The organism is Thermomonospora echinospora, from assembly GCF_900108175.1.
GTDB lineage: Bacteria > Actinomycetota > Actinomycetes > Streptosporangiales > Streptosporangiaceae > Thermomonospora > Thermomonospora echinospora.
Window position 1 is genome coordinate 1 of sequence record NZ_FNVO01000013.1, and the last position, 115343, is coordinate 115343.

100 protein-coding genes, 1 tRNA gene and 1 pseudogene (1 of these 102 running past the window's edge) are annotated in these 115343 nt (G+C 73.5%); 56 read left to right on the forward strand and 46 right to left on the reverse strand.

Going from position 1 to position 115343, the window contains the following annotated elements:
* Positions 1 to 520, forward strand: a pseudogene (locus C4U03_RS25645) (zinc carboxypeptidase); the annotation flags it as partial.
* 153 nt (positions 521 to 673) lie between these two features.
* Here C4U03_RS25645 and C4U03_RS25650 read toward each other — a convergent pair.
* Positions 674 to 2410 carry a substrate-binding domain-containing protein gene (locus C4U03_RS25650; RefSeq protein ID WP_200827469.1) on the reverse strand — a complete coding sequence of 579 codons (1737 nt, stop codon included), beginning with the start codon at positions 2408 to 2410 and terminating at the stop codon, positions 674 to 676.
* A 245-nt stretch (positions 2411 to 2655) separates the two neighbouring features.
* On the opposite strand from C4U03_RS25650, the gene C4U03_RS25655 reads away from it, so the two are divergent.
* The 7 genes from C4U03_RS25655 to C4U03_RS25685 all read left to right on the forward strand — a co-directional run bounded on the left by C4U03_RS25655 (position 2656) and on the right by C4U03_RS25685 (position 11174).
* Complete coding sequence (locus tag C4U03_RS25655; protein WP_103940921.1) at positions 2656 to 3654, forward strand: zinc-dependent alcohol dehydrogenase family protein; 999 nt, start codon at positions 2656 to 2658, stop codon at positions 3652 to 3654.
* A gap of 75 nt (positions 3655 to 3729) precedes the next feature.
* Positions 3730 to 3802 (forward strand) — tRNA-Arg (locus C4U03_RS25660).
* 584 nt (positions 3803 to 4386) lie between these two features.
* The gene (locus C4U03_RS25665; protein WP_235018118.1) at positions 4387 to 5673 is read left to right on the forward strand and encodes an SDR family oxidoreductase; all 1287 of its coding nucleotides are present in this window, start codon (positions 4387 to 4389) and stop codon (positions 5671 to 5673) included.
* Positions 5673 to 6806: a leucine-rich repeat domain-containing protein gene (locus tag C4U03_RS25670; protein ID WP_103941223.1), complete on the forward strand. Its 1134-nt coding sequence runs from the start codon at positions 5673 to 5675 to the stop codon at positions 6804 to 6806. The genes C4U03_RS25665 and C4U03_RS25670 overlap by 1 nt, the downstream gene beginning before the upstream one ends.
* Positions 6807 to 7084: 278 nt before the next feature.
* Positions 7085 to 8791: an ankyrin repeat domain-containing protein gene (locus C4U03_RS25675; RefSeq protein ID WP_103940925.1), complete on the forward strand. Its 1707-nt coding sequence runs from the start codon at positions 7085 to 7087 to the stop codon at positions 8789 to 8791.
* Between the two features lie 17 nt (positions 8792 to 8808).
* Complete coding sequence (locus C4U03_RS25680; protein WP_103940927.1) at positions 8809 to 9987, forward strand: AAA family ATPase; 1179 nt, start codon at positions 8809 to 8811, stop codon at positions 9985 to 9987.
* Complete coding sequence (locus tag C4U03_RS25685; protein ID WP_103940929.1) at positions 9984 to 11174, forward strand: vWA domain-containing protein; 1191 nt, start codon at positions 9984 to 9986, stop codon at positions 11172 to 11174. The genes C4U03_RS25680 and C4U03_RS25685 overlap by 4 nt, the downstream gene beginning before the upstream one ends.
* A gap of 150 nt (positions 11175 to 11324) precedes the next feature.
* Here C4U03_RS25685 and C4U03_RS42875 read toward each other — a convergent pair whose 3' ends face one another.
* On the reverse strand, positions 11325 to 11420 hold the full coding sequence (locus C4U03_RS42875; protein WP_327373656.1) for a zinc-binding dehydrogenase: 96 nt from the start codon (positions 11418 to 11420) through the stop codon (positions 11325 to 11327).
* Positions 11417 to 12289 carry a zinc-binding dehydrogenase gene (locus tag C4U03_RS25690; protein WP_327373657.1) on the reverse strand — a complete coding sequence of 291 codons (873 nt, stop codon included), beginning with the start codon at positions 12287 to 12289 and terminating at the stop codon, positions 11417 to 11419. The genes C4U03_RS42875 and C4U03_RS25690 overlap by 4 nt, the downstream gene beginning before the upstream one ends.
* A 99-nt stretch (positions 12290 to 12388) precedes the next feature.
* Here C4U03_RS25690 and C4U03_RS25695 point away from each other — a divergent pair, with 99 nt between their 5' ends.
* Complete coding sequence (locus C4U03_RS25695) at positions 12389 to 12961, forward strand: GNAT family N-acetyltransferase (protein ID WP_103940931.1); 573 nt, start codon at positions 12389 to 12391, stop codon at positions 12959 to 12961.
* Positions 12962 to 12973: 12 nt separating this feature from the next.
* Here the strand turns inward: C4U03_RS25695 and C4U03_RS25700 are convergent, their stop codons facing one another.
* Both C4U03_RS25700 and C4U03_RS25705 read right to left on the reverse strand, forming a co-directional pair.
* The gene (locus C4U03_RS25700; RefSeq protein ID WP_103940933.1) at positions 12974 to 13765 is read right to left on the reverse strand and encodes a tryptophan 2,3-dioxygenase; all 792 of its coding nucleotides are present in this window, start codon (positions 13763 to 13765) and stop codon (positions 12974 to 12976) included.
* A gap of 36 nt (positions 13766 to 13801) precedes the next feature.
* Positions 13802 to 14527, reverse strand: coding sequence for an IclR family transcriptional regulator (locus C4U03_RS25705; RefSeq protein ID WP_146087529.1), 726 nt, complete (start codon positions 14525 to 14527; stop codon positions 13802 to 13804).
* Positions 14528 to 14793: 266 nt separating this feature from the next.
* Here C4U03_RS25705 and C4U03_RS25710 point away from each other — a divergent pair, with 266 nt between their 5' ends.
* Positions 14794 to 16179 carry a family 2B encapsulin nanocompartment shell protein gene (locus C4U03_RS25710; RefSeq protein WP_235018154.1) on the forward strand — a complete coding sequence of 462 codons (1386 nt, stop codon included), beginning with the start codon at positions 14794 to 14796 and terminating at the stop codon, positions 16177 to 16179.
* A gap of 99 nt (positions 16180 to 16278) precedes the next feature.
* Positions 16279 to 17319, forward strand: coding sequence for a family 2 encapsulin nanocompartment cargo protein polyprenyl transferase (locus C4U03_RS25715; protein WP_103940937.1), 1041 nt, complete (start codon positions 16279 to 16281; stop codon positions 17317 to 17319).
* 45 nt (positions 17320 to 17364) lie between these two features.
* Here the strand turns inward: C4U03_RS25715 and C4U03_RS25720 are convergent, their stop codons facing one another.
* From C4U03_RS25720 to C4U03_RS25735, 4 genes are all read right to left on the reverse strand, one after another.
* Positions 17365 to 17766 (reverse strand): ChaB family protein, encoded by a 402-nt coding sequence (locus tag C4U03_RS25720; protein ID WP_103940939.1) that lies wholly within the window; start codon positions 17764 to 17766, stop codon positions 17365 to 17367.
* A 176-nt stretch (positions 17767 to 17942) separates the two neighbouring features.
* The gene (locus C4U03_RS25725; protein WP_103940941.1) at positions 17943 to 18770 is read right to left on the reverse strand and encodes an inositol monophosphatase family protein; all 828 of its coding nucleotides are present in this window, start codon (positions 18768 to 18770) and stop codon (positions 17943 to 17945) included.
* The gene (locus tag C4U03_RS25730; RefSeq protein ID WP_103940943.1) at positions 18767 to 20554 is read right to left on the reverse strand and encodes a prenyltransferase/squalene oxidase repeat-containing protein; all 1788 of its coding nucleotides are present in this window, start codon (positions 20552 to 20554) and stop codon (positions 18767 to 18769) included. Before C4U03_RS25730 ends, C4U03_RS25725 begins: the two co-directional genes overlap by 4 nt.
* Positions 20551 to 21492, reverse strand: a complete 942-nt coding sequence (locus C4U03_RS25735; protein ID WP_103940945.1) for a viperin family antiviral radical SAM protein — start codon at positions 21490 to 21492, stop codon at positions 20551 to 20553. Before C4U03_RS25735 ends, C4U03_RS25730 begins: the two co-directional genes overlap by 4 nt.
* Before the next feature lie 269 nt (positions 21493 to 21761).
* Between C4U03_RS25735 and C4U03_RS25740 the strand changes: the two genes are divergently transcribed.
* Positions 21762 to 22565, forward strand: coding sequence for a universal stress protein (locus C4U03_RS25740; RefSeq protein ID WP_103940947.1), 804 nt, complete (start codon positions 21762 to 21764; stop codon positions 22563 to 22565).
* A 140-nt stretch (positions 22566 to 22705) separates the two neighbouring features.
* Here C4U03_RS25740 and C4U03_RS25745 read toward each other — a convergent pair whose 3' ends face one another.
* From C4U03_RS25745 to C4U03_RS25760, 4 genes are all read right to left on the reverse strand, one after another.
* Entirely contained in the window at positions 22706 to 24967 is a 2262-nt protein-coding gene (locus C4U03_RS25745; RefSeq protein ID WP_103940949.1) for a protein kinase domain-containing protein, read from the reverse strand.
* 212 nt (positions 24968 to 25179) lie between these two features.
* Positions 25180 to 26112: a Ppx/GppA phosphatase family protein gene (locus C4U03_RS25750; protein WP_103940951.1), complete on the reverse strand. Its 933-nt coding sequence runs from the start codon at positions 26110 to 26112 to the stop codon at positions 25180 to 25182.
* Positions 26113 to 26204: 92 nt separating this feature from the next.
* Positions 26205 to 26972 carry an SDR family oxidoreductase gene (locus C4U03_RS25755; protein WP_103941227.1) on the reverse strand — a complete coding sequence of 256 codons (768 nt, stop codon included), beginning with the start codon at positions 26970 to 26972 and terminating at the stop codon, positions 26205 to 26207.
* 90 nt (positions 26973 to 27062) lie between these two features.
* Positions 27063 to 28631: an MFS transporter gene (locus C4U03_RS25760; RefSeq protein WP_103940953.1), complete on the reverse strand. Its 1569-nt coding sequence runs from the start codon at positions 28629 to 28631 to the stop codon at positions 27063 to 27065.
* A 175-nt stretch (positions 28632 to 28806) separates the two neighbouring features.
* Between C4U03_RS25760 and C4U03_RS25765 the strand changes: the two genes are divergently transcribed.
* Positions 28807 to 31371 carry a M14 family zinc carboxypeptidase gene (locus C4U03_RS25765; protein WP_235018119.1) on the forward strand — a complete coding sequence of 855 codons (2565 nt, stop codon included), beginning with the start codon at positions 28807 to 28809 and terminating at the stop codon, positions 31369 to 31371.
* A gap of 111 nt (positions 31372 to 31482) precedes the next feature.
* On the opposite strand, the gene C4U03_RS25770 is transcribed toward C4U03_RS25765, so the two are convergent.
* A complete protein-coding gene (locus C4U03_RS25770) occupies positions 31483 to 32181 on the reverse strand; it encodes an alpha/beta fold hydrolase (RefSeq protein WP_103940955.1) in 699 nt (232 codons plus the stop codon).
* Positions 32182 to 32184: 3 nt separating this feature from the next.
* The gene (locus C4U03_RS25775) at positions 32185 to 32673 is read right to left on the reverse strand and encodes a pyridoxamine 5'-phosphate oxidase family protein (RefSeq protein ID WP_103940957.1); all 489 of its coding nucleotides are present in this window, start codon (positions 32671 to 32673) and stop codon (positions 32185 to 32187) included.
* A 60-nt stretch (positions 32674 to 32733) separates the two neighbouring features.
* On the opposite strand from C4U03_RS25775, the gene C4U03_RS25780 reads away from it, so the two are divergent.
* From C4U03_RS25780 to C4U03_RS25790, 3 genes are all read left to right on the forward strand, one after another.
* On the forward strand, positions 32734 to 33405 hold the full coding sequence (locus C4U03_RS25780; RefSeq protein ID WP_103940959.1) for a winged helix-turn-helix transcriptional regulator: 672 nt from the start codon (positions 32734 to 32736) through the stop codon (positions 33403 to 33405).
* A 184-nt stretch (positions 33406 to 33589) separates the two neighbouring features.
* Positions 33590 to 34189, forward strand: a complete 600-nt coding sequence (locus C4U03_RS25785) for a histidine phosphatase family protein (protein ID WP_103940961.1) — start codon at positions 33590 to 33592, stop codon at positions 34187 to 34189.
* A gap of 190 nt (positions 34190 to 34379) precedes the next feature.
* Positions 34380 to 34775, forward strand: coding sequence for a hypothetical protein (locus C4U03_RS25790; protein ID WP_103940963.1), 396 nt, complete (start codon positions 34380 to 34382; stop codon positions 34773 to 34775).
* 82 nt (positions 34776 to 34857) lie between these two features.
* Here the strand turns inward: C4U03_RS25790 and C4U03_RS25795 are convergent, their stop codons facing one another.
* Positions 34858 to 35418: an NUDIX domain-containing protein gene (locus C4U03_RS25795; protein ID WP_235018120.1), complete on the reverse strand. Its 561-nt coding sequence runs from the start codon at positions 35416 to 35418 to the stop codon at positions 34858 to 34860.
* A gap of 1 nt (position 35419) precedes the next feature.
* The gene (locus C4U03_RS25800) at positions 35420 to 36169 is read right to left on the reverse strand and encodes a GntR family transcriptional regulator (protein ID WP_103940967.1); all 750 of its coding nucleotides are present in this window, start codon (positions 36167 to 36169) and stop codon (positions 35420 to 35422) included.
* A 174-nt stretch (positions 36170 to 36343) separates the two neighbouring features.
* Here C4U03_RS25800 and C4U03_RS25805 point away from each other — a divergent pair, with 174 nt between their 5' ends.
* Both C4U03_RS25805 and C4U03_RS25810 read left to right on the forward strand, forming a co-directional pair.
* Positions 36344 to 36787, forward strand: a complete 444-nt coding sequence (locus C4U03_RS25805; protein WP_103940969.1) for a hypothetical protein — start codon at positions 36344 to 36346, stop codon at positions 36785 to 36787.
* A gap of 185 nt (positions 36788 to 36972) precedes the next feature.
* Entirely contained in the window at positions 36973 to 37293 is a 321-nt protein-coding gene (locus C4U03_RS25810) for a DUF2795 domain-containing protein (protein WP_103940971.1), read from the forward strand.
* Between the two features lie 62 nt (positions 37294 to 37355).
* On the opposite strand, the gene ggh is transcribed toward C4U03_RS25810, so the two are convergent.
* From ggh to C4U03_RS25885, 15 genes are all read right to left on the reverse strand, one after another.
* On the reverse strand, positions 37356 to 38735 hold the full coding sequence (ggh, locus tag C4U03_RS25815; protein WP_200827471.1) for a glucosylglycerate hydrolase: 1380 nt from the start codon (positions 38733 to 38735) through the stop codon (positions 37356 to 37358).
* Between the two features lie 143 nt (positions 38736 to 38878).
* A complete protein-coding gene (locus C4U03_RS25820) occupies positions 38879 to 42037 on the reverse strand; it encodes a family 78 glycoside hydrolase catalytic domain (RefSeq protein ID WP_103940975.1) in 3159 nt (1052 codons plus the stop codon).
* 10 nt (positions 42038 to 42047) lie between these two features.
* Positions 42048 to 44567: a glycoside hydrolase family 127 protein gene (locus tag C4U03_RS25825; protein ID WP_103940977.1), complete on the reverse strand. Its 2520-nt coding sequence runs from the start codon at positions 44565 to 44567 to the stop codon at positions 42048 to 42050.
* On the reverse strand, positions 44564 to 46588 hold the full coding sequence (locus C4U03_RS25830; protein WP_103940979.1) for an alpha-L-rhamnosidase-related protein: 2025 nt from the start codon (positions 46586 to 46588) through the stop codon (positions 44564 to 44566). Before C4U03_RS25830 ends, C4U03_RS25825 begins: the two co-directional genes overlap by 4 nt.
* A 127-nt stretch (positions 46589 to 46715) precedes the next feature.
* Positions 46716 to 49703, reverse strand: coding sequence for a glycosyl hydrolase (locus C4U03_RS25835; protein ID WP_103940981.1), 2988 nt, complete (start codon positions 49701 to 49703; stop codon positions 46716 to 46718).
* Between the two features lie 115 nt (positions 49704 to 49818).
* Complete coding sequence (locus C4U03_RS25840; RefSeq protein WP_235018122.1) at positions 49819 to 53034, reverse strand: family 78 glycoside hydrolase catalytic domain; 3216 nt, start codon at positions 53032 to 53034, stop codon at positions 49819 to 49821.
* A gap of 20 nt (positions 53035 to 53054) precedes the next feature.
* Positions 53055 to 53483, reverse strand: coding sequence for an alpha-L-rhamnosidase-related protein (locus C4U03_RS42575; RefSeq protein WP_103941233.1), 429 nt, complete (start codon positions 53481 to 53483; stop codon positions 53055 to 53057).
* Positions 53369 to 54808, reverse strand: coding sequence for an L-fucose/L-arabinose isomerase family protein (locus C4U03_RS25850; RefSeq protein WP_103940983.1), 1440 nt, complete (start codon positions 54806 to 54808; stop codon positions 53369 to 53371). The genes C4U03_RS42575 and C4U03_RS25850 overlap by 115 nt, the downstream gene beginning before the upstream one ends.
* A gap of 127 nt (positions 54809 to 54935) precedes the next feature.
* Positions 54936 to 56978, reverse strand: a complete 2043-nt coding sequence (locus tag C4U03_RS25855; protein ID WP_103940985.1) for a bifunctional aldolase/short-chain dehydrogenase — start codon at positions 56976 to 56978, stop codon at positions 54936 to 54938.
* 52 nt (positions 56979 to 57030) lie between these two features.
* Positions 57031 to 58197, reverse strand: coding sequence for an L-rhamnose isomerase (gene rhaI / locus C4U03_RS25860; protein WP_103940987.1), 1167 nt, complete (start codon positions 58195 to 58197; stop codon positions 57031 to 57033).
* A gap of 64 nt (positions 58198 to 58261) precedes the next feature.
* Entirely contained in the window at positions 58262 to 58579 is a 318-nt protein-coding gene (locus tag C4U03_RS25865; RefSeq protein ID WP_103940989.1) for an L-rhamnose mutarotase, read from the reverse strand.
* A 72-nt stretch (positions 58580 to 58651) separates the two neighbouring features.
* On the reverse strand, positions 58652 to 59755 hold the full coding sequence (rhaS, locus tag C4U03_RS25870; RefSeq protein ID WP_103940990.1) for a rhamnose ABC transporter substrate-binding protein: 1104 nt from the start codon (positions 59753 to 59755) through the stop codon (positions 58652 to 58654).
* Between the two features lie 56 nt (positions 59756 to 59811).
* Positions 59812 to 60828: an ABC transporter permease gene (locus C4U03_RS25875; protein WP_103940992.1), complete on the reverse strand. Its 1017-nt coding sequence runs from the start codon at positions 60826 to 60828 to the stop codon at positions 59812 to 59814.
* Entirely contained in the window at positions 60821 to 61867 is a 1047-nt protein-coding gene (locus C4U03_RS25880) for an ABC transporter permease (RefSeq protein WP_235018124.1), read from the reverse strand. The genes C4U03_RS25875 and C4U03_RS25880 overlap by 8 nt, the downstream gene beginning before the upstream one ends.
* Complete coding sequence (locus tag C4U03_RS25885; RefSeq protein WP_103940994.1) at positions 61864 to 63402, reverse strand: sugar ABC transporter ATP-binding protein; 1539 nt, start codon at positions 63400 to 63402, stop codon at positions 61864 to 61866. Before C4U03_RS25885 ends, C4U03_RS25880 begins: the two co-directional genes overlap by 4 nt.
* Positions 63403 to 63666: 264 nt before the next feature.
* Between C4U03_RS25885 and C4U03_RS25890 the strand changes: the two genes are divergently transcribed.
* From C4U03_RS25890 to kynU, 10 genes are all read left to right on the forward strand, one after another.
* Positions 63667 to 64737, forward strand: a complete 1071-nt coding sequence (locus C4U03_RS25890) for a LacI family DNA-binding transcriptional regulator (protein WP_103940996.1) — start codon at positions 63667 to 63669, stop codon at positions 64735 to 64737.
* Between the two features lie 5 nt (positions 64738 to 64742).
* Entirely contained in the window at positions 64743 to 65459 is a 717-nt protein-coding gene (locus tag C4U03_RS25895; protein ID WP_103940998.1) for a (Fe-S)-binding protein, read from the forward strand.
* Positions 65452 to 66918 carry a LutB/LldF family L-lactate oxidation iron-sulfur protein gene (locus tag C4U03_RS25900; protein ID WP_235018127.1) on the forward strand — a complete coding sequence of 489 codons (1467 nt, stop codon included), beginning with the start codon at positions 65452 to 65454 and terminating at the stop codon, positions 66916 to 66918. Before C4U03_RS25895 ends, C4U03_RS25900 begins: the two co-directional genes overlap by 8 nt.
* Positions 66915 to 67541, forward strand: coding sequence for a LutC/YkgG family protein (locus tag C4U03_RS25905; protein WP_103941002.1), 627 nt, complete (start codon positions 66915 to 66917; stop codon positions 67539 to 67541). Before C4U03_RS25900 ends, C4U03_RS25905 begins: the two co-directional genes overlap by 4 nt.
* Positions 67538 to 68971, forward strand: coding sequence for a rhamnulokinase (locus C4U03_RS25910; RefSeq protein WP_103941004.1), 1434 nt, complete (start codon positions 67538 to 67540; stop codon positions 68969 to 68971). The genes C4U03_RS25905 and C4U03_RS25910 overlap by 4 nt, the downstream gene beginning before the upstream one ends.
* Before the next feature lie 231 nt (positions 68972 to 69202).
* On the forward strand, positions 69203 to 69781 hold the full coding sequence (locus C4U03_RS25915; protein WP_235018129.1) for a fused DSP-PTPase phosphatase/NAD kinase-like protein: 579 nt from the start codon (positions 69203 to 69205) through the stop codon (positions 69779 to 69781).
* A 258-nt stretch (positions 69782 to 70039) separates the two neighbouring features.
* Positions 70040 to 72967, forward strand: coding sequence for a helix-turn-helix transcriptional regulator (locus C4U03_RS42580; protein WP_103941239.1), 2928 nt, complete (start codon positions 70040 to 70042; stop codon positions 72965 to 72967).
* Between the two features lie 155 nt (positions 72968 to 73122).
* Positions 73123 to 74217: an alpha/beta hydrolase gene (locus C4U03_RS25925; protein WP_103941006.1), complete on the forward strand. Its 1095-nt coding sequence runs from the start codon at positions 73123 to 73125 to the stop codon at positions 74215 to 74217.
* A gap of 1 nt (position 74218) precedes the next feature.
* Complete coding sequence (locus C4U03_RS25930; protein ID WP_103941008.1) at positions 74219 to 76609, forward strand: FAD-dependent oxidoreductase; 2391 nt, start codon at positions 74219 to 74221, stop codon at positions 76607 to 76609.
* 81 nt (positions 76610 to 76690) lie between these two features.
* A complete protein-coding gene (gene kynU, locus C4U03_RS25935; RefSeq protein ID WP_103941010.1) occupies positions 76691 to 77935 on the forward strand; it encodes a kynureninase in 1245 nt (414 codons plus the stop codon).
* 148 nt (positions 77936 to 78083) lie between these two features.
* Here kynU and C4U03_RS25940 read toward each other — a convergent pair whose 3' ends face one another.
* The 4 genes from C4U03_RS25940 to C4U03_RS25955 form a co-directional block, all read right to left on the reverse strand.
* Positions 78084 to 78785 (reverse strand): hypothetical protein, encoded by a 702-nt coding sequence (locus tag C4U03_RS25940; protein ID WP_235018131.1) that lies wholly within the window; start codon positions 78783 to 78785, stop codon positions 78084 to 78086.
* Positions 78786 to 78853: 68 nt separating this feature from the next.
* Positions 78854 to 79585, reverse strand: coding sequence for a zf-HC2 domain-containing protein (locus tag C4U03_RS25945; protein ID WP_103941014.1), 732 nt, complete (start codon positions 79583 to 79585; stop codon positions 78854 to 78856).
* Positions 79582 to 80199, reverse strand: a complete 618-nt coding sequence (locus C4U03_RS25950) for a sigma-70 family RNA polymerase sigma factor (protein ID WP_103941016.1) — start codon at positions 80197 to 80199, stop codon at positions 79582 to 79584. The genes C4U03_RS25945 and C4U03_RS25950 overlap by 4 nt, the downstream gene beginning before the upstream one ends.
* A 58-nt stretch (positions 80200 to 80257) precedes the next feature.
* Entirely contained in the window at positions 80258 to 80536 is a 279-nt protein-coding gene (locus C4U03_RS25955; RefSeq protein WP_146087530.1) for a hypothetical protein, read from the reverse strand.
* A gap of 337 nt (positions 80537 to 80873) precedes the next feature.
* On the opposite strand from C4U03_RS25955, the gene C4U03_RS25960 reads away from it, so the two are divergent.
* Positions 80874 to 81584 carry a hypothetical protein gene (locus tag C4U03_RS25960; RefSeq protein WP_103941020.1) on the forward strand — a complete coding sequence of 237 codons (711 nt, stop codon included), beginning with the start codon at positions 80874 to 80876 and terminating at the stop codon, positions 81582 to 81584.
* A gap of 96 nt (positions 81585 to 81680) precedes the next feature.
* A complete protein-coding gene (locus C4U03_RS25965) occupies positions 81681 to 82109 on the forward strand; it encodes a PPOX class F420-dependent oxidoreductase (RefSeq protein WP_103941022.1) in 429 nt (142 codons plus the stop codon).
* Positions 82110 to 82151: 42 nt separating this feature from the next.
* On the opposite strand, the gene hrpB is transcribed toward C4U03_RS25965, so the two are convergent.
* The gene (gene hrpB / locus C4U03_RS25970) at positions 82152 to 84707 is read right to left on the reverse strand and encodes an ATP-dependent helicase HrpB (RefSeq protein WP_103941024.1); all 2556 of its coding nucleotides are present in this window, start codon (positions 84705 to 84707) and stop codon (positions 82152 to 82154) included.
* A 283-nt stretch (positions 84708 to 84990) separates the two neighbouring features.
* Here hrpB and C4U03_RS25975 point away from each other — a divergent pair, with 283 nt between their 5' ends.
* The gene (locus C4U03_RS25975) at positions 84991 to 85755 is read left to right on the forward strand and encodes a nuclease-related domain-containing protein (protein ID WP_103941026.1); all 765 of its coding nucleotides are present in this window, start codon (positions 84991 to 84993) and stop codon (positions 85753 to 85755) included.
* A 78-nt stretch (positions 85756 to 85833) separates the two neighbouring features.
* On the opposite strand, the gene C4U03_RS25980 is transcribed toward C4U03_RS25975, so the two are convergent.
* Together C4U03_RS25980 and C4U03_RS25985 are read right to left on the reverse strand one after the other, a co-directional pair.
* Positions 85834 to 86280, reverse strand: a complete 447-nt coding sequence (locus tag C4U03_RS25980; RefSeq protein WP_235018132.1) for a hypothetical protein — start codon at positions 86278 to 86280, stop codon at positions 85834 to 85836.
* Positions 86273 to 86638 carry a hypothetical protein gene (locus tag C4U03_RS25985; protein ID WP_103941030.1) on the reverse strand — a complete coding sequence of 122 codons (366 nt, stop codon included), beginning with the start codon at positions 86636 to 86638 and terminating at the stop codon, positions 86273 to 86275. The genes C4U03_RS25980 and C4U03_RS25985 overlap by 8 nt, the downstream gene beginning before the upstream one ends.
* Before the next feature lie 52 nt (positions 86639 to 86690).
* Between C4U03_RS25985 and C4U03_RS25990 the strand changes: the two genes are divergently transcribed.
* Positions 86691 to 87425: a histidine phosphatase family protein gene (locus tag C4U03_RS25990; RefSeq protein WP_200827473.1), complete on the forward strand. Its 735-nt coding sequence runs from the start codon at positions 86691 to 86693 to the stop codon at positions 87423 to 87425.
* A 19-nt stretch (positions 87426 to 87444) separates the two neighbouring features.
* Here C4U03_RS25990 and C4U03_RS25995 read toward each other — a convergent pair whose 3' ends face one another.
* The gene (locus tag C4U03_RS25995) at positions 87445 to 88683 is read right to left on the reverse strand and encodes a helix-turn-helix domain-containing protein (RefSeq protein WP_235018133.1); all 1239 of its coding nucleotides are present in this window, start codon (positions 88681 to 88683) and stop codon (positions 87445 to 87447) included.
* Between the two features lie 328 nt (positions 88684 to 89011).
* Here C4U03_RS25995 and C4U03_RS26000 point away from each other — a divergent pair, with 328 nt between their 5' ends.
* From C4U03_RS26000 to C4U03_RS26025, 6 genes are all read left to right on the forward strand, one after another.
* On the forward strand, positions 89012 to 89236 hold the full coding sequence (locus C4U03_RS26000) for a hypothetical protein (protein ID WP_103941036.1): 225 nt from the start codon (positions 89012 to 89014) through the stop codon (positions 89234 to 89236).
* 209 nt (positions 89237 to 89445) lie between these two features.
* Complete coding sequence (locus C4U03_RS26005; RefSeq protein ID WP_103941038.1) at positions 89446 to 90096, forward strand: hypothetical protein; 651 nt, start codon at positions 89446 to 89448, stop codon at positions 90094 to 90096.
* 54 nt (positions 90097 to 90150) lie between these two features.
* A complete protein-coding gene (locus C4U03_RS26010) occupies positions 90151 to 92250 on the forward strand; it encodes a DUF6421 family protein (RefSeq protein WP_103941040.1) in 2100 nt (699 codons plus the stop codon).
* Positions 92247 to 92933 carry an SDR family NAD(P)-dependent oxidoreductase gene (locus tag C4U03_RS26015; protein ID WP_235018135.1) on the forward strand — a complete coding sequence of 229 codons (687 nt, stop codon included), beginning with the start codon at positions 92247 to 92249 and terminating at the stop codon, positions 92931 to 92933. Before C4U03_RS26010 ends, C4U03_RS26015 begins: the two co-directional genes overlap by 4 nt.
* Positions 92905 to 93960 carry a threonine aldolase family protein gene (locus C4U03_RS26020; RefSeq protein WP_103941044.1) on the forward strand — a complete coding sequence of 352 codons (1056 nt, stop codon included), beginning with the start codon at positions 92905 to 92907 and terminating at the stop codon, positions 93958 to 93960. The genes C4U03_RS26015 and C4U03_RS26020 overlap by 29 nt, the downstream gene beginning before the upstream one ends.
* Positions 93961 to 94097: 137 nt before the next feature.
* Positions 94098 to 94727, forward strand: a complete 630-nt coding sequence (locus tag C4U03_RS26025) for a peroxiredoxin-like family protein (protein ID WP_103941046.1) — start codon at positions 94098 to 94100, stop codon at positions 94725 to 94727.
* Here C4U03_RS26025 and C4U03_RS26030 read toward each other — a convergent pair.
* Complete coding sequence (locus tag C4U03_RS26030; protein ID WP_103941048.1) at positions 94724 to 95356, reverse strand: TetR/AcrR family transcriptional regulator; 633 nt, start codon at positions 95354 to 95356, stop codon at positions 94724 to 94726. The genes C4U03_RS26025 and C4U03_RS26030 overlap by 4 nt on opposite strands.
* Positions 95357 to 95456: 100 nt before the next feature.
* On the reverse strand, positions 95457 to 95651 hold the full coding sequence (locus C4U03_RS26035; RefSeq protein ID WP_103941050.1) for a DUF5302 domain-containing protein: 195 nt from the start codon (positions 95649 to 95651) through the stop codon (positions 95457 to 95459).
* Positions 95652 to 95796: 145 nt separating this feature from the next.
* Between C4U03_RS26035 and C4U03_RS26040 the strand changes: the two genes are divergently transcribed.
* Genes C4U03_RS26040 through C4U03_RS26060 form a run of 6 tightly spaced genes read left to right on the forward strand, consistent with a single transcriptional unit; the run spans position 95797 to position 99023 of the window.
* Entirely contained in the window at positions 95797 to 96531 is a 735-nt protein-coding gene (locus C4U03_RS26040) for a hypothetical protein (RefSeq protein WP_103941052.1), read from the forward strand.
* Between the two features lie 24 nt (positions 96532 to 96555).
* Entirely contained in the window at positions 96556 to 97122 is a 567-nt protein-coding gene (locus tag C4U03_RS40620) for a MauE/DoxX family redox-associated membrane protein (RefSeq protein WP_103941054.1), read from the forward strand.
* Positions 97112 to 97693 carry a hypothetical protein gene (locus C4U03_RS26050; protein WP_200827474.1) on the forward strand — a complete coding sequence of 194 codons (582 nt, stop codon included), beginning with the start codon at positions 97112 to 97114 and terminating at the stop codon, positions 97691 to 97693. Before C4U03_RS40620 ends, C4U03_RS26050 begins: the two co-directional genes overlap by 11 nt.
* On the forward strand, positions 97690 to 98277 hold the full coding sequence (locus tag C4U03_RS26055; protein ID WP_103941056.1) for a hypothetical protein: 588 nt from the start codon (positions 97690 to 97692) through the stop codon (positions 98275 to 98277). Before C4U03_RS26050 ends, C4U03_RS26055 begins: the two co-directional genes overlap by 4 nt.
* Positions 98268 to 98438: a hypothetical protein gene (locus C4U03_RS41265; RefSeq protein ID WP_200827475.1), complete on the forward strand. Its 171-nt coding sequence runs from the start codon at positions 98268 to 98270 to the stop codon at positions 98436 to 98438. Before C4U03_RS26055 ends, C4U03_RS41265 begins: the two co-directional genes overlap by 10 nt.
* Positions 98439 to 98456: 18 nt before the next feature.
* Entirely contained in the window at positions 98457 to 99023 is a 567-nt protein-coding gene (locus C4U03_RS26060; protein ID WP_200827476.1) for a hypothetical protein, read from the forward strand.
* Here the strand turns inward: C4U03_RS26060 and C4U03_RS26065 are convergent.
* A complete protein-coding gene (locus tag C4U03_RS26065) occupies positions 99020 to 99349 on the reverse strand; it encodes a cupin domain-containing protein (protein WP_103941058.1) in 330 nt (109 codons plus the stop codon). The genes C4U03_RS26060 and C4U03_RS26065 overlap by 4 nt on opposite strands.
* A 120-nt stretch (positions 99350 to 99469) precedes the next feature.
* Here C4U03_RS26065 and C4U03_RS26070 point away from each other — a divergent pair, with 120 nt between their 5' ends.
* The 5 genes from C4U03_RS26070 to C4U03_RS26090 all read left to right on the forward strand — a co-directional run bounded on the left by C4U03_RS26070 (position 99470) and on the right by C4U03_RS26090 (position 104450).
* The gene (locus tag C4U03_RS26070; RefSeq protein ID WP_160147104.1) at positions 99470 to 100462 is read left to right on the forward strand and encodes a lysylphosphatidylglycerol synthase transmembrane domain-containing protein; all 993 of its coding nucleotides are present in this window, start codon (positions 99470 to 99472) and stop codon (positions 100460 to 100462) included.
* A gap of 54 nt (positions 100463 to 100516) precedes the next feature.
* Complete coding sequence (locus C4U03_RS26075) at positions 100517 to 101044, forward strand: RNA polymerase sigma factor (RefSeq protein WP_103941062.1); 528 nt, start codon at positions 100517 to 100519, stop codon at positions 101042 to 101044.
* Positions 101037 to 102332, forward strand: coding sequence for a VOC family protein (locus C4U03_RS26080; RefSeq protein ID WP_160147105.1), 1296 nt, complete (start codon positions 101037 to 101039; stop codon positions 102330 to 102332). The genes C4U03_RS26075 and C4U03_RS26080 overlap by 8 nt, the downstream gene beginning before the upstream one ends.
* Before the next feature lie 339 nt (positions 102333 to 102671).
* The gene (locus tag C4U03_RS26085) at positions 102672 to 103319 is read left to right on the forward strand and encodes a hypothetical protein (protein WP_103941066.1); all 648 of its coding nucleotides are present in this window, start codon (positions 102672 to 102674) and stop codon (positions 103317 to 103319) included.
* A 45-nt stretch (positions 103320 to 103364) separates the two neighbouring features.
* Positions 103365 to 104450 (forward strand): chromosome segregation ATPase, encoded by a 1086-nt coding sequence (locus tag C4U03_RS26090; protein ID WP_103941068.1) that lies wholly within the window; start codon positions 103365 to 103367, stop codon positions 104448 to 104450.
* A gap of 44 nt (positions 104451 to 104494) precedes the next feature.
* Here C4U03_RS26090 and C4U03_RS26095 read toward each other — a convergent pair whose 3' ends face one another.
* Entirely contained in the window at positions 104495 to 105076 is a 582-nt protein-coding gene (locus tag C4U03_RS26095) for an SACE_7040 family transcriptional regulator (RefSeq protein WP_103941070.1), read from the reverse strand.
* A 77-nt stretch (positions 105077 to 105153) separates the two neighbouring features.
* Here C4U03_RS26095 and C4U03_RS26100 point away from each other — a divergent pair, with 77 nt between their 5' ends.
* The 7 genes from C4U03_RS26100 (at position 105154) to mtnA (ending at position 114064) form a co-directional block, all read left to right on the forward strand.
* Positions 105154 to 106758, forward strand: coding sequence for a carboxyl transferase domain-containing protein (locus C4U03_RS26100; RefSeq protein WP_103941072.1), 1605 nt, complete (start codon positions 105154 to 105156; stop codon positions 106756 to 106758).
* Positions 106759 to 106765: 7 nt separating this feature from the next.
* Entirely contained in the window at positions 106766 to 108826 is a 2061-nt protein-coding gene (locus tag C4U03_RS26105) for an acetyl/propionyl/methylcrotonyl-CoA carboxylase subunit alpha (RefSeq protein ID WP_103941074.1), read from the forward strand.
* A complete protein-coding gene (locus C4U03_RS26110; RefSeq protein ID WP_103941076.1) occupies positions 108823 to 109743 on the forward strand; it encodes a hydroxymethylglutaryl-CoA lyase in 921 nt (306 codons plus the stop codon). Before C4U03_RS26105 ends, C4U03_RS26110 begins: the two co-directional genes overlap by 4 nt.
* A gap of 5 nt (positions 109744 to 109748) precedes the next feature.
* Entirely contained in the window at positions 109749 to 110897 is a 1149-nt protein-coding gene (locus tag C4U03_RS26115) for an acyl-CoA dehydrogenase family protein (protein ID WP_103941078.1), read from the forward strand.
* A gap of 43 nt (positions 110898 to 110940) precedes the next feature.
* The gene (locus C4U03_RS26120) at positions 110941 to 111414 is read left to right on the forward strand and encodes a MarR family winged helix-turn-helix transcriptional regulator (RefSeq protein WP_160147106.1); all 474 of its coding nucleotides are present in this window, start codon (positions 110941 to 110943) and stop codon (positions 111412 to 111414) included.
* The gene (locus tag C4U03_RS26125; RefSeq protein WP_103941083.1) at positions 111411 to 112940 is read left to right on the forward strand and encodes a DHA2 family efflux MFS transporter permease subunit; all 1530 of its coding nucleotides are present in this window, start codon (positions 111411 to 111413) and stop codon (positions 112938 to 112940) included. Before C4U03_RS26120 ends, C4U03_RS26125 begins: the two co-directional genes overlap by 4 nt.
* 80 nt (positions 112941 to 113020) lie before the next feature.
* Positions 113021 to 114064 carry an S-methyl-5-thioribose-1-phosphate isomerase gene (mtnA, locus tag C4U03_RS26130; RefSeq protein ID WP_103941085.1) on the forward strand — a complete coding sequence of 348 codons (1044 nt, stop codon included), beginning with the start codon at positions 113021 to 113023 and terminating at the stop codon, positions 114062 to 114064.
* Positions 114065 to 114067: 3 nt separating this feature from the next.
* Here mtnA and C4U03_RS26135 read toward each other — a convergent pair whose 3' ends face one another.
* Together C4U03_RS26135 and C4U03_RS26140 are read right to left on the reverse strand one after the other, a co-directional pair.
* On the reverse strand, positions 114068 to 114955 hold the full coding sequence (locus C4U03_RS26135; RefSeq protein ID WP_103941087.1) for a helix-turn-helix domain-containing protein: 888 nt from the start codon (positions 114953 to 114955) through the stop codon (positions 114068 to 114070).
* Positions 114956 to 115180: 225 nt separating this feature from the next.
* A protein-coding gene (locus C4U03_RS26140; protein ID WP_103941089.1) for a DUF397 domain-containing protein crosses the window boundary here: on the reverse strand, positions 115181 to 115343 show its 3' portion. Its footprint extends 68 nt past the window's final position; only the last 163 of its 231 coding nucleotides appear in the window; its start codon lies beyond the right edge, outside the window; its stop codon occupies positions 115181 to 115183.

Consider the following 115343-nt stretch of genomic DNA (forward strand, 5'->3'; position numbering starts at 1 on the left):
CGATGACTTCGAGACCAACAAGGGCTGGACGGTCAACCCCAACGGCTCCGACACCGCCACAGCCGGACAGTTCCAGCGCGGCATCCCCCAAGCCACCAACTCCTCCGGAGTCAACCTGCAACTCACCGCAGCAGGCGGCAGCTACGACCTGGTCACCGGAGCATCAGCCGGAACAGCCGCCGGAGACTACGACGTCGACGGCGGCACCACCAGCATCCAATCACCGGCCATCACCCTGCCCTCCGGCACGCTGACCCTGTCGTTCTCCTGGTACCTGGCCCACCTCAACAACGCCACCAGCGCCGACTACCTACGCATCCGCATCGTCGGCACCACCACCACAACCGCCCTGAACCAGACCGCCTCGGCCACCAACCGAGCCGGATCCTGGCAGAACGCCACCGTCAACATCTCCGCCCACGCCGGACAAACCATCCGCATCCTCATCGACACCGCCGACACCAGCACCGCCAGCCTCATCGAATCCGCCATCGACAACATCACCATCACCCAGTCCTGACCCCGATCCGGAACCGCCGGGGCTTTCCTCCACGGCCTCGGCGGTTCCACGTCCGGGCACGGCCATGGGGCGCCGCCCTCGGAGACGGGCTTCGGGTGCGGCGCCCTCCACCCGTACGGGGCGATCGGCCTGGCCGGTTCCCGCGCCCGGTTCTCAGCAGCGGGGTGAACAGACGCGGCGGGACATGGCCTCCAGCAGGAGCCTCTTGCTCTCCTCGGGGGCGCGGGCGATTTGGACCAGGCCGTTGGTGACTTCGGTGAGGCGGCGCAGCTCGGCGACCGACACGTCGGGGCCGTAGCCCTGGATGATGATCTGGACGGGGCGCGCGGGGTCGTACTCCTCGCGCAGCGCCGTCACGGTCTCCTCCAGGCTGGGGCTGTCATCGTCGTCGTTGCGGCCGTCGGTGAAGACCAGCACGGTGTTGACCATCTCGGGCTTGTGACCGTCCTTCATCCAGCGGAAGGCGGCCAGCACCGAGTCGTAGAGGCCGGTGCCGCCGTTGCGCTTGGGCTGGATGCGGCCCAGCTCGGACAGGATCAGCTGGCGGCGGGTGACCGACCCGATCCGCTGGCCCAGCGGCCCCACCGGGACCACCACCCGCCAGTCCTGCTCGTCCTCCAGCTTCGTGGAGAACAGCCAGATGCCCAGCTCGCTGTCGTCGGCCAGCAGGGGCAGCCCGCTTTGGCCGACACGGGCGGTCGCCTGCAGCCGGGTGACGCCGGGGGCGACCTCCTGCCGCATGGAGCCGGAGACGTCGAACAGCACCAGCAGCCGCACGCTCAGGGTCAGCCGGGCCCAGGTCTGCATGATCTGCCGGACCGCCGCGGGCGGCGGCAGGGGCAGTTGCCTGGGCGGACGGGGGCTGAGCCCGGTGAACGGCCCGAACCCCTGGGTGACCCGGCCGTCAGGGCTGCGGAACCCGGCCTCCAGGAACTCGTCGGCGGCGGCCTGAACGCGCAGCGCCCGCTCCAGCAGTCCGGCCGCCTTGACGCGGACGGCGTCGCCGGTGGTCACGGTGAACGGGTAGTCCAGCGACGGCGTGCCCTCCCGGGGGTAGAGGGCGATGAGGCGTTCGGCGGGACGCGTGCCGTTGTGGGCGAACACCGCCTGCTCGGGGACCAGCAGCACGGGGTGGCGGCTCCTGCCGCGGTTGCCGAGCGACCGGAACTCCGCGTCCACCGACGGGACGAGGTTCTCGCGCGCGGTGCGCACCAGGCTGGTGAAGACCTCCTCCTGGCCGGGCCGTCCCGCCAGCAGTTGCCGGGCGATGACGAGTGCGCCCATCCCGACGGAGCTACGGGACGGGTCGGGGATCTGCAGGCGCACCAGCTCGGGCGGGACGGCCTGGGCATCGCCGTTACCGCCGGGAGCACCGGGGACCGAGCTCAGCAGCAGGTTCCAAGAGGGGTCGACGGAGACGCCCCGGCTCTTGAGCCCGTCCACCAGCCCCTGCGGGAGGCCGAGAATGATCGGGTTGCGCGCCAGCGAGGTGCCGCGCACCTGGAACGGGCGGCCCTGCCGGGGCGAGGTGCTCACCAGGAACGTCCATAGCGAGGAGTCGGGGATCCACACGTCCGGCCGCCGCTCGACCCCCTCGGCGGCGCCCTGCCCGGACAGCAGCACGGTCATCGCTGCCGGGTCGGTGGGCCGTACGACGGCCCGCACGCAGGTGTCCTCGGCGGCGCCTTGGGTCTCATTGAACCGGTCGATCGCCCTGACGAGGGCGGGGGCGATGTCGGGGGCCGCGGCGACCTGCAAGGTGACGTCGGCGTTGCCGCGGCAGTCCGCGGACGCCTCGACCGCGTAACACCCAACGGCCACGACCAGCACGAGACCGAGCACGGCAACGGCGGACACCGGCAGCCGCGCACCGCGGAGGCCGGGCGGCACGGGCCGTACGGCAGTCGGGCCGGGAAATTCACCGAAGCCGGGTCCGTCCACCGATACCTCGTTTCTGGACTCCCCCGATCCCATGATGGCTACATCCCGCGGCCATCGCACCGAATTAGAGAGAAGACCCATGCCGATGTCAAGGACTCAAAAGATTTCGCCGCCAAAAGACTTCCCTGACCGCAGATCATGTGCCAAGAGGGATTGCCGGGCACGCCCGAAGTGAGCCGTCGTACCGTTGAGGGGTGCGAGCGTGGAGTGTGACGGCCCCCGGCCCGATGGCCTCCGGGCCGCTTCGGCCGGTCGATCGGGAGCTGCCCGTCCCGGGCCCAGGTGAGCTGCTGTTGCGGGTCAGGGCCTGTGGCGTGTGCCGGACCGACCTGCACGTGGCCGAGGGCGACCTGCCCGTGCACCTGCCGGGCGTCACCCCGGGCCACGAGATCGTCGCGGAGGTGGTGGCAACCGGCCCCGGCTGCCTGCACTCCCCCGGCGACCGGGTGGGCGTCGCCTGGCTGCGGCACACCTGCGGCTCGTGCACGTACTGTCGGCGCGGCGCGGAAAACCTGTGCCCGCGCTCGCTCTACACCGGCTGGGACGCGCACGGTGGATACGCCGACTACGCCGTCGCCCCCGACGCCTACGTGTACGACCTACCTGCCGGGCGCACCGACGCCGAGCTGGCACCGCTGCTGTGCGCCGGGATCATCGGATACCGGGCGCTGCGCCGCGCCGAACTGCCGCCGGGCGGGCGGCTGGGCATCTGGGGCTTCGGCGGCTCGGCTCACCTGGCCGCCCAGGTCGCCCTGGCCGAGGGTGCCGAGGTCCATGTCTTCACCCGGGCGCCGGCCGCCCGCACGCTGGCGCTGGAGCTGGGCGCGGCGTGGGCGGGCGACTCCTTCGACGCCTCCCCCGCGCCGCTGGACTCGGCGATCGTGTTCGCCCCGGCCGGGGAGCTGCTGCCCGCCGCGCTGGAACGGCTCGACCGGGGCGGCACGCTGGCCGTCGCCGGGATCCACCTGACCGACGTGCCCGTGCTGAACTACCAGCGGCATCTGTTCCAGGAACGGCAGGTCCGCTCGGTGACCGCCAACACCCGCGCCGACGGCCAGGAGTTCCTGCGGCTGGCCGGACGGCTGCCGATCAAGGTCTCCACCACGCCCTACGACCTGTCCGACGCCGACCGGGCGCTGGCCGACCTGGCCGCCGACCGGATCAACGGCGCCGCCGTGCTGCTGCCCGGCTGACCCCGCCGGCGATCTCGCCCGAAGATCCTTATCGCCGGGCGAAATGTCGCCCCCGTTCGATACGCTCCCCGCGGCAGGGCCGTAGCGCAGAGGTCGTCGCGCCTTAGCCGCGAGCTGGAGGACGTCGGTTCGAATCCGACCGGCCCTGCCCCGGCGGCTTCCCCTGCTCGCCGACGAACGTCGGCGAGCAGGGACTCGCGATGTTCTTCCGGGGGTGACCCCCGGACCCCGGTGTGGGGGTCACCCCTGCACCCCGCGTTGGTGCACGGACTCGGGCGAGGCGGCTGCAAAGCCTCCGTTCGAGGCCGTGGAGGCTTCCTCTGCGGAGGGTGAGGCCGGGCGCTTGGGGCCTGGCGGGTGAGGAGTGTCGTGTCGGTGGTGGACCTGCCCGGTTCGGTGGAACCGGCGCCGGGCGGGGATTCCCCGCCGCCGTCCGAGGCTGAAGTCGAGGTGTGCCTGCGGGTGTTGGCGCAGGCTCGGAAGGCCGATCCGGACGATCCTCGGTGGAGTGCGGTGCACCAGGCCGTCGCGCAAGTTCATCGTGCCACCAAGAAGGCTCGTAAGAGCTCACGTCATGCCGAGCGGCGCCGTCACGACCGTGAGATTCTCGCCACCGCCACGCGTTTCCATGACCAGGATCCGGCCCCGCCTTCCCCTGGCCTCGGCCGGCCCTCCGCAGACGGCGGTCTTGCCGCCCCGGCCGTCGCCCCTGGCGGAGGGGTCCTGCCGTCCGTGACGACGGCACCGCCTGCCCGGCACACCCCCGCCATGCAGAACGACACCGCCCCGCAGAAGGCTGGCATCACGCGGAACGATGCCGTCACGCAGGACGACACGGCCGCGCCGAACGGAGCCGCCGTGCAGAGCCGTTCTGTTACGCGGGACGGCTCCGAGGTGCGTAGGGGCGGGGCGCTGGTGGGGGCTCGGCGATGTTACGTCTGCAAGGGGCGCTACCAACGGGTCCATCCGGAGTACCACCTGCTGTGTCCCGGCTGCGCGGAGGAGAACCTGGCGCACCGGTACGCGCGGTGCGACCTGCGCGGGCGGCGGGCGCTGGTGACCGGCGGACGGATCAAGATCGGCTTTCAGGTGGCGCTCAAGCTGCTGCGGGACGGGGCCGAGGTGCTGGTCACCACCCGGTTCCCGCACGACGCCGCGCGCCGGTTCGCGGCGGTGCCCGACCACGCCGACTGGCTGGAGCGGCTGCACGTGTACGGGGTGGACTTCCTGGACGTGCCCGCGCTGGCCGAGTTGCCGGGGTTCGTGGAGCGGCGGTTCGGTCACCTGGACATCCTGGTCAACAACGCGGCGCAGACGATCCGCCGTCCCCCGGCCTACCACCGCGAGGTCCGGGCCGGCGAGGACGGGCCGCTGGAGGGCACAGCGGCGCTGGTGGACGTGCACGGCACCGGGCACTGGGCGCTGCCGGAGGGAACGCCGGGCGGCGCCCTGCCGGTCCGGGCGGCCGGGGACGCGGTGGAGGCGCTGTTCCCGGCGGGTCGCACCGACGAGACCGGCCAGCCGCTGGATCTGCGCGAGCGCAACAGTTGGAACCTGCGATTGCACGAGGTCGATCCGGGCGAGTGGCTGGAGGTGCAGGTGGTCAACGCCTTCGCGCCGTTCCTACTGACCTCGCGGCTGCGCGGGGCGTTGGAGTCCTCGCCGTTCCCGGACCGCTACGTGGTGCAGGTCTCGGCGATGGAGGGCAGCTTCTCCCGCGTCAACAAGACCGTCCGGCACCCGCACACCAACATGGCCAAGGCGTCGCTGAACATGCTGACCCGCACGGTCGCCGCCGACTACGCGGCCTCCGGCATCCACATGAACAGCGTGGACACCGGGTGGGTGACCGACGAACGGCCCCATCCGGACAAGCTGGCGCAGCGCGCGGCGGGTTTCCGGCCGCCGCTGGACGTCGTCGACGGCGCCGCCCGGGTGTACCACCCGGTGGTGCGGGGCGTGCGCGGCGAGCGCATGTCCGGGCTTTTCCTCAAGGACTACCGACCGGTGGAGTGGTGATGACCGAGCCGACGCCCGTACGCTGCCCGGCGATCGAGGTCCCGGACGTGCCGCGCGCCGATCCGGCCGATCTCGTCCCGCTGCTGGCCCGGCTGGCCTCGGCCGACCCGGTGACCGGCGACGAGCCGTTCCCGCTCGGCACGCTGCGCGCCGACGGGCGGGTGGACCTGTGCAAGCAGGGTCTCGGCCCGGACGGCGTGGCCAGGCTGCTGCCGGTCGCCGCCGCGTCCCCGCACGCCCGGCACGTGCTGCTGGGCACGAACGGGATCGGCACCGAGGGGGCGCGGGCGCTGGCCGGCGCGCTGACCTCCGGGCACGGGCTGGAGACCCTCTATCTGGGCTGCAACCGGATCGACGCGGACGGGGCGGCGGTGCTCGCCGAGCGGCTGGCCGATGACGGCACCGTCCGCGCTCTGTGGCTCAAGCGCAACCCGATCGGCGACGCCGGGGTCCGCGCGCTGGCCGCCATGCTCCGCGCCAACACCACCGTCCGCACCCTCGACCTGGTCAACACGGGGCTGACCGTCGACGGCCTGCGGGCCCTGCTGGAGGTGCTGGCCGACCGGCCGCGCCCCCTTGAGCGGCTGTTCCTCGGCGGCAACGGGCTCGCCGCCGAGGATGCGGACGTGCTGGCGGCGCTGGTCCGTGACGCGGGCGTACGGGAGCTGTACCTGCCTGCCAACCATCTGGGCGACGCCGGGGCCGCCACCCTCGCGGCGGCCGTCAGCACAGCCCGTCCGGTGCTGCTGGGCCTGGGCGGCAACGGCATCGGGCCGGACGGCGCCCGAGCCCTCGCCGGGGCGCTGGAGGGCATCGAGTCTCTGGACCTGGGCCGCCCGCCGTCGGAGCGGAGCCTGGGCGCGCCCGCCAACACCACCGGCGACGAGGGGGCGGCGGCGCTGGCGGCGGCCCTGCCCGGCAGCCCGCTGCGCCGGCTGGAGCTGCGGCACACCGGCATCACCGGTCGTGGCGCCAAGGCGCTGCTGGCCAGAGTGCCCGACGGCACCCGTCTGGAGTACGTGGGTCTCGGTCCGGGCGTGCCCCGCAAGGTCAAGCGGGCCTTCGCGCCCCGGCTGCGTCCGGCCGCCCGCGCCCACCCCGATCTGCACGCGATCGGCAGCGTCTACCGGTGAGCGTCGCCGCGCCGCCGTCGTTCCCACCGGACACGGCGGCGGGCCGGCGGCGGGCCCGCCGGTACGGGGCGTCGACCGCATCCCGTTCTTTCACGCCGACGGCACCCCACTGACCGAAGCCGAACCGCCCAGCGAAGCCCCCAGCCCCGCCGAGAGGGCCAGCCGCTGAGCGACCTGATCAAACGTGAGCGCCGCACCGATCTGCCCGGGCTACCGGAGCGGGTGGAGCGCGAATGCCCGGACCTGGGCAACGGCCGGGGAAAGGAGTCCTGAGCAGGATGAGGCGCCCTTCACTTCCATCGTTCCCGCCTGACGTCGCCGCGAGCTGGGAGCGCGTCCGCCGCTACGCGGTGCCGGCCTCGATGATCGAGCGGGTCGCCGAGCGGCGGCTGGCCGGAGACTGGCGCGGAGCCTGCACCGCCGCCAACATCGACATCACCTTCGACCTGGCAGAGGTCGCCGCCGAACACGGCCGGGCCACCGCCGAAACCCTCGAAGACGACCTGCGCCACATGGCCCCCGACCTGATCCGCTGGCACCTGCCCCGGGTGGACAGCGGCGGCCACACCACCCTGGCCCCTGGCCGGCTGGTACGGCTGGCCTCCTACGGCGCACAGGGGGCCGGGCCGATACTGCACCTGGTCACCCCCGGCATGGTCGAAGGGCCGCAACGATCGAAGCTGTGTTTCGCCCCGGTGCCCCCGCCCGAGGAGTCCGACGTCCACCAGGAGTGGGCCGGGCTGCGCCCGTTGTGGGACGTCCGGCGGGTGGACGGGCTGCGTGAATGGTACGGCGGCGCCGACCGCATCCCGTTCTTCCACGCTGACGGCACCCCGCTGATCGAAGACGAACTGCCCTCCGAGGCCCCCGGCCCCGGCGACCCGGCCGCGCATACCGAGTGGGTCACCCGGCTGCACGACCGCGGCGAACTCAACACGGCCCTGGCCGCGACGAGAGTGGAGCTGAGCGTTGACTTCTCCGGCCTCCCGGACTGGGCGCGCGACGACCCGCACGCCCTGCTGGCCCGGCTACCGCTGGCACTGACGCGCTGGGAGCCGCGGCTTCGGGAACTGGCCGCCGAGGGCTTCGGCACCGCCTTCCGTTTCCCCGTCACGTGGCGTGTCTGCGCGACACTCCGGCTCCAGGGGTCCGGCCCGCTGCAGCTGCGGCTGGGCGACAACTCGAAACCGTCGGACGCGTCCGAGCTGACCGAGGCGAGCTGGCAGCGGCCGGTCGATCTGGACCTGCTGCGGTCCGGCCGGATCGGCCCCGACGCGCTGCACCCGCTGATCCGTGACGCCCTGTTCCCCGCCCGCGCCGCCGCGGAAATCCCCGCGGGGCCGCCCGCCCCCGAACCCCCCGCCCCGGTACGGGTGCGCTGCCGCGGCGAATGGCACGAGGTCCGGCTCCGCGGCGACGGTCTGCGGGCGGCCTCGCACAGCGAGGACGAGCAGCGGCGCGAGCGCGCGTTGCGGGCGTTCGGCGGTCCCGTCACCGGGTGCTTCGCCGTCGAGCGCGCCTGGAGCGAAGGCACCGGCCGGTTGCCGCGCGGGCTGCGCGAGCAGCGCCGGGAGCTGTTCCTGCGCGTCCAGCACGGCGACACCGCCGGGGTGCTGGCACTGCTGGACGCCGGGTTCGACTCCCGGGCCCGCGACGGCCGCGGGCGTACCCTGCTGCACCATCTGAACAAGCTCGACCACGAACCGCTGCTGTCCAGGCTGCTGGCGGCCGGGCTCGGCCTGGAGGACGTCGACCAGGGCGACCGCACCCCGCTGCACGTCGCCGTCGGCGACCTCGGCTCCCCGGCGCTGGTCGACGCGCTGCTGGCGGCCGGGGCCCGGGTGGACGTGCTCGACCAGGAGGAGCAGTCGCTGATCGACTTGATCAAGCGCTACCGGCGCACCGACCTGCCCGCACTGCTGGAGCGGCTGATGCGCGAGCACCCCGAGCTGGACCACGGCTGGTGGGACTGGATGGATGACTGACCGCCCGAGGAGCCCTCATGAACACCACTGATCCGCTGGCCGCCGCCGACGAGCTGAACCGGCGGGCCGGGGCCTGGCGGAGCGAGCCGGCCACCGACCCGAACATCGAGGCGCTGGCCTTGGCGGTGTCGGCCAACCTGCCGGTGCTGCTATGGGGCGAGCCCGGCATCGGCAAGTCGGCGGGGATGCGGCAACTGGCCGACGCGCTGGCGGTGCCGCTGGAGACGGTGATCGCCAGCGTGCACGAGCCGTCGGACTTTGCCGGGCTGCCGGTCATCGGGGACGACCCGGCCGCCGACGGGGTGCCGATGGCGCCGCCCGACTGGGCGGTGCGGCTGGCCCGCGCGGGCCGGGGCCTGGTGTTCTTCGACGAGCTGTCGTCGGCCCCGCCCGCCGTGCAGGCCGCGCTGCTGCGGGTGGTGCTGGAACGCCGGGTGGGCAGCCTGGCGCTGCCGGAGCCGGTCCGGGTGGTGGCCGCCGCCAATCCCCCCTCCAGCGCCGCCGACGGCTGGCATCTGAGCCCGCCGCTGGCCAACCGGTTCGTCCATCTGCGCTGGACGCACTCCCCCCGTACAGTGGCGCGCGGCATGGCGGGCACCTGGCCGCAGGTGTCGATCCCCCTGGTGGACGCGGCCAAGATCCCCAGCGCGGTGGCCAGGGCACGGGGCGCGATCTCCGGGTTCCTCACCGCCAGGCCCGGGCTGGCCCACCACCTGCCGGCCGACGCCGAGGCCCGGGGCGGGGCGTGGCCGTCCCCGCGCACCTGGGAGATGGCGCTGCGGCTGCTGGCGGTCGGGTACGCGGCGGGCGCGGGCCGGGAGGCCGTCGCCGCCGCGGTGATCGGGGTGATCGGGGACGGCGCCGGCATCGAGCTGCTGTCCTACCTGGAGCAGCTCGACCTGCCCGACCCGGACCGGGTGCTGGCCGACCCCGGCTCCTTCGACCTGCCCGAGCGCGGCGACCGGCAGCTGGCGTTCCTGACCGCGGTGGTCGCCGCCGTCCAGGGCGACCTGACCCGCCGCCGCTGGGAGGCCGGCTGGACGGTGCTGGCCAAGGCGGTCGACGCCGGGGTGCCGGACGTGGCGGCGCGGGCGGCGGTCGACCTGGCGGCGCTGCGCGACACCGCCTGGCCGGTGCCCGCCGGCATCGACGGTTTCGTGGAGCTGCTGCAGCTGTCCGGGGCGCTGGACGGGTGACCGGGCTGGACCGCACCAAGCTGCTGGCCGCCCGCTACCGCGCGGCGACCGACCGGCCTTACCTGGCCTCGGCGCTGTACTCGCTGTCGGTCGTGCCGACCGACCGGGTGCCGACGATGGCCGTCGACCGGCACTGGCGCTGTTACGTCTCCCCCGCCTTCGTGGACGCCTGCCAGGTTCCAGAGCTGGCGGGCGTGTGGATCCACGAGGTGGCGCACCTGCTGCGCGACCACCACGGCCGGGCCGACCGGCTGCCGGCCGCCGATCGGCGCGACCGGCTGCGCGTCAACATCGCCCAGGACTGCGAGATCAACGACGACCTGGTGTCCGACCGGCTGGCGCTGCCGCCGGGCCGGGTGGTGCCGGGCGACTTCGGCCTGCCCAATGGGGAGATGTTCGAGGCGTACCTGCCGGGCATCCCGCCGAGCCCGCCGGAGCACGACTGCGGATCGGGCGCCCACGGCGAGCCGTCCCCCTGGGAGATCGGGGAGGGCGCGGCTCGGGTCGGTCCGGTCGAGGCCGAGGCGCTGCGCCGGCACACCGCCGAGGCCATGCGCGCCCACCAGCGCGCCCGTGGCAACCTGCCGGCGGGCTGGCAGCGCTGGGCCGACCAGGTGCTGGAACCGGTCGTGGACTGGCGGCAGGCGCTGCGCGGCGCCGTCCGGGAGGCGGTGGCGTGGGCGGGCGGCGCGATCGATTACACCTACCACCGCCCGTCCCGCCGCACCGCCGCGATGCGCGGGGTGGTGCTGCCCAGCCTGCGCCGCCCGCTGCCCCGGGTGGGCGTCGTCATCGACACCTCCGGATCGATGGGCGAGGGCGACCTGGCCGCCGCGCTGGCCGAGGTGACCGGGGTGTTGCGGGAGGTCGGCGTCCGGGGCAACCGGGTGACCGTGCTGGCCTGCGACGCCGACGTGCACGCGGTGTCGCGGGTGGCCTCGGCCGGCCAGGTGGGGCAGATCGAGTTGGGCGGCGGCGGGGGCACCGACATGCGCGTGGCGATCGCGGCGGCACTGGCCATGCCCGACCGCCCGCAGGTGCTGATCGTGCTGACCGACGGGTTCACCCCCTGGCCCGCCGAGACGCCGTCCTGCCGGCTCATCGCCGCCCTCATCGGAGCCGACCCGCCCGACCCGCCGGGCTGGCTGGAGACGGTCCGCATCCCCGCCCACCCGGCCAGCGCCTGACGCTCCCTTCCACCGACGGCGACCCACCGCCCAACGGTCGCCGTCGCCTCCACCTCCGGTACGTCTCCCTCCTGGCTCCTGTCCCACCCGTATCCGGCCAACGGCGGCCCGACGACCATGCGTACGCCGCCCCTCGCGTCGGCCGGGGACTCAAATCTCCAGGAGCGTCTTGCCGACGGTGGCGCGCGACTCGATGGCGGCGTGGGCGTCGGCCGCCCGTTCCAGGGGGAAGCGCTGCCCGATCACCGGCGCAGCCGTCCGGCCGCCGCCTCGGTGAGCACGATCTCGGTGCAGGTGCGCACCTCCTCAGGGGTGGGGCGCAGGTTCAGCAGGGTGACGCCGCGTTCCCGGGCGGTCTCCTCGGGGATGTCCGCCCAGGCGCCACTGGCCAGCCCGTAGCTGAGCATCCGCGCGCCGTGCGCCGCGGAAGGGTCGAGCAGGTCGAAGGCCGCCCGCCCGATGGCACCGCCGACCCCGTCGAAGACGACGTCCACCCCGCCGACGGCCGCGCGCACCCGTTCCGCCCAGTCCGGGGCCCGGTAGTCGACCGCCACCTCGGCGCCCAGTTCGCGGGCCAGCGCGGTCTTGCGGTCGCCGCCGGCCGCCGCGACGACCCGGGCGCCGGCGGCCCGCGCGAGCTGCACCAGTAGCGTGCCGACGCCGCCCGCCGCGGCCTCCACCAGGACCCGGTCACCGGGGCGCGGTCCCGCCGCCCGCACCAGCATGGCCGCCGTGCGCCCGTCGGCCAGCAGCGCCACGGCGGCGTCCAGGCCGAGCCCCTCGGGCACCGGGAAGATCCCGGCGGCGTCCACGGCGACCCGCTGTGCGTATCCGCCCGAGCCTCCCGTGCTGGTGACGACCCGGCGGCCGACCAGCTCCGGGTCCGTCCCCTTCCCCACGGCGGTGACCACGCCGCCGACCCCGTTGCCCGGGATCATCGGCAGGTCCGGCCGGAACGGTCCCGCGCCGGTCGCGCGGAACTGGGTCTCCACGAAGGTGATGTTGGCGAACGCCACCTCCACCAGTACCTGCCCGGGGCCGGGCACCGGGTCCGGCGCGTCCGCCGCCACCAGCACCTGCGGACCCCCGAACTCCTTCAACCACACGGCGCGCATCGGCCGTCCTCTCCTCGTCGGCGCTTGCCGGTCAAGACTGCGACCTCAAGCACCGTCGAGGTCAACCCCGAGGGGCCAACTCGGCGGTAACCTCGCCGGGTGCGAGATCTGACCACCGTCCGCCTGATCCTGGAGCCGTGGCGCGAGCGGCACGGCTCGGAGCTGGTGCGGCTGTCGGCCGACGAGCGCGTGATGCGCCATATCGGCACCGGCGTGTGGACGCGGGGGTACGCGACGCGGCGGCATGTGCGGGCGCTGCGGCACTGGGCCGAGCACGGCTTCGGCTGGCGGGCCGTCCACGCGCGGGCCGACCGGTCGTTCCTCGGCCTCGTCTCGCTGATCCGGCTCGACGCGCCGATCGAGGGCATCGCCGAGCCCGCGCTGGAGATCGGCTGGTGGGTGGACCCGCGGGCCTGGGGTCAGGGGATCGCCACCGAGGCCGCCGCCGCGATGCTGGACGAGGCCTTCGGCCGGATCGGGGCCGAGACCGTGGTGGCCCGGCTCCAGGCCGCCAACCTCGGCTCCGCGCGGGTCACCGCCAAGCTCGGCCTGCGGCCGTTCGCCGAGACGACCGATCCCGACGGCCGGCTCATGCTGATGTGCGCCATCACCAGGGACGAGTACCGCCGCGCCGGCGGCGCGCCACCGGCGCCACCGGCGCCGCCGGGCTGAGCGACGCCTGGCTCACAGCTGTTTGCGGACCTCCCACAGGTCGGGGAACATCGGGGCGAACAGCGTGGTACGCAGGTAGCCGGCACCGGAGGACCCGCCCGTGCCGGACTTGTCGCCGATGGTGCGCTCGACCATCTTGACGTGCCGGTATCGCCATTCCTGCAGGCCCTCGTCCAGGTCCACCAGACGCTCGCAGACCGAGGCCGGAGCGCCGTCGTCGGTGTAGACCTTCAGCAGCACGTCCTGCACCCGCGGGTCCGGCTCGGGCGGGCGCCGCACGTCCGGCCGCCGCGGCACCGGGTAGCCGTGGACGCGCAGGTACGCCAGGAACGAGTCGTACAGCGAGGGCCGCGACATGGCCGCCTCGATGCGCTCACGGGCCGCCCCGCCCACCGGGTAGTGCCGGAACGCCCGCTCGTCCCGCCGGCCGAGCACCGCCTCCAGCTCGCGGAACTGGGCGGACTGGAAGCCACTGGCGGCCTCCAGCCGGGAGCGGAAGCCGGCGAAGCGGCTGGGCAGCATCGTCTCCAGCACGTCGATCTGGGCGACCACCACCTTGAGCACCGACAGCACCCGGTCCAGCGTGCGCAGCGAGTGCGCCGAGTCGCCGGCCTCCAGCCGACGCTGCAGATAGGCCAGCTCGTGCAGCAGCTGCTTGAACCACAGCTCGTACACCTGGTGGATGACGATGAACAGCATCTCGTCGTGCTCGTCGGAGCGCGGGTGCTGGGCGGCCAGCACATCCTCCAGCGCCAGGTACGACGAGTAGGTCAGTGAGGCGTGTTCCTGCGGGCCGGTGTCCATACACCCATGATCTCAGACCAGGACACCGCCGGACGTTCACGGCAGAACGGCACGATGGCGGCGCAGGGTCAGCCGGGCCTCCAGGGCCGTGCGCCGCAGCAGCCGCTCCACCCCGGTGCGGGCCAGCTCCCCGGACCGCCCGGTCAGCCCGATCGCGGCCACCTCCCGGTCCGGCCAGGCGGCGACCGGCACGGCCATCTCGGCCAGGCCGCCGGCCGGCTCCCGGCCGAGGAAGGCGATCCCCGCCCGGCGGATGCTCACCAGCTCCGGCTCCAGGGCCGCCGGCTCCGGGCGGTAGGCCAGCAGCAGCCGGCCCAGCGCCGTCCGGTCGGCCGGGACGCGCCCGGTCCCGTGCGGCACCGGCCCGCCCGGGGTGCGCGGATACAGCGTCACCAGGCGCACCACGCTGTGCCCGTCGAGGACGGCCAGGCTGGTCGGCAGCCGGGTCGCCTCGTACAGTTCGGCGATGTGCGGCATGAGCAGGTGCCGCAGCGCGTCGCGATGGGCCGTCTCGACCCCGTCCGACAGCCGTCTGATGGCCTCGCCGAGCACGTAGCCGGCGCCGGCCCGGCGGACCGCGCCCTGGCCCTCCAGAGTGCCCAGCAGCCGGTGCACGGTCGACTTGGGCAGCCCGGTGCGCCGGGAGATCTCCGCCAGGCTGGTCGGTGCGGCCCTGCGGCCGAGGCAGTTCAGCACCGTCATGGCCCGACCGATCGCGCCGGCCGAACCGGTGCGCCGCGCGGTCTGCACAGCAGTGGACACGACTTCTCCCCCATTGGTGATCGGTCCGGCGAACTCCTCCTCGCCACCGAAGGTAATCACATGACCACATCTATGGGCGAGACTCACAATGAACACTCACCCCAAGGAATCAATCCCCTAACGCGATCCGGGCCGTTCCGCCGCACGGAACGGGCCGTGGCCGGGGCCGGGCGGCGCTCCTACGCTCCCGGCCTGACGGTTCCTGACAGGCCAGCGAAGGGGCGGTGGACATCGTGACAGAGCCGATCGGACCGGACGGATCGGACATCCGGGTCGAGGGCGGCGGGGGACTCACCAGCCTCAGCACCGCGGCGGCGCGCAACCTGGCATCGACGACCAAGTCGGTGCCGCAGATGCAGAACATCACCTCCCGCTGGCTGCTGCGGCTGCTGCCCTGGGTGCAGGTCTCCGCCGGGACGTACCGGGTCAACCGGCGGCTGACCTACGTGCTCGGCGACGGGCGCGTCTCGTTCACCAACGTCGGCGCCGAGGTGCGGGTCATCCCCGCCGAGCTGGGCGAGATCCCGGTGCTGCGCGGGTACGGCGACGCGGCCGTGCTGGAGGCGCTGGCGGAACGGTTCGAGCAGCACGAGTACCAGTCCGGCGAGGTCATCGCCGAGGCCGGCCACGAGGTGGACCGGCTGCTGCTGATCGCGCACGGCAAGGTGAACAGGATCGGCAGCGGCAAGTACGGCGAGGAGAACGTGCTGGGCGTGCTGGCGGACGGCGACCATCTCGGCGACCAGGCGCTGCAGGAGGAGCCGGGCACCTGGGACTTCACCGTCCGGGCGGCGACGGCCTGCACCGTGCTGGCGCTGCCGGCCGACTCGTTCCGCACGGTGCTGGAGCGTTCGGACTCGCTGCGCGACCACCTCGACTCGGCCCGGCCGGCGGACGCCGCCGCCACCAACAGGTACGGCGAGGCCGAGATCTCGCTGGCCTCGGGGCACTCCGGGGAGCCCGTCCTGGCCGGCACGTACGTCGACTACGAGCTCTCCCCGCGCGAGTACGAGCTGAGCGTCGCGCAGACCGTGCTGCGGGTGCACACCCGGGTCGCCGACCTCTACAACCAGCCGATGAACCAGGTCGAACAGCAACTCCGGCTCACCGTCGAGGCGCTGCGCGAGCGGCAGGAGCACGAGCTGATCAACAACCGGGACTTCGGGCTGCTGCACAACGCCGACCTCAAGCAGCGGATCCACACCCGCACCGGGCCGCCCACCCCCGACGACCTGGACGAGCTGCTGTCCCGGCGGCGCGGCTCGCGCTACTTCTTCGCGCATCCGCGCGCCATCGCCGCCTTCGGCCGCCAGTGCAACGCGCGCGGCCTGTACCCCGGCAGCGCGGAGGTGAACGGGCAGTCGGTGCCGGCCTGGCGGGGCGTGCCGATCCTGCCCTGCAACAAGATCCCGATCAGCGACCAGGGCACCAGCTCGATCATCGTGATGCGCACCGGGGAGGAGGAGCAGGGGGTGATCGGCCTGAACCAGACCGGCCTGCCCGACGAGTACGAGCCGGGCCTGTCGGTGCGGTTCATGGGCATCGACGACCAGGCGGTCATCAAGTACCTGGTCAGCACCTACTTCTCGGCGGCCGTGCTGGTGCCGGACGCGCTGGGCGTGCTGGAGAACGTGGAGGTCTTCACCTCCTGAACGACGGACCGCCCGACGATCACCCGCACCGGCGCGGCCGCCCCCACGCGGTCGCGCCGGTGCCCGCGCGCAGCGCGCAGTCGCCGAAAGGAGCGCCGGATGGCGACCACGGAACGCACCGACGGCAGACCGGCGGGACAGGTCCTGGCCTGGGCCCGGGAGCTGGTCGACCCCGCCCTGCACACGGCGGTGGACACGCTCCCGTCACCGGTACGGCGGATCGCCGGATACCACTTCGGCTGGTGGGACGAGCTGGGACGCCCGCTGCAGGGAGCCGGCGGCGGCAAGGCCCTGCGGCCCGCGCTGGCCCTGCTGGCGGCGGAGGCGGCCGGCGGCACCGCGGACGCGGCCCTGCCCGCCGCGGTCGCGGTCGAACTCGTCCACAACTTCTCACTGCTGCACGACGACGTGATGGACGGCGACACCACCCGGCGGCACCGGCCCACCGCATGGAGCGTGTTCGGGGCCAACACGGCGATCCTCACCGGGGACGCGCTGCTGGCCCTGGCCGCCGACGTGCTGGCCGTGCCGGGCAATCCCGACCCGCAGGGCACCCAGCGGATGCTGGCCGCCACCGTGCAGGACCTGGTGGCCGGGCAACTGGCGGATCTGGTGATGGAGGAACGCCACGACATCACCGTGCGCGAGTGCCTGGGCATGGCCGAGGGCAAGACCGCCTCGCTGCTGGGCTGCTCGTGCGCGCTGGGGGCGGCGTTCACCGGGGCGGCACCCGACCGGGTCGCGGCGCTGCGCGGCTTCGGGGCGCGGCTGGGGCTGGCCTTCCAGATCGCCGACGACCTGCTGGGCATCTGGGGCGACCCGGCCGTGACCGGCAAGCCCGTCCACTCCGACCTGCGCAACCGCAAGAAGACGCTGCCCGTGGTGGCGGCGCTGTGCTCGGGAACGGCCGCGGGCCAGGAACTGGCGGCGCTCTACCGCCGCGCCGATCCGCCGACCGGAGCCGAGCTGGCGCACACCATGACGCTGATCGAACGTTCGGGGGCGCGCGCCTGGTGCGAAGAACGCGCCGGGGCGCTGCTGGAGGACGCGCTGGGGGCGCTGAGCTCGGCCGGGCCCGGGGGCCGGGCCGCCGGGGAGCTGGCTGCGCTGGCCCGCCTGGCCGTGCGGCGCGACCGCTGAGCCGCGCGTCCTCGCCGGGTCCCTCCTTGGCCCTTCCTTGGCCCCCTACTTGCGCGCCTTGGCGGTGCGCCGCCGGTTCTCCTTCTTGATCGCCTGAACGAGCTCGTCCTTGGACATCGTGGAACGTCCCTGGACGCCCAGACTCTTGGCCACCTCGTACAGGTGCTGCTTGCTGGCGTTGGCGTCCACGCCCTCGGCGCTGGGCTGCTTGCGCGACTGTGGCCGGGGGGTCGCCGCCCGCTTGTCCGACGGCCCCTTGCGGCCCTTGGGCTGCCACCGGTCGCCGACCTTCTCGAAGGCGTGCTTCAGGGCGGCGAAGGCCGTCTGGTGCGCGCGCCGTCCCTCGCCGTACTCCTCGACCGCCGAGTCGTGCGCCTTGATCCAGGTCCGCTGTGCCTTCTCTGGGGAGCGCCGCAACGTCGACGGGAGCTCCTCGCGGCCGGGCATCTGCTTCTCCTTCCCTTGGTCCTTCGCGGACCTCACCTACCCTGAGAAGGCGGAAGCAACCGGCACCTACTGAAGAGGTAGAAGCGATCGGCACCCACCCCAGGGAGGGATGGCCGATCGGCCCGGCCGCCGGGAGGGGTCCGGTGCGGGTGCGCGGAGAGCGCCCGGCGGCGGGGTCAGGACGCGCCGTCGTAGGCGCGGACCTCGGCGGCCAGGTCGGCGGCCAGGCCCGGGCTGCGGGTGGCGATGAACGACAGCGGCCGCCGGTGCATGGAGCGCCGTACGGTCAGCGGCTCGCCGGCGAGGTCCACCAGCCGGCCGCCGGCGGCCTCCACCAGGAACATGCCGCCGCACACGTCCAGCAGGGCGGCGTCCCGGCAGACCATCGCGTCGATCGCCCCGCCGGCGATCAGGGCCAGGTCCATCGCGGGCGCCCACATGTTCACCACCCGCTTGCAGCGGGTGCTCATCCAGCCGGTGAACCCGTACCCCCAGGTGCGGCCCTCCTCGGCGTACCCGGTGACCAGGGACAGCGTCGCGCGGTGCAGCGGCACGCCGTCCGGCGGCGACGGGAGCGGGCTGAGCCGGCCGCCCCGCACGCCGTGGAAGAGACGCTCGGTGAGCGGGTCGGCGATCACGGCCAGCACCACGGACTCGCCGTGGAACAGGGTGATGGATACCGCGCAGTGCGCGATGCCGTAGCCGAAGTTGTTGGTGCCGTCCAGCGGGTCGACCGCCCACAGGAACTCCTCGGCGCCCCAGCGGTCGTGATCGCCTTCCTCGGCGACGATCCCGTAGTCGGGGAACGACTCGCGCAGGGACTCCACGATCACCTTCTGCGCGATGACGTCGGCGGTCAACTGGACGTCGTAGGGCCCCTTGTAGGCGCTGATGAACCGCTGCCCGAACTGGTCTCTGATCGCGTCCGCCGCCGCCCGGGCGGCCTCCTGCGCCGCCGCCAGCTGCGGCGTCCAGGTGGTGCGGAACTCCTTGGTCAGATTCATCCCGGGATCTCCCTGTCACCGCCGGCCCGCCCCCGGCTCCGCCTGATCCGATACTCCTCCACTAGGACGCTGGGCACCAGAGCCCCGCCCACCGTCACCACAAGTGTGGCCAGTCCGGCCAGTATCTTGTCCTGGCCGGAATCGGACTGCAGTGCCTGGAGTACCCCCAACTGGCCCAGCACCAACAGGGCCACCGCCACGGTCAGCAACGCCAGCCACACCGTCGTCATCCGCCGCCGCCACACGTGCGGGGGGCGGCCCGGCTCGGCATGCCGGCCGACCAGCTCACCCGACAGCCTGGCCAGGGTACGCCGCTCGGCCTCGTGGTGGCGGGCCAGCACCAGCGGGGCCAGGTCCCGGACGCTGGAGTCCAGCACCGTCCGCAGCCCGTACACCGCGCCGTGCACCGCCCAGACGGGCGTGATGTCGGGGGCGGTCAGCGTGGAGCGCCAGCCGCCGCCCGGCCGTTCCAGCCGCAGCAGTTGCAGGGTGCCGGTCAGGATCACCGGGTGGCTCAGGTCGTACCCGCACTCGCACAGCGCGGCCAGCGCCCACGGGGTGGCGAAGTGCCGGAAGTCCATCCGGGCGAAGCGTTCGGCGTCCACCACCGAGGTGAACGAGGTGGACTCCCACGGCTCGGCGCGGTCGGGGCTGAAGGACCCCAGCAGGTACTCGCACCCCGCCACCACGACGCGCTCGGAGGCCGGCACCCCCGCCCGCCGCAGCGCCAGCAGCGTGGCGGCCGTGTACGCGGGCGAGGAAGAGACCGTCTCGTCGCCGACGGCGGGGGTGGCGCCCCAGCCGCCGTCCGGGCACTGGGCGCCGCGCAGCCACTGCACGCCCCGCGCCGCCGCCTCCCCGTACCCGTACAGGGCGAGGATCCGCACCGCCGAGGCGGTCGGGAAGACCAGCGACCGCTGGTCGACGGCGGCCGACGGCCAGCCGCCGCCGGGTCGCTGCTGCTCCTGCAGCCACTGCAGCCCGCGCCGCACCGCCTCGTCCTCGCCCGGCCCGCGGCCCGCCTCATAGAACGCCCACAGGCAGGCGCAGGTGCTCTCGGTGATCGACACATCGGTGGTGCCGCCGACCAGAGCCCACTTGATCTGCCAGCCGCCGTCGGGGTTCTGCATGTCGCGCAGCGTCTGCAGCATCCGGTCGGTCCATGTCCCGGGGTACCGGTCGCGACCGGTGTGCAGGCAGGCCAGCAGGCCCAGCGCGGTGGACATCGTGCCGATCGAGTCCCGCTGCTCCAGGTACTGCTCCCAGCCCCAGTGACCGGCCTCCTCGGCGCGGCGCCGCTCCAGGAACGCCACCGCGCCGTACAGCGACCGTTCGATCCGCCGGCCCAGTTCGGGGGCGTTGCGGGCGGCCTGGTGCCAGCTGCGGGCGGTGTCGAAGTGGGCGGGGTACTGCAGGTCGCGGCGCCGGGAGCGCAGGTCGGTGACCGGCAGCAGGCGCAGCCGCGCGTCGTCGGGCCGGGCGCGCAGCACCGCGGCCACCACCAGCCGCACCGTGGGTCCGGTCTCCTCGGCGGCCAGCAGCCCCAGATGGTCGACGTCGAGGTCGAGCTGCCCGGCGGCCAGCTCGCGCACCAGCGTCCCCAGCTCCCGGCCGTCGGGCGGCGGTCCTGCCACGGTCAGCCGGGGGCAGGTGAGCCGGCCGTACCGGTCGTGGACGGCCACGTTCTCCCCGTCCTCGTCCAGCAGCACCAGATCGAGCTGGACCGTGCGCGCGCCGGGCCCACTGGTCGGTACGGGGCGCCGTCCCGTTTCAGAGGCGATCACATTCTCCCGGACTCGTCGGCCGCCAGCAGTCCGGCGACCGGCTCGGGCTCGGGCGTGAAGTCGTACAGGCCGCCCCGGACCAGGAACTTGACCCGGCTGATCCGGACCTGGGAGATGGCGCGGTGCACCCCGACCCGCAGAATCGGCTCGCTGTAGGTGTATCCGCGCGAGTCCACCGAGTCGAAGAAGCGTCCCGCCGGGTCGACCATGGCGTAACTGCCGGTCATCACGTCGTTGTCCTCGGGAATCAGCCGTATTCCCGCCGGCTCCACGCGGAGGTGTCGGGAAACGAAGTCCTCGAACTGTTCAAGGGTGGTCAACAGCGGGTCAACCCTACCCGAATTCTGTCCGGCCACGGGCAGCGCCTGGAACACCTTCCACCGCTCCGGGCGCGCCTCGATGACGAAATCGGCCATGTCCTCCCGCCAATTGCCCGCGGTCACCACGGTGTTCATCTTCAGCCGGAAGCCCAGCTCCCGGATTCGGCGGAACAGCGCCAGATACTCGTCCCCGCCGATCGCCCGGCCCGCCGTCGTGCGGCCCAGCAGCTGCAGCGTCTGCGGGCGCGGGCTGTCGACGCTGACCGTGATCCAGTCCAGGACGCCGTGGAAGCGGGCCAGCGCCGCCTCGTCCAACAGGCTGCCGTTCGTCACCACGGAGGTGACCATGCCGAGCCGGTGCGCCAGCGTCACCAGGTTGGCCAGCCACGGGCACAGCAGCGGCTCGCCGCCGGCGAAGGTGAGTTTGGTGAACCCCGCCTCGGCAAGCCCGGCGACGACCCGCTCGGCGTCGGCCCGCTCCAGATGTCCCTCGGGCAGGACCGTACGGCGGACGTCGCGAAAGGTGGCGAAGCAGAACCGGCAGCTCATGTTGCAGGGCTGCCACAGATGGAAGTTCACCGTCTCGACCGGTACCCGCGGGGAGTCGGGCATGCCCATCGCAAGGCCCCCTGACTGGTGGCGATGCCGCCGCACGGCGGCCACGACTCAGCACATGGTAGGCAGCCGGACACACCACAGCGAGCGCTTATCGCCTATTTATGCCCATCTGCGTAATGTTACCGGTCCACCGACGCCGTTCCCGCATTGTCGGCCCTCTCTCACCACCGAAAACAACGTCACACGCCACAGGGCAATGAGCTTTCGCCCGCCGCCCTCGCCGGACACCGGGGCGCGTGGGTGCATCGCCGGTGGGCATGCTCCCGCCTATGATCGGGGAGCACGTTCTCACTGGTTACAGCGATGACTCCGGGGGACGCGAGGCGCTGGAGTGCGCCCGGGCGATCGTGGCGCTCACCGGCGGCCGGCTGACCGTCGCCACGGTGCATCCCCCGGGCCGGGCCGGGGCGGCCGCCGAGGCGGGCACGACGCTCAGACAGGCCGCCGGCCTCCTCGACGAGGAGCCCGCCGACTATCTCGCGCAGGAGAGCCGGGGCGTGGGGCGCGGCCTGTCGGTGCTCGCCGGGAAGGTGGGCGCCGACCTCATCGTCATCGGCTCGGCCGCCGGCGGCGCCCGCGGCCAGATCACCATCGGCTCGGCCGCCGACCATCTGCTGCACGCCTCCTCCGAGGCGGTGCTGATCACGCCGGCCGGCTACACCCCTCCCGAGCGGCTCCAGCGCATCACCGTCGCCTACGTGCGCCGCCCCCAGTGCGACGAGGCGGTCGAGCGGACCGCCGTCGCCGCCGCACGGCTGGGCGTCCCGCTCCGGCTGCTCACCCTGGCGCTGGACGAGGCCGACTCCGGGCGGCTCCGCGACGACCTGGCCCTCGCCGTCCCGGTGGCGGCCGGAAACTCCGGCCTGGAGCCCTCGGCCGTCCAGACCGCGCTTGCTGAGGGCGGCGACGTGGCCGCGGCCCTGGCCCGCACGGACTGGGAGGACGGCGAACTCCTGGTCTGCGCGAGCAGCGAGGACTCCGCGGTGCACCGCGTCTTCCTGGGCGAGGTGGCGCTGAAAGTGCTGCGCGCGGCCCCCTGCCCGGTCGCCGTACTGCCACGCGGCCGCAACTGACTGAAACGGCCCGGTCTAGGTCCGCGCCCCGTCCGCGTCCCGTTCGGGGCGCGTCCGCGCCGGGACGGTGCGCGCCCGGCCTCGCGAACGCCGGCTCCACCGGGAACGCCCCGGCGCCGCCCGGCCGGGAGGCGCGGGCGTCAGGACCAGGCCGGGTGGCCGACCGAGGACGGCCCGATCTGGCGTGCCCCGGACTCGCCCCGGTCCACCGGCATGGCCCAGATCTGCGGCATGGGCACCGGGCCGCGCACGAAGGCCAGCCACGTGCCGTCCGGCGACCAGCTCGGGTCCATCTCATGGGCCGGGTCGGTGGTGAGCTGCCGGTAGCCATCGCCGTCGGCGTCCACCACCGCGATGTCCGAGGTCTTGCCCTCACCGTTCATCAGGGTGAACGCCAACTGGTCGCCGTCGGGCGACCAGATCGGGTCGTTGGCGCCGTTCGGTGCGATCCGCGAGGTGGTGACCTGCGTCCACGCGCGGTCCGGGTGCTCCGGATCCAGGCAGTACAGCTGCTGCGAGCCGTCCCGCCTGCTCCAGAACGCGATCTTGCCGTTCTCCCGGGACCAGGTGGGGTCGTCCTTGGGCTGCGGGTCGTCGGTGAGCGGGACGGTCCGGCCGGTGCGCACGTCGGCGACGTGCAACTGCGAGACGCCGCCGACCTTCACCATCGCGGCGATCCGGTCGCCCTCGGGCGACCAGGCGACCCGGCTTCTGGGCGCGATACCGCTCACCACCCGCCGGGGGCCGCTGCCGTCGGCGTTCATCACCCAGACCTCGGACGTCGCGCCGCCGTCCCATCGGGTGAAGGCGATCTGCTTGCGATCGGGCGACCACTGCGGCAGGACGTCGCACCCCTCCCCCGGCAGCAGTTCCCGGGCCGAGGCGACGGTGCCGCCCGGGGTCAGGCTGCCGACCCGGGCGTGGCACTCCTTGGCCCAGCCGGGCGCGTAGTCGACACGGACCAGCATCGTGTCGGTGGGCGGCCCGGAGGCGGAGCCGGAGGCGTTCCTCTTGGCGCCGTCGTCCTGCAGGGCGTACAGCCCGACGGCCACAGCGGCGGTGAGGGCCACCACGCCGGCGACGGTGGCCAGCAGCGGCTTCCCGCGCCGCCCCCGGGCGGCGGGTCCGGTCGGCGCCTCGGCGTCCATCCACTCCGTCTGCGCCGCGTGGGCCGGGGACTGTCCCGGTCCCGGCGGGAACGAGGGCCGCGGACCGGGCGGCGGCATGGGCACCGGCGCCGGGCCGGGCATCTGCGCAGGCCGGGTCTCGGGCAGCGGGCTGGGTGGGGTCTGCGGAACATGGAGGGTTGCTTCGGCGGGCGCCTCACCGGACGGACGTCCCGGTGCGTGCACCGGGCGTGTCCCGGGGACCGGCGGCCTGGAGTCGGCGGTGGTCTCGGCGACGGCCGGTGCCGTACCGGCCGCGGCGGGGGCGTGCGCGTCCGCCGCGTGCGGGGCCTCGGCGGGTCCGCCGTCTGGACGGCCGTCCTCCTGCGGCTCCGGCTCGGCCAGGTCCTCGGGCCACGCCTCGTGCAGCGTGGTGGTCACGGCGGCCTCACCGCCGCCTCCGGCCAGGGACAGCAGCAGTTCCTGCGCGGTGGGCCGGTTGGCCGGGTCCTTGTCCAGCGCCCGGCGCACCAGCCCGGCCAGCGGCTCGGACAGCGGGCCGATCTCGGGCTCGGCGTGCACCACGCGGGCCGCCATGACCTGGAAGGTGCCGGTGCCGAACGGGTTGCGGCCGCTGCCGGCGAAGGCCACCAGGCAGCCCCAGGCGAACACGTCCACCGCCGGGGTGATCGACTGGTTCAGGATCTGCTCGGGGGCGATCCAGCCGGGACTGCCGATCACCTGCCCGGTCCGGGTGTGACCGGCGGCCTCGTCCAGCGCCCGCGCGATGCCGAAGTCGATCACCCGGGGGCCGGAGATGGACAGCAGCACGTTGCTGGGCTTGAGGTCGCGGTGCACCAGCCCGGCGGAGTGGATGGCCAGCAGCGCCGCGGCGACCCCGACCGCGACTCCGTTGAGCAGGCCGGGCGACAGCGCGCCGTGCTCGGAGACGTGCTCCAGGAGGGAGGGGCCCTCGATGTACTCGGTGACCATGTAGGCACGGCCGTCCTCCTGGCCGTGGTCGAGCACCTGCGCGGTGCAGAAGGACGCCACTCGCTGGGCGTTGGTCACCTCGTCGCGGAACCGGGCCAGGAACGCCGGGTCGCCGGCCAGTTCGCCGCGCACCACCTTCACCGCGACCTGCGGCCCGCCCTCGCGCCGGCCGAGGTAGACCGCGCCCATGCCGCCCTCGCCGAGCTTGGCCTCCAGGACGTAGGCGCCGATGCGCGAGGGGTCACCTGGACCGAGCGCGCGTGCGGACGCCGACTGTGACCCCGTATCCCGCCGGCTGTTCAAGGTCGACCCACCTCTCCGGAGCCCGCTTCCCCGCAAACTACCGCCCGCGCGCCCGATCCACAGCGGGCCGAGGCGCCCGGGCGGCCAATGTCATCGAATCGGTAGATGGGTCCGGCCCGCCATTGGTTCACGGGCGCCCACCGGAAGATCACCGGGACGGGCGGCACCGCGGACCCGGCGCACGGCGCGGGGGCCGGAACCGGCGGGGCGGCTCAGGTGTCGCCGGTGATGGTGTCCAGGCGCCGCAGGATTACGCCCTCGCGCAGCGCCCAGGGGCAGACCTCCAGCTCCTCGACGCCGAACAGGTCCATGGCCGCGTCCGCGACGATCGCCCCGGCGGGCAGCTGGGGGGCCCGCTGCTCGGAGACGCCGGGCAGCTCGGCGCGTTCCCGGGCCTTCATCCGCGCCAGCTTCTCGCTCCACTCGACCAGGTCGCCGTGCCGCAGCACCCGCCTGACCAGCGGGCCCTCGGTGGAGGGGGCGGCGCCGGCGATCCGGGCCAGTTGCCGGAAGGTCTTGGAGGTGGCCACCGCGTGGTCGGGCGGCCCGTACCGGGCGACCTCGCCGACCCGGCGGGCGATCTCGGCGCGCACGTACCGGCGCAGCTCGCGCAGCTCCTCGGCGGACGGCGGGTCGGCGCCCAGCCGGTCGCGGGTCAGCCGGCCGGCGCCCAGCGGCAGCGAGATCGCCACGTCGGGGGCCTCGTCGATGCCGGAGGCGATCTCCAGCGAGCCGCCGCCGATGTCGACCACCAGCAGCCGTCCCGACGACCAGCCGTACCAGCGGCGGACCGCCAGGAAGGTCAGCCGGGCCTCCTCGTCGCCGGGCAGCACCTGCAGGTCGGCGCCGGTGGCGGCGTTGACGCGGGCCAGCACCTCCTCGCCGTTGTCGGCCTCACGTACCGCGGAGGTGGCGAAGGCCAGCAGGTCCTCCACGCCCTTGTCCTCGGCCATCCGCAGGGCCTCGCGGACGAAGCTCAGCAGCCGCGCCTCGCCCTCCTCGGTGAGCCGGCCGTCCTCGATGTGGGCGGCCAGGCGCATCTCCTCCTTGTGGGAGTACGCCGGCAGCGGGCGTGCCCCGCGATGCGCGTCCACCACCAGCAGATGCACCGTGTTCGAACCCACGTCCAGCACACCGAGTCGCATGCCGACGACGCTATCGGACGCCCGGAAGCCGGAAGTTCGCCGACCGGTCTCAATCGGGACACCCCGGCGCCACCCGGACCGACCCCTGACGATCACACCGTGGTGCCCAGTCCCCCGTCCACCGGGATCACCGCGCCGGTGACGTAGGCACCGGCCCGGCTCGCCAGGTACACCGCGACGCCCGCCATGTCGTCGGGACGCCCGATGCGGCGCAGCGGGGCCATTGCGGCGATCTCCTCGCCGAAGGCGTCCAGCGTGGCGGCCATCATCTTGGACTCGAACGGGCCGGGCGCCACGGCGTTCACGGTGATGCCGCGGGGGCCCAGCTCGCGGGCCAGCACCCGGGTCAGGTGGTGCAGGCCGGCCTTGCTCGCCGAGTACGAGTAGGTGGGCAGGGCGGGAACGTGCAGGCCGTCGATGCTGCCGACGTTGACGACGCGGGCCGGGTCGTCGGCGGTGGCGGCCGCCTCCAGCAGCGGCAGGAACGCGCGGGTGAGGAAGAACGGCGCCTTGAGGTTGAGGTCCAGCACCTTGTCCCAGGCGGACGCCGGGAACTCCTCCAGCGGCGCACCCCAGGTGGCGCCCGCGTTGTTGACCAGGACGTGGACGGCCTGCTCGGATTCGGCGATCTCGCGGGCCAGCCGCAGGCATTCCTCCTCGGTGGACAGGTCGGCCGGGATGGGGGTGACCTGGCCGTACTGCGACAGCTCCGTGGCGGCCTGCGCGCAGGCGTCGGGCTTGCGGGAGCTGATGTACACGCGCGCCCCGGCCTGGAGCAGGCCGCGTGCCATCATCAGGCCGATGCCGCGAGTGCCGCCGGTGACGACGGCCACCTTGCCGGACAGATCGAACAGCTCCACGCTTCCTCCCACGTCGACGGGTCCGACCGGCATTCTGCCGGTAGCCGGGATCCCCTCGGCGGCGGGGTGGGGGCTGGGCGTGCGGCGACGCTACCCCGCGGGCTCGGGCGTCCGGTCCTGCTCCTTGTCCTCCGAGGACGGCGCCGCGGAGATCGGGGGGACGTGGCGCAGCAGCACCGCCGACAGCACGGCGGCGGCCGCGATCAGCACCGTGGCGACCGCGGCGGCGGCGTGCAGGCCGCCGACGAACGCCTCGCGGGCGGTGCCGAGCAGGGCCGCGCCGAGGTCGCCGGGCAGCCGTTCGGCGACCGCCGCCGCACCGCCCAGGGTGTCGCGGGCCTGTTCGGCCGCCCGTTCGGGAACGCCGGCGGGGGCGTCGGTCCCGGCGCGGTAGACGGCGGCGGCGATGCTGCCGAACACCGCCAGGCCGAGCGCGCCGCCGAACTCCTGGGCGGTCTCCGACAGCGCCGCGGCCGAGCCCGCCCGTTCCGCCGGCGCCGCCGCGATGATCATGTCGGTGCCCAGCACCAGCAGCGGGGAGGCGCCGAGAAAGAACAGGGTGTGCCCGGTCACCAGGACGACCGGGCCGGAGTCGACCCCGGCCTGGGTCATCAGGGCCACCCCCAGCGAGCCCACCGCCAGCCCGACCGCGGCCACCGTGCCGGGGCGGATGCGGCGGGCCAGCGCGGGCGAGGCCACGAAGCCCGCGATGACCGCGACCGTCTGCGGCAGCATCCACAGGCCGGCCTGCAGCGGGCTCAGACCCAGCACCAGCTGCAGATACTGGGCGTTGAGCATCCCGAGGCCGGGCCCGGCCAGGACCACCAGCAGCAGAATGCCGAGCGAGACGCTGAACCGGCGTTCGGCGAACAGCCCCAGATCCAGCAGCGGGGACTCGGCCCCGCGCTGCCGGCGGACGAACAGCACCGCGAGTACGAGCCCGCCGGCCAGCGCCAGCACCGGCACCGTGCCGGGGCCGTAGGCGGCGATCTCCTTCAGCCCGTAGACCGTCGCGATCACGCCGGTCAGCGAGAGCAGCACACTGGCCGGGTCGATGCGCCCCGGAGCGGGATCACGCGACTCCGGCAGCAGCACCGGCCCCACCGCCGCCAGCAGCGCCATCACCGGTACGCCCAGCAGGAACACCGAGCCCCACCAGAAGTTCTCCAGCAGGACCCCGCCGACCAGCGGGCCGATCACCATGCCGCCGCTGAAGCCGATCAGCCACAGGCCGATGGCGACGGTGCGCTGCGCCGGGTCGTGGAACATGGTGCGGATCAGCGACAGCGTGGCGGGCATCAGCGTCGCGCCCGTCACCCCCAGCAGCGCCCGCGCCGCGATGAGCAGTTCGGCGCTGGGGGCGTAGGCGGCCAGCACCGAGGCCAGCCCGAAGGCGACGCCTCCGGTCAGCAGCACCCGGCGGCGGCCGAAGCGGTCGCCGAGCGCGCCCATGGTGATCAGGAAACCGGCGATCAGGAAACCATAGGCGTCGTTGATCCACAGCAGTTGCGCGCTGCTCGGCCGCAGGTCGGCGCTGAGCGCGGGCTGGGCCAGGTGCATCACCGTGACGTCGATGGAGATCAGCAGGGTCGGCAGGATCAGCACGGCCAGGCCGATCCACTCCCGCCGGCCGGCCCGGGAGGTCGTGTCCTCGTTCATGATCCGAACGTAGAACCTCGACCAAGGTTGACCTCAAGGCCCGTTCCGGGACGGTGCACCCGGAGGAACCGGACGTATCCCCACAAACATGCGACCCAATCGTCACGTTCCAAACTCTTGTCGCACCTGATCAACAACGGTAGATACCAGGAGAAACCCTCCTGGAGGTCTCCTGGTGAGAAGACGTCTCGCATATCCCCTTCTCGGGGGCGCGCTGGCCGCCGCCCTGGCCGTCCCCCTGACGGCCCCGGCCGCGGCCGATCCCGAGCCCCGCCGCAAGCCGCCGGCCGTCCGCGACTTCGGCAACGGGCCCGAGCGCAACACCGTCGCCGGTTCCGCGCTCAAGCGGCGGCAGGGCGCCGATCTCAGCCGCTTCCCCTGGCAGCTGGAGCGCGGCTACCCCCGACGGACCACGCTGGCCGAGCCGGCGGAGAACACCTCCGACGCCGCCATCAAGCTGGGCCTGACCCCCTACCACGCCATCGCGCCCAAGCTGAACGAGCTGCAGAAGCGCAGCGACCGCATCAGCGTGGAGGTCATCGGCCGCAGCCACCAGGGCCGCGAGCTGTACCTGGTCACGGTGACCGAGCCGGAGAGCAGCGTCCAGGCCAAGGCGCAGGCCGCGATGCGCACGCAGATCGAGAACGACCCGGCCAAGGCCGCCCGGAACCCGCTGATCAAGCGGAGCTACAAGGCTCCGGTCTTCATCAACAACAACATCCACGGCAACGAGTGGGAGGGCACCGACGCCGCGCTGCGCACCATCGAGCGGCTGGCCACCGCCAAGGACGCGCAGACCAAGCGGCTGCTGGCCAAGAGCCGGCTGTACTTCAACGTCACCGCCAACCCCGACGGCCGGGTCAACAACACCCGCGCCAACGGGGCCGGGTTCGACATGAACCGCGACTTCATCACCGGCTCGCAGCCGGAGGTGCGGTCGATGCGGCAGGTCATGATCGACACCCAGCCGGTGGTGATGCTGGACCTGCACGGCTACGTCAACGGCACGCTGGTCGAGCCGACCACCCCGCCGCACGGCCAGAACTACGAGTACGACCTGTTCATCAAGAACGCCTACGCCAACGGCCTGGGCATGGAGGCCGCGATCAAGGCGCTCGGGTACACGCCCGAGGCCGACGGGGTGAACCCGCCGCAGATCCCCTTCCGCGACTGGGACGAGGGCTGGGACGACTGGCCGCCGATCTTCACTCCGCAGTACGCCCCGTTCCACGGCGCGGTGGCCTCGCACACCATCGAGATCCCGCTGCGGGTCAACAACGCCGACTACACCAGCCAGCCGGTGGACGAGCTACGTCGCCGCTCCAAGATCAACACCGATATCGCGGCGGCGGCGATGGACGGCGCGCTGTCGTTCGTCCAGCAGCGCGGCGAGCAGTTGGTGGCCGACCAGATCGAGATGTTCCGGCGGGGCGCGGCCGGTGAGGCCTCCAAGGAGGTGCCGCTCGGGATCGTGCCCGGCTTCGGCCCCGAGGACGTCTACAACACCACGTTCCCGCGCGCGTACGTGATCCCGTCCGGGCAGGGGCAGCGCTCGGCGCCGGCCGCCGCCCGGCTGGTGGACCACCTGATCGCCAACGACGTGCGGGTGCAGCGCTCGACCAAGGCGTTCACGCTGGGCGGCAAGAGCTACCCGGCCGGCTCCTACGTGGTCGACATGCACCAGCCCAAGCGCGGCATGGCCAACGTCCTGCTGGAGGCGGGCGCCGACATCAGCCCGCGCGTCGACGCCATGTACGACATCTCCGGCTGGAGCCTGTCCCACCTGTGGGGCGCCACGGTCGACCCGGTCCGGTCGGGCGACCTGCGCGGGGTGAAGGCCACGCAGGTGTCGGCGGCCGCCCCGAGCGGCTCGGTGGCCCCGTCCGGGGACCTGGGCCTGCGGCTGGACGACCCCAAGGAGGTCAGCGCCCTCAACGACCTGCTCGGCCAGGGCGTCAAGGCCCAGTGGACCGCCGACGGCGGCGTGGTGATCCCGGCCTCGGCCCGGTCGGCCGCGCGCACCGTCGCGGACCGCTACGGGGTGCAGTTCACCAAGGCGGCCGGCAAGGGCGTCGCGCCGCTGCGCAAGCTGAACGTCGCCGCGGCGGGCAGCGCCGACGACGTCTACACCCTGCAGGAGATGGGCTTCACCGTGACGCCGGTCTCCACCGCCACGCTGAACGCCGGGTTCGACTGGAGCGGCGTGGACGTGCTGTACGTCTCCAGCGGGCTGAACTACGCGCAGCTCAACGAGGCCGCCCGTACCGCGCTCAACGGGTTCCTGGCCAGGGGCGGCGTGGTCACCCGTGGCAGCACGGGCGCGACGTTCAACTCCGCCGCCGGGCTGCTGACCGCCACCGCGGTGGCCGGCCGCAGTGACGCCAACGGCACGGTGTCGGTGGCGAACGCCGGCGGCCCGATCACCAGCGGCTCGGCGCCGTACTCGTTCGTCTACTCGCCGCGCTGGTTCACCGGCCTCGGCCCCGAGGTGACGGTGGAGCAGCGGTTCGACGGGCAGGCACCGCTGATCGCCGGGCACTGGCGGGCGAACGCCAACGGCACCGGCGGCCCGAACGCGGCGGCCGGCCAGGCGGCGGTCGTGCGCGGTGTGGACGAGCGGGGCGCGGCGGTGGTGCTGTTCGGCACCGAGCCGATGTTCCGCAACCACCCCAAGGGCCTGTTCCCGCAGGTGGCGCGGTCGCTGTACTGGACGTCGGTGACGGCGGGCCAGGACGGCTGACCCGTCGCCTCCGGTTTCCGGCCTCTGAGGCCGGAAACCGGAGCCCCTGCGGTCGCCCGACCCGCACCCGCGGCCCGGTCCCCCTCCGGGGGCCGGGCCGCGGGCCTTCGGTCAGGCTCCGGTGAGCGCCTCGGCCCGGTACGCCTCCAGCCGCTCGGCCAGTGCCTCGGGGCGGGCCAGCGCGGGCAGGTGACCGCTGTCGATCTCGTCGGGAACGATCCCCAGCCGTTCCCGCACGACGCGCCGCTGGAACTCGGCCGGGAAGAGCCGGTCGTGGCGGCACAGCAGGAACCTGGTCGGCACGTCGGGCCAGGCGTCCAGCGGCCAGGGCTTTTCAAACGGGGTGTCCGACTGCCGGCGCCCGCCCTTCATCGCCTCGGCCGTCACGTCCGGCGGCACGTCGTGGAAGAAGACGTCCCTCGGGTCGAACCCCTCGCCGAGCGCCCGACCCTCCCGCTCGGCCATCTGCCGCATGGCCCGCTCCTGGCCGGTGTTGGCCCACCACTGGCCGCCGGACTCGCCCGGCACGGGCACCATCGCGGCCACCAGCACCATCAGGTCGACGGGCACCCTCGCGCAGACCATCGGCGCGACGAACCCGCCCATCGACTGGCCCACCACGACCAGGCCGGTGCGGTCGCCGATCGCGTCCACCACGACGTCGGTGTACTCGGCGAACCCGGCCGAGTCGTCGTCGGCGGGCAGGTCGGGCGCGACCACGTCATGTCCCCGCGCCCGCAGCAGCGGGACGACGCGATGCCAGTACCAGGACTCGCCCCCGGCACCGGGGATCAGCACGTACGTCGCCATCCGTCAGCTCCTCTCCGCCAGCGCCCGGGGGACCCGGGTCTGGAAGTCCAGCACCCCGGCCCAGGTCGGGCGGACGGCGATCCGCGCCATCGTCAGGCCGGGCCGGTCGATCTCGGCGACCGTGGCGGCGGCCTGTTCCTCGCCGAAGTAGCGGCGATGGATCAGCCCGTACTCCGGGACGACCCCGGCCACGTCGGTGACCTGTGCCCGCCCCCGGATCAGCAGCACGTCCGGCGGAGGCCCGGGGGTGTCGACGGTGAGGGCGACGTCGGGCCTGGCCCGCAGCGCGGGGATCTTGTGAGCGCCGCCGAACGTCGCCATGACGATCTCCTCTCCGTTCCAGTGGAACATCATCGGGAACACCCGCGGCGTGCCGTCGGCGGCCACGTACGCCAGGCGGGCCAGTTCCGTGGAGGCCAGCAGCCGTCCGGCCACCTCGCTGCCCAGCAGGCGCACGTCGCCCTGTGGCAGGTCCATCAGCTCCGAAGTCATGCTCCTAAACTAGGAGTACTTGCTCCTGGAACACAAGTTCGAAGGGATAGACTGCCGAACATGCCGGTCGATCGCAGCTATCACGATCCGTGCGGGATCGCCCGCGCCCTCGACGTGGTCGGCGAGCGGTGGGCGCTGCTGGTGGTGCGCGAACTGCTGCTGGGCCCCAAGCGGTTCTCCGACCTGCACCGGGGGCTGCCCGGTGCAAGCCAGAACGTGCTGTCGCACCGGCTGCGCGAGCTCACCGCCAAGGGCGTCGTGCGGCGGCGCCGGCTCGGGCCGCCCGCTGGGGCGTGGGTCTACGAGCTGACCGAGTGGGGCCGCGACCTTGAGCCCGTGCTGCTGGGGCTGGCCTTCTGGGGCAGCCGCGCCCCGCTCGGTTCCGATGCCGAGCTGAGCGCCGACGCGCTGGTCATCGCCATGATGACGCTGTTCGACGCCCGCGTCGCCGGCGATCTGGACGCCGTGCTGGCGGTACGGCTGGACGACGACGTGTTCGAAGTCCGGATCGCCGGCGGCCGTCTGGAGATCTCCCGGAGAGCCCCCGAACGCCCCGGCGCCGTCATCGAGTCCGGCGTCGGCGTCCTCAGGTCGCTGGTGTTCAAGGGCCGTCCGCTCGCCGCGGCGCTGGAGGCCGGCGACGTACGGCTCGACGGCGACCGGCGGCTGGTCGAACGCTTCGTCACGCTCTTTCCCCGCCCGGCGACCGTTCCCTCCGGCACCGGCGCGTAGAACACGCCGCCGAAAAGGCCGTGCGCCCCGCATACTGGTGCGAAATGCGCGCCGACGTGCCGGGCCGCCCGGCACGCATGCCGAGCACGCCGACGCCGCGCTCAGCAGGGCGGTGCCGGCCGTCCGCCGAGGCGGCGAGCGCGCGGACGCGGGTGGCGAACGAGAGACGACGGGGGAACGCGGCGTGAGCACGACCTTGTTCCTGGTCCGGCACGGTGAGACGGTGTGGCACGCCGACAACCGCTATGCCGGGGTCAGCGACGTGGCGCTGACCGAACGCGGCCACGACCAGGCCGCGCGGCTGGCGGTCTGGGCACAGAAGGCCGAACTGGACGCGGTGTGGGCCTCGCCGCTGAGCCGGGCGCGGGCCACCGCCGCGCCCGCCGCCCAGGCGCTGGACCTACCGGTCACCGTGGACGCCGGGCTGACCGAGGTCTGCTTCGGCGCCGCCGAGGGCCGCACATTGTCGGAGCTGCCGCCCGAGCAGGCCGCCGCCTTCCGCGCCGATCCCGTGGCCAGCGCGTTCCCGGGCGCGGAGGACCCGCGCCTGGCCGCCGTACGCGGGACCGCCGCGCTGCGGCGCATCGCCGCCCATCACCCCGGGGGCCGGGTGCTGGTCGTGGCGCACAACACGCTGCTGCGGCTGGTGCTGTGCTCGCTGCTGGGCGTCCCGCTGTCCCGCTACCGCACCGTGTTCCCGCAGCTGCGCAACTGCGCGCCGGCGGAGCTGGTGATCGACGGGACGGACGCGGGGCTGGTCGCCCTGAACACCCCGCTGCCCTGATCCGCCCCGGCGCATAGGTCCCGGACGCTAGAGCCATGGCGCATAGGTCCCGCACGCTAGAGCCCCGGCGCATAGGTCCCGCACGCTGAAGCCATAGCGCATAGGTCCCGCACGCTAGAGCCCCGGCGCATAGCTCCCGCACGCTGAAGCCATAGCGCATAGGTCCCCGTGGCGGGGGCAGGGACGGCGCATGACCGAATCCAGCAGCCAGCGCATCGACGACACCCCGGGCTCGGCCGGTTCGGTGACCGAGGCGTCGGACGCCGCGGCCGAGCACAACCCCGCCGAGCAGGCTGGAGGGGTGGCCGAATCCCTGCCCGCGGCCGGGCCCGATCCGGCCGACCGGCTGTCCGGCGGCGACGAGCGGCCGCGGGACGAGTCACGCGAGCACGGCCGGGGCGGGCGCGACCCGGAGATCGCCCGTGGCGCCGGAGTGCCGGACAAGGGCGGCGCCTACGTCGACGAGTTCCGTCCGGAGCCGGTGCCACAGGTCCCTTCCAAGGGCCGGGTCGGCCAGGAGGTGGGGGGAGCCCAGGTCATCCCCGACACGGACGCCGAGCGGCGCCCGTCGGATCGGCCCGAGTGACCCGTCGTGTCTGACGCCGTGTCCCGGGCAGCCGTCCCGGGGCCGGCGAAGACCGCGGCGCACCGCCGGCGCGGGCGCCGCGTCAGCGGGCCGTGCCCTCGTGACGCATCAGCAGGGCGTAGGCCGCCAGGGTGGAGTCGTCGGTGATGCGGCCGGCGGCGACCAGCTCCCAGAACTCCCCGCGGGAGAACCACCGCTGCCGCATGTCCTGCTCCTCGTGCTCGCGGGCGTGCTCCCCGGCGACCAGGTCGGTGGCCAGGAAGACGTTGAAGCCCTGACCGCTGGTGCCGTGCGAGCAGTGCAGGTGGCCTAGGTGTTCCAGCCGTCCGGCGCGCAGCCCGGTCTCCTCGGCCAGCTCGGTGCGGGCCAGCAGTTCGGGGTCGCCGTCCGCGCCGTCGGGAAAGGTGCCCTGCGGGAAGCTCCAGGTGCGCCGCCCGACCGGATAGCGGTATTCCTCGACCAGATGGAACCCACCGTTCTCGGCCGGAATGACCAAGGCGAAATCCGGCTTTTCGACTACGCCGTATATTCCGGGCGAGCCGTCGGGTCGCTCGATGCGGTCCTCGCGCACCGTCATCCACCGATTGCGGTACACGATCCGGGAGTCGAGCCGCCGGATGACCTGCTCGTCGCCGTGCCGCACCTCAGACCCCCGATCCGTACCGGTAGATGAGCTCGTGCCGGTCGCCCACCACCACCCGGTGGGTGACCTCCACGATGCGGTCATTGTGGTCATAACCGCGCCGCCACAGGGTCAGAACCGGCTGATCGGCGGTGATCTGCAGGATGTCGCACTCATCCGGGCGCGGCGGCCGGCAGGTGACGCTCTCCTCGAACAGCATCCGGTAGCCGAGCTCCTCCAGCCGGGAGTAGATCCCGCCCGGCCCGGTGTCGACCTGGCGCAGCACCGGAAGCTGCGCCACCACGTCCATGATCACCCAGGTGATGGCGGTCTGCACCGGCGGCTCCCCCACCACGCCCTGCACGCGGGCGCGCCGCAGCACGGTGGTGCCGACGGGCACCGCCAGCCACCGAGCCAGCGCGGCGTCGGCGGCGACCTCGCTCACGGTGGTGCGGGTGAACGGCTCGCGCCCGTCCTGCCGGGCCGAGACGTGGAAGCCTCGCCACCCGCCCACCTGGCGGGTGATGTCGGCGGCCGCGCGCCGCACCGGCCCGGTGGCGCGGACCTGGGTGCCGGTCCCGGGATGCACCACCACCAGTCCCTGGTCGGCCAGCATGCGCACCGCCCGGCGCACCGTGGAGCGGTCGGCGGCGAACTGCCCGGCCAACTCGCGCTCGGACGGCAGCCAGGAGCCGGGCGCCAACTCGCCCTCGACGATCCGGGCGGCCAGGGCGTTGGTGATCGCCTGCGCCCTAGCGGGTGGTCTCGGCATTCCGACGTGATCTCCCACGCTCTGGCCTGGAGGGGTACCGTGCTTTGCCGACCACCATAACCCGACCATTGGCCGGTTCCGGCCGACCGAATGACGGTCATTTCATGGACTTGCGCGTTCCCATGGACGGTTGCTTTTGGTAGGTCTACCGTGGACCTACCTTAGACCTACCAAATGGAGATGGTCACCCTGGGCCTGCCACCTTCCCGGCGCCCCGCGCTGTTCTCGTGGACCGTGGTGACCCGGCATGACGATCTCCGCCGGGTCGGGGCGTGCGGAGTCTGCGACGACCGCGCCCGGGCGATGCGGCATCTGGGAGAGGCGCTGCTGGAGGCTCCGGCCGGTGCGGTGGGGCTGGTGCACCGGGTCACCGTGGGCGTGGCCGGGCTGGGGTATCTGTACGACGGGCTGATCGCCCGCGCGTGTCTCGACCCGGCCACCGGGACGATCGACTGGCTGGAGATGGGCTGCCCGCGCTGGGCGTGGGGCCCGAGGGACGCACTGCTCGATGCGGTGACCGGCCGCGCCGGCGACCCCCTGCCGCCCGAGGCGGTCGCGCTGGGCCTGGCCGACCCGCAGGCCGAAAGCGGCCACCGCGGGCGCCCCGGCCCGGCATGACCGCCGGCCGGTGAGGCCGGGCGGCGCACCCGGACCCACGAGCCGGTCCCACAGCCGCGCGGCGGCACGGCGGGCTTCCGTTCCCCACACCCACCGCGGGCCGGACGCCCCGCGCCGCCGCGCCCCCGTCCCGGCGCCGTGTGAACGGTGCGGATGCGGGCACGGTCGGCGGAAAGGGGGGAACCATGAAGCTGCGTGACCCCGGGAAGATCAAGGAAGCGCTGAACGACCTGGACTTCCCGGCCGCCAAGGAGGAGATCGTCCGGCACGCCCGCAGCCGGGGCGCCCGCCGCGACGTCGACCAGGCGCTGTCGGCGCTGCCCCCGGCCGACTACGCCAACATCCGGGAGGTGCTGCGGTCGGTGCCGCTGGACCCCGACCCCGACCTCTCCGAGAGCGAGCGCGCCGAGCGGCACCGCCAGGCCAAGCACAAGAACAGGCTGTCAGAGCACGAGATCCCCATCCGCCCCTCGCCGGTCGAGGAGGAACTGCGCCGCCGGCGTTAAGCGCCGGTCCGCTCAGACGACGAGCGCACCGATCCGCTCGGACGACGAGCGCACCGGTCCGCTCAGGCGGCGAGCAGGTCCAGCGCGACGGCGGCGGTCCAGGACTGCGGGCGGGCGCCCAGCGGCTCCCCGGTGAAGGGGTGGTAGTACTCGGCGAACAGGCCGTCGGCGAGTTGGTCGAGTGCGGCCTCACGCAGGGCGTGCGCGGTCTCCTGCTCTCCGGAGCGTTCCAGGCCCCAGACCATCAGCCAGGTGACCGGCGGCCACTGCGGGCCCCGCCAGTACCGCACCGGGTCGAAGGCGGCCGAGTTCGGGCTGGTGCTGGGCGGCAGGGCGTGCGCGAAGCCGGGATGGCCGCACCAGTCGGCCGAGGTCAGCGTGGCCACCAAGGCGCGCCGGCGGGCAGGGTCGAGCCCGCCGGACAGCAGCGGCGCGAACCCGGCGACGGTCTCGGTGCGTACCACGGCCCCGGTGCGCAGGTCGATGTCGGCGGCGAAGCCCCGCTCGTCGGCGGTCTGCAGGACCCCGCGGCGGAAGCGGTCGGCGTAGCCGATCAGCTCGTCCACGCCCGGCAGGTCCAGCTCGTCGGCGACGGTGGCCAGCTCCTCGTTGGCGGCCACGAACAGGGCGCTGGTGAGCACGTCGCCCATCCGGAAGCTCAGCGTGCGGCGCGCCCGCTCGTCGTCGTAGCCGGCCCGGCGCAGCTCCTCCACCAGCCACTGGTACTTGGCGTAGTCGGCATCGGAGGGGCGCTGCGCGGCGGCCCCGCCCAAGGCGCCGAGCGCATGCAGGTCGGCCCGGCGGAACGGGACGAACTCCGGCGCCGGGACCACCGCCGCGTACGGGGCGTCCCAGCGCGGCGAGTTGTCCAGCCCGCTCTCCCACCCGTGGTAGATCGTCAAAATCCCGCGGCCGTCGGGGTCGCGGCGGGTGGCCAGGTAGCGGTGCCAGGCCAGCAGCGCCGGCCACAGCGCCCGAATCCGCTGCACGGCCTCGCGCCGCTCGGCGGTCGAGGCGGTGCGGGCGGCGTCCAGGATGCGGCGGACCGCGACCCCGTGCACCGGGGGCTGGATCAGCCCGCTGGTGGCGGGGCCGTCGGGGGCGTCCGGGCAGGTCTCCCGGCAGGCCCACCGTTGGGGGCCGGGCTCGTAGGTGGCGTCACCCTCGGTGAACACGATGTGCGGGACCATGCCGGTGCGCCACTGCGCCGCCAGCAGCGTCTCCAGTTCGGTCAGCGCGCGTCCGGTCGACACCCGCGCCAGGCCGATCGCGATGAACGCCGCGTCCCAGCTCCACATGTGCGGATAGAGCTGGGGCGCGGCGACCGTCAGCCGCCCTCGGTCGTTGCCGGCCAGCACGTAGGCCGCACGGGCGGCCGTCTGGTTGCGGGTCAGCCTCGCGGCGGGCGCCGGCGACGGATGCATCGCGCTCACAGTGGTCATGATCGTCCGAGGTGCTAGAAGGTATGTCTTCAGACCTTATACGGGTTACATTTCCCACGTGCGGCGTTCTGATGCGCTTCGCCCCCCTTAACCACTGCGCAACATTTCCGTGACAAGGGGGGCGAAGCGGCGGTACGGACCCGTCAGCCGATCCGGCCGGAGGTGAACGTCCAGGTGCCCGAGCCGACCGTGCGGGCCCGGTCCGTTCCCGGCACGTGCACCTCGGCGGTGGCGCCCGGCGGCACCGTCACGGTCAGCCTGACCTTGCCGTCCTCCTTCGTCCAGCGGGTGCGGACCTCCCCGTAGGGGGTCTGCCGGGTGCCCGCCGCGCCGGTCAGGTCGCCCACCACGGCCGGGCGGATCACCAGCCTGCGCCAGGCCACCGAGTCAGGGGCCTGCTCGATCCCGGCCAGCCGTTCGGTGAACCAGGAGTCGATCGAGCCCAGCATGAAGTGGTTCTGCGACTGGCCGCTGCCGCCGTCCCACATCTCGCCGAGCGCGGTGTTGCCCGCCTTGACCTGGTAGCCGTAGCTGGGGCTGTCGGTCCGCGTGGCGATCTTGTAGACCACGTCGTCCCGGCCGGCCTGCGACAGCACCCGGAACGCCGCCGGCAGCGAGATCTCGCCCAGCAGCAGGTGCCAGCCGGCGGCCTCGATGTCGGCGATCAGGCCGTCCAGGATCCGCTGCCGGTGCTCGGCGGGCACCGCGCCCATGTCCAGGCCCAGCGCGGTGGCGCCCTGCCCGCCGCCGCCGAACTCGCCGGTCTGCGGGTTGTACTGGGCGTTCCACAGCGCCTGGGCGGACTGCGCGGCCTTGGCCCGGTACTGCGCGGCCTCGGCGTCCCTGCCGAGCGTGTCGGCGATCTTGGCGAGGGTGTCCAGCACCCGCCAGTACCCGTAGGTGGCCGACACCATCTTGGGGAACGTCCGGTCGGGGGTGATCCAGTCGCCCAGGGTGTAGTCGGTCAGCCCGTCCTTGACGCGCGTCTCCAGGTGCGCCAGGTAGCGCTGCATCGCCGGGTAGTGGGTCCGCATCGTCTCGGTGTCGCCGTAGGCGCGGTAGAGCTGCCACGGCACCACGACGAACGCGCCGCCCCAGTTGGAGTCGTCCCGGTAGGACCCGGCCAGCGTCACGTAGTCGGGCACCGTGGAGGGGATCAGCCCCGTCTCGGTCTGCGCGTCGGCCATGTCCTGCACGACCTTGCGGAGCATGGCGTGCACGTCGTAGTTGGCCGCCAGCGCGTCCCCGACCAGGTGGGTCTGCTCCAGCCAGCCGAGCTTCTCCCGACTGGGGCAGTCGGTGAAGATGCTCATCATGTTGCCCTCGATGGCGCGGCGGACCAGCCCGTGGATGCCGTTGATCAGCTCGTTGGAGGAGGTGAACGAGCCGGCCGAGTCGTTGTCGGCGTGCAGCACATGGCCGCGCACCGAGATCGTGGCGCCCTCGGGCAGCCCCTGGACCTCCAGGTAACGGAAGCCGTGGTAGCTGAACCGCGGGTGCCAGGTCTCGGCCTTACCGCTCCCGGTGGTGTACTCGTCCCAGATCGGCGCGCCCACGTTGCTCTTGAGCTGGTAGGCCCGCCCGTCCTTGAGGCTCTCGGCCGGGACGATCCGCACCGAGGTGCCCTTGGGCGCCCGGACGGTGATCTCGGGCCAGCCGGCGATGTTGCGGCCGACGTCGAAGACCTGGTAGCCGTCGCCCTCGCCGACCCGCTTCCCTTCGAGGGTGTCGATGATGCGGACGGGTTCGGCGACGCGCCCGCTGAGCGCGGCGGTGGGCGAGTCGACCGTGATGGCGGGCTTCCAGCCGGTGCGCCTGGCCCCGGGCTCGTCCCAGCCCGGGGCCAGGCGGCGGGCGTCGAAGTCCTCACCGCCGTACCAGTTGGAGAAGGTGGTGGGCCCCAGCGTGGTCTGCCAGTCGGCGCCGCTGGTCACGCGCATCGTGCGGCCGTCCTCCAGCGTCACCTCCAGTTGCGCGGTGAGCATGGGGTCGCTGGTGGTGCGGGCGAACTTGCGGTACCGGTCGGCGGTGGAGATCACGTTGGCGGGGCCGTTGCCCAGCTCCAGGCTGATCGCGTTGGCGCCCTTGCGCAGCAGCTTGGTCACGTCGTACGTGGCGTACTGCACCCGGTCCTGGTAGTTGGTGTTGGCCGGTTCCAGGACCGCGTCGCCGACCCGGCGGCCGTTCAGCCCGACCTCGTAGACGCCCAGGCCGCTGACGTACAGGCGGGCCTGCTGGACGCCGCGCGGCAGCGTGAAGTCCTTGGCGAACTGCGGCATCGCCACCGGCACCGGCGACTGCGGCGCCTTGTTGTCGGTGACCTCGGCCAGCTTGGTGTACGCGCCGTCGGCCGTGTCGGAGGCCGACACGGTCAGGTCCGAGGGGAAGTAGGGGACCTGGCCGGTCTCGGCGGGCTGGTCGGTGCGCGGGTACAGCAGGACTTGGTCGAACGTCTTGGCGGACTTCAGGTCGATGGTGAGGGTGATCGGTGTGCCGGAGACGTCGGCGGACTCGTACGCCGAGCTGGACCAGCCGGCGAACTCCTGGTTGCTGGTCTGGGTGCCGTCGGTGATGTAGCGGGGCGCCCACTGCCGGTTGACGAACCCGCCGGTGTCGGACGGGGTGACGGTGGTGCCGGCGGCGTGGTTGGTGTCGGGGGCGGCCGAGTCGCGGACCTCGATCTCCGACAGCTGCAGCCGGTAGGTCTCCCCGTCCAGCCGCTCGCGCAGCGGCAGGCCGAGCTCGGTGACGTCGATCTTGACGTACCGGGCGGTGGTCTTGGGGACCCGCACCACCAGCGGGGTCGGCTGCTTGCGCGAGAACCGCCAGTCGGGGTGGGTGATCCAGTCGGCCGACCAGTCGCCGGAGCCGGTCAGGCCGGTCTCGAACCAGGCGGGCTGCGACCAGCCGGAGGCGCGCCCGCCGGTCCACACCCGGACCCGCCAGTACACGCGGGTACGGCTGCCGATCCTGCGTCCGGCGTAGTCGATCCGCTGGGCGGCCGAGGACACCCGGCCGGAGTCCCACAGGTCGGGCCGGCCGTCCTTGAGCCGGTCCGCGCTGGTGGCCGCCTGCACCTGGTAGGCGGTCTGCGCGACGTTGCGGCCGCCGGGGCCGAGCCGCCAGGTCAGCGGCGGGGTGGTGTCGTCGATGCCGAGCGCGGTGCGCAGGTCGGCGGCGCGCAGCCCGGTGGCCTGCACCGCCGCCTCGGCCAGCGAGACCGGCGCGGGCGCGGCCAGCGTCAGCGCCAGCGCTCCGGCGACGATCCCGGCGCCGCGGCGCGTGAGGGGGTGAAAGCGCATGAAAGGCTCCTTAGCTCTGCGAGGCGTGCAGCTCACCGATCGCCGCGGCATCCAGGGCGTGGCTGTAGATCCGGAAGTCGCGGACCCGGCCGTGCAGGTACGGGTGCCGCGTGTCCTGGGAGCGGCCGAGGAAGTTCTGCGAGGTGGCCCCGAGGATCAGCGGGCTCATGACCAGCCCGTCCCGGCGGCCGACCTCGGCGCCGTCGAAGTACAGGACGGCCGAGCCTCCGCCGACCACGACGGCCACGTGCAGCCACTCCCCGACCGGCAGGGTGCCGGTGGCGTCGACGAAGTCCTCGCCGTCCATGCCGTAGGACTTCATCGAGAACCGGCTGCGGCCCGAACCGGTGCGGGAGTTGACGTAGAAGAACGTCCGCCGGTTGAAGCCCAGGTCGAACAGCCGGGCGTTGTTGGTGAGGGAGTCGGCCCGCACCCGGATCGCCACGGTCAGCTCGTCCAGCCCGGTGATCAGGCCGCGCGGCAGCACGACGTGCCCGCCGGTGCCGTTGAGGCCCACTCCCCCGTCCTGGGCGAAGTCCGCCCCTTCCGACAGCACCGCGTCGGGCCACTTCCCGGTGGTGTCCTTGAGGGTGCCGTCGAGGGCGTAGTGGGCCAGCAGGCGCGGGCGCTGCCGCGGCGCCGGGGTCGCCCAGTAGACGGTGTAGCGCTGGTGGTGGACCTCGGCGAACGGCATCAGCGTGACCTCGGCGCCGTCCGCGCGGGCGGTGTAGCGCAGCGGCTCACCGGTCTCCCGAAGCGACCGGGGGTCGATCGCGGGGAAGGTGTTGGGCTCCCGGTCCCCCAGGGCGCCGGCCAGCACGATCGGGCCGTGGCTGATGGCCTGGATATGGGGGTTGTCGGGGGCCTTCCGCCACACCGGGGCCATCGGCATGGTCAGCTCGACCACGTCGCCCTTGCGCCAGTGCCGCTGGAGGGTGGCGTACCGGCCGGGCTCGGCCTTCACCCCGGTCGCCGCGCCGTTCACCCGGATCTTGGCGTGCCGCCCGCGTGCGCCCAGCCAGCCGGGGATGCGGAGCTTGAGGGCGAAGCGGCCCTCCCCCTCGGTGACCGTGATGCGGGTGCTCTCCGCCTTGGGGTAGGCGGTCTCCTGGCGGAGGTGGACGCCGTGCCGCTCCCAGGTGGCCTCGGAGGGGATGAACAGGTTGACGTACAGGGCGTCGCCGGACTGGAAGTAGATGCTGTCGGCGAACTTGGTGTGCGTCTCCATCCCCGTGCCGTGGTCGCACGAGAAGTTGTCGTAGTCGCTGCTGTAGCTGCCGGGCGCCGACACCAGGCCGCCCTTGCCCTGCCGCTGCGACCCCGGCCACAGGCCCGTGTAGTAGGTGCAGAAGCCGTGCTCGGAGTCGGGGTCCTGCTCCCCGAGCATCTGGTTGTAGAGGGTCCACTCGTAGTAATCCATGTACGCCGTCTCGGACGGGTCGTGCATGAACAGCAGCCGCGAGAGCTTGAGCATGTTGTAGCTGTTGCAGTTCTCGCAGTTGTCGTCGGTGAGGCGGCAGACCAGTTCGTCCGGCGGCCCGAAGTGCTCCTCGGTGCTGTTGCCGCCGATCACGTACGTGTGGTGGTGGACGACCGTGTCCCAGAAGAACGCGGCGATCCGGTGGTAGCGGTCCTCGCCGGTGGCCTCGTACTCGCGGACCGCGCCGACGACCTTGGGGATCTGGGTGTTGGCGTGGTAGCCGGCGAGCTCGTCGCGGCCCTGCGACAGCGGCCCGAACATCTCCTCGTGGTCGAACCGGCGGGCCGTGCGCAGGTGCGCCGGGTCCTTGGTGACCAGGTACAGCTCGGCGAGCACGTCGTTCATGCCGCCGAACTCCACGTGCAGCAGCCGCTGCATGGTCTGCTCGTCCAGCCGGGCGCAGCGGGCCTCGACCCAGGCGGCCATGCCCTTGACGACGTCGAGGGCCTGGCCGTTGCCGCTGAGCCGGTACTGGTCCAGCAGCCCCGCCATGATCTTGTGGATCGTGTAGTAGGGCGCCCAGGGGTTCCCGCCCGCTTCGAGCTGCTCGAAGACCGACTCGGGGAACGCCGACAGGTAGCCGGGGGTGAACCCGGCGGCCGGAGCGGCGGCCTGGCACTTGGCCAGCTCCGCCACCAGGTGACGCCCCTTGGCCGCGTACGCGTCGTCGCCGGTGTTGGCGTGGGCCTGCGCCAGCGCGGTCAGCAGATGCCCGGTGGAGTGGCCGCGCAACTGGACGTTGGGCGCCTCCCAGCCGCCGCACGGCTGCGCGTTGGAGGGCAGCCCCACGTTCAGCCGGAACGTGTGCAGCAGCCGGTCGGCGTCGATGAACTTCAGGTACGCCAGGGTCCGCGTCATGTTGGCGCGGAACGGGCTGTCCAGCAGGGTCACCGCCGACAGCGGCAGCGGCGACAGCGTGGCCCTGGGGTCGGGCTTGTGCGGTGCGGTACGGGCGGCGGCCGGAGCGACCGTGGTCAGGCCGACGCCGAGCGCGGCCGTCGTGGCACCCGCCGTGCCCAGGAAGGCACGGCGGGTGAACGGAGCGGTCACGAAGCCCCCAGCCGGTCGGCGGTGACGGTGTGGCTTCCGGCGGGCAGGCCGTCCAGGTAGACGTACTCGCCGTCGCTGTGGGCCCCGTACGCCTTGCCCTTGTGGCCGTTCCAGGCCAGGCGGCCGTCGACGAAGACCTTGATCCGGGTGCCGAGGATGGGGACGCCGACGCGGCCGGTGGTGCCGCGCGGGGCGGTGAGCGTGGCCCGGTAGGCGCCCTCGGCGCGGTCCAGCTTCCAGGACGCGTCGATGCGGCCCTGCGGCGTGGTGATGCGGCCCTGCGCGAACGTCAGGTCGGCCGGGTGCGGGACGAAGTCGTAGGTCCGGCCGGCGGGCGCGGTCGGCTTGAGACCGAGGACGTCGAACGTCAGCGCCGGGGTCGGCCCGGTCGCCCAGGCGTGCGCCAGGCTGACGTAGGAGCTACAGAACACGCAGGAGTCCTCCAGGTTGCGGAACGACTCCCAGAAGGTGCTCTTGGTGCCCTGCGGGTGGTCGAGCATGTAGCCCCACTGGCGGCGAATGATGTCGACGCCCGCCTGGTCGGCCTCCTGGCCGCCGGCGGCGAAGTGGGCGTTGACCTCCATCGAGCCGGAGAACACACCGGGGTTGCCCTTGTTCTCGGGGGCGGTGGTGCCGATCGGCGACCAGTTGCCCTTGAGCTTGGCGCTGATGCGGCGGGCCTTGTCCTGGTCGGCCAGGCCGTACCAGACGGCCAGGGAGTTGCCGTCCTGGGCGTGGATGGTGGAGTCGGGGTAGAACTTGTACGCCCCGGCCTGCTCGTCCCACAGGTGGGTGTCGATGGCGGTGCGCAGCGCGTCGGCCCGGGAGGCGTAGTCGGCGGCCCGGCCGGAGTCGCCCTGGGTGGCGGCGAGCTTGGAGCCGGTGGTCAGGACCCGCCACAGCAGCACGTTGGCGATGAGGTTCTCGCCCTTGGCCAGGATCCGCACCGAGTCGGAGGTGCCGGTGATGGACAGCAGGCCCCGGTCATTGACCTTGGCCTGGGTGTAGTCGACGGCCTCGATGTAGTCGTCCCACACCTGCGCCAGCCACGCCCGGTCGGCGGTGTAGAGGTAGTAGTCCCAGGTGGCCGCCAGCGTCCACAGGTGGTAGGTGTCCGAGCCGTACTTGTTGAGCATCGGCCCGGCGTACGGCAGCTCACCGGTGTCGCGCTGGTGCCGGTAGATGGTGGTGAGGGCGTTGCGGGCCGACTCGGTGTCGTTGAACGCGGCGTAGGCGGCGGGCACCTCGATGCCCAGGTCGCCCGGCCAGACGGTGCGGTCGCGCTTGGCGCCGTCCACCAGGATCGTGTCGCCGACCCCGACGTCGCCGCTGTTGTCCCAGGCCGCGGGCGGCGCCTCCCAGACCCGGCCGGTCTTGGGGTCGATGGTGTTGAGCTGGATCGTGTACGCGCCCGCGTACCAGATCCGGTTGAGCAGCTCGTCGCTGGAGTAGAAGTAGTTGGCGTAGTCGCGCAGGTCGTCCATCTTGGGGGCGGCGGTGAAGTGGGCCGACACCCCCTCCAGGTCCACCGAACCGGCCGACTCCAGGAAGACCGTCAGGTAGCGGAACCCACCGCGCAGGTACTTGGCGGGCATCGTGTAGGTGGTGCGGCCGTCCACGTCGGCGTAGATGGCGCCGTCACGGCTGCGCGGGCCGCCGGTGGACGCGTCGGTCTGGATCCCGACGTACTCCGACGACTCGCTGAACGCCAGGCCCACCCGCTGCGGGCCGTCCGACCCGGCGAACTTCAGCGTGACCAGGCCGGTGACGTTCTTGCCGAAGTCCAGCGTGAGGTACGAGCCGGCGCCCGACAGGCGGGTGCGGTCGCCCTTGAGGACGGCGTCGGGATCGGTGACGGTCCCGTTGGTCCTGAAGACCGCGACGGGCTTCACCGTACGGGAGGCCGGCGACAGGTTGTAGCTCTGCCAGGGGGCTTTCTCCACCGGCGCGGACTGGGCGGCGGGGACACCGCCCAGGAACACCGGCAGGGTGAGCGCCGTCACGGCCAGCGCGGCCGTCACAGCACGTCGGGTTGATACTCTTGCGGACATGAATTCCTCGCATTCCTGCTGCTAGGGGACGTGCGAAGGGGTTCGGAGAGGCGGGAGGGCGGGGCCGACGCCCTCCCGCCTCATGGGTGCGCGAGCACTACACGCGCACCGTCGTCTCCCCGTAGGGGACGAGACGGACCGGGCCGATCAGGCCGTAGCGCTGCCGACCGGCGACGCCGTAGACGCCGGGGTCGCTGACCCGCAGCCGGTTGAGCAGGGTGGTCGCCACCTCCACTTCGATGGTGTTGGCGCCCGGACGCAGGTGGGCGCCGATGTCCAGGACCGGGTTGAGCTGGTCGACGGCCGGCAGGACCTGCCCGTTGACCTTCACCCGGCAGGTGTCGGTGACCTCGCCGAGGCTCAGGTACGCGCCGTGCGAGCGGGTCCAGTCCTTGCCGAGGTTCACGGTGGTGCGGTAGACGCCGACGCCGGAGACGTCCTCCAGGCCGGGGATCTCGGTCCACGGCTTGAGGGCGTCGAGGGTGACCGTGTGGGTCTGGGTGACGGTCTCGGTGGGCGTGGCGCCGGGCCGCCAGTCCTCGACCGTCAGCGTCCAGGAGGTCAGGTCCGCCGGCGCGGGCACCGCCGCGACGGTGGCCTGGGCGGTGCGGCCGTTGGACAGCGCGGTGGTGTACGTTCCGGCCTGGGCGGCGCGGACCGTCAGGCCGTTGCCGGCGAAGCGGACCTCGTTGGCCTGGCTGCTGACGGCGTGCACCCGCTTCTTGGCGCCGTCGCCGTAGTGGCCGGGGCCGGCCAGCACGATGATGGTGGACTCGCTGGGCTGCAGCGCCACTCGGACGGTGACGGTGTCGCCGTCCTCCTCGTACACGGCGATGCGCTCGATCTCGCCGGTCCAGGCGTCCAGCCGGTACGGGACGGCGTCGCGGTCGCTGCGGGTGAGGGTGACCTTGTGGTCGATGGCGGCGACCGGCGGCTTGACGGTCTCGGCGTGCTTGCCGTTGACGAAGTAGTAGAAGTCGACCCCGTCCTCCACCCGGCGGGAGTGCAGGAGGGTGGACTTCTCCGCGTACCGGACGGTGGGCTGCAGGCCGAGGGCCTCCAGGGCCTGCGGGGTGGAGGGCCGGTCAGGAACGTTGCGGACCTTGGGCTGCTTGAACAGCTCGGCCAGGATCGCCCGGAGCCGCTCGTTCTCCCCCTCCTTGGCGACGCCGGGCACGGTGGCGGCCGACCAGTCGCCGATGAAGATCAGCGGCAGGCCCTGCTTGGTCCAGCTCAGCAGCCGCTCGGCGGTGGCGACGGGCAGGGTGCGCTCGTTGCCGCCGTAGATGTCGTGCTCGACGACCAGCACCTTGTAGGCCGGGCCCTTGGGGGCGAGCCGGCCGTCGGAGACCTTGGCCAGCGGCAGTTCCAGGACGGGGTCGCTGACGAGTTGGTGGGTCCAGCCGAGGGGGACGCCGTCGGAGGTGAACCAGCCGGCGCCCAGCCCCGTCTTGGTGTACCCCTTCTGCCGGTAGACCGCCACGTCGATCTTGTTGGTGCCCACCTGGGTGACCTGGTGGACGCGGGCGAGGTAACCCGCGACGTCCTCGACATGCCGCCAGGTCGGGTGACGCGGCCCCCACGACTCGGAGAACCCGATGCCGCCGCTGTAGGGGGTGAACCCGGCGAACCCGGGCCAGTTCACACCGGGCGCGGTGGCGTAGGAGAAGCCGTGCAGCACCGTCTGGTTGAGCCCGGCCGCGTACGCACCGCCCATGGTGGACAGGAACCTGTCCCAGGTGACGCTGTAGGCGGCACCCTGGTAGGCCCCGGCCTCCGAGGACAGGATCTTGCGGCCGGCCAGGTCCCGGCCGCCGGCCAGCGCCCGGTAGTCGTCGAGGTTGCGGAAGCCCAGCGACTCGCCCTCGGGGATGTCCACGATGGCGGCGTGCTGGATGGCGTCGGTCTCCAGCCCGTACGGCTGGGAACGGAACTGCAGGCCCAGCGAGTGCGCCCAGCCGGTCAGCGCCTCGAAGTGGTGCTCGCTGAACAGGTTGGAGACCGTCAGCCAGTAGTCGTGCCGCGCACGCCGGGTCAGCTCCGCCTGGTAGGTGAACACCGGGTTCTCGCGGTAGCGGACGATCACCGGCAGGTAGCGGTGCAGGGCGTACCCACGGCGGCGGGCGAACTCGGCGTCCAGGCCGGGGGTCCAGTTGAGGGCCTGGGTCTCCAGTTCGATGGAGTCCTCGAACAGCGCGCCGCCCGCGTGCTTGAGCAGCTTGCGGATCCGCGGGGTCAGCAGCCGCTCCTCCCAGAAGTCGATGACCGCCTGGGTGCCCGCCTTGCTGAAGTGGTCGACCACGTAGGACTCGGGGCTGGAGTGCGGGCCGGACTCCGGCTGCTGCCCGGAGCCACGCTCCCAGTACGACAGCAGCACCCAGTCGCCGCCGGTTGGAGCGCTCCACTCGATGCGGCCGTCCTTGACCAGGCTCGTGAGGTCCTGCCAGGAGTCCAGGGCCAGGCCGGTCTCGTTGCGGGTGGACAGGGCCGGGTCCACACGGACGGCGTGCACCCACAGCAGCTTCTGCTTGGTCACCCCGTGCTCGGCGGCGGCGCGGGCGGCGGGCACCGGGCCGCTGTAGGTCGCGCCGCCCGCCACGTCGGCCCGCCCGTACGCCAGTTCCTTGACCGCCTCGGGGCTGTCGGGGGTGATGGTGGGCACGGCGGCCGGCCAGGCGGGGCCGACGGTCAGGTCGACGGTGATGCCGCGCTTCTTGGCCTGGTCGAGGGCGGCCTCGACCCCGGCGTTCCAGGCGGGGGTCCCCCACCCGTACTTCTCGGGGTCCAGCACCGACTTGTCGCGGATGCTGTGGTGGACCGCGACGATCTCGGCGCCACCGAACCCGGCGTCGGCCATCTGGTCGATCTCCCGCCGGATCTCGCTCGGATCCACCTGCCCATCCGGCCACCACCAGCGGAACTTGGGCCGCACCGCCGCCGGGGGCTCGGCGAAGCGGACGGCCTGCAGCGGACGGGAGTCCGCCACGGCGGCGGGCGTCCGCACCGACAGCGGGAGCGCCGCGACGGCGCCCGCCGCGACTCCGACCTGCAGCACACGGCGCCGGGTGAAGCTGTTTTCGTTCATGGTTTTCCTGTCGTTTCTTCCGGGGTTGAGCGAACGGGCTCGGATGACCACCGCGGGCGGAGCGCTGGTGAGCCCGTGGCCGCCCCGGCGGTGGAGCACCGCCGGGGCGGTTGTGTCAGCGGCGGCCGTCGCGGACGACGACGGTGCGGCCCGCGCCGACCGGGCCGATGACCAGCAGCCCGCCGGTGACGTCGCGGTCCACCTGGCGCGGTGCGCGGGCGTGCGGGCCGGTCACGTGGTAGGCGGCGGCGGTGTCGTCGCCGAGTTCCACGACGAGGCGGGCGGAGGTGTTGGGCGGCACCTCGACCTCCAGCCGGTAGCCGGTGGGGCCGGTCCGGTCCAGCGCGACCTCGATCGGGCCGCGGATGGTCGGCACCCTGCCCCCGACCTTGGTCAGCGGCCCGGGACGGGGCCGCACGTCGACGGCCGCCGCGCCCGGCGCGGTGACGCGCACCCCGAGCACCTGCCGGGGCAGGACGTTGGCCGGCGCCGACGCCCAGGCGTGGGAGAAGGTCATGTTCGGCTTGAGCGCCGGGTCCCACGCCTCGCCGACGATGGTGGCTCCCAGGTCGTCGAGCATGTGCAGCCAGGAGTTGGTGGAGGTGGCGGTCATCAGGCCGATCGCCGCGTCGGCCCGGCCGCAGGCGAACAGCGCGTCCAGCAGGAACTGCGCCCCGTAGACACTGACCTTCATCCCGCCCTCGGCGAGGGTCCGGCCGAGCCGTCGCAGCACGTCGTCGGAGACGGTGCCCTGCCCGGCCACACCGAGCGCCAGCGGGAACACGGTGGCGTGCTGGGCGCTGTGCGCGGTTCCGGCGCCGTCGACGAACCGGCCCGCCTCCTCGTCGAGCAGCGTGTCCCGCATAGCGCGGGCGATGCGGTCGGCCAGCCCCCGCCACCTGGCGGCGTCGTCCTTCTTGCCCAGCGCCCCCGCGACCTGGGCGAGCGTGTCGAACGCCGCGTACTGGAAGGCATTGACGACAGTGTTGACCTCGGTGAACACGTACCCGTCCCGGTTGGAGACGGGCCAGTCGACCAGGTCGGACACCCCGTTCTGGCTGGACGGCTTGTGGACCAGGCCGTCCTCGCCGAGGTTGCCGGTGAGGTTCTTGGCCACCAGCCGGTCGTAGTCGGCGGCGAGCTGGTCGGGGTCTCCGGTGTGCAGGTACTCCTGCCAGGCGATCAGCACGCTCATCAACCGGTACTCGGTCGGCCAGGTCGGCACCCGGGTCAGGAAGCGGTTGGAGTAGCGGGCCAACGCGTAGGAGCGCTGGACGGCGTACTCCGAAAGCTGGTTGACGTAGGCGTCGCCCTCGTAGGGGCCGCGTTCCCGGGTCGGGGTGTCGACGTACAGGTCGGTGCGGGTGGCCTCGATCGAGTAGCGGCAGAACTCGTACACCCGGTCCAGGTCGGGGTCGGAGCTGTGGAACGCCGCGTCGGACTCCGACCAGTCCAGCCGCTGGGTCCGGCCGGTGACCGCCGACGACAGGTCCAGCGACGGGTCGCAGCGCAGCTCGGCGTAGCGGAACCCCCGGTAGCCCCAGTGCTCGATGCGCTGCCTCCCGTCCCGCAGCGTCCACACCTCGCGGTAGGTGTTGGCGGCCCGCAGCTGGTAGCGGACGGTGCCGTCGGCGTTGAGCTCCTCACCCAGCCGCACCTCCACGGTCTGGCCCGCCCGGCCCGTCACCTCCAGGACGAGGCCGCCGACGATCTCCCGGCCGAGGTCCACCAGCCAGCGGCCGTCGGCGGCCCGGGTCACCTTCGCGGGCTCGACGTCCACCAGCCGGACCGGCTCGGTCAGCGCGGGCACCAGACCGGCGATCGGCTCGCGGGCCGTGGCCGCCTCCCAGCCGGAGTCGTCGAAGCCGGGCCCGGTCCAGCCGGCCGGCTCGAAGCGCAGGTCCCAGTACTCCTGCGGCGCGACGTAGAAGCCGCCGCCGACGTCGCCGCGGTCGGGCAGCAGCCCGGCCTGGCGGCGGGCCTTCCAGTGCGGCCCCGAGGCGATCGTCCGCCGTGTCCCGTCGGCGAAGGTCACCTCCAGCTGGGCCAGGAACCGCTGGTCCTGCGTCGCGTGGCAGAGCGCGGCCAGCGCGTTGGCCCGACCGGGGCGCAGCAGCCGCGTCACCTCGTAGGAGTGGTAGCGCGGCTCGCCCGCGGGCGCCCGCACCGAGGCGAATCCGGCGTGCTCCCCGTTGCACCACACGCGGGCGACGTACTGGCGCGCCCGCTCCGGCGACTGGGCGGCCACGTGCAGGATCGCCGCCGTCACCGGCTTGTCCGGCAGGGTGAACTCGTGGCGCAGCAGCGCCCACGCGCCGTCCGGCCCGAGCGCGGACGCCAGCCCCGACTGGCTCCTGCCGAGGGTCAGCCTGCCGTCGGCGACGGTGCCGCTGCCGAACGTGCGGCGGTCAGTGGAGAAGTCATCGTCCAGCAGCACCTGGCCGGTGGAGTCGGTGAAGGTGACCCGGTCGTAGGTCTGCGACTCGGTGCTGCCGTTGCGCAGGCCGACCGCGCCGCGCCGATGGGTGGAGTCGGTGGTGGTGTCCACCACCGTCCCGTTGATCGAGGTGACGAACGTGGAGCCGGTCATGGTCACCGCGATGTCGTAGTCGACCCCGGTCCTGATCTCCATCGGCAGCGGCACCTCGGCCAGGACCCGGAAGGAGCCGCCGGTGAAGACGTGCTTCTTGAGCCGGCCGGGCGTTCCCGCCATGACCTGCCACAGGTAGTTCTCGCTGCTGCTGGAGGCGCGGAACCACAGGCCCGCCGAGACTGTGAGGATGGTGACCTTGACGGCGAAGGTACCGTCGCCGGGCGCCTGGCCCTGCGGGACCCACACCGGTGTCCCTGTCCACCGGCCCATGACCCCGGTGGCCAGCAGCGCGGGCTCCGACCACTGGGAGGCCCGGTGGCCGTCGAAGGTCCGCACCCGCCACCAGTAGGCGGTGCTGGGCGCCAGCTCGGGGCCGCCGTAGGGAACGGCCACCGACTCCGGCGAGGCGACCTGCCCGCTGTCCCAGACGAGCGAGTCCCGCCCCATCCGGGGATCGGTGGCGACCTGCACGTGGTAGTGCGTCTGTCGGGAGCCGGGGGTCAGGCCGGGAACCTGCCAGCTCAGCCGGGGCCGCCGGGTCTCGATGCCCAGCCCCGTCGGCAGCAGGGACGCCAGCAGCCGGGACGGCGCGCCCGCGGCCGGCCCGACGGCCGCCGCGGCGGTGGCGGCGGTGGCGGTCCCGAGCAGCGGGGCGACGGCGACGCCGGTCGTTCCGACGGCGGCCATTTCGAGGAAGCGCCTGCGGTCGACGCCTGGCCGGGGGTGTTCGTGGGACACGATCGTCTCCTCGGGGGTGGTCATATCGGGGTGGCATGTGCGGCTGGGGGAACGCCGGCGTTCCCCCAGCCGGACGCCCGCTTCATCTCGCCGCCCGGACGCGGGCGGACGGTGATGGCAGCGGTAGCGGGCTCGGCGGCGGCGATGCCGGTGGTGTTCTCGTACATCCGCTCGCCGACGGCGCCGTAGGTGTAGTGGTCGAAGGAGTTCATGCCGACGTCCTGGAAGGAGCCGTCCGGCTTGATGGAGTCCCAGCGCTTCCACCTGGTGGTGGCCCCCCGGTCAGTCTGGATCCCCCGATCGGTTCCGCGGTTTCGGGTGAGGGCATCGCCTCCTACGGGTTGACTTCGACCAGTTCGATCCCCATGAGGTCGGCCAGGGCGCGCAGGTCGGCGATCCGGTGGCCGGTGCCGACGGCCCAGTGGTGGGAGATCCCGGTGGCGCTCCAGGCGTCGGTCCACTCCCCCGGGTCGCAGCCGAAGTCGACCCGCGAGGTGGTGTTGCCGATCCGCATCAGCGGCCCGTCCACGACCTCGCCCTCGGAGGCGACGAACGCGAACCGGCCGTCACGGCGCTGGATGACGCCGAACGCGGTGACCGGGCCGTGCTTGACGTCGAACTCCACCGACACGCCGTAGCCGCGCTTGCCGTGGTAGACGCCCAGTCCGCGCAGCAGCGGCCGGGAGTCGCTGATGGCCAGGTGGGCGGGTCCGTCATGGCCCATCTCGACATGGCCGCGGTGGAAGTCCAGCGCCTGCAGCTCGGTGAACGAGCCGCCGCCGCCCAGCCGGTCCATGATCAGCATGGCCAGCGAGGTGCGCAGTTCGTACTCTCCGGCGGCCGGGATGCCGCGGGCGGTCAGCAGCGAGGCGCCCAGGATCATGCCGGCGCCGAGCCGCTCGTGGATCTCGCCGTCCAGGCCCCGGTGGTAGTAGGCCAGGCTGTCCAGCCCGAAATCGGCCACCAGCCGGTCCAGGCCGACCGCGACCCGGGCGGCCCAGCCGAGATCCTCGTCGTTGACCGAGTCGGCCAGTTCGAAGACCTCTTCGGCCTGGGCGCGCTTGGCGGCGGCCTCGGCGTCGGTGACCTTCTCCACCCGCACCCGCAGGTCGTCGAACTCCAGCACCTCGACGTGCCCGCCGAAGTTGGCCGACACCAGGGTCAGGTCGGTGGAGACGTCCAGCATGCCCGGGTACAGGTGGCCCATCAGGCCATGCCGGCCGCGGCGCAGCGCCGCCCGCACCCCGGCGGCCCGCACCCAGCGGCCGATCCTCGCCCAGGCCCGCTCGTCCTCCAGGTAGCCCGACACCGAGCGGAACGGGATCCCGCAGCGCTGGAAGGCGTTGGCCATCTCCGGCAGCGGGCAGGCGCCGCAGTAGGCCAGCCACTGCCCGGTGTCGAAGGTCGCATGGTCCATCGACTCGGTGGGCTGCAGGTTGATCAGCAGCACCGGAGCGTCGGCGCGCTGCGCGACCGGCACCAGCATGGTGGCGGTCATGTAGGTGGTCAGGAAGCCGACGATGATGTCGCAGCCGGCGGCGCGCAGCTTCTCGGCGGCGGCGGCGCCCTCCTGGGCGTCGGAGATGAAGCCCACATCGACGACGTCGGCGCCCAGCTCGCTCATCCGCTCCGACACCCGCCTCGCCGAGCGCTTGAGCTGGGGCAGCAGGTCGGGGAACTGCGGCCAGTACGCGCCGAGCCCCCCGGCGACGAGGCCGACCCGCACGCGCGGGGCGGTGGCGTGATCCAGCGAGAGTGCGGTCGTTGCCGTCATGGTCCTTCCTCAGCCTTGCTTCGGCGACGGGGCCGGCGCGGCTCCTGCGCGACCGGTGCCGGCCCCGTCGGGTCCTGCGGGTGAATCGTCTGACCGGCTGCTACCGGGGATGGCCCGGCCCATCCGGCTACCGGAGGAACGCGGCGGCCACCCCGGCGTCCACCGGGACGTGCAGCCCGGTGGTGTGGGTCAGGTCGCCGCCGGTCAGCGCGAACACCGCGTTGGCCACGTGCTCGGGCAGCACCTCGCGCTTGAGCAGGGTCCGCTGGGCGTAGAACTCGCCCAGCTTCTCCTCCTCCACGCCGTACACCGCGGCGCGCTTGGCGCCCCAGCCGCCGGCGAAGATGCCCGAGCCCCGCACCACCCCGTCGGGGTTGATGCCGTTGACCCGGATCCCGTGCTCACCGAGCTCGGCGGCCAGCAGCCGCACCTGGTGGGCCTGGTCGGCCTTGGCGGCGCTGTAGGCGATGTTGTTGGGCCCGGCGAACACCGAGTTCTTGGAGGAGATGTAGACGATGTCGCCGCCCATGTCCTGGTCGATCATGACCCGGGCGGTCTCCCGGGACACCAGGAACGAGCCGCGCGCCATCACGTCGTGCTGCACGTCCCAGTCGCGGGCGGTGGTCTCCAGCAGCGGCTTGGACAGCGACAGCCCGGCGTTGTTGACCACCAGGTCCACCCCGCCGAAGGCCAGCACCGCGGCGCGCACCGCCGCGACGATCTGGGTCTCGTCGGTGACGTCCACCCCGACCGCCACCGCCGCGTCGGCGGAGCCGATCTCGGCGGCGACCTTCTCGGCGGCGGCCAGGTCGCGGTCGGCGACCACGACGCAGGCGCCCTCGGCGGCCAGCCGGCGGGCGGTGGCCGCGCCGATGCCCGACCCGCCGCCGGTGACCAGCGCGATCCGGGTGGCCAGCGGCTTGGGCTTGGGCATCCGGCGGAGCTTGGCCTCCTCCAGCTCCCAGTACTCGATGCGGAACTTCTCGGCCTCGTCGATCGGCGCGTACGACGACAGCGCCTCGGCGCCGCGCATCACGTTGATGGCGTTGACGTAGAACTCGCCGGCCACCCGCGCGGTCTGCTTGTTGGCGCCGAAGCTGAACATGCCGATGCCCGGCACCAGCACGATCGCCGGGTCGGCGCCCCGCATCGGCGGGGAGTCGGGCGTGGCGTGCCGCTGGTAGTAGGCCCGGTACTCCTCGCGGTACTGGTCGTGCAGCTCCGCGAGCCGCTCGCGGACGTCCTCCAGCGGCGCGTCCGGCGGCAGGTCCAGCACCATGGGGGCGACCTTGGTGCGCAGGAAGTGGTCCGGGCAGGAGGTGCCCAGCGCCGCCAGCCGCGGGTGCTCGGCGCGGGAGACGAAGTCCAGCACCACGTCGCTGTCGGTGTAGTGGCCCACCTGCGGCCGGTCGGTGGAGACCAGCCCGCGGATCAGCGGGAACAGCTCGGCGGCGCGGGTCCGCCGCTCGTCCTCCGGCAGCGGCCGGTAGCCGTCGACCACGGGGCCGAACGGCTCGGCCCTGCCGTGCTCGGCGATGTACGCCTCGGCGGTGCGGATGATCTCCAGCGAGTTGGCCTGGCACTCGGCGCTGGTGGCGCCCCAGGCGGTGATGCCGTGCCCGCCCAGGATGACGCCGATGGCCTGCGGGTTGGCCTCCTTGATGGCGCGGATGTCCAGGCCGAGCTGGAAGCCGGGACGCCGCCAGGGCACCCACACCACTCGGTCGCCGAAGATACGGCGGGTCAGCTCCTCGCCGTCGGCGGCGGTCGCGATGGCGATACCGGAGTCGGGGTGCAGGTGATCGACGTGTGCGGCGTCCACCAGCCCGTGCATGGCGGTGTCGATGGACGGGGCGGCGCCGCCCCGGCCGTGCAGGCAGTAGTCGAACGCGGCGACCATCTCGTCCTCGCGCTCGACCCCGGGGTAGACGTCCACCAGGGCGCGCAGCCGGTCCAGCCGCAGCACGGCCAGGCCCGCCTCGGTGAGGGTGCCCAGGTCACCGCCCGAGCCCTTCACCCACATCAGTTCCACGTCCTGGGCGGTCACGGGGTCGGTGACGGTGCCCTTGGCCGAGGCGTTGCCCCCCGCGTAGTTGGTGTTGCGCGGGTCGGCGCCCAGGGTGTGGGCCCGGTCGAGCAACTGCTCCACCTCGGGTGGAGTGGCGGTCATCATGTGCTCCTTCGCAGGCTTCGTGACGGGTCGTGATGGGGTGGCGGGCGGGTCAGGCTCCCCAGCCGGCGGCGGTGCCGTCCTTGCGCTCCTCGATGACCTTCTCCAGGTAGCCCGACCGCAGGTAGGCGGCGATGGGGTCGGGGTCCAGGCCCATCTCCTCGCGCAGTTCGGCCAGCAGCGGCCGCACGTCGGTGTTGTAGGCGTCCATCAGCACCGCGTTGGCGGCCAGCACGTCCCCGTCCCGCTGGGCCGCGCGCAGCGCGTCGGCGTCCACGAGCAGGGCCTTGGCGGTGGCCTCCTGCACGTTCATCACCGAGCGGATCTGCCCCTGAATCTTCGGCTCGATGTTGTGGCACTGGTCGAGCATGAAGGCCACGCCGGTCTGCTCGTCGTAGCCGCCGCCCCGGACCACCTCGTGCATGATGCGGAACAGCTGGAACGGGTCGGCCGCCCCCACCATCAGGTCGTCGTCGGCGTAGAAGCGGGAGTTGAAGTCGAAACCGCCGAGCTTGCCCTCGCGCAGCAGGAACGCCACGATGAACTCGATGTTGGTGCCGGGGGCGTGGTGGCCGGTGTCCACGACGACCTGGGCCTTGGGGCCGAGCCGCAGGCAGTGCGCGTAGGCGGTGCCCCAGTCCGGCACGTCGGTCGCGTAGAACGCCGGCTCGAAGAACTTGTACTCCAGCAGGAACCGCTGGTCGTCGCCGAGCCGCTCGTAGACGGCCGACAGCGCCTCGGCCAGCCGGTCCTGGCGGGCGTGGATGTCGTCCTGGCCGGGGTAGTTGATGCCGTCGGAGAACCACAGCTTCAGGTCCCGCGAGCCGGTGGCGTCCATGATGTCGACGCACTCCAGCAGGTGGTTCAGCGCCTTCTTGCGGACCGCCGGGTCCGGGTTGGTGACACTGCCCAGCTTGTAGTCGTCGTCCTGGAAGACGTTGGAGTTGATCGCGCCGACCCGCACCCCGGCGGCGCGGGCGTACTCGGCCAGCGCGCCGTAGTCGTCCACCCTGTCCCACGGGATGTGCAGCGCCACGGTGGGCGCCACTCCGGTGTAACGGTGCACCTGCGCCGCGTCGTCGATCTTCTCCTGCGGAGTGCGCGGCACGCCCGGCTGCGCGAAGACCTTGAACCGGGTGCCCGAGTTGCCGTAGGCCCACGACGGCGTCTCGATGTGCTGGCGGCGCAGGGCGTCCTTCACCGCACTGATGTCACTCATGAAAACCCTTCTCTTGCTGTGCGGGGCGGCCCCGCGTGACGACGGCCTGCCGGTCCGCCGGCGGTCAGTCGAGGTGGAAGACCTCGGTGAGCGGCCGCATCCCCTCGTCGGGGCGGCCGTCGAGGTTCTCGAAGAACGGCGCCATCTCCGCCTGCCAGCGGGCGTTCACCTCGGTGCGGGCCATGCCGTCGAGCGCGGCCTGGAAGTCGTCGGTCTCCAGGTAGCCGACCAGCAGACCGTCGTCGCGCAGGAAGAGCGAGTAGTTGTGCCAGCCGGTGTCGCGCAGCGCGGCCTGCATGTCCGGCCACACCTGCGCGTGCCGCTCGCGGTACTCCTCGATCCTGTCCTGGCGCACCTTCAGCAGAAAGCAGACGCGTCGCATGGGTCCCCCTCCCGGTCCCCGTCCCCGGGCCGAGCCCGGGGACGGGGAGACGCGAAGCTGATCAGAAGCCGATCAGAAGTCGAACTCGTCGATGTTGCTCTTCTCGAAGGTGAAGGGCGGGCCCAGGACGATCTCGCCGTTGGCGCCGATGGTGCGCTCACCGAGCCGGCCGGCCTTGAGCGTCTCGCCCTGCGCGCCGGTGATCTGGCCGGAGGCCAGCGCGGCGGCCGCGTAGGAGGACAGGTAGCCCAGGTCCTTGGGGTTCCACAGCTGGAACTTGGTGACGGTGCCGTCCTTGATGAACTGGCGCATCTGGTTCGGAGTGCCCAGACCGGTCACCACGACCTTGCCCTTGTACTTGGAGCCGGAGATGTAGCGGGCGGCGGCGGCGATGCCCACGGTGGTCGGGGCGATGATGCCCTTGAGGTTCGGGTACGCCTGCAGCAGGCCCTGGGTCTGCTGGAAGGACTTCTGGTCGTCGTCGTCACCGTAGGCGATCTTGACCAGCTTCATGCCGGAGTACTCGGGCTTCTTCAGCTCCTCCTGCATGAACTTGATCCAGGTGTTCTGGTTGGTGGCGTTGGCGGTCGCCGACAGCACCGCGAACTCGCCCTTGCCGTCCATCAGCTCCGACAGCAGCTTGACCTGGCTGCGGCCGACCTCCTCGGAGGAGGCCTGGTTGATGAAGATGTCGCGGCAGTCGGGGTTGGTGTCGCTGTCGTAAGCGATCACCTTGATGCCGCGCGAGCGGGCCTGCTTGAGCGGGCCGCACACCGCGTTGGGGTCGTTGGCGGCCACCAGGATGGCGTCCTGCCGCTGCTGGATCAGCGTGTTGATGTAGGAGACCTGCGAGGAGGCGGAGGCGTCGGACGGGCCGACCTCCTTGGCCTCGCCCTTGTACTCCTTGGCCGCGTCGATGCCGGACTTGTCGACGATGGTGGAGTACGGGTTGTTGATCTGCTTGGGCAGGAAGGCGATCTTGAGGCCCTCCTTGATCGGCGCGTTCGGGTTGGCCGAGGCCGAGGCGCCGGAGCCGGCGTCCCCGGAGCCGGAGTTCGACGCCGAGTCCTTGGTGGTGCCGCCGCAGGCGGTCAGCGCCAGCGCCATGACACCGGCGGTGGCCATGGCCGCGAGCGAGCGTGGGGCCCGCAGCCGTGCGAAGGGACGCTGTTTCATGATCATTTGCCTTTCGGGAACACGTACCCGTGAGGGTTCGGGGTGGGGGGGAGGGGCTAGGCGGGGGCCGCGGCGGGATCCCGATGCCGCCGTCTGGCCCTCGCCTGGCCGGCCGCGGTGATCAGGCGCGGGGTCAGCACCGAAACGATCAGCAGCAGCCCGGTGACGATGGACTGGATCTCGGTCGCCACGTCGTTGAGCATGAGCAGGTTGCGCAGCAGCCCGATGAGCAGCACCCCGGCGATCACGCCGCCGAGGGTGCCCTTGCCGCCGTCGAAGTCCACGCCGCCCAGCAGCACCGCGGCGATCACCGCCAGTTCCAGCCCGACGCCGTTGTCGGCGCGGGCGCTGCCGTAGCGCAGCGTGTAGACGATCCCGGCGAACGCGGCGACCACACCGGACACCGCGAACAGCACGAGCTTGATCCGCTTGACCCGGATACCGGCGTAGAACGCCGCGTCCTCCTGGGCACCGATAGCGAACAGCGAGCGGCCGATGCCGGTGGCGTGCAGCACCAGCGCGGTGACGATCGCCAGCAGCACGAACAGCGCCACCGGGTAGGGCACCGGGGTGCCGGGCACGTTGGTGGTGGCCAGGTCGGCGTACTGCTGCGGGAACTCGGCGATGGCCTCGGTGCCCAGCAGCACGTACGCCAGGCCCCGGTACAGCGACAGCGTGCCGATCGTGACGGCCAGGGACGGCAGTCCCAGCCTCGTCACCAGCAGCCCGTTGATCAGGCCGCACACCACGCCGGCCAGCACCACCACCGGCACGATCGTCTCGAACGCCCAGCCGGCGTCCCACAGCGCGCCGGTCAGCGCGCTGGCCAGGCCGAGCACCGAGGCGACCGACAGGTCCACCTGGCCGCACACCACCAGCAGCGTCATCGGCAGCGCGATGAGGGCGATCTCGCCGAGGTCGCCGAGCGCGAACGACAGGTTGTCGGTGTTGCCGAAGTCGGGGGACAGCCCGGCGCCGCCGAAGAACACCACGATCAGCAGTGCGGCGACCACCACGTCCCAGCGAAGGAAACGGCCCAGGTCGAGCCCGCCCGCAGTCCTGCCCTCAGCCATGTCGCGCGTTCCTCTTCCTCAGCACCCGGGCCAGCCGCAGCGCCACCAGTCGGTCGGCGCTGATCGCCAGCAGCAGCAGCAGGCCGACGATGGCCTCCTGCCAGAACGAGTTGATCTTCAGCACCACCAGCACGCTGCCGATGGTGGTGATGAGCAGGGCGCCCAGCGCCGCGCCGTACACGGTGCCGACCCCGCCGACGATGGCCACGCCACCGACCACGACCGCGGCGACCACCTTCAGCTCCCAGCCCTTGGCCGGGTCGGCGATCACGGTGCCGAAGCGAGCCAGCCACAGCGTCCCGGCCAGGCCGGCCAGCACGCCGCTGGCCAGGTAGGCGGTCAGCACCCGGCGGCGGATCGGCACGCCGGCCAGCCGCGCGGCCTCCGGGCTGGAGCCGATGGCGTAGAATTCCCGGCCCGAGGAGTAGGCGCGCAGGTAGTAGCCGACCAGCAGCATCACCACGACGCTGATCAGCGGCAGGTACGGGACGCCGAGGATCGCGCCGTTGCCCAGGTCGAGGATGGACTGCGGGACCTCGGCGGCGCTGATCTGCTCGCCGTGCGCGATGTAGTGGTTCAGGCCCTGGATCACGTACAGCGTGCCGAGGGTGACCACCAGCGCCGGCACTCCGCAGAAGCTGACCAGCAACCCGTTGACCAGGCCGCAGACCGCGCCGATCCCGACGCCCAGCGCGACCGCCACCACGAGGCCGTGGTCACTGTTGGTGACGAAGTCGCCGACGACGAAGGCCACCAGCCCGACCGTCGACCCGACCGACAGGTCGATGTTGCGGGTGACGACCACCAGGGTCTGCCCCACCGCCAGCAGCACCAGGATCGAGGCGTTGAGGAAGATGTCCTCCACGCCCTGGGCGGACAGGAACCTGGGGTTGACCGCGGTGGTGACGGCCACCAGCACGATCAGCGCGGCCAGGATGGTCAGCTCCCGGAACCGCAGTACCAGGTCGATGAACCCGCCGTCGCCGCCGCCGGTCCCCGGCTTGGGCGGGGCCGGCTTGTGTTCTGCGATCGCGGTCACGCCGCCGCCTTCCCCTTGAGCTGGCCGGTCGCGGCGGCCATCACGGACTCTTCGGTGGCCTGGTCGCGGGGGATCTCGGCGACCAGCCGGCCCTCGTGCATGACCAGCACCCGGTCGGCCATGCCGAGCACCTCGGGCAGGTCGGAGGAGATCATCAGCACCGCCAGGTCCTGGGCGGCCAGCTCCGACAGCAGCCGGTGCACCTCGGCCTTGGTGCCCACGTCGATGCCCCGGGTGGGCTCGTCGACGATCAGCACCGACGGCTCGGTGGCCAGCCACTTGGCCAGCACGACCTTCTGCTGGTTGCCGCCCGACAGCACCCCGACGGCGTCGCCGAGCCGGGAGAACTTCAGCTGCAGCCGCGTCGCCCAGTCGCGGGCGCGGTCGCGCTCGGCCCGGCGGGAGATCAGCGGGCCGGGGCCGCTGGCCCGGCGCAGCGAGCGCAGCTGGGTCAGGCCCATGTTGCGCTCGATGGACATGTCCATGACCAGGCCCTGCTGGCGGCGGTCCTCGGGGACCAGGGCGAGCCCGGCGGCCATCGCGGCGGTGGGACTGGCGGACGGCAGCCCGACGCCGCCCACCTCGACCTCGCCGGCGTCCCAGCGGTCCACGCCGAAGATCGCGCGGGCGACCTCGCTGCGGCCGGCGCCCACCAGCCCGGCCAGCGCGACGATCTCGCCGCGCCGCACCTGGAAGGACACGTCGGTGAACACGCCCTCACGGGTCAGCCGGGACACCTTCAGGGCGACCTCGCCGGGGGTGACGTCCTGCTTGGGGTACAGGTCCTCCAGCTCCCGGCCGACCATCCGGTGCACCAGGTCGTCGGTGGTCAGCCCGTCCAGCAACTCGCTGCCGATCCACCGGCCGTCGCGCAGCGTGGTGACCCGCTGGCACAGCTCGAAGATCTCCTCCAGCCGGTGCGAGATGAACAGGATCGCGCAGCCCTGCTGCTGCAGGGTGCGGGTGACCGTGAACAGCCGGGCCACCTCCTGGCCGGTCAGCGCGGCGGTGGGCTCGTCCATGATCAGCACCTGGGCGTCCCGGGAGATGGCCTTGGCGATCTCCACCACCTGCTGGTCGGCGATCGACAGGCCGCGGGCCGGCTGGCGCGGGTCCAGCGCGACGCCGAGGCGGGTGAACAGCTCGGCGGCGGCGGCGTGCATGGCCCGGCGGTCGATGCGGCCCAGCGAGGTGCGCGGCTGGCGGCCCATGAAGATGTTCTCGGCGACCGACAGGTCCGGGAACAGGGTCGGCTCCTGGTAGATCACCGCGACCCCGGCGGCCTGCGCGTCGGCGGGGCCGTGGAAGGTCACCGGCTCGCCGTTCAGCCGAAGCTCACCGGTGTCCGGCCGGTGCACTCCTGCGAACGTTTTTACCACCGTGGACTTCCCGGCACCGTTCTCGCCCGCGAGCGCGTGGACCTCGCCGGCGTACAGCTCGATGGTGACGCCCTGCAGGGCCTGCACGGCGCCGAAGGACTTGCTTACGTTGACCAGCGCCAGTCTCGGCGGAGCCGGCGGAGCGGGTGCGTTCACGCGCCACCCTCCTCGTCTGGGTTCATGTGACCGCGGCGTAAAAAACGTTTTAACGTGATGTTGCGCAGGACGGTAGATGTGAGCCAGGGCACCCGTCAAGTGGTGATCTGGGCGAACTTCACCGGAGAGGCGGCGGGAAGCCCGATGGCGCCGGGGCTGGCGATCGCCGTGCAACGATTTCGTGACGGCGCAGGGGTTGACACGTTTTAATGACTTGGTCACAGTTGGCGCTGCCAAGACACGACCTTGCGGGGGGGACCAGGGATGAGCACACCCAGCGGGGGCGGCGCGAAGGTGCCGCTCCCCCGGGCCGGCACGGTGGGCATCAAGCACGTCGCCCAGCACGCGGGAGTCTCGCCCGGCACCGTGTCCAACGTGCTCAACCGGCCCGAACGGGTCGCCCCCGCCACCCGGGCCCGCGTCGAGCGGGCCATCCGGGAGCTGGGCTTCGTGCGCAACGGCTCGGCCTCCACGCTGCGCGCCGGGCAGAGCAGCTCGATCGGGCTGATGATCCTGGACCTGGGCAACCCGTTCTTCACCGACGTGGCCCGCGGGGTCGAGGACGTGGCCAGCGAACGCGGCTACGCGGTCATCCTGGCCAGCTCCGGCGGCTCGCATGACAAGGAGCGCCGCAACCTGACCGTGCTGGCCGAGCAGCGGGTGCGCGGGGTGCTGATCACCCCGGTCGACCAGGAGGGCGACCAGGCCGAGCTGCTGCGCCGGCGGGGGGTGGCCGTGGTCCTGCTGGACCACCCCACGCCCCGGGCCAACCAGTGCTCGGTGGCGGTCGACGACGTGGCCGGCGGGGAACTGGCGGTCGGCCACCTGCTGGAGCAGGGCGCCCGCGACGTCGCCATGGTGACCGGGCCGTCCGTGCTGCGCCAGTGCGCCGACCGGCGCAAGGGGGCGCTGCGGGCGCTGCGGGCGGCCGGGCTGGGCCGCGACGCGCTGCGCGAGGTCGCGGTGCCCGCCATGAACGCCCGCGCCGGGCAGGAGGCCGCCCAGCGGCTGCTGGAGGGCGACCTGCCGGACGCCATCTTCTGCGCCAACGACCTGCTCGCCCTGGGGGTGCTGCGGGTGCTGCTGCAGGCCGGGGTGAAGGTGCCCGGCGACGTGGCGCTGATCGGCTACGACGACATCGAGTTCACCGCCGCCGCCGCGGTGCCGCTCAGCTCGGTGCGCCAGCCCACCTACCAGCTCGGCCGCATCGCCACCGACCTGCTGCTCGACGAGTGCGACAACCCCTCGGGCCACGCGCACCAGCAGGTCATGTTCCAGCCTGAGCTGGTGGTGCGCGAGTCCAGCCGGCAGCTCATCGCACAGCCGGAGGGATGAACCGTATGCGGATCGCCCTGTTCGTCACCTGCCTGAACGACACGATGTTCCCCGACACCGGCAAGGCGGTCGTACGGCTGCTGCGCCGGCTCGGCCACGAGGTGGAGTTCCCCGCCGCGCAGACCTGCTGCGGCCAGATGCACTTCAACACCGGCTACCGCAAGCAGGTCACCCCCATGGTGCGGAGCTTCGCTGAAACGTTCGCACCCTACGACGCGGTGGTGACGCCGTCGGCCTCGTGCGCCGCGATGGTGCGCGACTGGCACCCCCGTATCGACTCCGGGGCCGCCCCGGTGGCGTCCAACGTGTACGAGCTGGCGGAGTTCCTGGTGGACGTGCTCGGTGTCACCGACGTGGGCGCCTACTACCCGCACCGGGTGACCTACCACCCCACCTGCCACTCGCTGCGCATGTTGAAGATCGGCGATCGCCCCCTCCAACTGCTGCGCGCGGTGCGCGGGCTGGAGCTGGTCGAGCTGCCGGACGCCACCGAGTGCTGCGGCTTCGGCGGTACGTTCGCGTTGAAGAACTCCGAGGTCTCGGCGGCCATGGGCGCCGACAAGGTCGCCTGCGTCCGCGCCACCGGCGCCGAGGCGCTGTGCGCGGCCGACAACTCCTGCCTGATGCACATCGGCGGGATCCTCACCCGCACCGGCCCGGACGTACGGACCGTGCACCTGGCCGAGATCCTCGCCTCCACCGAGGAGGATCCTCATGAGTGAGCACGCCACGAGGGACCGGGGGCGTGCGAGCATGCCCACCTACCTGGGGATGCCGCCGTTCCCCGAGGCCGCCGGGAAGGCCGTCGCCGACACCCGGCTGCGCGGCAACCTCGCCCACGCCACCGGCACCATCCGCGACCGGCGCCTCTCGGCGGTCGCCGAGCTGGACGACTGGGACGCGCTGCGCGAGGCCGGCAAGCAGATCAAGGACCACACCCTCGAACACCTCGACCACTACCTGCTGCTGCTGGAGGAGAAGATCACCGCGGCGGGCGGCACCGTGCACTGGGCGCGCGACGCCGCCGAGGCCAACCGCATCGTCGCCGACCTGGTGCGCGCCACCGGCCACACCGAGGTGGTCAAGGTCAAGTCGATGGCCACCCAGGAGATCGGGCTCAACGAGGCCCTCGCCGAGGAGGGCATCACCGCCTACGAGACCGACCTGGCCGAGCTGATCGTCCAGCTCGGTGACGACCGGCCCTCGCACATTCTGGTCCCGGCCATCCACCGCAACCGGGCCGAGATCCGCGACATCTTCCGCAGCCGGATGCCGGACGCGCCCGCCGACCTGAGCGACTCCCCCGCCGAGCTGGCCGAGGCCGCCCGGCGGCACCTGCGCGCCAAGTTCCTGTCGGCCAAGGTCGCCGTCTCCGGAGTCAACTTCGCCGTCGCCGAGACCGGCACGCTGGTGGTGCTGGAGTCGGAGGGCAACGGCCGGATGTGCCTGACGCTGCCGGAGACGCTGATCTCGGTGATGGGCATCGAGAAGGTGCTGCCGACCTGGCAGGACCTGGAGGTCTTCCTGCAACTGCTGCCCCGCTCCTCCACCGCCGAGCGGATGAACCCCTACACCAGCACCTGGACCGGCGTCACGCCCGGCGACGGGCCGCGCGACTTCCACCTGGTGTTGCTGGACAACGGCCGCACCGACACCCTCGCCGACCAGGTCGGCCGCCAGGCGCTGCGCTGCATCCGCTGCTCGGCCTGCCTGAACGTGTGCCCGGTCTACGCGCGGGCCGGCGGGCACGCCTACGGCTCGCCGTACCCGGGGCCGATCGGGGCCATCCTGTCGCCGCAGATCCGCGGGATCGGCTCGCCGGTGGACGCCTCGCTGCCGTACGCCTCGTCGCTGTGCGGGGCGTGCTTCGAGGCATGCCCGGTGGCCATCGACATCCCCGAGGTGCTGGTCCACCTGCGGGCCGAGGCGGTCGAGGAAGGGCCGAAGCACCCGTTGGTCGGCACCGCCATGGCGGCGGCCGGGTGGACGCTGCGCTCCCCCCGCCGGCTGGCCCTGGCCCAGCGCCTGGCGTCTGCGAGCCGCCGCCTCGTCGGGCGCCGCGGCCAGATCCGCCGCCTGCCCGGCCCGCTGCGCGCCTGGACCGACTCCCGGGACGCGCCCGCGCCTCCCCCCGAGTCGTTCCGCGCCTGGTGGAAACGCACGAACGGAGGACGCTCATGAGCAGCGCGCGGGAGGAGATCCTCGGGCGGGTCGGGCGGATCCTCGGACCCGGCCGGACGCCCGCCGCCACGGCGTACACCGCGATCGAGCGCCCCTACCTGCGCCGCCACCACGAGGACGGCGTCCTGGACCTGTTCGCCGAGCGCACCGCCGACTACCGCGCCACCGTCCACCGCGTCGACCCGGCGGACCTGCCGGGGGCGGTCGCGCGGGCGCTGACCGGATCCCGGTACGCGGTGCCCGGCGGTCTGCCCGCCGAGTGGCTCGCCGAGGTGGACCCCGCCCGGCTGGCCCACGACCCCGGCATCGGGGAACTGGACGGCCTAGACGGCGTGGTCACCGGCTGCGCGGTGGCCATCGCCGAGACCGGCACGATCGTCCTCGACCACGGGCCGGGGCAGGGCCGGCGCGCCCTGACCCTCGTCCCCGACTACCACCTGATCGTGGTCACCGCCGACCAGGTCGCCCCCGACGTCCCCGAGGCACTGGAACGGCTGGACCCGGCGCGTCCCCTGACGTTCATCTCCGGGCCGTCGGCCACCAGCGACATCGAACTGAACCGGGTAGAGGGCGTGCACGGCCCCCGCACCCTGGAAGTGATCCTGACCGTGAGGAGCCCATGAACGCCTTCGCCGCCGTCGACCTCGGAGCCTCCAGCGGCCGGGTGATGAGCGCCCGGGTAGGCGAGGGCGTCCTGGAGCTGACCGAGGTGCGGCGCTTCACCAACCGGCCGGTCCGCGCCGCCGGCACGCTGTACTGGGACATCCTCGGCCTGTACGGCAACGTCCTGGACGGGCTGAAGGCGGCCGGTCCGCACCTGACCTCGGTCGGCATCGACTCGTGGGCGGTGGACTACGGGCTGTTGGACCGTTCCGGCGTGCTGCTCGGCAACCCGGTGCACTACCGTGACGCCCGCACCGACGGGGTCATGGAACGAGTCCGCGCCGAACTCGGCGACGACCACCTCTACGACGTGGCGGGCCTGCAGTTCCTGCCGTTCAACACGATCTACCAGCTGCTGGCGGCCCGCGCCGACGTGGACGGGGCGCAGACCCTGCTGCTGATCCCCGACCTGCTGGCGTACTGGCTGACCGGGCGGATCGGCGCCGAGCTCACCAACGCCTCCACCACCGGTCTGCTGGACGTGCGCACGCGCACCTGGTCGGCGGCGCTGCTGGACCGCCTCGGGCTGCCCGAGCGGCTCTTTCCCGAGCTGCGCGAGCCCGGCGAGGTGATCGGCCCGCTGCGGCCGGACGTGGCGGCCGAGACCGGGCTGCCCGGCGACCTGCCGGTCACCGCCGTGGCCTCGCACGACACCGCGTCCGCGGTGGCGGCGGTGCCCGCCCGCGACGAGCGCTTCGCCTACGTCTCCTGCGGCACCTGGTCGCTGGTCGGCGTCGAACTGCCCGGCCCGGTGCTGAGCGAGGCCGGGCGTAAGGCCAACTTCACCAACGAGGTCGGCGTGGACGGCACGATCCGCTATCTGCGCAACGTCATGGGGCTGTGGCTGCTGCAGGAGTCGATGCGCGCCTGGGGCGACCCGGACCTGCCCGCCCTGCTGGAGGCGGCCGCCGAGGTGCCCCCCTTCCAGGCCGTGGTGAACCCGGACGCCCCAGAATTCCTGCCGCCCGGTGACATGCCCGCCCGCATCGCCGACCACTGCCGCGCCACGGGGCAGCGCCCGCCCGCCACCCAGGCCGAGACCGTCCGCTGCATCATGGACAGCCTCGCCCTGGGACACCGGGCCGCCGTCCGCCAGGCGATGGAGTTGTCGGGCCGGCAGGTGGACGTGGTGCATCTGGTCGGCGGCGGGTCCCGCAACGCGCTGCTGTGCCAGTTGACCGCCGACGCCTGCGGCCTGCCCGTCGTCGCCGGTCCGGTGGAGGCCACCACCCTCGGCAACGTCCTGGTGCAGGCCCGTGCGTTCGGCGTGGTCAAGGATCTGGCCGAGATGCGGGAACTGGTCGCCGCCACCCAGCCGCTGCGCCGCTACGAGCCGGCCGGCGACGAGCACGCGTGGGCGGCCGCGGCCTCCCGGGTGGGGCTAGCCTGACCCAGGCGGGACCTGTCGGCGGCCCGCCTGGTTCCGGGTCGAGGGACGGTGAGCGTCGTGCGGAACGAGCAGTCCTCACCGCGGCCGGGAAAGACCTCGGGTCGAAGGTCCGCCGGCCGCCGGGCGCGGCGAGGTGACGGACCCACGGGAGGCCCGGGTCACCGCCGGCGTCGTGTGATCGCCTGGACGCTCCTCGGCGGGGTCGGCGCGTACGGACTGACGTGGCTCGCCGTGAGCGGGACCATCCTCGGGATGTCCGCCATGGCCCGTACCGGTGGTGAGGCGACGTCGCTGCCCGGCGTTCCCAACTTCGCCCGCGTCGACGACCGGGTGCTGCGCGGCGCCGCCCCGTCCGCCGAGGGATACCGCAGGCTGGCCGCGCTGGGGGTGCGCACGGTGGTGGACCTGCGCGCCGAGCGGCTGCCCGCATCCCGGTCGACCGCACCGGGGCACGCCGGGCTGACGGTGGTCCGACTGCCGGTCCGCGACGGCCAGCCGCCGTCGGTCGAGCAGGTCGGCCGGTTCATGGCGGTGGTACAACGGGCGCCGGGACTGGTCTTCGTGCACTGCGGCGCCGGGGTCGGGCGCACCGGCTCCATGGCCGCCGCCTATCTCGTCGGGACAGGGCAGGCCGACGCTGCCACCGCGACCCGGCGCAGCCTCGCCGTGGGCCCGCCCTCGCTGGAGCAGGTGGTGTTCATGCGGCGCCTGCACGGCACCCGGGCCGGGCGGCCGCCCCGCCTGGTCGTCGCCCTCAGCAGGTTCGCCGACTCCCCCCGCCGATCCTGGGCCCGGCTGAACCATCGCTGACGCCGCGCGGCCGGGCCACGGCCACAACGTGGCATGTGACACAGGTGGCCCGGATCGCGCGATCTACCGTTGACGGCGGGCGACCGGTCCGCCGGTGTGAACGTCGGTAATGTGTCGATCGCGATCCTTACCGGTTGCGGACAGACGCATAATCATGGCGTACCGACCGCCTGTCGCATTGGGGTGTGGGCAGTGGAAGGTCGTACGGACCGCCGGGACGGGAACCGACGCCCCGGTCCCGCCGGGCCGGCGCCGTTGGTGGGACGGCGCGACGTTCTGCATGCCCTGGAACAGGCGCTGGACGCGACGGCGGCAGGGGCGTTCCGGTTCGTGGCGCTGGAGGGCGAGCCGGGGGCGGGCAAGACCCGGCTGTTGATGGAGTTGTCGGGGGCGGCTCAGGCCCACAAGCTGCCTGCGGTGGCCGGGCGCGCGGCCGAGTTCGAGCAGGACATGCCGTTCGGCGTGGTGATCGACGCCCTGGACGACCATCTGGAGGAGCAGCGCCCGGACCTGGGCGCGGGGGCGGCGCGACTGCTGGCCACGGTGTTCCCGTCGATGTCCCCGTCGATGTCCCCGTCAATGTCCCCGTCAATGTCCCCGTCGATGTCGGCCGCCGGGGAGGCGGGCGACCCCGACGACCCGGCCGACCTGACCGGGCTGGCCCGGTACCGGCTGTACCGGACGGTGCGGCGGCTGCTGGAGGAGCTGGCCGGGCCGTCCGGGCTGGTGCTGATCCTCGACGACGTGCACTGGGCCGACGACGCCTCCGTCGAGCTGCTGGACCATCTGGTCCGCCATCCGCCCCGCGCCCGGGTGCTGGTGGCGGTGGCCTACCGGCCCGCGCAGGCCGCGCCCCGGCTGGCCACGCTGGTGGAGACGGCCGGCGGGCACGGGGTGCGGATCGGGGTACGGCCGCTGACCAGGGCGGAGGTGGCCGAGTTCCTCGGCCCGCAGATCAGCGGCCCCCGGCAAGAGGCGCTGTACGCGGCCAGCGGCGGCAACCCCTTCTACCTGGAGGCGCTGGCCCGGATGGACGGCGGGCCGACCGCCGCCACGGGGCGCCCTGGCGAAGAGGGGCAGGTCGTCGGCTCCGGTGAGCTGCCGCCGGCGGTGCAGGCGGCGTTGCAGGCCGAGCTGACCGGGCTGCCGGGTCCGGCGCTGCTGGTGGCGCGGGCGGCGGCGGTGGCGGCCGACGAGTTCGAGCCGTCACTGGTGGCGGCCGCCGCCGAGGTGCCCGAGAGCACCGCGCTGAAGGCCCTCGACGAGCTGACCGCCCGTGACGTGGTACGTCCGGTCTCCGGCGGCCGGTTCCGCTTCCGGCACCCGCTGGTGCGGCATGCCACCTACGGGTCGGCGGCGGCCGGGTGGCGGGTGGGGGTGCACGCCCGGGTCGCCTCCCATCTGGCCCGGCTGGGCGTGCCCGCGACGGTGCGCGCCCGCCATGTGGAGCGGTCGGGCCGGTTCGGCGACCCCGAGGCGATCGGCACTTTGGTGGAGGCCGCCCACACGGTCGCCCCGCACGCGCCGGGAACGGCCGCCCAGTGGCTTGAGGCCGCCCTGAAGCTGACGCCCGACGGTGCTCCCGACCGGCTGGCCGTGCTCACGGAGCTGGCCAAGATGCAGGCCGTCAGCGGGCAGCTCGCCGAGGGCCGCCGGGCCGCCCGCGAGGTGCTGCGGCTGCTACCGGCCGACGCCCATCCGCTGCGCGCCCGCGCCGCCCGCTTCTGCGCCATGATGGAACGCCTGCTGGGCAATCCGCAGGAGGCCCGCGGGCTGCTGCTGGCCGAGCTGCGCGTGATGCCCGATCCGCGGTCGGCCCCGGCGGTGATGCTGCGGCTGCGGCTGGTGGCCGAGAGCCTGATGCGGGTCGACTTCCGCGCCGCCCAGGCGGTGCTGGACCTGGTGCCCGACACCGCCGACGACTGGGAGCCCAGCCTGACGGTGGCGGTGGCCGCGCTGCGCCCGATGCCCGCCTACGCCGACGGCCGCGTCGAGGACGCCCTGCGCCACGTCGACGGCGCCGACCGGCTCATCGCCGCCGCCCCTGACGGGCACCTGGCCGAGTGGCTGGACGCCATCACCTGGCTGTGCTGGACCCAGCTGTTCTTGGGCCAGTACGCCGTCGCCCGCGACCGCTTCGAGCGGGTACTGAAGGTCGCCCGCGCCACCGGCCAGAGCTACATCGTCCCCACCGCACTGGCCGGGCAGGCCAACGCCTACGCCATGCTGGGGCTGCTGACCGAGGCCGCCACCGCCGCCGACGAGGCCGTCGCCGTCGCCCGGATGCTGCGCTCGGACCAGCTGATGGTGTTCGCCCTGACCCAGCAGTGCCTGGTCGGCGCCTGGACCGGCGCCGGCGAGGAGGCGGTGGCCTGGGGCCGGGACGCGGTGCGCACCAGCGGCGGCAGCGGCGAGTGGTGGGGCCGGCTGGCCGGCTACGCGCACGCCATGGCCGTGATCGACTCCGGGGACACCGAGCGCGGGGCTGCCCTGCTGCGCGAGGCGTGCGCCGAGAGCGAGAGCGCCGCCGACCTCGACCAGAACACCCTGCTACGGGCCTGCGAGACGCTGGCCGGCATCGAGGCCGCCCGCGGCGACGCCGCCGAGGCCGCCCGCTGGGCCGACCGGGCGGCCGAGATCGCCCATCCGCTGCTGGAGACCAACCTGGCGCTGGCCGACCTGGCCCGCGCGCACGTGCTGCGCCCGGCCGATCCGGCCGCCGCCGCCGAGCACGCCCGCCGGGCCGCCGCGGCCCTGGAGACGGCCGGGCACCGCCTGGACGCCGGGCGCGCCCTGCTGCGCGCCGGCACCGCCGCCGTCGACGCGGGCGCGGGCGCCCGCGCGCAGGCCAGGGCCGACCTGCGCGCCGCCGCCGAGATCTTCGAGGCCGCCGGCGCCCGCCCGCTGCACGCCCAGGCGCTGCGCGAACAACGGCGGGCCGGGATCCGCGTCCCCTCCGGCGGCGGGCGCGGGACCGGGGCCGGCGGGCTGTCCCGCCGCGAACTGCAGGTGGCCCGCCTCGTGGTGGACGGCTGCACCAACCAGCAGATCGCCGAGCGGCTCTACCTGAGCATCCGCACCGTGGAGACCCACCTGTCCCACATCTTCGCCAAGCTCGGCGTCAACTCCCGCGTCGCCATGGTCAACGCCCTGAGCAGGCTGGACGTCTTCGATACGGAGTCTTGAACCCCGGCGCGTACGGGGACCGCACTACGTATTCGTGGGGGTTCCCGTACGTAAGTCAGGGTTTGCCACGATGTCGCGCACACGTGCGCGACGAGATAGTCGATCACGGTTGCCCGGCATCACACCCCGCCGGGCGCACCCCTGGAGGACGACCCATGAGCAGCCGCATCCCGCGGTTCACGCACGAGGGCGTGAAGGACGCGGAGATCTCCGTACACCCCTTCGCGACCGAGGACGGCCTGGGTCTGAGCCTGACCAGGTTCCGCCGCGCCGACTGCGACGACGTCGTACTGGTCGTCCACGGGCTGACGCTCGCCAGCGACATGTTCATCATGCCCGAGCACCGCAACCTGGTGACGCACCTGCTCGACGAGGGCTTCACCGACGTGTGGGCGGTCGACTTCCGGATGAGCAACCGGTTCCCCTACGACATGGAGACCCACCGGTTCACCCTCGACGACTGCGCCCTGTACGACCACCCGGCCGCGCTCGCCGAGTTGCGCCGGCACGTCGGCGACCGGCGAGTGCACGTGATCGCGCACTGCCTGGGCTCGGTGTCGTTCATGATGAGCCTGTACGGGGGCGCCGTGGACGGCATCGCCAGCGTGGTGTGCAACAGCGTGGCGCTGACCCCCCGGGTGCCGCTGTGGTCGAGGTACAAGCTGGGCTACGGGCCGGCGCTGGCCGAGTACGTCCTGGGATTCTCCTTCCTGGACCCCCGGTTCGGGGAGGCGCCGGTGCTGACCCGCGGCTGGATGCTGTCGCGGCTGCTGTCGGCGTTCCACCGCGAATGCGACGTGCGGGCCTGCCATCTGCTCAGCTTCATGTGGGGCAGCGGCCGGCCCGCGCTGTACGAGCACCGCAATCTGGACGATGCCACCCACCGGCGCATCGCCGACCTCTGCGGGGGCGTCGGCGTGCACTACTACCGGCACGTCCACAAGATGGTGGAGGCCGGCAGGGCGGTGAAGTACGACGGCCGTGACCGCCGCTTCACCGCCCTGCCGGACGACTACCTGGCGGCCGCCGCCGACGTCGGCACCCCGGTGCTGCTGCTGACCGGCGACCGCAACAAGGTCTTCGCCGACTCCAACATCGTCTGCCACAAGCGGCTGGAGGAGGCCGCGCCGGGCCTGCACGAGCTGGACATGCTGCCCGGCTACGGCCATATGGACCCGTTCCTCGGCAAGAACGCCCACGCCGACGTCTTCCCCAAGATGGTCGACTTCATCAAGCGGAAGGCGGCCTGACATGCAGACCGGGGTGGGTTCCGGGGCGAGCGAGCACGTCGACGTGGTCGTCGTCGGCTCCGGCTTCGGGGGCTCGGTGGCCGCCTACCGGCTGGCCGAGGCGGGCCGGTCGGTGGTGGTGCTGGAGCGGGGCCAGGCGTTCCCGCCCGGCAGCTTCCCCCGCTCCCCCGCCGAGATGGGCCGGGCGTTCTGGGATCCGCGCGAGGGCCTGTACGGCATGTACGACGTGTGGAGCTTCGACGGCTGCGACTCGGTGGTCTCCAGCGGGCTGGGGGGCGGCTCGCTGATCTACGCCAACGTGCTGCTGCGCAAGGACGAACGCTGGTTCGTCCACGAGCACCGCGCACCGGACGGCGGGTACGAGCCCTGGCCGGTATCGCGGGCCGAGTTGGACCCGCACTACGACGCGGTCGAGCGGATGATGGGGGCCTCACCGTATCCGCTCGACCGCCCGGCCTACGCCGACACCCCCAAGACCCACGCCATGCAGGACGCGGCGGCCGAGCTGGGCCTGGACTGGTTCCTGCCGCCGCTGGCGATCAGCTTCGCCCCGTATCACGGTGCCGAGCCGGGCCCGCGCCTGCCGATCGCCGAGCCGGAGTACGGCAACCTGCACGGAGTGCCGCGCCGTACCTGCCGGCTGTGCGGCGAGTGCGACATCGGCTGCAACGACGGGGCCAAGAACAGCCTCGACTTCACCTACCTGTCGGCGGCCCGCCACCACGGCGCGGACCTGCGCACCTCCCACGAGGTCATGCGGATCCGGCCACGGGCGGGCGGCGGCTACGAGGTCGACTACGTCCATCACGACACCACCGCCAAGGCCGCCGAGGCCGCCGCCGAGGCGGCCGGCACGCCGGTCCGCACCATCGGCTGCGACCGGCTGGTGCTGGCGGCCGGCACCTATGGCACCTCCTACCTGCTGCTGCGGTCCCGTCGGGAGCTTCCGGGGCTGGGCCCGGCGCTGGGCACCCGGTTCTGCGGCAACGGAGACCTGCTGACGTTCCTGCTGCGGGCCAAGGACCGCAACCGGGTCCAGCCGCTGAACGCCGCCCGCGGCCCGGTGATCACCAGCGCGATCCGGCTGCCCGACGAGGTGGACGGCGACCCCCTGGCCGGCAGCGGCCACCGCGGCGGCTATATCCAGGACGGCGGCTACCCCGGCTTCGTGGACTGGCTGGTCGAGGGCGCCGACCTCGGCGACCAGATCGGCCGCGCCGCCCGGTTCCTGTGGGAGCGGTTCGTCGACTTCTTCTCCGACGCGCCCGACACCAACCTGTCGGCCGAGCTGAGCGAGCTGATCGGCGGCGGGGCCCTGTCGGTCAGCTCGCTGCCGCTGCTCGGGATGGGCCGCGACACACCCGACGGGACGCTGCGGCTGCGGAAGGGCCGGCTGGAGGCGGTGTGGACCACCGAGACCAGCGAGGCGCACTTCGAACGGCTGCGCAAGACCATGCAGCGGATCGCCGACGTGCTCGGCGCCGACTACTCCGACAACCCCATCTGGTTCCGCAAGCGGGTCGTCACCGTGCATCCGCTGGGCGGGGCCCCGATGGGGCGGCATCCGGCCGAGGGGGTGTGCGACCCGTACGGCGAGGTCTTCGGCCATCCGGGGCTCTACATCGCCGACGGCTCCGCGCTGCCCGGGCCGGTGGGCGCCAACCCGGCACTGACCATCGCGGCCCTGGCCGACCGGATGTGCATGCGGCTGCTCGATACAGGGGCCGGGCCGGCCGCCACGGGCGGGGCGGGGGCCCCGGCCGCGGCCGGCCCGCAGCTCGAGCGGCCGCGACCGGACGCCACCTCGCTGGCGTTCACCGAGGAGATGAAGGGCTTCTGGACGCCGGGGGCCGGCGACCCGCGGACCGGGGCGCGCGGCGACGCCCGGGAGCCCCTCTCCTTCCGGTTGACCATCACCGCCGACGACGTGGACCGATTCCTGGACGACCCGGAGCACACCGCCGGGGCCGAGGGCTGGGTCGAGGCGCCCGGCCTGGGCGGCCGCCGTCCGGTGCTGCGCGGCTGGTTCAACCTGTTCGCCCCGGCCGGCGACCAGGACCGGCGGGAGATGCGCTACCGGCTGCACCTCACCGACGGCGAGGGCCGCCCGCTCACCCTGGTCGGCTGGAAGAACGTCCTGCACGGCCCGCCCACCCGGATCTGGCCGGACACCTCTACCCTCTACACCCGGCTGCTGGAGGGCCATTCCGAGCCCGGCGGCGACGCGGCGGCCCGTGTCCTGGGCTCGGGCGTGCTGCACATCCGGCCGGCCGACTTCGCCGAGCAGCTCACCACCTTCCGCACCAGTGGCCCCGCGGGACTGACAGCGCTGGCCCGCTTCGGCCGGTTCTTCGCCGGGGAGCTGTGGGAGGTGTACGGGCCGGGCGGGTGAGCCGGCCCCCTCGATCGTGGGACGCGAAGGAACTGCGGGGTGCCTTCGCGTCCCACCCTTTTTCCAGGTAAGACTGGCCGAATGACCGCAACATCCCGAAACGAGTGCGCCGCCCTGGACGCCGCCGACCCGCTGTCGGGCCTGCGCACCGAGTTCGTGCTGCCCGAGGGTGTGATCTACCTGGACGGCAACTCGCTGGGCGCGCTCCCCCGCCGCACCCTTGACCGTGTCCACCGGCTCATCGAGCACGAGTGGGGGCAGCGGCTGATCCGCAGTTGGAACGAGGCCGGCTGGTGGGACCTCCCCACCGTGCTCGGCGACCGGCTGGCGCCGCTGCTGGGCGCCTCCCCCGGCGAGGTGGTGGTCTGCGACTCCACCTCGGTCAACATCTTCAAGACCCTCGCCGCCGCGCTGCGGATGCGCCCGGGACGGCGGGCGGTCGTCGCCGAGTCCGGCAGTTTCCCCACCGACCTGTACATCACCGAGGGCCTGGCGGGGACGCTGGACGGGGTGGAGCGCCGTCTCGTCGCCGACGCCCGTGAACTTCCCGGCGTGCTGGACGACGAGGTCGCCGTGGTGCTGCTCAACCATGTCGACTACCGCACCGGACGCCTGCAGGACATGGCGGCGGTGACCGACCTCGTCCACCGGCACGGCGCGCTGGTGATCTGGGACCTGTGCCATTCGGCCGGGGCCCTCCCCGTCGAGCTGAACGCCTGCGGCGTCGACTTCGCCGTGGGGTGCGGCTACAAGTACCTGAACGCCGGGCCGGGCTCCCCCGCGTTCGTCTTCTGCGCGGCGCGGCACATCGGTTCCGTACGGCAGCCGCTGTCGGGCTGGTGGGGGCACGCCGAGCCGTTCGCGTTCGAGCCCGGGTACGCACCCGACCCCGGCATTCGCCGTTTCCTCACCGGGTCGCAGCCGGTGGTGGGCGGTGCCGCGCTGGCGGCCTCGCTGGAGGTGTGGGAGCGCGTCGACATGGCCGCGCTGCGCACCAAGAGCCTGGCGCTGACCGACCTGTTCATGCGGCGGGCCGAGGAACTGGGCCTGGAGACCCTCACGCCCCGTGAGCCCGAGCGGCGCGGCAGCCAGGTCGCCCTGCGCGTCCGTGACGGCGATCCGGGCGACGGCTACGCGATCGTGCAGGCCCTCATCGACCGGGGCGTCATCGGCGACTTCCGCGCCCCCGACGTCATGCGGTTCGGGTTCACGCCGCTCTACCTGCGCTACGTGGACGTGTGGGATGCCACCGAGGCGCTGGCGGACATCCTGCGGACGGGCGCATGGCGGGACGGCAAGTACGCGGTGCGCAACGCCGTCACATGATCTCCTCCCCCTCTGAGGGCGGGGTTCGCGCGCTGTCATCGGGGTTTGACGGTCTCGTGCGCACCGGCCGCGTCGCTTCCGAGGCCGGTGCGCCGGCGGCTCCGGCCGCGAACCCGGCCGTCATGTCTCCCCGACCGGCACGCCTCGGTCAGGAGCCGATGACCGCGGCTCGGTGCCGAGCCAGGGCCAGGGCCGGGTAGCAGTCCTCGGGCGGCGGGGTCCCGGTGTCGAGGGCGGCCCGCAGCCGCCCGGCCGCCGCCCCCTGCGCGACCGGCTGGACGGTGCACAGCTCGGCCTGCACCGCCTTGCGAGCATCGGCCATCATGGCGGCCACGTCCCCGACCACGACGATCTCGGTGGGCGAGTCCTGCATGAGCCGTACGGCCAGCGCGTGGTGCGGGCCGGTGTGCTCGGGCCCGTACCGGAACTCCAGCACCAGGCGGTCACCGTCCAGCGGGCCCTCCTGGATCAGCCAGGCGGGCCCGGGGGTGACCTGGCCGAGCGCGTCCGCCCAGGGCGGCGCGGGCAGGTCGCGCAGGGCCGCGGCGGCCTTGCCCGCCGCCCGCCGCGCCCACTGCGGGCCGATCGCGGCGATGCCCAGCAGGAACGCCCGTGTCCCCGGGGCGGCGGCCCGATGCAGTTCGGCGATCAGGTCGCCCATCGCGAGCCGGTGCCCCGCCGCGTGTGGGGCGGCCGACTCCAACGCGCCGAGCTGGGTGGAGGTCCACAGTTCGGCCCGCAGTGGGTCGGGCAGTGCCGGCAGCCCGCCGGCCGCCCGCACGTAGGCCCGGTAGACCTCGCGCAGCGCGGGAAGTGCGAGGTCGCGTCCGGAGTGGGGTTCGGTGCGCACCGGCACAGGCTAGTCGACGGCCGGGCGGGGCGGTCCGTACCCGCCCGACGCCTTTACGTTGTAGATCACTAGCCTCGGACGGGTACCGTCAGCAGCGTCCGGCCGTCGTCGGTGCGGACCTCAAAGCGCTCGATCTGGGCGGGCTGCACAGCCACCCCGCCCTGCACGGTCAGCGGTGCCGGGGAGCCGGGCACGCCGTAGCCCTTGTCGGGCACCGACCAGCCGGTGACCACCCGGGCCCGGCCGCCGGGGCTGACCGCCACCAACCGGCACTCCAGCGGCCCGCGCACCTTGCTCAGGCGCAGCGCCACCCGCGCCCCCCACTGCTTGGACTCCCAGGCGACCACCCCGGACACCCCCGTGCCGGGGTCGGTGGCCGTCCGGCGCTCCCCGTCGGCCAGCAGCGCCTGCGCGCCGTCGGCCGGAGGCGCCGCGACCACGGGTGCCGGGCCGGGACGCTCGTCCCCGCCGTCCGCCAGGGCCATGCCCGTGCCGGCCCCGCCCGCCAGCAGGACGACCCCCGCGGCCGCGCTGAGCAGCACCCGGGAGCGGCGTTGCCGCCGGGCCAGGCCGGCCCGGCGCTGGACCAGATCGGTGACGATCGCCGCGTCCGTCGCGGGCGTCTCCGGAAGGCTCTCCAACAGCGGCATGCCGTCCAGCGCCGCCGCGACGTCGCGCAGCGCCGCCAGTTCCTCGTGGCAGCGCGCGCACGTCGCCAGGTGCGCCTCGAACGCGCGCCGGTCCGGCTCTTCGAGCAGGTCCAGCGCGTAGGCGCCGACGTCGATGTGCCGGGTGTTCACAGGGTCGCCCCTCTTTCCTCCAGGGCGACGCGCAGCGCCCGCAGCGCGTAGTACACCCGGGACTTGACCGTGCCCACGGGAATGCCCAGCGCCTTGGCCGCCTCGTTGACCGAGCGGTCGCGAAAGAACGTCTCGTTCAGAATCTCGCGGTGCGCGGGCGACAGCGACCGCAGCGCCTCGGAAACGACTACCGAACGCAGCAGATCCTCCAACCCGTCGGGGGCGTGCAGGTTCTCCAGCGGTCCCTCGCCCGCCTCCTGGGGACGGGCGTTCTTGCGGCGCTGGTCGTCGATGACGATGCGGCGGGCCACGGTGGCCAGCCAGGGCAGCAGCGAGGTGGCGTTGGCGTCGAGCTGGTGGGCGCTGCGCCAGGCCCGGATCATGGTCTCCTGTACCACGTCCTCGGCCCAGTGCCGGTCGCCGCCGGTCAGCCGCAGCACGAACGACAGCAGCGGCCGCCCGTACACGCGGTACAGCTCGGTCACGATCACCTGGTCGTCCACCGTCGCCGACGGGCTGGGGCCGCGGAACCAGCTCCACCGACTGCCGGAGGCACGCTCGCGCGCCGAGGGCGGGACGGTGGACGAGGGGGCGGCGGGGGTTCTGTGCGCCATCAGGGCATCTCCGGGGCGGGGCGGGACGGTTGTCGGTGCCGTCAAGGCGAGACCAGGCTCAATCGTCAGAGCCGCCACGCTCGAAGCCTTCGGCATACCGGTCGGAGTCGTCGCCGCCGCCGTTGTTCCCGCCGCCATTGTTACCACCTCTGCCGTCGGATGTCTGCACTTTCCTTCCATCGGGCCTTCCGTCGGAGGGGCCGGCCTGCCGGCCGCCCTCCCCGCTTCGCCGGGTGGGCGCCGGTCGCGCGGTCGCGGGCGCGGCGGTACGACGGCCGGCCGCCGAGACCGCCGCCTGCGCCGATTCCGCGATCGCGGCCCGTTGTCGGGTCACCATGCGCCTCCTTCCGCGGTGCCGCCATGTCGGCGGGAAGTCGGCAGGAAGTACGCGGGCGGTCCGCGGCGGGGTTCAGCGGCCCGACGCGAGCGTTCGACGCCCGTCCCAGGGCGCGCGGCGGGCCTTAGTCGCCCGAAGTGACCTAACTAGTTGGATAGGTTCACCTGACCATGGGACCAGGAGGACGGTTCCTGCGTCCAATGAGCACCATGACTCTCAAGGGAAAGGACGGTGGATGGCACCTCCGGGGGGGATCCGTCGGCACACTCTCTCCACACCTGGAGCGGATGCGGGCAGCGTCCCGGGTTCGCCGACGAGAACCGAAGGGGGCCGAGCAGTGAACGATCTTGCCGAGAACCTTGCCGAGAACCTGTCCCAGGAGCCGGCGGGACGGGACGACCAGCTGGTGTACCGGCTGCTGGTGGCCGTCGACATCCAGGGCTACAGCAAGCGGGACACCCGCGAGCAGCTGCACGCCCAGCGGGACCTGTCGCAGGCGCTGGACCGGGCGGCGGCCGGCGCCGGGCTGGACCGCGCCCGCTGGGACAAGCAGGTCGGCGGCGACGGCGAACTGGCCATGCTGCCCGAGGACGCCGACCTGGCTCCAGTGGTCGGGGACTTCCCCCTGCTGCTGGCGGCCGGGCTGCGCGCGCTGAACCGGGAGCGGTCCGGGCGGCCCCGGCTGCGGATCCGGCTGGCGGTGCACCACGGCACGCTGACCGCAGGCCCGTTCGGGCCCGCCGGCGACGCGCCGATCGTGGTGCAGCGGCTGCTGGACGCCGTGCCGCTGCGCCGGCTGCTGGCCGACGAGCCGGAGCGCGACCTGGCCTACATGGTGTCGGACTCGCTGTACGCCGACGTGGTCCGCACGGGGTTCACCCGGATGGCGCCGGGCGACTTCCAGGCCGTCAAGGTCACCGCCAAGGGCGCGGCCTACCGCGGCCACATCCACATCGGCGACCCGATCGTCTTCGCCGACCTCGGGGAGCTGCACGACCGGCTGCCGGCCATGCCGCCACTGGTCCCCTCACAGCGGTCGCGGCGGTGATGATCACGATTCCCGGCCCCGGCCGGGAAGCGGACGGAGGGCGCGCGGGTTGGCGCATGATGAAGCGTCGACCCGCGAACCCTCTGGAGGACGATCATGGCCGATGACGCCGCGCTGCAGAAGCTGCTGCAAGAACGCAACCTGGGAGTGCTCGCGACGATCAAGCGGGACGGCAGGCCCCAGCTGTCCAATGTCACCTTCCACTACGACCCGGACCGCTCGCTGATCCGCGTCTCGATCACCGCGGACCGGGCCAAGGCGCGCAACCTCGCCCGCGACCCCCGGGCGAGCCTGCATGTCACCACCCCGGACGGCTGGGCCTGGGCGGTGGCCCAGGGCACCGCCGACCTCTCCCCGGTCGCGGCCGACCGGCACGACGCCGTGGTGGAGGAGCTCATCGACCTCTACCGCGCCGTCCAGGGCGAGCACCCCGACTGGGACGACTACCGCCGCGCCATGGTCGAAGACCAGCGCCGCATGGTCCGCCTCCACGTCGAACACCTCTACGGCCAGCCGCCCGCCTGACCCTCGGTACGGCCACGCCGCACCGGCGGCGGCTCGGCGGGGTCAGCGGCGGGGGTTGGCGCGGCGGGTGGGCTGGGCGGTGGCCGGATCCTCGGGCCAGGGATGGCGCGGGTAGCGGCCGCGCAGTTCGGCCCGTACCGCCCGGTAGCCCTCGCGCCAGAACGACGCCAGGTCGGCGGTGACGGCGGCGGGCCGTCCGGCCGGGGACAGCAGGTGCACCACCAGCGGTACCCGGCCGCCGGCCAGCCGGGGCGCGGCGTCCCACCCGAACAGTTCCTGCAGTTTCACCGCCAGGACGGGCCGCTCTCCGCCGTAGTCGACACGGACCCTAGAGCCCGACGGCACGGTGACGCGCTCGGGCGCCATCTCCTCCAGCCGGGCGGCGCACTCCCAGGGCAGCAGCCCGCGCAGGGCGGCGACCATGTCGAGGCGGGCCAGGTCGGCGCGGCGCCACAGGCCGTGCAGCCGTCCGATGACGTGCTCCAGCAGGGCCGCGTCGTCCACGTCCGGCCAGGGGTCGCCGAGGGCGCGGCGGCAGAAGGCCAGCCGCTCGCGCAACGCGACGGCCTCCGGGGTCCAGGTCAGCAGCGACAGCCCCTCCCGCCGCAGGCCGTCCCGCAGCGCGGCCGCGACCGCTCCGGGGTCGGGATCGGGCAGCGGGGCGGCCGACAGCTCGATCGCGCCGAGCCGTTCGGTACGGCGGGCGGCCACGTCCCCGTCCCGCCAGGCGACCTCCTCGGTCGCGGCCAGCAGCGGCGCGGCGGCCAGCCGGGCGAGGTCCTCGTCGATGACCGCCGCCTGCCGGATCCGGGCGGAGGCCGCCCCGGCGGGACGGTCGGCGACGGCGATCGCCAGCCACCGCGGCCGGGCGGTCGCCAGCCGTGAGCCCTCGGCGAGTTCGGCCCCGGTGCCGGAGGCCATCAGGAAGCCGCGCCCTCCCCTGACCTTGGCCACCCGCTCGGGAAAGGCCAGTGCGACCACCGTCCCGATGGCGGCCTCGTCCACCGCACCGCCGCCGAAGCCGTCCGCCCGGCCGGTGCGGGTGTTCTTGCCCGGGTCACCCCCGGAGGCCGGGCGGCCGTCCAGGGTGCGGCGCAGGCGGCGCACCTCCCGGCGCCAGCGGTCGGCGTGCCCGGCGTCGCGGCGCCCGGCGCGCACCGCGTGCAGCACGTCGGCGAGGTCGTCGCCGGCTCCGCCGGGCGGCGGCTCCGACAGCAGCGCCACCACCTCGGCGGCGGCCCGTGCCCCCACTAGCGCGGCCCCGTCGAGGAGGGCCCGCGCCAGCCGAGGGTGGACGCCGGCGCGCGCCATCCGGCGGCCGCGGTCGGTGACCCGGCCGCCGGAGTCCACCGCGCCGATCGCACGCAGGGTGGCCTGGGCGGCGCGCAGCGCAGCCTCCGGCGGCGGGTCCAGGAGGGCCAGCCCCTTGGCGTCCGGGTCGCCCCAGCAGGCGATCTGCAGGGCGAACGCGGTGAGGTCGGCCAGCGCGATCTCCGGCCGGGGCCGCTCGGCCAGCCGTTCGTGCTCGGCGGCGGTCCAGCACCGGTACACGGTGCCCGGCCCCTGCCGGCCCGCCCGGCCCGCCCGCTGCTCGGCCGCCGCCCGCGAGACCCGCACGGTGGTCAGCGCGCCCAGTCCTCGGGCGTGGTCGGTGCGGGGCTCGCGGGCCAGGCCGGAGTCGACCACGATCCGTACGCCCGGCACGGTCAGGCTCGACTCGGCCACGGCGGTCGCCAGCACCACCCGCCGCCGCGCCGCGGGCGAGAGCACCGCGTCCTGCACGTCCGTACCCGCGCGGCCGTGCACCTCCAGCAGGTCGGCGACGGGCCCGAGGTCGCGCAGCAGGGCGGAGACCCTCGCGATCTCGCCGACGCCGGGCAGGAAGCACAGGACGTCGCCGTCGCGCTCGGCCAGCGCGCGGCGGACGGTGGCGGCCACGTGCTCCAGCAGTTCGGGGGCCACGCGCATGCCGTGCGGGGGCGGCAGCGGGCGCGGTGGCGGCGACCAGAGGACCTCCACCGGGTGCGTCCGGGCGTCGGTCTCCACCACCGGGCCCCGCAGCAGTCCCGCCCACGGGCCGGTGTCGGCGGTGGCCGAGGCCGCGACCAGACGCAGGTCGGGCCGCAGCGCCGCGCGCACGTCCAGCAGGAACGCCATCGCGGTGTCGGCGTCGAGATGGCGTTCGTGGCACTCGTCCAGCAGCACCGCGTCGATCCCGGCCAGCTCGGGATCGTCCTGCAGGCGCCGCAGCAGCACGCCGGTGGTCACCACCTCGACCAGCCGTCCCGGCCGGTGCTCGCCCCGCACCGCGAAGCCCACCCGTTCCCCGACCCGCTCCCCCAACAGCCAGGCCATCCGGCGGGCCGCGGCCCGCACTGCGGGCCGGCGCGGCTCGACGACCAGCACCCGGCGCTCCCCGGGCGGGCCGCCCGGGACGTCCGGCAGCGCCCCGGCCAGGGCGAGCGGCACCAGCGTGGTCTTGCCGGTGCCGGGCGGCGCCGCCAGCACCGCCGCCCCGGATCCGTCCAGCGCCGCGTGCAGGCCGGGGATCACGGCACGGACGGGCAGCGGCTCGTGGCGGGTCGGGTGGTCGCGCATCCCCCCAGTGTGCTGGACCGGGCGGCGTGACCGGCCCCACAGAAAATGTGCAGTGACAGTTGCACCGACCATTTCAATTACACTTTCATAAGCCCTGAGAGAACATTCTCGGCCACGCACCGTCACGGTGCGGAGAAAGCACGTCGGGCGGCGGCCGGCCCGCACCCCTTGCGCACCGTGTGACTTTCACGGCTGATTCACATAACCCGGGGCACGATTATGCCAATGGCTGGTGTATCCAGATAATGGATGGCATAGTCGCAGGTGCGATGGAGGTAACCGGATGATTGGCAGCTCGATCTACACCCGGGGCAGGGAGGCCTTCACAGGCGGTTCCCCACAGGCGGTTTTCGAGGAGCTGTGGCTTCAGGACCGCAAGTCGAGACTGCGTACCCGTGCCATTATCGCGGTCGTCGCGCTGCTCGTCGGCGGATACGTCGTCTCCCCCTTGTTCGGCCTGGTGCTGGCGGTCGTCGCGGGCGGCCTCGACGCCCTGGTGCACTACCGGCGTTACCAGGCGGCCGGGGTGTGGCGGCGAGGGCTGCGCGGCGAGGAGCGGATGAGCCGACTGCTGCGCTGGACGCTGGAGCGGCGCGGCTACCGGGTGCTGCACCAGCGGGTGGTCCCCGGCCACGACACCCTCGACCAGTTGCTCATCGGCCCGGGCGGGGTCTGGCTGATCGACAACCAGGCCTGGCATCCGGAGACCGAGCTGACCCGGCACGGCGACCGGCTGTTCATCGACGACCGGACCCCCTCGCAGCTGGTCAAGCGGCTGACCGGGATGGCCCGGACGGTCTCGGGACTGCTCACCAAGCGGCTGGGCACCGAGATCACCGTGGCCCCGCTGCTGGCGGTGCACGGCGGCCGGATCCGCGGGCGCGGCGGGTTCACCGCCGACGGCATCACCGTGCTGAGCCCGTGGGCGCTGCTGCGCTGGCCCGCCCGCCACCCCACCGCCGAGCTGTCCCCCGAGCAGATCGAGGACGTGCTGCGGGCGGCGGTCTACACCCTGCCCATCGGAGGCCGCACCATGACCGACGCCTGACCCGCCCGGCCGGGGACTCCCCCGGCCCCACAGACCGCGGACTTCCGCTCGATCACGGGAAACCGACCCCCACCGTGATCATGCGGGAGTCCGCGTTCCTTTGCGGCCGGTGCGCCACAGCCACACCAGCCCGGCCACCGGCAGCACCAGCGGGACGAACCCGTAGCCGCGCCCGTATCCCGACCACACCGTCTCGTCGGGGAACGCCTCGGCGTCAGCCAGGGAGAAGGTGCCGATCACCAGCACCCCGGCCAGCTCGACCGAGCAGGCGGCCACCGCGATCCGCCGCGAGGCCCGGCCGCCCAGCGCCAGCGCCACCGTGGCCAGCACGTAGACCGCCGCGGCCAGCGCCGACAGCAGGTAGGCGACGGGCGCCTCGTCGAACCGGGTGGCGATCTGCACGGCGGCGCGGGCCCCAGCCGCCAGCGCGAACACCCCGTACACGGCGACCAGCAGCCGCCCCGGCCCGCCGCCCGTCCGCACGTCCCCTCCGGCGGAGTCCGCGGGGTTCACCTGGTCAGGCAACGGTGCCGCTCCAGATCTGGTTCATCCGGACGGTCATCACCGCGACCGCTAGGCCGGCGACCACGATGACGGCCGGGCCCCAGCGAGAGCGCTCCAGCAGCCCCCAGCCGGCCCCGGCCGGGGGGATGAGCAGGATGCCGAGCAGGTAACCGACGAAGGTGGCGGTCTCGGCGGGCCCCTCGTCGCCGGCCACCTTCACCAGGCCCAGCACCGCCTGCGCCAGGAGCAGCGCCTCGACCACCGTCAGCCCGGCCAGATGGAGCCGGTCCATGGGGCGGTCCCGCAGCGCGGCGAGCAGTCCGTAGCCGGCGATCACGAGTGCGGCCACGATGATCACGGTGGCCAGGGGCTCGGTCATGGCCCCTGAGACTACTACCGCCTGTAGAGCAGGCCGTCCCGGGCGTGGGATCATGGCTGGCGTGCGGAATCTGGAGTCGCTCATCCTGACCCGGCATGGCGAGAGCACCGGCAACCTCGCCCATCAGGCGGCCCGGGACGCCCCTGGGGACCGGATCGAGGAGGTCGACCTCTGCGACCGGGATGCCGACGTGCCCCTGTCGGAGCGCGGCCGGCTCCAGGCCGTCGCGCTGGGCCGCCGGCTGGCCGCGCTGCCTCCCAGCGAGCGGCCCACCGCCGTGGTGTCCTCGCCGTACGTGCGGTCGCTGGACACCGCGCGGATCGCGCTGGCCGAGTTGCAGGACCCGCCCGACCTGCTGGTGGACGAGCGGCTGCGGGACCGGGAGATGGGGGTGCTGTACCGGCTGACCCCGCACGGTGTCCGGGTGCGTTACCCCGAGGAGGCCGAGCGCAGCAGGCGGCTCGGCAAGTTCTACTACCGCCCGCCCGGCGGGGAGTCGTGGGCCGACATGCTGCTGCGGCTGCGCAGCGCCTATCTGGACATCGACCTGGACCACCCGGGAGGGCGGGTGCTGGTGGTGGTCCACGACGCGGTGGTGGTGCTGACCCGCTACATCGTCGAGGGTCTGTCGGAGCGCGAGCTGATGGAGATCGAACGGACCCCGATCGGCAACTGCTCCTTCACCCGGTGGGTCCGCCGGGACGGCGTGCTGCGCCCGGCCGAGTACAACGACACCGCGCACCTGTCCGAGCCCGCCGGGGCGCCCGCTCCGACCGCGGCCCCCTGACCGAGACCCCGGCCCGCCCTCACTCCTCGCTCAGGACACGGTGGGCGCGGGACTGCGCGGCGGCCCGGCGGGGCTCGCCAGGCGGCAGGATCGCCACCAGCCGCTGGAGGATCTCCAGGTCGTCCTGGCCCGCGGAGGTCTGCGCGTACTCCCACAGGGCGTCCGGGCCGCCGCGGTCCAGCAGCTGGCTGCGCAACCGGACGGCCAGCTCGTCGCGCTCGGCGCGCAGCTCCGGCGACTCCGAACGGGGCAGCAGCTCGCCCTGGTAGAGCCGGGCGGCCTGGGTGAGCTCGTCGGCGCCGCCGTCGGCCAGCAGCCGCCGCACGGTCAGGAAGTCGGCGTCCAGCTCGCACTCCAGCCGGTACGGCTTGGCCGGCAGCAGCTCGCCGAGCCGGTCGCGCAGCCGGTGGATCTCCGCCCGGATGGTGCCCGGGTTGCCCTCGTCCCCGTACAGCTGGGCCGACAGCTGGTCGGCGGACAGGCCGCGGGGGTGCAGCGCCAGCAGGGCCAGGATCTCGGCGTGCCGTAGCGTCAGCGGCAGCGCCGCGCCGTCCAGCAGGGCGTGCGGCGGGTCGGCGCCCAGCAGCGACAGGGTGAGCAGCGGCCGTCCGTCCTCGCGCCGCCCCGGCTCGGCCGCCCGCAGCAGGAAGACCTCGCCGAGCGTCTCGGCCACCGCCAGCCGCCCGTCCGGCAGCGTCAGGTGGGCGCCGTCCCGCGGGGCCGGCACCCGCAAGCCGCGCCAGCCCTCGGGGTCGGCGGCCAGCACCCGGCCGGTGCCGGTGACCAGCGCGGCGGCCCCGCCGCCCAGCCCGCGCAGATGCCGCAGGTAGCGTTCGCGCAGCAGTTCGTCGCGGGCCTGCATCCGCAGCTCCAGCCGGGACTCGGCGAGCCGGGCCGCCGCGGCGACCAGCCCGACGGCGGCCGGGTGCAGCGCGTCCACGGTGGCGCTGAGGTCGATGCAGTCGAGCACGTGCCCGGTGTCGGGGTCGGTCACCGGCGCCCCCACGCACGACCAGCGGCGCAGGACGCGCTCCAGGTGCCGGTCCAGGGGGTGGGCGGCGCGGGCATCGGCGTCGAAGACCAGCGGCGCCGCCGGGATCTCGACGTCGCCGCCGGCCGCGCGGGAGCGGCGCCAGGAGTCGCAGATCACAGCGCGTGGCGCGGCGCCGTCCGCCGCGCCGGCGGCGGCCTCGGGCGGGTCCACCGGGCCGTGGGCGGCCGGTCGTGGGTCCCGGCAGGCGTGCGGCCGCGGGACCACGGGTCTATCGGGGGGTCTATCGGGCATGGCTCTCCTCCACCCGGCTCACCCGGCGCGCCGCCCGACGACGGCCTTCCCCTCCCGCGCGGGTGCGATCCGGTCACGAGCATGAGTCACTCGGTTACCCGTCGCAACCGATTCCCCGGATCCGATCTACCACACCTTTGACACCCAAAGTGATCAATTGAGTGCAACGTGCATGCAACGTTGCAGCGCATAATGTACGGCTCGCCGGGGGACCGGCCGTGCGAGGCCCGTCTCGCAAGGGCCCCGCTCCCCCGCCGCACCGAGTGCTCCGGGCTCTGGTCCGGTGGAGGGGGGAACACTCGTGGCGGCGGGGGCGGCCGTCCCCGGCGTCGTCCTCAAGGGGGGAGATGCCCAGGTGTTGTGCCTGACCTGCCGACGAGTCCGGCCGGCGCTGAGCCCGGCGGAGTACACCGTCGCCCGGGCCCGGCTGATCACCCGGCACGGGCTGTGCATGTGCCTGCACACCGGACGGCGCCCGCCGTCCCGGCCGGAGACGCCGGAGACCACGCCTGCTCCCTCCCGCTGACCCGCCGGACACGTCCGGTCCGCGAGGGTCACCCGGCGGCCATGGTCGCACGCCGGGACCGGCGCCGTCCGCCGCCGCCGTAACTCGGTGCCGGCGGACGGCCCGGCGGCGGAACCGGGCGACTTTCCCGCCCGTCTCATGGTGGTTCATTTAGGGTGGATACATCCCGCAGTCGCCCTTGGTTCACCTTTGAGACACCTGGAGCGCCCATGCCTCCGTTCCTCCCGACCCTGGCTCGGCGCGCGGCCGGGGAAGTCGAGCGGCTGCTGTCGTCCCTGGCCGCACAGGGCCAGGAGCTGCTGCTGCAGGCGCAGGGAGGGGACCGGCGGGACGAGATCGCGCGGCTGAGGGCCGAGACGGCGGCCCAGCGCGAGCGCGCCGACCGGCTGGAGCGACTGCTGGCCGAGCAGTCCGCCGGGCTGGCGGCGGTGGAACGGCAGATGGAGTCGCTGGTCACCGAGCTCAACGGGCGGCTGCTGCCGGGCCTGGACGAGCGCATGCACGAGACCGAGCGGGACCTGGCCCGGCTGGCCACCCGGATGCTGCGGGCCGGCCAGGAGGCCGTCCGCCACCAGTCCCGGCTGACCGCCGTCGAGCAGCGCCTGGTCGACCTGCGGGAGCGGGCGGGCCGACTGGAACAGCGCACCGGGATCTGGCGGGAGTTGCAGGCCAACGTGGCCCGGCTGGGCGAGGAACTGGACGCGCTGCGGGCCCGCGGGACGGCCGAGACCGCCGAGTTGCCCGTACTCGAGGACGGCGGGCTGCGCGGGCTGGACAACGGCGAGCTGCGCGAGCTAGACGGCAAGGGACGGAACACAATCTCCTTGGACCGGTCAACGCAGGAAGATTTGCATCAGTAGCCCCCTCAACACGTAATATCTCCGCATCCGATCATCGGGATGTGGAGGTGTGGCATGCGTGGCTTCGCCCGGGTGGTGTTCGACGAGGCGCATCGGGAGTCCTGGAGCATCCGCGAGCAGGTCGTCGCACGGATGAACCCCGGCCATCCGGCCGACAGCGGCTATCTGCGGGCCGCCGGGCTGCTGCGCCGGCACGGCCACGAGGTCATCGCCCACGCGGACGGGCCGCTGAACGCCGCCGCGCTGGCCGGATGCGACGTCCTGGTGATCGCCCATCCGGCCGAGGACCGTTGGGAGCGCACCACCGGGACCGGCAGCCCGCTGCTGTCGGCCGCCGAGCTCGACGCGATCGAGAACTTCGTACGGACCGGCGGGGGCCTGGTGGTGCTCGCCGAGTGCGAGCAGGACAAGTACGGCAACAACCTGGGCGAGCTGCTCGGCCGGTTCGGGATCGGGGTGGCGAGCGCCATGGTCACCGACCCCTCGGCCGCACACCGGGACGTGGCGGCCTGGGTGATGGCCGAGCCGGTGCGCGACCCCGACGCCCCCGAGGACCTGCTGGCCGGGGTCCGGGCGGCCTGCTTCTACCGGGCCGGTGTCCTGACCGTGGACGACGGGGGCGCCGACGACCGGGCCCGGGTGCTGCTGCGCACCTCCCCCACCGCCGATCCGGCCGGCGCGCCGCTGGCAGTGGCGGTCCGGGCAGGCGCGGGCCGGGTGGTGGCCTTCGCCGACTCTGACCTGTTCGGCGACGACTCGATCGAGGAGCACGACCAGGCGGTGCTCTGGACGAACGTGGTGACCTGGGCCGCCGGGGAGCCCGCCGGCGCAGCGTCCGGCCACGGCTCCCCCGCCGCCGCCCACCCGGCCTGGGCAGCGCTGAAGGAGGCGGTCGAGGAGCTGCGCCCGTTGCAGTCCGCGGACGGCTCGGTGGAGACCGGGCACCGGCCGGCCGCCCTGGCGCTGGTGGAACGGATCGCCGCGGGCGTCGCCGAGCTGGCGCCGCTGTTCCCGCACGACGCGGACTACCTGGAGGCGGTACGGGCCGACCTGCGGCGCTGGGCGGACGGCGGGCTCGGCGTGCCGGACTTCCTGGACTCCTTGAACGCCTTCCAGCCCCAGCTGCGCCGCGAGGACGGCCTGGAGCACCTGGTGGTGTTCCCGATGTACACCCAGAACGGCAACCCCGCCCGCAACGTCGAGGCGGTACTGCTGCGGGTGGTGTGGCCCGACTGGCTGGCCGAGCTGGAACGGTCCCGCTACGACAACCCGATGTTCGTACCGGTTGCCTTCACCGACTTCACCTCCGGCTACGACACCAACTCCGCGGTGCTGTTCCCCGAGACCGTCGCGGTGCGCCAGGTGCCGCCCCGGTTCACCTGGGGCGCGATCTTCTGCGACCGGGAGGCGGCCCGGTTCCGCCGGGTGAGCCGCGCGGCGGCCGACACGCTGAGGCTGTCACTGCCCCCGCAGGCGGCGCGGCTGATCGCCGACCAGGACCTCGCCCAGGACACGTTCGTGATGTGGGACCTGGTGCACGACCGCACGCACAGCCGCGGCGACCTGCCCTTCGATCCGTTCATGATCAAGCAGCGGATGCCGTACTGGCTGTACGCGCTGGAGGAGCTGCGCTGCGACCTGACCACCTACCGCGAGTGCGTGCGGCTGGAGCCCGAGGGGATCCCGCACGCCCGCCTGGTGTGCCACGCCATCCTGTTCGACCGGCTGTTCCGGTTCCCCATCACCGGTGAGCGGGTACGCAACTACGACGGGCTCGGCGGCCAGCTGCTGTTCTCCTACCTGCACAAGAACGACGTGATCCGGTGGACCGACAACCGGCTGAGCCTCCAGTGGGACAGGGTGGACGCCGCCGTCGTCGACCTGTGCGAGATGATCGAGAAGCTCTACCGCGACAGCATCGACCGTCCCAAGCTGGCGCACTGGCTGGCCGCCTACGAACTGGTGTCACGGTACGTGGAGCCGCATCCGGGGTCGGTGTGGGCCAGGGGCGTGGACGCGCTGCCGGTCGGCGAGCCGCCGAAGGCATGGACGGACGCCGTGCTGCCAGACGAGTTCCCGCTGAGCATGTTCTACGAGGCGCTGCGCAAGAAGCTCGCCGACGTGATCGCATCGACGAAGGGAATCCGCGGGTGAGGGACAGGGTGATCGTGGTCGCCGGGGCGGGCGGTCCGGCCGGACGGGCGGCCGTGCGCCGGCTGGCCGCGGCCGGGGCCAGGGTGGTCGCCGCCGACGTGCGCCCGACGAGCTGGGACGAGCCCGGGGTGACCGCCGCCCAGGTGGACCTGCTGGACGCCGACGGCACCCGGGAGTGGGCCCGGCGGGTGGCCGCCGAGCACGGCCGGGTGGACGGGCTGGTCCATCTGGTCGGCGGCTGGCGGGGCGGCAAGCGGTTCGCCGACACCGACCTGGCCGACTGGGCGTTCCTGCACGACGTGCTGATCCGCACGCTGCAGCACACCACACTGGCGTTCTGCGAGCAGCTGGCGCACTCCCCGGACGGCCGGGCGGTGATCGTGTCGCAGACCGGCGCGCAGCGCCCCGCCCAGGGCAACGCCGCCTACGCCGCCGCCAAGGCCGCCGCCGAGGCGTGGATGCTGGCGCTGGCGGACTCGTTCGACGGCACCGGCGCGGCATCGGCCATCCTGGTGGTGAAGGCGTTGCTCACCGACGAGATGCGCGAGCGCAGACCGCAGGCGCCCTTCACCGGCTACACCCATGTCGACGACCTGGCCGACGTCATCGCGGGCCTGTGGGACCGGCCCGCCACCGAGCTGAACGGAAACAGGATTGATCTCACGGTTGCACGACCCCGCTGAGCGGGGCTTCGCCAGCGACAACTACGCCGGCGTCCACCCCGAGATCCTCACGGCGCTCGCCGTCGCCAACGAGGGCCACCAGACCGCCTACGGCGCCGACGTCTACACCGCGCGGCTGCAGGAGGTCTTCCGGCGCCACTTCGGGGAGCGCGCCCAGGCGTACCCGGTGTTCAACGGCACCGGCGCCAACGTGGTGGGCCTGCAGTCGATGACCGACCGGTGGTCGGCGGTGATCTGCGCGGACACCGCGCACATCAACGTGGACGAGTGCGGCGCCCCCGAGCGGGTCGCCGGGCTCAAGCTGCTGAGCGTGCCGACCCCGGACGGCAAGCTCACCCCCGAGCTGATCGACCGGGAGGCGTGGGGCTGGGGCGACGAGCACCGGGCCCAGCCCAGGGTCGTCTCGATCACCCAGTCGACCGAGCTGGGCACGCTCTACACGGCCGAGGAGATCGCGGCGATCTGCTCCCACGCCCACGAGCGCGGGATGCTGGTGCACGTCGACGGGTCCCGGCTGGCCAACGCGGCCGCCGCGCTGGACCTGCCGCTGCGCGCGTTCACCACTGACGCGGGCGTGGACGTGCTGTCGTTCGGCGGTACCAAGAACGGGCTGCTGCTGGGCGAGGCCGTCGTCGTCCTCGACCCCGACGCGGTGCACGGCCCGGTGTTCCTGCGCAAGGCGTCCATGCAGTTGGCCTCCAAGATGCGGTTCGTGTCGGCGCAGTTCCTCGCGCTGTTGGAGGGCGACCTGTGGCTGCGCAACGCGGCCCACGCCAACGCCATGGCCCGGCGGCTGGCCGACGCGGTGCGCCAGGTGCCGGGGGTCGAGATCGTCCGGCCGGTGCAGGCCAACGCGGTCTTCGCGGTCATCCCCCGGGACGTGGCCGACCGGCTGCGCAAGCGGTTCCGCTTCTACACCTGGGACGAGCGCACCGGCGAGGTCCGCTGGATGTGCGCCTTCGACACCACGGAGGAGGACGTGGACGCCTTCGCGGCCGCGCTGGTCGAGGAGATGGCCGCCCGGTAGACCGTCCGGTAGGTCGCCCGACGCGCGGCCGGGAGCCCGGAGCGGGCTCCCGGCCGCGCTTTGTTTTCCGGTGAGCGTACGGCGTACACTCATCATGAAGGTAAGCGTACAGTGCATACCTACCTGAGGAGGAGCCGATGCCCAGGAGCCCCGGTGCGACCCGGATCGGCACGGGCGAGATCGTCGCCGCCCGGAAACTGGTCACCGTGCACGGCGAACCGGTCGCCGTGCCCGACCCCGGCCGGCTGGTCCATCTGCAGTTCCGGCGATTCGCCGGCTGCCCGGTCTGCAACCTGCATCTGCGCGGCGTGGTGCGACGGCACGAGGAGATCGCCGCGGCCGGCGTCCGCGAAGTGGTGGTGTTCCACTCGGCCGCGGACGAACTGCGCGTCCACGCCGCCGACCTGCCGTTCGCCGTCATCGCCGACCCGGGCAAACGGCTGTACGCCGAGTTCGGCGTGGAGGAGGGGCGCCGGGCCCTGCTGCGGCCGCGCGCCTGGTGGCCGATCGTACGAGCGCTGGCGGTGGCGTCGGCGCGGGTGCTACTGCGGCGTCAGGCCGCCCCCTCCGTCAACCCCGAGGGGGGCCGGTACGGGCTGCCGGCCGACTTCCTCATCGCGGGTGACGGCCGGGTGCTCGCCGTCAAGTACGGCGAGCACGTCTACGACCAGTGGCCGGTGGAGGAGATCCTCCGGCTGGCCCGCGCCCATGCGTCCGACCGGACGGCCCACGCCGATGATGACGCACCGGCCGGCGATCGGCGCTAACCGGGCACGGCGCCGCCGTCCACGGCCAGCCCGCACAGCACGATGTCCAGGCCACGGCGGAACTCCTCATCGGGAGGGATCTGCCGCGCCCGGCGGGCGGTGTCGGCCAGGTGGGGATAACGCTCGACCGGCAGATCGCCCATCGCGGCGGTGCCCTGACCGGCCAGGGGGCCCAGGTGCATCAGGGCGAGCGCGCCGATCACATGGGCGAGCAAGGCGCGCAGGGCGACGGCGCGCCCCCGTCCGGTGAAACCGGCCTCGGTCAGGACGCCCAGCAGGGCCTCCGCGCAGCGCAATAGGTTCGGGGCGGCATGGCGATGGACCACCGTCAGCGGTACCGCCGCCGGATGCGCACCGACGGCCTCGCGCATGCGCTCCAGCAGCACGGCCACCCGCTCCTGCCAGGGCAGGTCGGCCGGCAGCGAGACGTCCACCGAGGCCAGCATGTGATCGACCACCAGTCCTTCGAGGTGCTCGCGGTCCTCGACGTACCGGTACAGCGCCATCGTGCTGACGCCCAACTCACGGGCGACCACCCGCATGGACAGCCCGTCCAGCCCCGCCCGGTCGATGACGGCCAGGGCGGCCTCGGCGATCTGGACGTGCGTGAGCGATCGGCGACGTGGCATGAGCCGTCAGCGTACCGGCCCTGGGGGACCGGTCGCAGGGACGCACCGCAGGTGGAGCGGGGACGGCCGGAGCCGTCCCCGCCCCGAGGGGGCGAGACGGTCAGCCGCTCTTACGGCGGAACTGGCGCTGGCCCTTGGCCGGACCGTGGGCGCCGCCGTGGACCTTCGCCGGGCCCTTGCCGCCGGCTCCCCCGCCGCTGTCGGTATGGGAGCCCCGTTTGCGCTCCAGGGCCTCGCGGAACTTGCGCTTCATGTCGTCCTCGGCGCCTTCCGGCTCCGTCGCCTTCTCAGCCATGGGACCTCCTGCTCTATGGCGGACCCTTACAGCCTCGCACGACCAGGACCGTCCTCCTGTTGACCTCATACGGTCCGAGCACTGTGCCGGCGGCCGGGAGGCGTAATAAGATCACTTCCTGATCTTCGCTGGGGAGGGTCGTGCCGTGGCCGTAACCGAGACGCGCAGGGTCGCCCACCGCACGCTGGACGGCAGCCTGATCACTCTTACCGGAGCCCTGGACCTGAGCAGGCCCTACTCGTCCATCATGCGGCTGAACTTCGTGAAGCGGCTGCACGAGCTGACCGGGGTGGAGCGGCGGTTCGGCGAGGACTGGGCCCGCAGCCTGGGGGTGCGGCGGCTGACCGAGGAGTTCCGGCTGCAGGGCGGACGGCTGCGCGTCGGCGAGGCGCTGGTCCGCGACGAGAGCCTGCGCGACTTCCCCGCCCACCATCGCAGGAGGGCCGCCGACCGGGTGATGGCGGCGGTCTGGGAGGGCCGGCGGCACTCGGTGTGCGCGCACTTCTACCACGCCGAACCGGCCGACGCGATCCGGCTGTTCGACGCGCTGCGCATCACCGAGCACCCGGAGGGCATCGCGCTGGCCCCCAAACGGGGCGGGGGCGCGGCCGTCGCCGAGACCGCCTCGGTCGCCAAGGACGTGCCCGGGGTGGGCCTGCTGGAGATCACCCCGCTCAACCGCGAGACGGCCCGGCGGCTGCCTGGCCGGCGCGGCACCAGGCTGCCCACCGGGGAGCTGTTCCGCGACACCCACGAGGACGGCGGCGTCTACTTCGTCATGGCGACCCCGACCGCGCTGGTCACCGTGCTGCCCGACGACCAGGAGGTGCGGCGCGCCCCGGCCAGGCTCGGCGCGCTGAGCGTGCGGGCCGCCGGATAGCCGGCAGCCGGACAGGAGAGTGTGATGATCGAGGCACTGGCCGGCGTGGCGGCGGCCACGGTGGCGTTCGTCCTGCTCATCGCGTTCGCCGAGCACCTGCTGAGCCCGCGTTCGCTGCCCGCCGCGCTGATCGCCCACGGCACGGTGCCGCGCCGGCTGGTGCGGCCACTGGCCGGCGCGGTCACGGCGGTGGAGGGCGCGCTGGCCGCGGCCCTCGTCGCGGCCGTGGTCATCGACGCCCCCCGGGCCGTGCTGACCGGGATCCTGGCGGCAGCGGGCGTGGTGCTGGCCTCGTACGCCGCCTATACCCATCGTCTGCTGCGAACGGCGGGCGGGCGGGCCGTCCCGTGCGGCTGCTCGCGGGCCGACACCCCCGTCAGCGGATGGGTGGTGCTGCGGGCGGGCGTACCGGCGGCCCTGGCGCTGCTCACCGCGCTGCGGGCGGACGCGGTCGTGACCCCGGCCGAGTCGGCGGTCCGGTTCGCGGAGGCGTCGATCCCCGGGCTGGTCTTCGCCGTGCTGCTGTGGGTGCTGCCCGAGGCGATGATCGATCCGGACCGCGCGCTCGAAGGTGGGTCGCATGGGATTTGAGACAACGGTGCTGCTGCTGACCTGGGTCGCGATCGCGCTGCTGGCGTTCGTGGTGTCCGGGCTGGTGCGGCGCGTCCACCATCTGGGCACCGGGGTGCGCACGGCGGAGCTGGGCCCGGCGCCCGGCTCGGCGGCCCCCCAGTTCGGGCGGCTGACCGCCGGCCTGTCCCCCGGCCCGTCCCCTGGCCCGTCTCCTGGTAGGGCCGACCGCACGCTGCTGCTGTTCCTGGACGCCGACTGCGGGGTGTGCCCGCAGGTCCTGGCGGAGCTGCGCGACGTGCTCGACGGGTCCGGCCGGACGCTCCCGGTGGCCGCGCTGTTCGCGGACCGGGCGCTGGAGGGCGGGCACGAGGGCATCGAGGTCTTCGCCGGCGAGGCCGGGCTGTTCGAGGAGTACCGGATCCCGGCGGTGCCGTTCGCCGTCCTCGCCGACGGCTCCGGCCGGGTGCGCACCGCACGGCCGGTCGGCTCCCCCGGTGCGCTGCGCGACCTGCTGGAGACCGTACTGGAGACCCTGCCGGAGACCGCTGTGGGCCGACAGCACGCTCCCGTGGACGGAGGAACGCCGTGAACGACACCCCCCAGGACACCGGCATCGCCCTGGCGGAGATCTCCCTGGAGGACATCGTCCCGCTGCGCGGTCCCGACGGCCGGGACGCCGAACGCGTCCGGCGGCGGGTTCCCCGACCGCCCCGCGGACCGGCGCGGGTGCCGCGCCGGTCGGTGCTCGGCGTGGTGGCCTCGGCCGGCTTCGGACTGGGGATGGCGGCGCTGGGCGTCTTCCCGGCGGCGCGGCGGGCCGCCGCCGCGCCCTACGACGAGTACTACCAGATCAAGAAGCTGCCCTGCCCGTCGTACGCGGCCGGCCACAACTGCTCGCCCGGCTGCGGCCCGAGCGCGGTGTGCGCGGGCTGCTGCCGTACCAGCGGCAGCCGCAAGGGCTTCCACCACTCCAGCGTGTCCAAGCCCAACCACAAGCTGCGACCCAACCAGTGCTACGGCGGGTGGGCCGACGGGTGGCTGTGGCGCTACGCGCAACGCTGCGGCACTTGCCAGAACACGCGGACCTACCGCTGCCACGACGGCTGGCGCAGGACGAACGCCTCCAGCCCGTACTACCGGACCATCTGCCGGTGGACGACCGTATGCAAGTAGCGCCGACCGCCGGTCCGCTGCGGCGGGCCCTGACCGAGCCGCTGATCGGCGTGCTCCTGCTGGCAATGGCGGCGGTGGCGCTGGCCGCCAGGGACGGCATGGTGCTGGGCTGGGCGTCGATCGGCGCGCTGGCAGGCTACTCGCTGTCCGGGTCGGTGTGAACGCACAACAGCAACACGGTGCTGTTCTCGCCAGGTTGGCGGGCCTCGACACGACAGGGCGGCGTCCTCGCCCTCTTCACCGCGGGACTGCTCCTCGGGGGCGTCCTGTCGGCCTCGGTGGTGTGGCTGCTGTCCGGGCTGTCGGAACCGATCCCGGCCGACGGCCGCTGGGCCGCCGCCCTCGCCGTCGCCGTGCTCGGCCTGCTGCGCGAGTTCGGCGTGCTGCCGCTGCGGCTGCCGCAGAACGCCCGGCAGATCCCGCAGGATGTGCTGCAGCGGCGGCCCCGGCTGGGCACCTTGCAGTTCGGCTTCGAACTGGGCACCGGTGTGCGCACGTACGTGACCTCGGCCGTCCCGTACGTCGCCGCACTCGGCCTGCTGCTGGTCCACCCGAGCCCGGCGATGGCCGCCGCCACCGGACTGGGCTTCGGCGCGGGCCGGGCGCTGACGGCAGCGTTCCACCTGTGGAGCCGTGACGAGGACTGGAACGCGCGCGCGTCGACCCGGATGCCCTGGCTGCCCAGGCTGGCCGCGGTGGCCGTCCTGGCCGCACTGCTGCTGCTGTCCCCCTGGTACGGGGGTTAGGCGCCGCCCGCCGCGCTGCCCTCAGCCGGGGCGAACATCACGCAGATCACCAGGTCCTCGGTGACGTCGTGGAACCGGTGCTCCTCATGCTTGGGCACGTACAGCACGGTGCCGGGGCCGACGGGCACGGTCCGGTCGCCTCCGGTGAATGCGCCCCGTCCGCCGATCACCACGTACACCTCGTCCTCGGTGTGCGGGCGCTGGGGGTCGGTGCCGCCCGCCGGGATCGAGTAGGTGCCCACGCTGAGCGCTTCGACGCGCAGGTGCTCGACGTAGTGGGCGCCCCCGTCGGGGCCGGCGCAGCGGTCCACCGGAATGATCTCCATGCCGATCATGGTCTCATCCGGCCGAGACAACGTCTCGCGTTCGCCTGGCGGGAATCGGGCGGTCGCACGGCGGTCAACCTCGTGCGGGACACATGGGCCGTGGAATCCGTACTGCCTGCCGTGCATCCGACAACGACGCTCGCCCGTGCCCGCCGCCGGCGGTGGGCGGTGGCCGCCCTCGCCGCCCTGTTCGCGGGTCTGGCCGTGGCGGTCACCGGGACGGCCGGGCAGGTGCGGGCGTGCCTGACGGCGCCGGCCGACGTGCACTGGGCGTTCCTGGTGTGCCTGGGGGTGCTGTCGGCGCTGCACTACGTGCTGGCGGCGGTGACCCTGCGGGCGGTGGCCGGGGGCGGGCTGCCGTTCGGGACGACGCTCGGGGTGCAGTTCACCGCGGCGGCGGCCAACCGCCTGACGCCGGGCGGGCTCGGCGCCGCCGCCGTCAACACCCGCTATCTGGTGTGCCGGGGGATACCCGCGGCGCGGGCGGTCACCTCGGTGGCGGTGATGCAGGCCGCGGGGGCGGTGGCGGACCTGCTGCTCCTGCTGGTGATCGTCGCGCTGAGCGGCGGCGGCGCGCTGCGCGTCCTGGCCTCCCGGGCCGGTGCGGCGGCGGGCGCCCTGCCCGTCGTCCCGGCCCTGGTGCTCAGCGCGGTCCTGGCCCTGGCCGCTGTGACGTACGGGCGGCGGGCGCTGCGGTCACGGGCGTTCGCCCATGCCGTCGCGGGCTGCGCCGGGCTGCTGCGGCGCCCTCGGGATCTGGTCCTGACCCTGCTGGCGTCCGCGTCCACAACGCTGGTGATGGCGCTGGCGATGGCGGTCAGCGCGCTGGCCGTGCCCGGCACCGGCGTCACGCCCGCCGATCTGTGGGTACTGGTCACTGCGTACCTGGTGGGGGCCGCCGCGGGCGCCGCACTGCCCTCCCCCGGCGGGGTGGGCGGCACCGAGGCCGCGCTGGTGGCCGCCCTGACCGCGCTCGGCGTCGCGGCGGGTCCCGCCCTGCAGGCGGTGCTGCTGTTCCGCGCGGTCACCTACTGGGCGCCGGTGCCGGTCGGGCTGGTGACCGCACGAGCGCTGCGCGGGCATGAGGAAAACGCGGGCATGAGGAAAAAGTGAAAGAAATCCGCGGCGGACCCGTCGGAGAATCCGCCCGCCGGACGATGGAGGGATGTGAGCCGACCGGGACAGCTGGAGCCGGATCCGGGCGTGGCGCTGCTGGAGTTGTATGACGCGGCCCTGCCCGAGGTCTACGGGTACCTGCTGTCGCGGTGCGGGCAGCGGTCACTGGCCGAGGACCTCACCGCCGAGACGTTCCTGGCCGCCGTGGAGGCGGTGCGCCGGCGCCCGCCCCCGGCGCTGAGCGTCGCCTGGCTGGTGGGGGTGGCCCGGCACAAGCTGGCCGACCACTGGCGGCGCGCCGCCCGCGAGGAGCGCGGGCTGCGGGTGGTCGGCGGCCGGGACGGCGACTGCGAGGACCCGTGGGACGAGCGGCTGGACGCGCTGGTCGCCCGCGAGGTGCTCGCCGAGCTGGGGCCGCATCACCGGGCCGCACTGACCCTGCGTTATCTCGACGGCCTGCCGGTGGCGCAGGTCGCCGAGCATCTGCACCGCACCGTGCACGCCACCGAGGCGCTGCTGGTGCGGGCTCGCGGCGCGTTCCGTGACGCCTATGCCAGGAGGGAGGGCCGCGATGTCTGAGCTGTCGCCCGACCCCTTCGAGTCGCTGCGCGAACCGGCGCGCCCGGTCGACCCCGATCCGATTTTCGCGGCGCGGCTGCGCGAACGCCTGCGGCGCGCGCTGCTCGAACCTGCAGGAGGAGCAATGACCATCGGCACGACGATCGACCGGTTCGCGGGCCCGGAGGTGGCCGAGGCGCGGTTCCACACGCTGAACGCCTACCTGTGCGTCGACGACGGGCGGCGGGCGCTGGAGTGGTACGCCCAGGCGCTGGGGGCCCGGCCGCTGGGCACGCCCACGATCATGGAGGACGGCCGGGTCGGGCACGCCGAGCTGGCGCTGGGCGACTCGGTGCTCATGCTCGCCGACGAGTGGCCCGAGCTGGGCCTGGTCGGGCCGAGGGCGCGCGGCGGCGTGAGCATGTCGCTGTACCTGCGGGTCCCCGACGCGGACGCCACCGTGGCCCGGGCGGTGGAGCTGGGCGCCCGGCTGGACCGTCCGGTCTCCGACACCGCCTACGGCCGCAGCGGCGTGATCCACGACCCGTTCGGCCACCGCTGGATGGTCGTCACTGCGCAGGCGGAGCCCGCGAGGGCGCCCCGGCTGCGGCAGGGCGACATCGGCTATGCCTCCGTGTGGGCGCCCGACGTGGCGCGCGCCGCCGCGTTCTACCAGACGGTGCTGGGCTGGGAGCTGCGGCCGGGCAGCACCGAGCAGGGCCGCGAGGTCGGGGGCCTGTCCCAGCCGATCGGCCTGTGGGGCGGCCAGGAGCACCGCACTCTGTTCGTCTGCTTCGCGGTCACCGACGTGCACGCGGCCGTCCGCCGGGTGCGCGACGCCGGTGGGCGGGCCGAGGAGCCGCACGCCGAGGAGTACGGGGTCGTCGCGATGTGCGCCGACGACCAGGGCCTGGAGTTCGCGCTGTACGAGCCGAGCCGGAGCACGCCCGCTCCGACCGAGTCGCCGCGGCACGGCGAGATCTCCTACCTGACCTTCGAGGTGCCCGACTCGGCGCGGTTCCGCGCGTTCTTCGCCTCGGTGCTGGGCTGGGAGTTCGTCCGGGGCCGCGTCGAGGACGGCTGGGAGGCGCGCATCGACGGCGAGCCGGTGCGGTACATGGTCGGGATGCAGGGCGGCCACCCGCTTCCCACCGTGGTGCCGATGTACGCGGTCGACGACATCGACGTGGCGGTCGGCAACGTCCGCGCGGCGGGCGGCACCGCCACCGAGCCCGAGCGCATGCCGTACGGGATGAGCTCCTACTGCTCCGACGACCAGGACGTCCGCTTCTACCTTGGGCAGCACTAGCCGTACGGGGGGCTGGACGTGGATGATCACCGATTCACAACAATTGTGCGGTAGGTCACATCCGTCGCCGTACGGCGCTAGATTGTCACTACCGACCGGTAGGTCAGCAGAGCGGGAGGACCGGCCGGGCCGGATCGTCCGCACGTCCACGTGCCCGGGCCGCCCGTCCGGGCGCCGGCCCCTGGAAGGCACATGGCACCGAGATCCCGCTCCCACCGCCGCCCCTCCGGCCACCGTCCCGGCCGGCCCCCGGCCCGCCGCGGTCACCGGCGCGGCGGGCCGGTGCGCGGGACGCGCGGCCGCCGCAGGAGGCCCCCGGCCAGGAGGCGGCGCGGCCGGGTGAGCCGGGTCGCCTCGGTCCTCACCACGGTGCTGGGGCTGGTGACGGCGGCGGGGCTGCTCGTGGTGCTGCGGACGGGCGGGTTCTCCGGCCACACGGTGGCCAAGGTCGAGCACGGGTCCACCGCGCTGCGGCAGGTGCCCAGGCCGGTCACGGGGCGTCCGCTGACCGTCGTCACGCCGGAGGGCGACCGCTACACCGTCGCGGCGGTGCGCGGCGCCACCGGACAGGCGCCCCTGTCCGGGCTCCCGGCGCCACCGCCGGGCAAGGGGTACGCCTTCATCGACTACGTGCTGACCAACCCGCACCGGCGCCCGGTGCTGCTGGAGTTCCCGCCGAACGTCTTCCTGCGGCGCGCGGTCGTGCCCGCGGACTTCGCCGAGCGGTGCGTCTTCCGGGTGGGGGCGCCGGAGGACGTGTGCGACCTGCCCGGCCGGACGAGGGTCATCGCGCGGCTGCGGGGCTCGGCCGGGCTGCTGCGCCAGGACGCCGACACCTACATGGCGCCCGGTGCGTCCTATCTGGTGCGCACGGTGGCCGACGCCCCGGTACCCGACAGCGCCGACCGCCGGGACATGGGCTTGTACGTGTGGGAGGTGCGCTTCACCCAGGACCGGATCGCCCGGTACGTTCCTTTCCCTGGTTGAGCTCACCGTCGAACAGATCGGCGGGTGTGACGCGTACCACTGGGCATGACGGACGAAGCGCGCGAGCCCGGCGGCCGGGAGGCCGGCATCGAGGTGGTCCAGGCCGGCGATCCGGTCGCGGTCCGGTCCTGCGCCGGCTGCGGGCGGCCGGTGCCGCAGCCGGTGGGCGGCCGGGTCGTCCGCTACTGCCCCGACGGCGGGGGCGCCTGCCAGCGCGACGCCCGGGAGCGGCGTGCGCGCGGCCGGGACGGCTCCGGGCTGACCGGGCAGGTCGCGCTGGCCTGGGACATGGTCGAGCGGCTGGAGAAGACGGCCGACGCGCTGGCCGGCTCGCTGGCCGGCGAGCTGAGCGTGGCCGGGGTCGAGCGCCGCGTCGCCGAGGCCCACGCCGAGGCGGCCCGCCTGGTGGCGGTCGCGCAGGAGGAGCGGGAGGCCTCGCAGCGGCAGGCGGAGCGGGCCTGGCGGGAGGCCGCCGCCGCCCGGTCGCGCACCCTGGCCGCCGAGCAGGAGGCCGCCCAGGCCCGCGAGGAGGCCGAGGAGGCGATCGCCGAGCGCGACCGGGCCAACGAGATCGCGCTGGAGGCGCGGCGGGCCGCCGAGGAGGCGATCGCCGAGCGGATGGCCGCCGGCAAGGAGCGCGACCACCTCGCTGCCCGGGAGGGCGACCTGCTGGCCGCGCTGGAGTCGGCCCGCGCCGAACTGGTCGGCGTGCACGCCCGGCTGGCCGACAGCGAGGCCGCGGCGCAGGCGCAGCGGGCCGAGGCCGCCGCCGCGCGGCGGGCCGCCGACGATCTGCGCGCCGCCCTCAAGGATGCTGAGGCGCAGCGCGGCCGGGCGGTCGCCGACCGGGACCAGATGCAGGCCCGGCTCCAGGAGCAGGACAAGCGGACCTGGGAGCTGTCCAGGACGGTCGCCGAGCTGCGGACCGCGCTGGCGGCGCTGGTCAACGAGCGGGACGCGGCGCGCGCCGAGGCCGACCGGGCCCGCCGCCAGATCGACGCCTACACCCGCGACTCGCTGGCCGGGCATGACGTCCCGGCGGCGCGGCAGGGGGCGGGCGACCGGGTGACCCGGATCGAGGACTCCCCTGCCGGCCTGCATTCGATCAACGGTTTCCGGCAGGCCCGCTGACCGCCCGCCCGCCCGTCTGTCCGGCGGGCGGGCGGGCGCCGCGCTCAGGCGGGCCCGGCGGCCCGGGTCAGCGCGGCGGTGGCCATGGCGTGCAGTAGCGCCGCCATGGCCTCGCGGCCCAGCGCGCCCGCGCTGTGCGGGGTGGAGTTGAGCAGGCCGAAGGTGGCGTGGACGGCGGCCCTGGCGCGTTCCTCGGGGAGGTCGTGCAGGCGCAGCAGGACGCCGACCCACTCCTCGACGTAGGCCCGCTGCGCCCGCCGGATCTCGTGGCGCTGCGGCTCGGGCACGTTGTCCAGTTCCCGTTCGTGCACGACGATCAGCGCCGGGTTGCCCAGGGCGAAGTCGATGTGCCAGCGCAGCAGCGCGTCCAGGGCGTCGCGGGGGTCGCCGGCGGCGGCGACGCGGCGGGTGCCCTCGGCCAGCAGCCGGTGGCTGATGTCCAGCAGGATCTCGGCGAGCACCGCGTCCTTGCCCCGGAAGTGCCGGTACAGGGCGGGCCCGGTGAGGCCGACCGCGCGGCCCAGGTCACCGATCGACACGCCGTGGTAGCCGCGGCGGGCGAACAGCTCGGCCGCCGCGTCCAGGATCTCGGTGCGGCGGGTGGGCGTCCCGGTGGACTCCGTCATGACGGCAAGTGTAGACGAATGGGTTAATGTTCATTAACATCGCCGTTGTTAAGGTTCGTTAACTCGTGGGGACTCCTATGACGGGACCGCTGCTGGACGCCCGGGCGGACACCGCCGGCGCGGCGTTCGAGCACAACGCCGAGCTCAACCGGGCGCTGGCCGCCGAGCTGCGCGACCATCTGGCGCGGGCCGCCCTCGGCGGCCCCGAGCGCGCCCGGCGGCGCCATGTCGCCCGCGGCAAGCTGCTGCCCCGCGACCGGGTGGACGGCCTGCTGGACCCCGGCTCACCCTTCCTGGAGCTGTCCCCGCTGGCCGCGCACGGGATGTACGACGACGAGGCGCCGGGCGCGGGCATCATCACCGGCATCGGCCGCGTCAGCGGGCGCGAGTGCGTGATCGTCGCCAACGACGCCACTGTCAAGGGCGGCACCTACTACCCGATGACGGTCAAGAAGCACCTGCGCGCCCAGGAGGTGGCGCTGCACAACCGCCTGCCGTGCGTCTACCTGGTGGACTCCGGCGGCGCGTTCCTGCCCCGCCAGGACGAGGTGTTCCCCGACCGCGAGCACTTCGGCCGGATCTTCTTCAACCAGGCCACCATGTCGCAGCGGGGCATCCCGCAGATCGCCGCCGTGCTCGGCTCGTGCACCGCGGGCGGGGCGTACGTGCCGGCGATGAGCGACGAGGCCGTGATCGTGCGCGGCCAGGGCACCATCTTCCTGGGCGGCCCGCCGCTGGTGAAGGCCGCCACCGGCGAGGTGGTCACCGCCGAGGAACTGGGCGGCGGCGAGCTGCACGCCCGTACCTCCGGGGTCACCGACCACCTCGCCGAGGACGACGCGCACGCGCTGCGGATCGTCCGCGACATCGTCGCCACGCTCGGCCCGCGCGAGCCGCGCCCCTGGGAGGTCGCGCCGCCCGAGGAGCCGAAGGCCGACCCCGCCGAGCTGTACGGGGTGGTGCCGCCGGACGCGCGCACCCCCTACGACGTGCGCGAGGTGATCGCCCGCATCGTGGACGGCAGCCGGTTCGCCGAGTTCAAGGCCGAGTACGGCGCCACGCTGGTGACGGGGTTCGCCCGCATCCACGGCCACCCGGTCGGGATCGTGGCCAACAACGGCATCCTGTTCGCCGAGTCGGCGCTCAAGGGCGCGCACTTCATCGAGCTGTGCGACCGCCGCTCGATCCCGCTGGTGTTCCTGCAGAACATCACCGGGTTCATGGTGGGCCGCCAGTACGAGGCCGGCGGCATCGCCAAGCACGGCGCCAAGATGGTCACCGCCGTCTCCTGCGCCCGGGTGCCCAAGTTCACCGTGGTGATCGGCGGCTCGTTCGGGGCGGGCAACTATGCGATGTGCGGGCGGGCGTACTCGCCGCGCTTCCTGTGGATGTGGCCGAACACGCGGATCTCGGTGATGGGCGGCGAGCAGGCCGCCTCCGTGCTGGCGACGGTCCGCCGCGACCAGCTCGGCGACTCCTGGCCGGCCGAGGCCGAGGAGGAGTTCAAGGCGCCGATCCGCGAGCAGTACGAACGGCAGGGCAACCCCTACTACTCCACGGCCCGGCTGTGGGACGACGGGGTGATCGACCCGCTGGACACCCGCCGGGTGCTGGGCCTGGCACTGTCGGTGGCCGCCAACGCACCGCTGGAGCCGGTGGGCTACGGCGTGTTCCGGATGTGAGGGGCCGATGTTCGAGACCGTTCTGATCGCCAACCGTGGCGAGATCGCCGTCCGGGTCGCCCGCACACTGCGGCGGCTGGGCGTGCGCTCGGTGGCGGTGCACACCGACGCCGACGCGGGCGCCCGCCATGTGCGCGAGGCCGACGAGGCCGTGCGCGTCACCGGATACCTGGACATCGCCTCGGTCGTGCAGGCGGCGCGAGCGTCCGGCGCGCAGGCCGTCCATCCCGGTTACGGCTTCCTGGCCGAGAACACCGCCTTCGCCGCCGCCTGCGCCGAGGCCGGGCTGGTGTTCGTCGGCCCGCCGGCCGCCGCGATCGAGGCGATGGGCGACAAGATCCGCGCCAAGCGGACGGTGGCGGCGGCGGGCGTGCCGGTGGTGCCCGGCCGCGACGAGCCCGGCCTGTCGGACGCCGAGCTGGCCGAGGCCGCCCACCAGGTGGGCCTGCCCGTGCTGATCAAGCCCTCGGCGGGCGGCGGCGGCAAGGGCATGCGGCTGGTGCGCGAGGCCGGCGAGCTGGCCGAGGCGATCGCCTCGGCCCGGCGCGAGGCGCGCGGCGCCTTCGGCGACGACACGCTGCTGGTCGAGCGGTTCGTCGCCAACCCCCGGCACATCGAGATCCAGGTCTTCGCCGACGCCCACGGCAACGCCGTCCACCTGGGCGAGCGCGAGTGCAGCCTGCAGCGCCGCCACCAGAAGATCGTCGAGGAGGCGCCCTCCCCGCTGCTGGACGAGGCCACCCGCGAGCGGATGGGCGCCGCCGCCGTGGCCGCCGCCCGCGCGGTCGGCTACACCGGCGCGGGGACGGTGGAGTACATCGTGTCGGCCGACCGGCCCGACGAGTACTTCTTCATGGAGATGAACACCCGGCTCCAGGTCGAGCACCCGGTCACCGAGCTGGTCACCGGCCTGGACCTGGTGGAGCTGCAACTGCGGGTGGCCGCCGGGGAGCCGCTGCCGTTCACCCAGGCCGACGTGCGGCTGGCCGGCCACGCGGTCGAGGCCCGCGTCTACGCCGAGGACCCGACCCGGGGCTTCCTGCCCACCGGCGGACGCGTGCTGGCGCTGCGCGAGCCGGACGGCGCGCACGTCCGGGTGGACTCCGGGGTCGCCGAGGGCGACGAGGTCGGCAGCTCCTACGACCCGATGCTGGCCAAGGTGATCGCCTGGGGCGAGGACCGGGCCGCCGCGCTGCGCCGCCTGGACCGGGCGCTGGCCTCCTACACGCTGCTCGGCGTCCCGTCCAACGTCGCGTTCCTGCGGGCGCTGCTGGCCCACCCGGACGTGGCGGCGGGCCGTCTGGACACCGGCCTGGTCGAACGGGAACTGGCCGCCCAGGAGACCGCCGCCGCCGCGCGGCCCGATGCGCCTTCGGGGCCCGGCCGGCTGCTCACGACGGGCGTTCCCGACGAGGTGCCGGCCGCCGCCGCACTGGAACGGACACTGGCACTGGAGAGCGACGACCCGGATCCGTGGGCGATCCCGGACGGCTGGCGGCTGAGCGGTGCCGCCTGGACCCCCTGGATCATCACCCCGGCCGGGGGAACGCCCGTGGAGGTCCGCGTCCGCGGCCGGGCGGCTGCGGCCGAGATCCTCATCGCGGACGCCGGCGCTCCGGACGGCCGCGCCGAGACCCCGACGGACGACGGCGGGCCCGTGCCGGCCTCGCTGTCCCGGGACGGCGACCGGCTGCGCCTGACGTTCGGCGGCCGGACGACGGCGTTCACCTGCGCCCGGGACGGCGACACGCTGTGGCTGGGACGCGACGGGCACACCTGGGCGCTGGCCGAGCACGTGCGCGGCGAGCAGGCCGAGGCCGGGGCGGCGGGCGCAGGTGACGGCGTGCTGCGCAGCCCGATGCCCGGCACGGTGCTGGCGGTCAAGGCCGCCGAGGGCGACCGCGTCACCGCGGGGCAGCCGCTGGTGGTGGTGGAGGCCATGAAGATGGAGCACACCGTCACCGCCCCCATGGACGGTGTGGTGTCCCGGCTGCCCGTGCGCACCGGGGCACAGGTCGCCCTCGACGCCGTACTCGCCGAGATCACCGCAGAGGAGGCACAGCAGTGACCACCGTGCCCTTGGAGGGCCTGCCGGAGCGGGTGACGATCTACGAGGTCGGGCCGCGCGACGGGCTGCAGAACGAGAAGACGATCGTGCCGGTCGCCGACAAGGCCGAGTTCATCGCCCGGCTGGCCGCCGCCGGGCTGCGCACCGTCGAGGCGACCAGCTTCGTGCACCCCACGTGGGTGCCGCAGCTGGCCGACGCCGAGGAGCTGCTGGCGGCCATGGACCGCACCGAGGGCGTCCGGTATCCGGTGCTGGTGCCCAACGAGCGCGGCCTGGACCGGGCGCTGGCCTCGGGGATCACCGAGATCGCGGTGTTCGCCAGCGCCACCGAGAGCTTCGCCCGCCGCAACCTCAACCGCACCGTGGACGAGTCGCTGGAGATGTTCGCGCCGGTCGTCGGCCGGGCCCGCGAGCGGGGCATGTGGGTGCGCGCCTATGTGTCGATGGCCTTCGGCGACCCGTGGGAGGGCGACGTCCCGATCGAGCAGGTGGTCTCGGTCGCCGTCCGGCTGGTGGAGCTGGGCTGCTCGCAGATCAGCCTGGGCGACACGATCGGCGTCGGCACCCCCGGCCATGTCACCGCGCTGATCGGGGCGCTGGCGGAGGCCGGGGTCGGCACGGACCGGCTGGCGGTGCACTTCCACGACACCTACGGGCAGGCGCTGGCCAACACGCTGGCGGCACTGCGCTGCGGGGTGAGCACGGTGGACTCCTCGGCCGGCGGCATCGGTGGCTGCCCGTACGCCGACAGCGCCACCGGCAACCTGGCCACCGAGGACCTGGTCTGGATGCTGCACGGCCTGGGCGTCGAGACCGGCGTCGACCTGCCCGCGCTGGCGGAGACCAGCCGCTGGATGGCCGCCCGGCTCGGCCGGCCCAGCCCCTCCCGCGTCGTCCAGGCACTCACGAAGGACTGAGGACAATGATCGACTTCACGCTGTCGGAGGAGCACCGGGAGCTGCGCGGGTCCGTCGAGCGGTTCGCCCGCGAGGTGGTGGCCCCGGTGATCGGCGACCTGTACGAGCGGGGCGAGTTCCCCTACGAGATCGTCGCCCAGATGGGCAAGATGGGCCTGTTCGGGCTGCCGTTCCCCGAGGAGTACGGGGGCATGGGCGGCGACTACTTCGCGCTGTGCCTGGCGCTGGAGGAGCTGGCCCGGGTGGACTCCTCGGTGGCGATCACCCTGGAGGCCGGGGTCTCGCTGGGCGCCATGCCGATCTACCGGTTCGGCTCGCCGGAGCAGCGGCGGCGGTGGCTGCCGGCGCTGTGCTCGGGCGAGCGGCTGGCGGCGTTCGGGCTGACCGAGCCCGGCGGCGGCTCGGACGTGCCCGGCGGGATGCGGACCACCGCCCGGCTGGAGGACGGCCACTGGGTGATCAACGGCTCCAAGTCGTTCATCACCAACTCCGGCACCGACATCACCGCCTTCACCACGGTGACGGCGCTGACCGGCGAGAAGGAGATCTCCACGATCCTGGTGCCGAACGGCACGCCCGGGTTCACCGTGGGCCGCAAGTACTCCAAGGTGGGCTGGTCGGCCTCCGACACCCGGGAGTTGTCGCTGCACGACGTGCGGGTGCCCGAGGAGAACCTGGTCGGCGAGCGCGGGCGCGGCTACGCGCAGTTCCTGCGGATCCTGGACGAGGGCCGGATCGCGATCGCCGCGCTGTCGGTGGGTCTGGCGCAGGGCTGTGTGGACGAGTGCCTGCGCTACGTGCGCGAGCGGGAGGCGTTCGGCCGGGCCATCGGCGAGTACCAGGCGATCCAGTTCAAGGTCGCCGACATGGAGGTGCGGGCGCACACCGCGCGGCTGGCCTACTATGCGGCGGCGGCGAGGATGCTGGCGGGCGAGCCGTTCAAGAAGGAGGCGGCCATCGCCAAGCTGGTGGCCTCCAACGCGGCGATGGACAACGCTCGCGACGCCACCCAGATCTTCGGCGGCTACGGGTTCATGAACGAGTACGCTGTGGGGCGCTTCTACCGGGACGCCAAGATCCTTGAGGTGGGCGAGGGCACCTCGGAGGTGCAGCGGATGCTCATCGCCCGGTCGCTGGGACTGAGCTCACACTAAAACCGTTGGAGCGAGAGATTGCGCGCGGGATATGTTTGCGTGCGTGCAACCTTCCTCCTCGGTGGACCGGCTCGCCGACGGTCTGGGGACCCTGCTCGGGTACCTGATGCGCACCGCCGAGGGCGACATCTTCCGCGACCTGATGGAACTGGACCTGTCGCCCTCGCAGGTACGAGCGCTGTTCCTGCTGGACCGTGCGGCGAGCCCGCCGGCCGTGCACGAGCTGGCGGCCGAGCTGGGCCTGTCGATGGCCGCGGCCGGCCGCGCCGCCGACGCGCTGGTCCGCCACGGCCTGGCCGAACGGCACTCCGACGCCGTCGACCGGCGGGTCAAACGAATCTCGGCCACCGCCGCGGGGCGGGACCTGGTCGGCCGGCTGTGCGCGGCACGCCGTGACGATCTGCGGCGGTTCGCCGAGTCACTGACCGAGGAGGAGCGCACGGGGCTGGTGAACGCGCTGGCCCCGATCCTGGCGCGCCCGCAGGTGCGGGCCTTGACGATTGGACCCCACTGTTGAAGTCTTCCGCTCCTCCCGAGGCGGCCGCGCCGCCCGGCGGCGGCGAGCCCGGCCCCGACCGGCTAGACCGCGCGGTGTGGGCCACCGCCGCGGTGGTGGTGCTGGGCGCGATCATGTCGATCCTCGACGTGACCGTGGTCAACATCGCCATCCCGGAGCTGACCCATGAGTTCTCCGCGCCGCTGTCGCAGATCCAGTGGATCGCCACCGGGTACACGCTGGCGCTGGCCACCGTGATCCCGGTGACCGGCTGGGCCTGCGCCCGGTTCGGTACCAAGCGGCTGTACATGGTCTCGCTGACGCTGTTCGTGCTCGGCTCGGCGCTGGCCGGGGCGGCCTGGTCGGCCGAGTCGCTGATCGCCTTCCGGGTGCTGCAGGGTCTGGGCGGCGGCATGATCATGCCGGCCGGAATGACCATCCTCACCCAGAAGGCCGGGCCGCAGCGGGTCGGCCAGGTGATGAGCGTGGTCGGCATCCCGATGCTGCTCGGCCCGATCACCGGCCCGATCCTGGGCGGCTGGCTGGTCGACGACGTGTCCTGGCGCTGGATCTTCTACATCAACGTCCCGATCGGCGCGATCGCGCTGTTCCTGGCCTGGCGGATCCTGGACCGTGACACCCCGCAGCCGGCCGAGCGGCTGGACCTGCCGGGGCTGGTGTTCCTGTCCCCGGGTCTGGCGTCGCTGATCTACGGCCTGGCCACCGGCGCGGAGAAGGGCTCCTTCTCCTCGGCCACGGTGCTGATCACCACCGGGGTGGGCGCCGTGCTGGTGGCCGCGTTCGTGGTGCGCGCGCTCAGGGCCGACAACCCGCTGATCGACCTGCGGCTGTTCCGGCGCCGCTCGGTGGCCACCGCCTCGCTGACCATGGCGTTCTTCGGTATCGCCTTCTTCGGCGCGATGCTGCTGCTGCCGCTGTACTTCCAGGTGGTGCGGGGTGAGAGCGCGCTGGCCACCGGCCTGCTGCTGATCCCGCAGGGCGTCGGCGCGATGGTCACCATGCCGATCGGCGGCCAGCTCACCGACCGGATCGGCCCGGGCCGGGTGGTGATGGTCGGTATCCCGATCATCCTGGTCGGCATGTTCGGCCTGACCCAGGTGGAGGCCGACACCTCCTACTGGATGCTGGGCGGGGCGTTCTTCGTGCTGGGCCTCGGCATGGGCCTGACCATGATGCCGACGATGTCGGCGGCCATGCAGACCCTCGGCCACGACGAGATCCCGCGGGCCAGCACGGCGCTGAACATCATCCAGCAGGTGGCCGGCTCCATCGGCACCGCCGCGATCTCGGTGGTGCTGACCACCGAGATGAACGACCGGCTGCCCGGCGGGGGCGGTCTGGGCGGGGTCACCCAGGAGGTGCCGCCGGAGGCGATGGCCAAGCTGCTGCCGCTGATGGCCGACTCGTTCGCCGCCACCTTCTGGTGGTCGCTGGGGCTGCTGGTGCTGGCCTACATTCCGGCGCTGTTCCTGCCGCGCCGCAAGCCGGACCCGGCGCAGGTGCCGGCCCCGATGCCGATGCACTGACCCGGTATCGGTGACGCCATGCGGCCGGCGGCCCACCGCCGGCCGCATCCGCATATATATCCGCATGGACATATATCCGCATGGACGAGGAGCCGAACGTGGCCGAACTGCAGGCCGTGACCTGGACCGGCGACGCGCTGCGGCTGATCGACCAGACCGTGCTGCCCGCCCGGCTGGAGCATCTGGAGGTCCGCGACGTGGACGTCCTGGTGGACGCCATCCGGCGGCTGGTGGTGCGGGGCGCCCCGGCGCTGGGCGTCACCGGCGCCTACGGGGTCGCCGTGGCGATGCTGCAGGCCGAGCGGGAGGGCTGGGACCGCGCCGCCCTGGAGGCGGCCGTGGACCGGATCCGCACGGCCCGGCCGACGGCAGTCAACCTGGCCGGCGGGGTTGACCGCGTCCGCCCACTCATCGGCGACGGGCTCGCGGCGGTCACCGCCGAGGCCGGGCGGGTGCTGCGCGAGGACGTGGCGGCCAACCGCGCCATGGGCGCCCATGGCGCGGACTGGATCGCGCGGCGGGTGTCCCGGCGGCCGCTGCGCGTGCTGACGCACTGCAACACCGGCTCGCTGGCCACCGCGGGCTGGGGCACCGCCCTGGGCGTGATCCGCGAGCTGCACGCCCGGGGCCTGCTGGAGATGGTGTACGCCGACGAGACCAGGCCGCTGCTGCAGGGCTCCCGGCTGACCGCCTGGGAACTGGCGCACGACGGCATCCCGCACCGCGTGCTGGCCGACGGCGCCGCCGCGAGCACGATCCTGCGGGGCCTGGTGGACGTGGCGGTCATCGGCGCCGACCGGATCGCCGCCAACGGCGATACGGCCAACAAGATCGGCTCGGTGGGGGTCGCGCTGGCCTGCGCGGACGCCGGCATCCCGTTCGTGGTGGCGGCCCCGTGGAGCACGATCGACCCGGGCACCGCGACCGGGGAGGACATCCCCATCGAGCTGCGCGACGGCCGGGAGGTGCTGGCCTGGGAGGGCGCCCGGACCGCGCCGGCGGGCTCGGAGGGCTTCAATCCCGCCTTCGACGTGACCCCGGCCCGGCTGATCAGCGCGCTGGTCACCGAGACGGGTGTGCTGGAGCCCGCCCGGGGCCGGGTGCCGGTGCCCGGCGGAGCCTGAGGGTCACATCCGGTCGAGGATGCCGGCGATGACGTCCGCCGTCCGCGACGGCGGCTCGGCGTCCAGGCACAGGCGTTCCATCACCGCCAGGTAGCGCTCCACGTCGGCGGGCTTGTCGACGTACAGGGCGCTGGTGAGCTGCTCCAGGTAGACCACGTCGGGCAGCTCGCTCTCGGCGAACCGCAGGATGCTGAACGCGCCGCCCGCCGCTGCGTGCCCGCCGGACTCGAACGGCACCACCTGCAGGATGACCCCGGGCATGGCGCACATGTCGATCAGGTGCCGCAGCTGCTCGCGCATCACCGCGCGCCCGCCGACCGGGCGGGACAGCGCCGCCTCGTCCACCACCGCCCACAGCCGGGGCGACGCCGGGCCGGTGAGCAGGCGCTGGCGCCGCATCCGCAGCTCCACGCGCCGCTCGATCTCGTCGGCGCCGGCGGCCGGGTGGCCGAGCCGGGCGACCGCGCGGGCGTAGTCCTCGGTCTGCAGCAGCCCGGGCACGAACTGCACCTCGTACTCGCGGATCCGGGTGGCGTCCTGCTCCAGCCCGAGGTAGGTCTCGAACCACTGTGGCAGCACGTCGGAGTACTGGTGCCACCAGCCGGGCCGGTTGGCCTGGGCGGCCAGCGACAGCAGCGTCTCGCGCAGGTCGCCGGTGACCCGGTAGGCGTCCAGCAGGTCGCCGACGTCGCGCGGCTTGAAGCCGACCTTGCCCAGCTCCAGCCAGCTGATCTTCGACTCCGAACCACGGATCAGCGCGCCGGCCTCGGCGCGCGACAGCCCCGCCTCCTCACGGAGCCGGCGCAACCGGCCGCCGAGCACGATGCGCAGGGCGGTCGGTCCGCTCTGCTGCCGCCCGGCGGATCGGCGGTGCGGCTGGGCAATGGTCATCTGTCACTCCCGGTGGGCCTGGAGCGGAAAGTATCCCACCGGAACGCCCGGGGGCACAGCCTTGGCGGGCGGCCGGGAGGGCGGCGGCCCGCAGGCCGGCGGGCCGAAACACCGGGGCGCGGAGGGGCGCCGGGCGGCACGGGCGCACGGCGTGCCGCCGGGGGGAGCCGCCGGGCGCGCGACCTGCGGCGAACGGGGAGTCGAGGTGACGCGCCCGGCGAGGGGTCAGGCGATCAGATGGTCGAAGTCGCCGTCCTTGGCGCCTCCCACGAAGGCCTCGATCTCCTCTCTGGTGTAGACGAGCACCGGTCCCTGGGGGTACCGGGAGTTTCGGACAGCGATCTCCCCGGTTGGAAGCTGGGCCATTTCCACACAGTTGCCGCTCGGG

Coding starts and splice junctions, on each gene's coding strand:
- C4U03_RS25805 (WP_103940969.1), top strand. CDS start 36,344: ATGGAGATGGTCACCCTGGGCCTGCCACCTTCCCGGCGCCCCGCGCTG.
- C4U03_RS26025 (WP_103941046.1), top strand. CDS start 94,098: ATGCCCAGGAGCCCCGGTGCGACCCGGATCGGCACGGGCGAGATCGTC.
- ggh (WP_200827471.1), bottom strand. CDS start 38,735: ATGACCACTGTGAGCGCGATGCATCCGTCGCCGGCGCCCGCCGCGAGG.
- C4U03_RS26095 (WP_103941070.1), bottom strand. CDS start 105,076: ATGACGGAGTCCACCGGGACGCCCACCCGCCGCACCGAGATCCTGGAC.
- C4U03_RS25900 (WP_235018127.1), top strand. CDS start 65,452: ATGAGTGAGCACGCCACGAGGGACCGGGGGCGTGCGAGCATGCCCACC.
- C4U03_RS25735 (WP_103940945.1), bottom strand. CDS start 21,492: ATGGGCATGCCCGACTCCCCGCGGGTACCGGTCGAGACGGTGAACTTC.
- C4U03_RS25675 (WP_103940925.1), top strand. CDS start 7,085: ATGAGGCGCCCTTCACTTCCATCGTTCCCGCCTGACGTCGCCGCGAGC.
- C4U03_RS25750 (WP_103940951.1), bottom strand. CDS start 26,112: ATGCGACTCGGTGTGCTGGACGTGGGTTCGAACACGGTGCATCTGCTG.
- C4U03_RS26065 (WP_103941058.1), bottom strand. CDS start 99,349: ATGGAGATCATTCCGGTGGACCGCTGCGCCGGCCCCGACGGGGGCGCC.
- C4U03_RS26135 (WP_103941087.1), bottom strand. CDS start 114,955: ATGACCATTGCCCAGCCGCACCGCCGATCCGCCGGGCGGCAGCAGAGC.
- C4U03_RS25820 (WP_103940975.1), bottom strand. CDS start 42,037: ATGCGCTTTCACCCCCTCACGCGCCGCGGCGCCGGGATCGTCGCCGGA.
- C4U03_RS25720 (WP_103940939.1), bottom strand. CDS start 17,766: ATGCCCGGCCGCGAGGAGCTCCCGTCGACGTTGCGGCGCTCCCCAGAG.
- C4U03_RS25700 (WP_103940933.1), bottom strand. CDS start 13,765: ATGGACACCGGCCCGCAGGAACACGCCTCACTGACCTACTCGTCGTAC.
- C4U03_RS26005 (WP_103941038.1), top strand. CDS start 89,446: ATGCCTCCGTTCCTCCCGACCCTGGCTCGGCGCGCGGCCGGGGAAGTC.
- C4U03_RS25715 (WP_103940937.1), top strand. CDS start 16,279: ATGGCGACCACGGAACGCACCGACGGCAGACCGGCGGGACAGGTCCTG.
- C4U03_RS25770 (WP_103940955.1), bottom strand. CDS start 32,181: ATGGCGACGTACGTGCTGATCCCCGGTGCCGGGGGCGAGTCCTGGTAC.
- C4U03_RS25775 (WP_103940957.1), bottom strand. CDS start 32,673: ATGACTTCGGAGCTGATGGACCTGCCACAGGGCGACGTGCGCCTGCTG.
- mtnA (WP_103941085.1), top strand. CDS start 113,021: ATGGACGAGGAGCCGAACGTGGCCGAACTGCAGGCCGTGACCTGGACC.
- C4U03_RS25910 (WP_103941004.1), top strand. CDS start 67,538: ATGAACGCCTTCGCCGCCGTCGACCTCGGAGCCTCCAGCGGCCGGGTG.
- C4U03_RS25930 (WP_103941008.1), top strand. CDS start 74,219: ATGCAGACCGGGGTGGGTTCCGGGGCGAGCGAGCACGTCGACGTGGTC.
- C4U03_RS25955 (WP_146087530.1), bottom strand. CDS start 80,536: ATGGTGACCCGACAACGGGCCGCGATCGCGGAATCGGCGCAGGCGGCG.
- C4U03_RS26030 (WP_103941048.1), bottom strand. CDS start 95,356: ATGCCACGTCGCCGATCGCTCACGCACGTCCAGATCGCCGAGGCCGCC.
- C4U03_RS25835 (WP_103940981.1), bottom strand. CDS start 49,703: ATGAACGAAAACAGCTTCACCCGGCGCCGTGTGCTGCAGGTCGGAGTC.
- C4U03_RS26050 (WP_200827474.1), top strand. CDS start 97,112: ATGGGATTTGAGACAACGGTGCTGCTGCTGACCTGGGTCGCGATCGCG.
- C4U03_RS25965 (WP_103941022.1), top strand. CDS start 81,681: ATGGCCGATGACGCCGCGCTGCAGAAGCTGCTGCAAGAACGCAACCTG.
- C4U03_RS25895 (WP_103940998.1), top strand. CDS start 64,743: ATGCGGATCGCCCTGTTCGTCACCTGCCTGAACGACACGATGTTCCCC.
- C4U03_RS25760 (WP_103940953.1), bottom strand. CDS start 28,631: ATGAACGAGGACACGACCTCCCGGGCCGGCCGGCGGGAGTGGATCGGC.
- C4U03_RS25875 (WP_103940992.1), bottom strand. CDS start 60,828: ATGGCTGAGGGCAGGACTGCGGGCGGGCTCGACCTGGGCCGTTTCCTT.
- C4U03_RS26105 (WP_103941074.1), top strand. CDS start 106,766: ATGTTCGAGACCGTTCTGATCGCCAACCGTGGCGAGATCGCCGTCCGG.
- C4U03_RS25725 (WP_103940941.1), bottom strand. CDS start 18,770: ATGAATCTGACCAAGGAGTTCCGCACCACCTGGACGCCGCAGCTGGCG.
- C4U03_RS41265 (WP_200827475.1), top strand. CDS start 98,268: ATGCAAGTAGCGCCGACCGCCGGTCCGCTGCGGCGGGCCCTGACCGAG.
- C4U03_RS25990 (WP_200827473.1), top strand. CDS start 86,691: ATGGCTGGCGTGCGGAATCTGGAGTCGCTCATCCTGACCCGGCATGGC.
- C4U03_RS25890 (WP_103940996.1), top strand. CDS start 63,667: ATGAGCACACCCAGCGGGGGCGGCGCGAAGGTGCCGCTCCCCCGGGCC.
- C4U03_RS26035 (WP_103941050.1), bottom strand. CDS start 95,651: ATGGCTGAGAAGGCGACGGAGCCGGAAGGCGCCGAGGACGACATGAAG.
- C4U03_RS26080 (WP_160147105.1), top strand. CDS start 101,037: ATGTCTGAGCTGTCGCCCGACCCCTTCGAGTCGCTGCGCGAACCGGCG.
- C4U03_RS25780 (WP_103940959.1), top strand. CDS start 32,734: ATGCCGGTCGATCGCAGCTATCACGATCCGTGCGGGATCGCCCGCGCC.
- C4U03_RS26010 (WP_103941040.1), top strand. CDS start 90,151: ATGCGTGGCTTCGCCCGGGTGGTGTTCGACGAGGCGCATCGGGAGTCC.
- C4U03_RS25740 (WP_103940947.1), top strand. CDS start 21,762: ATGATCGGGGAGCACGTTCTCACTGGTTACAGCGATGACTCCGGGGGA.
- C4U03_RS25790 (WP_103940963.1), top strand. CDS start 34,380: ATGACCGAATCCAGCAGCCAGCGCATCGACGACACCCCGGGCTCGGCC.
- C4U03_RS25985 (WP_103941030.1), bottom strand. CDS start 86,638: ATGACCGAGCCCCTGGCCACCGTGATCATCGTGGCCGCACTCGTGATC.
- C4U03_RS40620 (WP_103941054.1), top strand. CDS start 96,556: ATGATCGAGGCACTGGCCGGCGTGGCGGCGGCCACGGTGGCGTTCGTC.
- kynU (WP_103941010.1), top strand. CDS start 76,691: ATGACCGCAACATCCCGAAACGAGTGCGCCGCCCTGGACGCCGCCGAC.
- C4U03_RS25670 (WP_103941223.1), top strand. CDS start 5,673: ATGACCGAGCCGACGCCCGTACGCTGCCCGGCGATCGAGGTCCCGGAC.
- C4U03_RS25680 (WP_103940927.1), top strand. CDS start 8,809: ATGAACACCACTGATCCGCTGGCCGCCGCCGACGAGCTGAACCGGCGG.
- C4U03_RS25810 (WP_103940971.1), top strand. CDS start 36,973: ATGAAGCTGCGTGACCCCGGGAAGATCAAGGAAGCGCTGAACGACCTG.
- hrpB (WP_103941024.1), bottom strand. CDS start 84,707: ATGCGCGACCACCCGACCCGCCACGAGCCGCTGCCCGTCCGTGCCGTG.
- rhaI (WP_103940987.1), bottom strand. CDS start 58,197: ATGAGTGACATCAGTGCGGTGAAGGACGCCCTGCGCCGCCAGCACATC.
- C4U03_RS25925 (WP_103941006.1), top strand. CDS start 73,123: ATGAGCAGCCGCATCCCGCGGTTCACGCACGAGGGCGTGAAGGACGCG.
- C4U03_RS26115 (WP_103941078.1), top strand. CDS start 109,749: ATGATCGACTTCACGCTGTCGGAGGAGCACCGGGAGCTGCGCGGGTCC.
- C4U03_RS26090 (WP_103941068.1), top strand. CDS start 103,365: ATGACGGACGAAGCGCGCGAGCCCGGCGGCCGGGAGGCCGGCATCGAG.
- C4U03_RS25975 (WP_103941026.1), top strand. CDS start 84,991: ATGATTGGCAGCTCGATCTACACCCGGGGCAGGGAGGCCTTCACAGGC.
- C4U03_RS25690 (WP_327373657.1), bottom strand. CDS start 12,289: ATGCGCGCCGTGTGGTTGAAGGAGTTCGGGGGTCCGCAGGTGCTGGTG.
- C4U03_RS25850 (WP_103940983.1), bottom strand. CDS start 54,808: ATGACGGCAACGACCGCACTCTCGCTGGATCACGCCACCGCCCCGCGC.
- C4U03_RS25800 (WP_103940967.1), bottom strand. CDS start 36,169: ATGCCGAGACCACCCGCTAGGGCGCAGGCGATCACCAACGCCCTGGCC.
- rhaS (WP_103940990.1), bottom strand. CDS start 59,755: ATGAAACAGCGTCCCTTCGCACGGCTGCGGGCCCCACGCTCGCTCGCG.
- C4U03_RS25905 (WP_103941002.1), top strand. CDS start 66,915: ATGAGCAGCGCGCGGGAGGAGATCCTCGGGCGGGTCGGGCGGATCCTC.
- C4U03_RS25865 (WP_103940989.1), bottom strand. CDS start 58,579: ATGCGACGCGTCTGCTTTCTGCTGAAGGTGCGCCAGGACAGGATCGAG.
- C4U03_RS25855 (WP_103940985.1), bottom strand. CDS start 56,978: ATGACCGCCACTCCACCCGAGGTGGAGCAGTTGCTCGACCGGGCCCAC.
- C4U03_RS26100 (WP_103941072.1), top strand. CDS start 105,154: ATGACGGGACCGCTGCTGGACGCCCGGGCGGACACCGCCGGCGCGGCG.
- C4U03_RS25950 (WP_103941016.1), bottom strand. CDS start 80,199: ATGGCGCACAGAACCCCCGCCGCCCCCTCGTCCACCGTCCCGCCCTCG.